The sequence below is a fragment of the Pseudomonas sp. Pme6b genome (genome assembly GCF_058129925.1).
The window spans coordinates 3,384,609-3,499,951 of record NZ_CM176704.1 but is presented as its reverse complement, the minus strand read 5'-3'; the positions used below and the strand labels follow the sequence as shown (position 1 = coordinate 3,499,951).

The window sequence follows — 115,343 nt, the reverse complement described above, 5'->3', positions numbered from 1 at the left end:
GACGCTGCCGGTGGCGCCCATGCCAACTGCGCGCCAGCCATCACTGGTCATATGCACGCCGGGCTGGTCGAGTTGCACCGCCACCAGTTGCTGGCGATGTTCTTCATCCCATGTGGTGATCAATGCATGGCTCAAGGCAGTAGCACCGGAACACCACGCTTTTCGGCCATTCAGACGAAGTGAATCGCCAGTGCCGCTGATATTCACCCGTGCCTGCGGCGGCTCTGCCGCCCACATGCCCCAGGTGCTGAATTGTTCGGGGGGCGGGGCACCCAGTTCCGCCATGATCGCCAAGGCGTCGGTATGCCCCTCGTACAACTTGCACAACCCCAGGTCATGGCCTGCAATGCAGGCCAGCGCCCGCCAGCGCTCAAGTGTCTGACCGCTGGCAGGCAGGGGGAGCTGATCAAGACCTTCGTTGACCAATGCCTGCAAGCACTCGCCCAGCGCACGCGTATCGGCATAACCGTGCTTGCGCCAGTCGAGAAACTCACTCAAGGCATCAATCATTGCTGGTCTTCGCGCTTCAGTTCGAACAGCAGCAGCGAGCGCGGCGTGACGGTATATTGCGAACCGAACGCAAAGTGCTCCTTGCTGCGTGCATCATCCTGATTGGTGTCGATCAGGCACTCATAATGGGTGCCTTCAGGCACTTCCGGCAGGGTGAAGTTGACCCCGTCGTGGTGCGCGTTGACGACCAGCAGCAGCGTAGCGTCGGCACCTGGACGACGGATACCGGTTTCCTGTGCACGGCCATCCATCAACATGCCCAGGCAACGGCCATTGGCATCGTGCCATTGCTCGACACTCATCTCGTTGCCATCCGGAGCGAGCCAGGTTACGTCCTTGACGCCGATTTCTTCGTTGTAATCGCCCACCAGGAAGCGACTGCGGCGCAGAATCGGGTAGGTCTGACGCAGCTTGATCACGCGGGTCACGAACTTGAGCAATGCTGCGCCGTCCTCGTCCAGATCCCAGTTGATCCAGCCAATTTCGCTGTCCTGACAGTAGGCATTGTTATTGCCGTGCTGGGTACGGGCGAACTCGTCACCGGCGACGATCATCGGCGTACCTTGCGCCAGCAGCAAAGTAGCGAAGAAGTTACGCATTTGACGCAGACGCAGGGTGTTGATTTCCGCGTCTTCGGTCGGGCCTTCGACGCCGTGGTTCCAGGACAGGTTGTTGTTGCTGCCGTCCTGGTTGTTTTCGTCGTTGGCTTCGTTGTGCTTGTCGTTGTACGACACCAGGTCGTGCAGCGTGAAACCATCGTGCGCGGTGATGAAGTTCACCGACGCCTGTGGACGCCGACCGCGCTGGTTGAACATGTTGCCGGAGGCGGTCATGCGTGCCGCGAAGTCTGCCAATTGGCCTTCGTCGCCTTTCCAGAAGGCACGTACGGTGTCACGAAACTTGTCGTTCCACTCCATCCAGCCTGGCGGGAAACCGCCGACCTGATAGCCACCTGGGCCACAGTCCCAAGGCTCGGCGACCAGTTTGACCTGACGCAGCACCGGGTCCTGACGGCAGGCGACCAGGAAGCTGTGACGTTCGTCGAAACCATCGTGGTAGCGACCCAGAATGGTTGCCAGGTCGAAGCGGAACCCGTCGACATGCATTTCCGAAGCCCAGTAACGCAGGGAGTCAGTGACCATCTGCAGTACGCACGGGTGGCTCAGGTCGAGGGTGTTGCCGGTGCCTGAGTCATTGATGTAATAACGCTTGTCGTCCGGCATCAGCCTGTAATAGGAGGCGTTGTCGATACCGCGCATGGACAGGGTAGGGCCAAGCTCGTTGCCTTCGGCCGTGTGGTTGTAGACCACATCAAGAATGACCTCCAGCTCGGCATGATGCAGGTGCGCAACCATTTCCTTGAACTCGGCAATCTTGCCACTCGCCAGATAACGCGGGTCTGGCGCAAAGAACGCAATACTGTTGTAGCCCCAGTAGTTGGTCATTCCTTTTTGCAGCAGATGCTGATCGTTGACGAAGGCGTGTATCGGCAGCAGCTCGACGGAGGTCACACCCAGCTTGCGGATGTGGTCGACAACGGGGGCTGATCCCAGACCGGCAAACGTGCCGCGCAGCTCTTCGGCAACTTCCGGGTGGCGCATGGTGATGCCGCGCACGTGGGTTTCATAGAAAATGGTCTTGTCCCAAGGCGTACCGATGCGCTGATCGCGGCCCCAGGTGTAAGCCTCGTCGATCACCTTGCTCTTCGGTACAAAGGGCGCGCTGTCACGTTCATCGAAGCTCAGGTCGCCGTCAGGATGACCAATGGTGTAACCGAACAATGCTTCAGACCACTTCAATTCGCCGACCAGTTGCTTGGCATACGGGTCGATCAACAGTTTGTTGTGGTTGAAGCGATGACCGTTTTTAGGGTCATAAGGGCCGTAGACGCGATAGCCATAGATCAGGCCCGGGTGCGCATCGGGCAGGTAGCCGTGATACGTCTCATCGGTGTATTCCGGAAGTTCGATGCGTTCCAGTTCGATTTCACCGGTCGAGTCAAACAGACACAACTCTACTTTGGTGGCGTTGGCCGAAAACAGGGCAAAGTTGACACCCAGGCCGTCCCAGCTGGCGCCGAGAGGAAAGGGAAGTCCTTCACGAATGCGAGACGGGGTGCTGCCTGGATTGTCTTGCGGGGCTGAATTATCTTCTGCCGTTGTAGTGGACTTCGTATTCATGATGACTTCCTGACGTCGAATGATTTTCTGAGCGGCCAAGGCCGCTATCGAAGCCACGAAGGCTTCAATATTGACGATAAAGTATGGGGGTGTAGCAGGCCTCATCTCCGATCAGAGTGCGACCTGCAACAATGGACTGGCGCCCGGCCAGAAGAGTTTCAAGAATTCGACGGTTTGCGTGGCTTCTTGGCAGCAGGCTTGGCTGGGGCATCAGTTGGCGCAGCGGTAGCCGGCTTGGCTTTGGGAGCAGGCTTGGGAGCCGCCTTGGCCGCTGGCTTTGGCTTGGCTTCAGCTGCGGGCTTGGCCGCTGGCTTTGCTGCTGGTGCTGACTTCGCCACAGGCTTGGCCGCGCCCTTGGCAGGCGCCTTGGCGCTGTCTACTTCAGGCAGCTTGGGCTTGCTCGACTTGCGCACGCTGGACTTGTCAGGTGCCAGGGCTTCTGCTTCTGCAAGCTTGCGCGCCATCTCCCAGTGACGCTCGTCGTGTCCGGAGGGCTTACCCTCGGACTCCCAGATTTGGTAAGCAAAATCGCGAATTCTTTTTTCGTCGGCACTCATCTTGAGACTCCCAGCTATTACATAGTTTGAATAAGCAAATTGACGGAAAATCTTTCAAGCGCTGCACTGAGCGGTATCTCCCGAACGTGTGTTGCGACACCGTCGGAAAAGAGTCCTTTCCAGTCAGATCCAGAGTCGGCAAACGGAAGCATAATCCGTGTGTCGCCCCAATTGGCAGCATTAATCAATGGAGTTTGCGCAGTACCCAATAGTTCACTGCTTGTGCGTGGGACTACGATGATAGCGCGCACTCCTTGTGTCTCCCGGGCAAAAGCCATCACGTGCCCGGCGTGGCTACCCTTTATTTCCAGAGGCTGATAACGCCCCTCGCTGAACAGCGTTGGGTGCTCGGCACGCAGGTTCAAAACCTTCGCAATCAGCGCCTGTTTGATGCGGCCATCCTGCCAGTTATCGAGCAGGTCGGAAGCGCTTGCATCTTCTGCCAGCGCTTTCTGTCGGGCTGCATAATCAACCGGTCGCCGGTTGTCCGGATCCACCAGGCTGAAATCCCAGAACTCGGTGCCCTGATACAAATCGGGAACACCGGGTACGGTCAAGCGTAGCAAGGTTTGCGCCAGACTGTTGAGTGCCCCGGCGGTCGCGATACGATTGGCCGTTGCACTCAGTGACTGGCGCAACGCCAGCGCTTCAGGAGCCAACAGCAAACGTTCAAGAAATTCGCGGCAAGCCGTTTCGTAAGGCTGATTCGGCACGCTCCAGCTGCTTTGCAGCTTGGCTTCGCGCAGGGCTTTCTCTTGCCACTGCACCATGCGCTTCGCGTATTCCTGGTGAGCTTCTTCGCCCTCCAGGCTCAGCGGCCAGCTGCCCAGCAAGGCCTGATAAAGCATCAGCTCGTCACCCGCACTGATGGCCGGTTCTTCGCCTTTCAGGGGCACTGCCAGCTGTCTCCAGCGTTCTACCTGTTCGGCGTACCACGGCGCACATTCACTCAGGACCGCAAGGCGTGTACGTGTGTCCTCGCCACGCTTGTGATCGTGCGTTGCAGTGGTCAGCAAGTTGTCGGGGAATTTTTCCAGACGCTCCAGGCAGACCTGATGGAAGTCTTCCACCGGCGCACTGAAATGCTGCGGATGAAAGCCTACATCGTTGCGCGACAACAGCACTGCAGAGCGATAGAACGAGGTGTCCTCAACCGACTTGGCGGCAACCGGGGAGGTCAGTTGCTGGAACCGTACACACGCATTCTTGTACAGCTTGCGCAACGGTCCGCGTGGCAGTTTGCGCCACGCTTCGCCACCCAGCCAGCGTGCCAGATAATCCAGCACTGGCCAGTCGCCTTCGTTCAAAGTGGTGCGAGCGCCTTCCATTGCCTGCTGGAAATACTTGTCGTCCTGCGCCGAGCGGCCGCAGACCGAGATATAGGTGCGATAAATCGGAAAATTGACGATCAGCGCGAGCAGGGCACGGCGAATTGCACCCAGCGTGAGGTCACGACTCATCAGGTCGCTGCGTGCAACTTGCAGCAACGACTGCGCGACGTTCTCGAAATCGCCCGCCAGTGTGCCGTGCAGGACCAGGTCCCGGGCCACCAGCACTTCTTGATCGAAGTCAGCGGTACGTTCTGTCAGTCGACTCCACAGCTCTCCAAGTGGCTCTTTGCCCTTGGGATCGTGTTGCAGCAGCGAGACCTGATTCATGAACTCGTAGCCAGTTGTACCGTCCACGCTCCAGTCTTCACGCAACGGCTCATCCGGCCCCAGTATTTTCTCGACGAAAATAGGCAGATGATCAATGCGCGCCTCGGCAGGACGCAGCTTGAGCAGGCTTTTTACCCGGCGATGCAGCTTGCGGCCGTAGCCGCGCGGGTTGGCCAGCCCATCGATATGATCGATCCGCAACCCGTCAACCAGGCCGTCGGCAATCAGCTGGAATATCTTGCCGTGGGTGGCTTCAAATACCTGCGGCCGTTCGACACGCAAACCACCTAGCTCGTTGATGTCGAAGAAGCGCCGCCAATTGATGTCATCACCGGCAGTACGCCAGCTGGCCAGACGATAGTGCTGACGTTTCAGCAACTGATGCAGACGCTGAAAGCCTTCCGGCTTGCTGGAGTCGAAGTGCGCAAGGATCTGCTCGATGCCTTTGAGCACCTGCGGATCTTTCGCCAGCTCGGCCAGCTCGGTTCTGGCCTGACGTGCACGTTCGTAGGCTTGCGGGTATTGAGCAAGCGCAGTGAAGCGCTGGCCCATTTCCTTCAATTGCGGGTGTTCGACTGCCTGAAGCAATGAATCATAGGTCAGCGGGCAGATCGGGAAATGATGCTGGTAGTGCTCGATATAAAACATGCCGCGCTCGGCGTTGAAGCGCAGCGGGATTTCTCCGGCCTGCAGGACGGTGCCGTAATCGCTGCTCAGAAACGGCAGCAGCAACTGGCCTTCCAGCAACGGATCCGGCGAATTCCACTGAATGTCGAAGAACTCGGCATACGGGCTGCGCCGACCCCATTCGAGCAGGTCCAGCCACCAGGGATTGTCTGCACCACCGACGGCCATGTGGTTGGATACGATGTCGAGGATCAGCCCCATGCCGTGTTCGCGCAAGGCCGATACCAGACGCAGCAGGGCAGGCTCGCCACCCAGTTCCGGGTTGATGACGGTCGGGTCGACGACGTCGTAACCATGCATTGAGCCAGCACGCGCCTTGAGCAGCGGCGAGGCATAGACATGGCTGATCCCCAGACTGGCGAAGTAGGGCACCAGCGGCACCGCATCGTCGAGCGTGAAATCTTTATGAAATTGTAAACGCTGGGTAGCGCGCAAAGGCTGTAATGGACGGGTCATTGGTCACGCTCCGCAGCTTGCAGCCGGGATTGGGAGAGCAATTCCAGTCGTCGAGCAGCATTCGGGTTATCAAGCAAGGAGGCCGCATCGCCGGGGAGGCGTCTGCGCCAGTTCGGGTGGCTGTCAATGGTGCCGGGCAGGTTGGCCTGCTCCTTGACACCCAGCGCATCTTCCATCGGTAGCAGCACCAGTGGAGCGCGCGTGTGACCCAGATAGCGAATGCTCGCGTCGATGATCTGCTCAGGGTCTTCGCTTTCGGACGGCAGGCTGTCGACGTTCTGACTCAAGGCTCGGCACAGGCTTGCATATTCGCGCCCGCGTTCTTCACGCCATTGCGATTCATGTTGCTCGTCGATGTGACCCAGCTGGGCATTCCACTCGATATCCAGCTCGCTGAGCCAGCCTGCCAGTGTCGGCAAATCGTGGGTACTGGTGGTGGCCAGTGCCTGGTCCGACCAGTCAAGGATGGGCTTGAACTGACCGTTGTTCTGTTCGAAGAGCAGCACACGCATGCCCAGAATCGCCCGAGCGCTGAGCTTGTCGCTGAGACCTTCAGGCACAGTTCCAAGGTCTTCACCGAGCACGATCGCCTTGTGCCGCCAGGATTCCAGACTCAGCAGGCGAAGCATGTCGTCCAACGGGAAATTCAGATACGCGCCTTCACTAGGAGGCGCCCCCTGAGGGATGACCCATAGCCGCTGCAAGCCCATGACATGGTCGATACGCAACCCGCCGGCATGGGCGAAGTTGGCCCGCAGCATCTCGATGAACGCGCGAAAACCATTACGCTTGAGGCCGTCCGGTGAAAACGCGGAAATCCCCCAGCTCTGGCCGGCACGGTTGAGAATGTCAGGTGGTGCGCCAACAGTCAGAGCCGACAGCAACTCGTCCTGACGACTCCAGGCCTGACTTCCGGCACCATCGGCACCCACTGCCAGGTCGGCGATCAGGCCGATGCGCATGCCACTGCTGCGTGCGGCAGACTGCGCACGCTCCAGGCCGCGGGCGATGAGCCATTGAGCGAATGCATGAAAACTGATGTGCTCGCTGTGCGCTTCGGCAAATGCTGCGACGGCGTCACTACGAGGGTCTTTGAACTCTTCCGGCCATTCATGCCAATTGCTGCCGATATTCAACGTTTCGGATTCGGCACACAGCGCTTCGAAGCGGCAGTGGTTCTCCAGGGCCTCGCCACCGCTGTGGCGGAAGCTGTTGAAGTCTTCGTGCAAAGGGTGATCACCCGCACTGAACCCTTCGTACAGCTTGTGCAGCGCTTTCCACTTGGCTTGGGCAGCAGCAGGCCAGTCAATCAACTGCTGCGCTTCCAGTTGCTTCATTTCGTCGCCAACGCGCGCGTCTTCTATCGCCTGACGCCATGCATGTTCACCCAGAATGGCACCGGGCGACGCATACAGGCTATTTAGAAACAGTCGGCTGGACGGCGAATAAGGGCTGTAACGGTGTGGATCATTGGCGAACATTGCATGGATCGGGCTGATGCCCAGCGCATCGGCACCGCGCTCTCCGGCAGCGCGAACAACCTTCTCCAGTGCTTCCGTATCGCCAAAACCGCCATCGCCCTCGCGGCGCAGGCTGTAAAGCTGAGCAGTCAGACCCCAGCCATGTGGCTTCGGCGCATCGGTGGCCATTGCCATGCTGAAACAGATTTTAGGGGCGACAGCGATGGTCAGATGTTGACCGGCAATCTCCAACTGTTGATAGCCGGGCGGTGCCAGCGCTGGAAGTTCGCCGGACGCGGTTAGCCTGGCGTCCAGCGATGAACCGTCTTCGAGGTGCAGCGTGAATGGCGTTTGCGGCGCAAACCACTCGGACAGATCCAGATTACTGTCCGTGTCGACCGTCAGCAGCGGCGGGGCGCTTTTGCCGTGGCTGGCGTTTTGCAGGCTTAACAGGCTGGCATCGATAGCCTCGCCGTTTTCGGCCGGATAGCCCAGCGCTTCCAGAACCTTGCGCAGTACATCAGGGCTGACAGTCTGCGGCCGAGCGTTGGCATCGACCCAATGCACCGATAGCCCTGCCTCGGTCGCAAGCCTCTCCAATTGCTCATTGTTCATCCTGTTCCTCCAGAACATCACTTGCTGTCAGGCTGACAATGGCCGTGTAAGGATTGAGGATGGCCTGCGGGGAAAGTTCGGACGATTTTGCGGCGCTGGAGAATATCTGCCGGGCATTTTTCTGCGGCGGAGCATCGACAGCCTGCTCGCTGAGGTTCAGGTCGATACGCAGCTCGCTGCCATCGCCCAGCACCCAGCGTGCACTGACGGCCTTGTCGCCGAGAATATCGGTTTTCAGGAAGCGTGCACCGGGCAGGCGTGGCACGATTTCCTTGTGCCGCAAAGCCAGCAACTGTGTATAAAAGTCGACCCAGCTGCGGTGATCCAGGCCTTTGTCGGTCTCCAGATCAACTGCCGAAAACGCCGGACGTGATGCCTCGAATGTCTTGATGTCGTTCGGGTCGGGAATGTGCTCGCGCTTTTCCGGATCGGCGAATGCGGCAAAGTCGGCGAACTCCTTGCGACGTCCTTCGCGCACCGCATCGGCCAGTTCGCCATGGTGGCTGGTGAAGAACAGAAACGGTTCGCTGGCCGCCCACTCATCGCCCATGAACATCAGCGGAATCATCGGCGAAAGCAGCAACAGGGCGGTTGCGGCCCTCAGCGCAGCAGGCGTGCACAGCTGCGGCAAACGCTCACCGAGTGCGCGGTTGCCGATCTGGTCATGGTTCTGCAGGAACAATACAAAGGCAGTCGGCGCAAGGTGGCCGCTGGGCTCTCCTCGCGTGTGTCCATGCCGCGTCTGTTCGCCCTGATAGACAAACCCTTCGCTGAGCAGGCGCGCAAGCTTTTGCGTAGGCTCCTGAGCGAAGTCGGAATAATAGGCGTCGGTTTCACCGGTCAGCAGCACGTGCAAAGTGTTGTGCCCGTCGTCGTCCCATTGTGCATCGAAGCCTTTCTCCAGAAGACCGGCCTGGTTGAACTCGTTCTCAAGGTTCAGCCACACGTGCCTGTCCGGCTCGATCTGGCCGCGTACGCGAGTTGCGAATTCTGGCAGGAACGTTTTATCGCGAATGGCATGCACAGCGTCCATGCGCAAGCCGTCGATGCGGTATTCCAGCAGCCACATCAGCGCATTGTCGACGAAGAAGTCGCGCACCTGCGGGCGGCGAAAATCAATGGCATCGCCCCACGGGGTATGCAGATCGCTGCGGAAAAACTCCTTGGCGTAACTTCCCAGGTAGTTGCCGTCCGGGCCGAAGTGGTTGTACACCACGTCCAGTATTACCATCAGGCCAAGACCGTGAGCTGTATCGATCAGGTGCTTGAGCTCTTCCGGTGTGCCATAGGAAGATTGCGGGGCGTAGTGCAGAACGCCGTCGTAGCCCCAGTTGCGATCACCGGGAAACTGCGCAAGCGGCATCAGCTCGATCGCGGTAATGCCCATTTGCGCAAGGCGCGGCAGGTGTTTTTCCACCGCAGCATAGCCGCCCATCGCACCTACGTGCAGCTCATAGATCACCGCCTCATGCCACGGCCGACCTTGCCATGAGGTGTTTTGCCATGAATAGGCCAGAGGGTCCACTACGAAGCTTTGAGAATGGACATCGTCGACCTGCGCGCGAGAGGCGGGGTCAGGCACTTCCAGTTCATGGTCGATTTTGAAGCGGTATCGAGTGCCCGCTTCGCAGCGGGCCTCAAGGACGAACCAGCCTTCCGGCTGGGGCAGCATGGCCAGTGACTGAACACCCTGGCCATCCTGGAGTTCGACATTTACGTAGTTGGCATCCGGTGCCCAGAGGGCAAACCGGGTGTGTTCGGGGTCTAGCAAGACGGCGCCGTGGCGCCAGTTATCGTCTGTACGCAGTGGCATCCATTGATCCTTAAACTAGTAGTTGCTGGAAATGCTCACGTTTTTCTTCAACAGGTCACGGTAGAGATCTGCGTAGGGCTCTACTGCCTGATGCCAGTTGAAGGGAGCAGCCATTGCACGGCAGCGCATGGCGTTGAGCAGCTCACGGTGGGCGAATACCTGAAACGTGCGGTTCAGGGCTTCGGTGTAACTTTCGATGGTTGATTCTTTGAACAGGAAGCCAGTCACGCCGTCCTCGATTGTGTCCGCCAGGCCGCCGGTGTTGCGTGCAACAGGCAGGGAGCCGAAGCGTTGCGCATACATCTGGCTCAGACCGCAGGGTTCATAGCGCGATGGCATCAACAGAAAATCGCTGCCGGCGAACATGCGTCGTGCGTCGGTTTCATTGAAGCCGATACGCACACCAATGCGCCCCGGGAAGCGTGCGGCCAGCTCGCGCATGGCATCTTCTTCCTCGGGCTCGCCGCGACCGATAATTGCGATTTGTCCGCCGTTGTTGACGATGTGCTCGGCAACCCCGATGGTCAGGTCCAGGCCTTTTTGATACACAAGGCGCGAAACCACTGCATACAAGGGCCCGGTCGAGGCATCCAGCTCAAACAGCTCACGCACATAGTCGGCGTTGATTTCCTTGCGCGTCCATTCGTTGGGCGCAAAGTGGCAGATCAGGTGTTCGTCGGTCGCTGCATCCCAGCTTTCGTCGATTCCGTTAGGGATGCCGCTGAGCTGACCCTTGTTAGCCTTGCTCTGCAGAAAACCTTCCAGGCCGCAACCAAACTCTGGCGTGGTGATTTCCCGAGCATAGGTGGCACTCACGGTCGTAATGTGGCTCGCGAAGGCCATGCCTGCCTTGATGAAGGACAGCTTGCCGTAGAACTCCATGCCTTCCGGGGTGATCGCTTCATCTGGAATGCCCAGTTCACGACTCGAAGCGGTACTCACGGTCCCCTGATAGGCCAGATTGTGGATAGTAAAGATGCTTGGCGTGGACTGCCCGCGCCAGCGCATGTAGGCAGGCGCCAGGCCGGCAGGCCAGTCATGGGCATGGACCAGCTCGGGGCACCATTGGCTTTTCACTTCGCCAGCCGCAAATTCGGCAGCCGCGAGCCCCAGACGGGCAAAACGAATATGGTTATCGGACCAGTCGCGGCCATCACTGTCGGCGTAAGGCGTGCCTTCACGCTCGTAAAGCTCAGGGCAGATCAACACATAAATCACAAGGCCATCTTTCATGTCCATGCGACCCACCTTGCAAGGTGGCAGTGCAGCATGCCCGCCCAGTTGGCTGATGATATGGATCGGGTTTCCGCTGTTGATGACCTGCGGATAACCTGGAATAAGAACCCGCACGTCATGCAGGTGGCGCATTGCTCGTGGCAATGCGGCGGATACGTCGCCCAGCCCACCGGTTTTCACCAGGTCGGCCAATTCCGAGGTCACGAACAACACTTTGCGTCTGCTGACCTGAGACATGGTCGGCGTAGGCTGATTTGTCGAGGTTGGTAATTGCAGCAAAGGAACGCTCTTGGTAGAGAAGACTGGCAGATGAGTCAGCTCGCCGACAGGCTGGTTAAAACTCTCTCCCTTCTGGGTTTTGACAGCGGCGCTAATCATCGATTTTTCCCCTTAAAACAGTCTTGGTGCATCACTTGATTTTTATTGGCCATTTCCTATGGCCGGGTACACATACGTGCACTACGCAAGATCAATACCCGTTTGGACCATGCGTAGTGACAAAGCCGCGTGATGTCGCCATTACCGGATGTCAGCCAATAGCATAGATGCTCCATTCACCTGACCGGGGCGTTTTGGAGAAGTTTCGACTTTTTTCTGCGCGAATGTCTGGCAAGGGCTTTGAAGCCGCGCTTGTTGGCACGCTGCAAGGGCCAGCCCGGCAGTCGTTGCGCTTTTTTATGGGTTAAATTCGAGTCCCGAGGGCGCATGACCGGTCGTCGGATCGTTCGACAATCGAGGTCATGCGTTTCTTTTTTATCGAAAAAAACGGGTGAGTGGAGCCGCTCATGAGCCCGATCGGTGCGTCGCGCCTTTTCTGGGTGCGTCTGGCGGTCAATCTGTGGGCGTGGCGAGAAAATTCCTACATCCGCGCTGGAACATTTTGCAGCGAGGCAGGATAGAATCGGGCTAGACGCTCTAGTCACAGAGCTGGCTTGAAATAACGTGCTGGCCTTAAAGAGTTACCCTTTGATGATTTTACAGAATCACTTTTATTGAATTGACGAGGATGGAAATGGAAGCCCCCGAGGTATTGGTACTGCAAGCGAGTTACACGAATCCCGTGCACGCTGATGCAATTGGATTTGTGCTGAACGAATATTCGATGGATGTCATGGGCACAGGTCGGCCGCTGTCGAGCGATGCGCGTCAGCAGTTGGCTATCGAGCTGGCCAAACGTCCCTACGCTTTCAGTGTGTTGGCGTTCATTTCCGGAGAGCCGGTAGGGCTGGTCAATTGCTTTGAGGGTTTTTCAACCTTTGCCTGTCGTCCGCTGGTCAATATTCACGACGTTGCGGTCGTCGCTCAATACCGCGGCATGGGCATCAGCCAGAAAATGTTGCTCAAGGTGGAAGAGATTGCACGCCAGCGAGGTTGCTGCAAGCTGACACTTGAGGTTCTGGAGGGCAATGAGGTAGCTCAAGGTGCCTACAGGAAGCTTGGTTTCGACAATTACCAGTTGAGCGCTGAAATGGGGCGTGCCATGTTCTGGCAGAAGGCGCTATAAAGTACGCAGCAGGTTTGTGTGCAGCCGTGTCGGGTATAAGGGAAAAATGTTCAGCAGAATCGGACAGGGAAGGGGCGCAGACTGTGAGAGCAGATCAGGTGGGCAAGCCAGAATATCGGGCTTGCCCTGAAGCGTTTTAAGGGGTTATGCAATGGCAGTCAGGCTTGAAGCATCTTGCCGGGTGCAGACAAGTGGGGTTGCTGCAGCATCGAGCTCAAATGAGCGACCTTTTTCTGCAACTGCTCGCGCTCTTCTTTCAATGCACGCAATTCGTCGCGGCGGATCGTGACATACAGGGTTTGTGGTGCAAGTGCTGGTAGTACAGTGCCCATTGCTCACCTCGCAAATGGCGGATTCAACCTCAGAAAGGTCCGTGGCAATGACTTTCAATCCATGAGCGCCGCTGCTTACCCTCTCTATCGGCACCGATTTTGATTTCTTTTGCATGATTTTGGAACTTTTTTATTTTTAATTGTCGCGAATGTTTATTAATCGCGACAAAATGCACCACAGGAGGGCGTAGACGCCTTCACCTTCTCGCAAGGGAACCGACGTTCCGCCTCGCTTGACTAACCTGCATGCTCGCAACCTGTCGATGCGCTGGACAGCAAGTGCGGCACCTTTTTTACGATTTAAGGAGCACCTTCATGCAACTTGGGATTATTGGACTGGGCCGCATGGGCGGCAACATCGCACGCCGCTTGATGTTGAACGGCCACACGACTGTTGTGTATGACCGCGATGAGGCATCACGCAACGCCCTGGCCAATGACGGTTCGGTTGCAGTCGCAGGCCTGAAGGAAATGGTCGATGCGCTCGACAAGCCACGCGCCATCTGGGTAATGCTCCCGGCAGGTGCGCCGACCGAAGAGACCATTCAGACCCTCAGCCAGTTGCTTGACGCCGATGATGTGATCATCGACGGCGGTAATACCTTCTACAAGGATGACATTCGGCGAGCTCAGGAGCTCACCGAAAAAGGCTTGCACTACGTCGATGTCGGCACGTCAGGCGGGGTCTGGGGGCTTGAGCGCGGCTATTGCATGATGATTGGAGGCGAGGCTGCTGTTGTCGAGCGCCTGGATCCGCTGTTTGCAACGCTGGCACCAGGTCTTGGCTCGATCGAGCGCACCAAAGGCCGTACCTCGACCGACGATCGCGCCGAGCGCGGTTATATCCACTCCGGCCCTGCCGGTTCCGGCCATTTCGTGAAGATGATCCACAACGGTATCGAGTACGGAATGATGCAGGCCTTCGCCGAAGGCTTCGATCTTCTCAAGCAGAAAAACTCCGAGCATCTGCCAGCGGAGCAGCGTTTTGACCTGAACACCGCCGATATCGCCGAGGTCTGGCGTCGTGGCAGTGTGGTGTCTTCCTGGCTGCTGGACCTTACCGCTGATGCCCTGGCCACCGACCCGCACCTGGATGCTTTCTCCGGTTCGGTTGCCGACAGTGGCGAAGGGCGCTGGACCATCGAAGCCGCCATCGAGCAGGCGGTTCCGGTTCCTGTACTGTCCAGCGCCCTGTTTGCGCGTTTCCGTTCTCGCCAGACAAGTTCGTACGCGGACAAGATGCTGTCGGCCATGCGCTTCGGATTTGGTGGCCACAAGGAACCCAAGTAATGGGCCTGTCGCGCGGCAGCGCCGAGCAAAAAGCCGAAGTGGCGCCCCCCACGACCCTGTTTCTGTTTGGTGCCCATGGAGATCTGGTCAAGCGCCTGCTGATGCCGGCACTCTATAACCTGTCGCGCGACGGTCTGGTGGATGAAGGGCTGCACATCGTTGGCGTCGATCACAATGCGATCAGCGATGCCGACTTTGCGAAAAAGCTCGAGAACTTCATTCGCGATGAAGCCGCCGGCAAGGTTGCCGGTGGCGGCAAGGACCCACTCGATCCTACGCTGTGGAGCAAGCTGGCCGAGCGCATCAGTTATGTGCAAGGTGATTTCCTTGACGACTCCACCTATCAGGACATCGCCAGCAAGATCGAGAGCACCGGCACCGCGAACGCGGTGTTCTATCTGGCTACTGCGCCGCGATTTTTCAGCGAGGTCGCCCAGCGGCTGGGTTCGTCAGGTTTGTTGCAGGAAACCGAAGATGGCTTCCGTCGTGTCGTGATCGAAAAGCCCTTCGGCTCCGATCTGGCCAGTGCGGTCGAGCTCAATGGCTGTTTGCTCAAGGTCATGAGCGAAAAGCAGATCTACCGGATCGACCACTACCTGGGCAAGGAAACGGTGCAGAACATTCTGGTCAGCCGTTTCTCCAATGGCCTGTTCGAATCGTTCTGGAACAACCACTACATCGACCACGTACAGATCACGGCGGCGGAGACCGTAGGCGTCGAAACCCGTGGCAGCTTTTACGAACACACCGGTGCATTGCGCGACATGGTGCCCAATCACCTGTTCCAGTTGCTGGCTATGGTTGCCATGGAGCCGCCGGCCGCTTTCGGTGCCGATGCCGTTCGCGGCGAGAAGGCCAAGGTGGTTGGAGCGATCCGGCCCTGGAGTCAGGAGGAAGCTCTGGCAAACTCGGTGCGTGGCCAGTATGCGAAGGCGCGATGGGTGACAAGGAGGTTGTCGGTTATCGTCAGGAGGATCGCGTGGAGCCCGACAGCACGACCGAAACCTATGTCGCGCTCAAGGTCATGGTCGACAATTGGCGTTGGGTCGGGGTGCCGTTCTATCTGCGCACCGGCAAGCGCATGAGTGCTCGCAGCACGGAAATCGCCATCTGCTTCAAGCCCGCGCCGTATGCGCAATTTCGCGACACCGAAGTCGACCGCCTCAAGCCCAACTACCTGAGGATTCAGATCCAGCCCAACGAAGGCATGTGGTTCGATCTGTTTGCCAAGCGTCCTGGCCCGGAACTGAAAATGGAAGATATCGCGCTGGGCTTCGCCTACAAGGATTTCTTCGAGATGCAGCCCTCCACAGGTTACGAAACCCTTATTTATGACTGCCTGACCGGTGATCAGACGCTCTTCCAGCGGGCCGACAACATCGAGAACGGCTGGCGTGCCGTGCAGCCGTTCCTCGACGCCTGGGCCGCGCAGCCGCAAGTGCAGCTTTACGAAGCTGGCAAGGATGGCCCGCAAGCAGGTGAGGAGCTGCTGAGCCGTGATGGCCGCGAATGGAGAGAATTGAATGTCTGAACTGCCCGTACAGTTCCTGTTGTCCGACATCGACGGCACGTTACTGCGCCGTGATCACAGCCTTAGCCAGGCCAATATCGACTCCATCAAGCGCCTGCGTGATGCTGGCGTTCACTTCTCGCTGGCCAGCAGTCGCCCGCCCAGGGCCATGCGTCAGGTGATCGAAGCGCTGGGTGTGGATTTGCCCACCGTGGCATTCAATGGCGGCACCATCACTCATCCCGATGGCAGCCTGCTGGTGGCTCATCGCATTGACCCCAAAGCGGTCAGGATGTGTCTTGAGCTGTTCACCGGCCAGAACGTTGCGATCTGGGTGTTTGCCGACGATCAATGGCTGTTGCTCGATCCTCACGCCGATTACGTCGATCATGAGCTCGACGCGCTGGGGTACCGCTATGTTCAGGTCGAGAGTTTCGAGCCATACCTTGATCGCGTCGACAAGATCGTTGCGGCCAGCGCTGATTTTGAGCTGCTGAAGACTCTGGAAGCTCGCATCAACCCGCAGATCGAAGGATTGGCCCTGGCTGCGCGTTCGCAAAAATACTACCTCGACGTGACTGCGCTGGAGGCCAACAAGGGCTCCGCGCTGGTTACATTGGCGAAGTATCTGGGAGTCGATCTTTCTCGCACGGCGGCCATTGGCGACGGTGGTAACGACGTGGCGATGTTCCACAAGGCTGGCTTGTCGATTGCGATGGGGCAGGGCGAGCAGACAGTCAAGGGACAGGCTGATCATGTTACAGATAGCAATGAGCAGGACGGCGTTGCTGTCGCCATCGAGCGTTACATTCTTCCAGCTTGATCGAGCGGTTTGCGCATGCGGACGAATCATCATCACGACGGGCATTTCTGAATGGCTGCACTGATCGAAGACTATGCATTGCTGGGCAACTGTCAGACAGCGGCGCTCGTCGCCCGTGATGGTTCGCTGGACTGGTTGTGTTTCCCACGCTTCGACTCTACGGCCTGTTTCGCCGCTCTATTGGGTAGCGATGAGCATGGCCGCTGGAAGATTGCGCCGACTGCCGAGGTTATTGCTGTCGAGCGCCGTTATCGCGACGGCACCCTGATTCTTGAAACTGTTTTCGAAACCCGTGACGGTCGCGCCATGCTGATCGATTTCATGCCCATGAAGACGACTGGTCATGTGGTGCGCATCGTGGTCGGGCTGTCCGGGCGTGTCGAGTTCGGCGTGGACCTCGCCATTCGCTTCGATTACGGCAGCAGTGTGCCTTGGGTCGAGCGCAAGGATGAGCATACGCTGACTGCCGTGGCCGGGCCGGAAATGCTGGTGCTGCGTAGCCCTGTGGCCTTGCACCCGCAGGATCATCACACCGCCAGCCGCTTTCATGTCGATGAGGGCGAGCGCAAGGTCTTCACGCTGGCCTATCAGGCATCCTTTGCACCCTTGCTCGAGCAGATCGATGCCGACCAGGCACTGGAGAGCACCGCTGCCTACTGGCGTGAGTTTTCTGATCGCTGCCCTGACGTCGGGCCGTGGACGGCTCAGGTAAAGCGCTCGCTGATCACTCTCAAAGCCATGACCTACGCTCCTACCGGTGGCATTGTTGCCGCCGTGACCACTTCATTGCCCGAGCAGTTGGGTGGCGAGCGCAATTGGGACTACCGCTATTGCTGGCTGCGCGATGCCACCATGACATTGCTGGCGTTCATGAATCTGGGCTATTTCGAGGAGGCGACCGCCTGGCGAGACTGGCTGCTGCGCTCGGTTGCCGGCAACCCGGAACAGATACAGATCATGTACGGCGTAGGCGGTGAGCGACGTTTGCAGGAGTACGAGCTGCCGTGGCTGAGTGGCTACGAGAACTCGCTGCCGGTGCGTGTCGGCAACGGCGCAGCGACTCAGGTGCAACTGGACGTTTATGGCGAGGTTGCCGATGCCATAATCCAGGCGCTGAGAGGCGGCATGCCGCAGCATCCGCGCAGCGTGGCGATCTCCAAGGTGGTCATGCCCTATCTGGAAAAGATCTGGCACCTGCCGGATGCGGGCATCTGGGAGATTCGTTCAGAACCACGTCACTTTACCCATTCAAAAGTCATGGCCTGGGTGGCCTTCGACCGAAACGCCACTCAGATCGCCAAGGCTGCCGAAAACGATGAGGATCGTGCATTGGCGAGCCACTACCGGCGTGTGGCAGACGAAATCCACGCTGATGTCTGTCGCAACGGTTTCGATGCTGATCTTGGCAGTTTCGTGCAGACGTATGGCTCCAAAGAGGTCGACGCCAGTCTGCTGCAAATTGTGTTGACCGGTTTTCTTGCGCCGGAAGATCCTCGTGTCACCGGCACTGTCGCGCAAATAGAGCGCACGCTGATGCAGGATGGCCTGTTGCTGCGTTACGACAACGAGCGCAGTGTTGATGGTGTCGCCGGCCGCGAAGGGACGTTTCTGGTGTGTTCGTTCTGGCTGGCTGACGCGTACGTGCTGCTGGGTCGGGCTGATGACGCTGCACGGCTGTTCGAGAGGCTGTGTGATCTGTGCAATGACGTTGGTCTGCTGGCGGAACAATATGATCCGAAGGAAGGGCGCATGCTGGGTAATTTCCCTCAGGCGTTCAGTCACATCGGCATTATCAACACCGCATTGAATCTGCATCGAGCGGTGTGCCCCGCACTGGCTCGCACATCGAGCGAGCTTGAAGGCGCATGATCAGTCGTCGCGGCCAGCCTTGCGAAACGTCAGATTGATCCGCTGTTCGCCGAGCAGAGGGTGCTCGGCCTGTTTGACGGGCAGGATGCCGTGAAAGCGCAACCGGTCCTCGCCGCCCCAGACCACCACGTCTCCATGAAACAGTGATATGCGTTGGGTCTTGTCGCTGCGCAGCAGGCCGCCGAACTGGAAGGTGGCCGGAATACCCAGTGACACTGATACCACTGGCCAGCGATGGTCGTACTCGTTTTTGTCCTGATGCAGAGACATCTTCGCCCCAGGGATGTATCGATTGATCAGGCAGGCGTCAGGCATAAAGTCGGCATAGCCCGCCGCGTGCGCAGCATCCTTTGCCAGTTGCATGAAGGCGTCCGGCATCGCAGGCCATACCAGGCCTGTTTGTGGGTCGGTTGCGGTGTATCGATAACCATGACGGTCGGTTATCCAGCCCAGTTGTCCGCAACTGCTCAGCGCTGCAGACATGCTCAAGCCACTGGGGGTCTGCATGTGCCTGAATGGAGAAAGGGCCAGTGTCGCCTCAAGAGAGTCCAGCAGTTGTGGCATGACAGGCAGCGCAAAGCCTCTGAGCAGCCATGACCCAGGCCCGATCAGCTCATTGCTTGCAGGCTGGGTCGTCTGGTCGGCAAACAGATCCAGATTGGCGGGAGTTTCACCTTTGCGTTGCATGGTCGGATCGAGCTCCTGCGGGTATCAGAGCGCCTTGCTGACCTTCACGTCAGTGATTTGATCGTCGCTCTGGCCGTGCATTTTTTTCAAGGCGGCTTCGGCCTCTTCGGTTGAGGCCGATTGCAGTTGGGCGAACTCGAAGCGGCGTTCGCCGTTGAGCTTGTAGCTGACAGCAAATTTAGTGGTGCGCGGGACTGGATTGTTCACGGTGACTCCTTGCATCATCCCAGGCGTGAGGTAGAGCGCCGGACGATCTTGATCTTGTGGGTGAAAGGCGGTTTGCGGCCTGCATTGGTATCTATCTTGCGGCCTGCAGTATCGATGGTGATGTTCCAGAAACCGGTGCTCGGCGCGGCGATCTTGGCCGGAAACGTGTCAAATGCACCGCCATGATAGGTGTGTCGACCGCCATTTTTGAAGCTGCGAAAATTCGCATCGTTCATCAGACGAATATTGCAGGTTTGCGAGCACTCGATAACGACCAGGTCGTCCTCGTTGAGATGCTCACGCTGGTGTACGAATTTCATGACGGGCTCCGAATGAGGGTTTTTCTGAAAAATCAAAACGATAGCATGTGATGCCCGCAATTTGACGTCGGTGGACACTAATTTGCCGTGTTTCTGGCAAATATTGCCTCAGTAGGGATTTAATTGCGCGCGAGCTTGTCGTAGCACCTTTATTTGGAGGCTTTGTATGAAACTGGCTGTAGTAGTCCTGGCTCTGGCAATGACTGGCTGTGCCACAGTAAATGACATCGAACATACACCCCCCACCATGAACGTGATGTCGGGCAAGAACCCCAAGGAGTATGCCGATTGCTTCGTCGGCAAGATCGCCAGCAGTCGCAAGCCGCCGCTTATCGAGCCTCGTCATGATGGCCTGCGGGTAATTGTGGCGCAAAAGCTCAGCAAATCGCCTGCGGCGGTCGTCGATGTCGAGAGCCGCTCGGGTGGCAGTACGATCAAGGTCTATGAACGACTTTCCAACGTTCCGATCCGCTTCAGGGATGTTCAGAACGCTGCCGAAGCGTGCATTTCAGGCTGATCGCTCTGGCGGGTTCAACCGGCCCTGTCCGCTTCGGACAGGGCGGCAGGCTTGATTATTTGCACACTACAAGCACGCTGCGGCTCTTGTAGTTGCCTACGTCCACACCCAGTGTTTTCTCGCTTTCCGCAGGCTGCGGAGTGCCGTCCGTACCGACAATTTCATAACCTGTACCCGCGCAGGAAGCGTCCGCTTTTTCGTAGCAGCTGGCCCAGGACATCGCCTCGCCGGAGCAGTCGATGCTCAAGCCCTGTCTGCCGTTTTTCAGGTAAGTGTTGGAGGCGGTTGCGCAGCCGGTCAGGCCCAGCGCAACAATAATGGACAGTAGGGAAAGGATTCTGATCATGTTTTTCGCTTCAAGATAAGGTCAGAGAATTGACAAATGCGGACGTTGGACTGGTAACAAGTGCCATCGTTCCGCCATGTTTTTCATCATAGATAGCTCGATAAATAGCTCGTCGTTTGCTGGCCACTGTTGCAGCTCTCTGGGAGCAGAGCATAAATGCTTCGGTCGTCGAAAGAGCGTGCACAAGGCTGTTACGCCGGGCTTTGGCGGTGACTTGAGCGTGGTCCAGTCTGCAATTGGCTGTAGGCAATATCCAGGAAGTGCGGAACTATCTGCCTGAGGATTCCTCTATCATGGCATCGTACGGCCAAAGGCGGGGCATTGTAAGGTGACCGCCTCCTGATTAGACTGCGCCGTTAACACCAACAGCCCTTACCAAGGACTTTTATGATCAAGAAATGCTTGTTCCCAGCAGCCGGTTACGGCACTCGCTTCCTGCCAGCGACCAAGGCCATGCCCAAGGAAATGCTGCCGGTGGTCAACAAGCCACTGATCCAATACGGTGTTGAGGAAGCCCTCGCGGCGGGCCTGACCGAAATTTCCATCGTGACCGGTCGTGGCAAGCGTGCTCTTGAAGATCACTTTGATATCAGCTACGAGCTTGAGCATCAGATCAAGGGCACGGACAAGGAAAAGTACCTGGTTGGTATTCGCAAACTGATCGACGAGTGCAGCTTTTCCTACACTCGCCAGACTGAAATGAAAGGTCTGGGTCATGCCATTCTCAGCGGTCGTCCGCTGATTGGTAATGAAGCATTCGCCGTGGTTCTGGCGGATGACCTGTGCGTAAATCCTGATGGTGATGGCGTGCTGGCGCAGATGGTCAAACTGCATAAGCATTATGGCTGCTCGATCATTGCCATTCAGGAAGTCGATCCGCAGGAAACCAACAAGTATGGCGTGATCGCCGGTGAAGAAATCAAGCCGGGCCTGTTTCGCGTGACCAACATGGTTGAAAAACCGAAGCCTGAAGATGCGCCTTCCAACCTGGCGATCATCGGCCGCTACATCCTGACTCCGGACATTTTCGAGAAGATCGAACAGACTGAGCCAGGCAAGGGTGGGGAGATCCAGATCACCGACGCCCTGATGAAGCAGGCTGCAGAAGGCAACGTACTGGCCTACAAGTTCAAGGGCGAGCGCTTTGACTGCGGTGGCGCTGAAGGCTACATCCAGGCTACCAACTTCTGCTTCGAACACTTTTACAAAACCGGCAAAGCGCATTGATTTTCGATTGATGACGCTCGGGACAAGGCCACCTTCGGGTGGCTTTGTCATTTCTGACTGGCCGCCAAGCGGTTATGCTGTGCCTCTGCCAAGGAGATATCGATGGCCTTTGATTTTGATCTGTTTGTAATTGGCGCCGGCTCCGGCGGCGTCAGGGCGGCACGTTTTGCTGCCGGTTTCGGTGCCAAGGTTGCCGTGGCCGAGAGCCGCTATCTGGGTGGAACCTGCGTCAACGTGGGTTGCGTGCCCAAAAAGCTGTTGGTCTACGGAGCGCATTTTTCCGAAGATTTCGATCATGCCAAAGGGTTCGGCTGGTCGCTGGGTGAGGTCAGTTTTGACTGGTCCACACTGATCGCCAACAAGGATCGCGAAATCAATCGCCTCAATGGCATCTACCGCAAACTGCTGGTCGACAGCGGCGTTACCCTGCTCGAAGGCCACGCCAGGCTGGTCGGCCCGCAGCGGGTCGAGATCAACGGCCAGTCCTACAGCGCCGAGCGCATTCTGATCGCAACCGGCGGCTGGCCACAGGTGCCTGATGTGCCAGGACGCGAGCATGCCATTACCTCCAATGAGGCGTTTTACCTCAAGACGTTGCCAAAGCGAGTTGTGGTCGTAGGGGGTGGTTACATTGCCGTGGAATTTGCCTCGATCTTCAATGGATTGGGTGCAGATACCACGCTGGTCTATCGTCGCGAGCTGTTTTTGCGCGGTTTCGATGGCGGGGTCCGTACTCATCTTCATGAGGAACTGCTCAAGCGTCACATGACGATTCGCTTCAATAGCGATATCGAGCGTATCGACAAGCAGGCCGACGGCAGCCTGCTACTGTCCATGAAAGGCGGCGGCACACTCGAGACCGATTGCGTGTTCTACGCAACTGGCCGTCGGCCGATGCTCGACAACCTCGGGCTGGACAGTGTCGACATCAAGCTCGATGAGCATGGCTATATCAAGGTCGATGAGCATTATCAGAGCAGCGAGCCTTCCATTCTGGCCATCGGCGATGTCATCGGTGGCGTGCAACTGACTCCGGTTGCGCTGGCTGAGGGCATGGCCGTCGCACGTCGGCTGTTCAAGCCGGAGCAGTATCGCCCGGTAGACTACAATCACATTCCGACGGCGGTTTTCAGTCTGCCGAACATCGGTACAGTCGGGCTGACTGAAGAGGACGCGATCAAGGCTGGTCACGATGTGCAGGTGTTCGAAAGCCGTTTTCGGCCTATGAAGCTGACCCTGACTGACGATCAGGAACGCACCTTGATGAAACTGGTTGTGGATGCGAAAACCGACCGCGTACTGGGCTGCCATATGGTAGGGCCGGATGCGGGCGAAATCGTCCAGAGTCTGGCAATTGCCATCAAGGCTGGCGCGACCAAGCAGGTGTTCGATGACACTATCGGCGTACACCCGACTGCTGCAGAAGAGTTTGTAACCATGCGCACGCCTGCCAAACGCTAACGTCAGGCAGCGCAATACCCGGAGGTCAGGAAGAGCTCCGGGACAAGGCTTGAAAAGGACGGATCCCGACGTGAACAGAGAAAAATCATCGGCCGGAATGCGCCTGCATCTGGCCGGGCAGGATTGTGAAATCGCGCAGCACATTGATGCATTGCGGGAAAGCGAGCATCAGTTCAGAACCCTGGCTGACAACATGAGTCAGCTGGCCTGGACTGCAAGTCCTCGCGGGCAGGCCCATTGGTATAACGAGCGCTGGTACGCATACACCGGGACGTCGCTCGAGGCGATGAAGGCTCTGGGCTGGCGTTCGTTACTGCATCCCGAGCATCGCGAGCGTGTGCTGGCGCGTTTGCAGTACTGCTTTTCGACGGGCTCGATCTGGGAAGATACCTTTCCACTGCGCGGCAAGGACGGTGCCTTCAACTGGTTTCTGTCGCGTGCACTGCCCATGCGCGACGCGAAGGGCCACATCACCCACTGGCTGGGCACTCATACCGATATTACGGCTCAGGTCAGCGCTGAAGAGGCGCTGCGCGAACTCAATGAAAGTCTGGAGTTGCGCGTTGCCGAGCGCACTCGCGAGCTGGCAACTGCCAATGAATTGTTGCAGGCCGAGATCGTCGAGCGAGCAATGGCTGAAGAGGTCTTGCGCCATGCGCAAAAAATGGACGCAATTGGCCAGTTGACGGGCGGCATCGTCCACGACTTCAACAATGTGCTTTCCGGCGTGATGGGTGCTCTGGACATGATCAGGCTCCGTGTGGCGGCAGGCCGGGTGGAGGAAGTTGATCGTTATCTGGATGCTGCGACCAGTTCCGCAAATCGTGCGGCTGCGTTGACCCGGAGGCTGCTGACATTTGCTCGTCGTCAGTCGCTGAATGTCACGACAGTGGATATCAATCATATGGTCCGGTCTATGGAAGAGCTGCTGCGAGGTACGGTCGGCGCTCGCGCACAATTGCACATCGAGCTGGAGGAGGGGTTGAATTGCGTGCATACGGATGAGCATCAACTGGAAAATGCCTTGTTGAATCTGGTGATCAACGCGCGTGACGCTGTTGCGGTCGGAGGGGCGCTCCGGGTGCGCAGCCAGCTGTTAACGCTTGCCGCTCAGAAAGACGGGCTGGCACCTGGCGATTACGTAAGGCTCAGCGTAGAAGATAACGGCTGTGGAATGGCTCAAGACGTCATCGATCGGGCGTTCGACCCGTTTTTCACCACCAAGCCCGTAGGACGGGGAACGGGGTTGGGTTTGTCCATGGTCTACGGTTTCATCAAGCAGGCGGGCGGGCATGTGCAGATAAAAAGCCATGAAGGTCAGGGCACTCATGTCCACCTGCTCTTGCCTTGCGCAGTAACGGCTGTCTGAGCGTTGCTTGTCATGCCTTGTCTTTTGGCTTTTTTCCATTGGTCGTGGGTTTGTCGGGCTGGCTGAGGCCGTTCTGCAGGTTTTCCAGTGCTGCTTCCTTCTTGGTCAGCAGCATTTCCAGCATCCGGTTCTGCTGCCGAACCTCTGTCATGGCTTGTTTGAGCGTGGAGCTCTCTTCCTGCAGGCTGCCTAACCGTTCTTCCAGCAGAGCGCATTGGGTGCGGGCGTGATGCTGTTGTTCTGCCAGGGCGGCAGCCTGAGTAGTGGCCTGGTTCAGCAGGTCTTTTCGTTCGTGCAGCTCACGCAGTGTGCTGCGGTTTTCAGCCAGTAATCTCTCGTTGTCACGGTTCAGCTGTGTGATGTCTTCCTGGCGCATGGCGATGCCTTGCTGTGCCTGTCGAAGCTCCATTTGCAGTTGCTGAACCTGACCTTCGTGGCGTTGCTGTTCCTGCTCGCGCTGCTCTCTGATCGAGTCGCGATAGTGTTCCAGCGCTTCACGGGCGTGCTGATGTTTTTCCTCAAGCGAGTGGATCTGGCCGTCCTTGTCGTGCAGGCGCGACTCCAGATCCCGGTTGGCCTGAGACAGTCTGGCGTGCTCGGTCTGTGCGGTTTGCAGGTCATTTTGCGTGCGAAGCAGGGCGGCAGCCTGCTGTTCCAGAGTCTCGTTACGTTGCTGCGCATGTTCCTGCAGTTCGCTGATCTGTTGTTGAGTCGTCGCCAATTGTTGCTGCAGGGTGGCGCGATCAGCCTGATACGTGTCGCAGGCCTGATCAATGCGTTCCTGAGCCTGTTCCTGAAGACGCTGGGCAAGATGAGCTACCAGACCGCTCAACTCCTCGTTGATGTCCGGCGCTGGCGTATGCGTGGCGTCCAGCTCTTTGAGGTAGCGGTGAATCGTGGTTTTCGAGCCTGTATTACCCATTTCGATACGTACTGCATCAATGCTGGGGTTTTCACCTCTGGACAGCAGGGAAACCCTTGCTTTCTGCACCAGCGCCTTGTTTACGCCGCCCCGAGCCATGTGTCCCCCTACGATTTCGTACTGTGGTATGTACTCTGTAATTACATACTATATTATTAGGAATAATTTGCTATTTTTTGAATTAATTAACCCGGGATATTGGCGTATTATCCCGTGTCAGGCGTTGTCAGTTCATTTTTCGGCGCTTTCTCCGGTACACCGTGCAGGCTTGAACCATGAATGACGTTGATCGCTATATCGATGCCGCAACCCGTGACAACACACGCCGCAGTTATCGGGCGGCCATCGAGCATTTCGAAGTGACATGGGGCGGGTTTCTGCCGGCGACCAGCGAAAGCGTGGCGCGTTACCTGGCCAGCCATGCCGGAAAGCTATCGGTCAACACTTTGAAACTGCGCCTGTCAGCACTGGCGCAATGGCATGCCAGTCAGGGTTTTGCCGATCCCACCAAGGCGCCCATGGTGCGTAAGGTCATCAAGGGCATTCGTGCATTGCATCCGGCACAAGAGAAGCAGGCCGAGCCTTTGCAGTTGCAGGACCTGGAGAAAGTCATTGCCTGGCTGGAGATCGAGATACGTGATGCAGAGGCGCAACACGATCAGCCGCGGCTATTGCGTTGTCGTCGTGACTCGGCGCTGATCCTCTTGGGGTTCTGGCGCGGCTTTCGCAGCGACGAGCTGTGTCGCCTGCAAGTGCAGGACGTCAAGGCCATCGCCCGCTCGGGCATCAGCCTTTATCTGCCGCGCAGCAAGGGTGATCGCGATAACCTGGGCAGAACGTATCAGACGCCTGCCTTGCAGCGGCTGTGCCCGGTGCAGGCTTATATAGAGTGGATCAATTGCGCGGCGCTGGTGCGCGGTCCGGTGTTTCGGGCGGTGGATCGATGGGGTAATCTTGGTGAGGAGGGGCTGCACGCCAACAGCGTTATCCCGTTGCTGCGTCAGGCTCTCCAGCGTGCAGGCATTGCCGCCGAGCACTACACCAGTCACTCGCTACGCCGCGGCTTCGCCAGTTGGGCGCACAGCAACGGCTGGGACCTCAAGTCACTGATGTCTTATGTAGGCTGGAGGGACATCAAGTCGGCGATGCGCTACATTGACGCCGCGCCGTTCCCGGGCAACCTGGAGACAGGGAGCGGGTCGAAGGTTTCTTCTATCGATAAGCTGCCTTCATAGTGAAAAGCAATCAGTGACATCAGGTTTGCCAATGAGCGATTGTCACTGATCATGCGTAAGCTTCACTCCATCGAATTAACAACCCATCCAACCCATCAGGAGATATACCGATGCCTATCATCAACAGCCAAGTAAAACCGTTCAAGGCTACCGCGTTCAAGAACGGCGCTTTCGTTGACGTTTCGGACGCCGACTTCAAAGGCAAGTGGTCTGTCGTATTCTTCTACCCGGCCGACTTCACCTTCGTTTGCCCGACCGAGCTGGAAGACCTGGCTGACAACTACGAAGAGTTCAAGAAGCTGGGCGTCGAGATCTACAGCGTTTCGACCGACACCCACTTTGCCCACGCTGCATGGCACAACACTTCGCCTGCAATCGGCAAGATCCAGTACACCATGATCGGTGACCCGACCCTGACTATCTCGCGCAACTTCGACGTGCTGATCGAAGAAGCCGGCTTGGCAGATCGCGGTACGTTCGTGATCAACCCTGAAGGTCAGATCAAAATCGTCGAGCTGAACGACGGTGGTGTTGGCCGTGACGCTTCCGAGCTGCTGCGCAAGATCAAGGCTGCTCAGTACGTTGCTGCTCACCCGGGCGAAGTCTGCCCAGCCAAGTGGAAAGAAGGCGAAGCTACTCTGGCTCCGTCCCTGGACCTGGTTGGCAAGATCTGAGTCGCATGAATCGGCTGGGGGCGTTGAGCTCTTGAGCAAGTAAACCGCATCGCCCCAAAAAACGCCCGGGCGGTAATCGCCTGGGCGTTGTTATTTCTACCCTTTGTAAACAGGAAGCCGCCACATGTTGGACGCCAATCTTAAAGCCCAGTTGAAATCCTATCTGGAGCGGGTTACTCGCCCCATCGAGATCGTCGCGTCCCTTGATGACGGCGCGAAGTCTCAGGAAATGCTTGCACTGCTCAATGATGTGATCAGTGTCTCCAAAGATGTCACCCTGAATGACAGCGGCACCGACGCACGTACGCCGTCGTTCTCGCTGAGCAGCCCTGGCCACGATATCAGCCTGCGTTTCGCCGGTATCCCCATGGGCCACGAATTCACCTCGCTGGTCCTGGCGCTGCTGCAAGTTGGCGGTTACCCACCCAAGGTCAGTGCGGAAACCATCGAACAGGTTCGCGCTCTTCAAGGCGAATTCCATTTCGAAACCTATTTCTCGCAGTCCTGCCAGAACTGCCCGGACGTTGTCCAGGCATTGAACCTGATGGCAGTACTGAACCCTGGCATCAAGCATGTCGCTATCGACGGTGCACTGTTCCAGGACGAAGTGACTGATCGCAAGATCATGTCGGTGCCCAGCATCTATCTGAATGGCGAGCTGTTCGGTCAGGGCCGCATGGGCCTGGAAGAAATTCTCGCCAAGATCGACACCGGTGCCGGTGCGCGTCAGGCAGAAAAACTCAACGCCAAACAGGCTTTTGATGTGCTGGTAGTCGGCGGCGGCCCTGCTGGTTCGGCGGCTGCGGTCTACGCAGCCCGCAAAGGCATTCGTACCGGCGTTGCAGCCGAACGTTTCGGCGGTCAGGTGCTCGACACCATGGCCATCGAAAACTTCATTTCGGTACAGCACACCGAGGGCCCAAAACTGGCCGTTGCGCTGGAAGAGCACGTCAAGCAGTACGAAGTCGACATCATGAACCTGCAACGCGCCGACAAGCTGATTCCGGGCGCGGCCGGTGAGCTGCACGAAGTTAAATTCGCCAGCGGTGCCAGCCTCAAGGCCAAGACCGTCATTCTTGCCACCGGTGCACGCTGGAGGGAGATGAACGTACCGGGCGAACAGCAGTACCGTAACAAGGGCGTGGCTTATTGCCCGCACTGCGACGGTCCATTGTTCAAGGGCAAGCGCGTTGCCGTGATTGGTGGCGGTAACTCGGGTGTCGAGGCGGCAATCGATCTGGCGGGTATCGTGTCACACGTGACGCTGCTGGAATTCGATGTGCAACTGCGTGCCGATGCCGTCTTGCAGCGCAAACTGCACAGCCTGCCCAACGTTACCGTGATCACCAGTGCGCAAACCACTGAGGTGACCGGCGATGAGCAGAAGGTCAACGGCCTGCGTTACAAGAACCGCACCACCGGCGAAGAAATCACCGTGCCGCTGGAAGGTATCTTCGTGCAGATCGGCCTGCTGCCTAACAGCGAATGGCTCAAAGGCTCCATCGAGCTGTCGCCGCGTGGTGAGATCGTGGTCGATGCACGTGGTGAAACCTCGGTGCCGGGCATCTTCGCTGCCGGTGACGTGACGGTAACTCCGTACAAGCAGATCATCATCGCCCTGGGTGAGGGTGCCAAAGCCTCCCTGAGTGCCTTTGACCACCTGATCCGTACCTCCGCACCGGCCTGATCGGGCAGCGCTAAACAAAAAGCCCCGTGAACGATCACGGGGCTTTTTGTTGTCTGGGTGATCGTTCCCGAGCGGGAGCAATCACTCAGGGCAACCAAGGCCTCAGAGCGGGGTTGGCTGGGTAATCTCTACCCAGTAGCCATCCGGGTCCTTGATGAATGCCAGGCTGTTCATGCGGCCATCGGACAGACGCTTTTGAAAGTCGACGCCCAAAGTCTCGAATCGCTCGCAGGCAACCTTCACGTCTGGTACCGAGACACAAATGTGACCAAAGCCACGCGGGTCGCTGTTGCCGTTGTGGTACGAAGCTGTCGCATCGCTCTCGGTACCGTGATTGTGGGTCAGCTCGAGAATGCCGGGGATCGATTTCATCCACTCGTTGCGGGCTTTGTCGTCTTCCGGGATCTGCGCCTTATCCACCAGTGCGAGGAAGTAGAGGCTGAATTCGGCTTCCGGGAAATCACGCTTTTCAACCAGGCTGAAGCCGAGCACGCGGGTGTAGAAATCCAGCGATTTGGTGATGTCCTTGACGCGCAGCATGGTGTGGTTGAACACAAACTGCCGAGTAGCCGCTTCAGGGTCGGCCGTAACGCCCGGTAGTGTGTTGAGTTCGTGCAAGCTCATCAATGTATCTCCAACAGAATGTACAAATAATGCCAAATGATACGGGGCAGGGCGGGCAGTGCCAAACCTTCGTTCGGATAACGTCGCTTCGGTCTTGCTCGATGCCGGCAACAGGCTCAGAATTTCCGGTCAACTGTTCTGGCGGCCTGACCATGATCCTTTCGCAATACCGATGCTCCTTGCCAGTTCTGTGCCTGTTCCTGCTGCTGGGCGCCGCACAGACTCACGCCGCCGACGCAATGATCATCTGGCCCGCAGGCTGGGAGGTAGAGTCGCTGCCGACCGAGTCGGGCAAGCCCGTGCAACCGTCCGTGCAAGTCAGACAGCGCGCGGTGAAAAACGATCAAAGTGGAAACCCGCTGATGGTCATGGAGCTGACTCAGACACGCCTGACGCCCGGGCATGAGGTTAATGTCCCGGGTGTACTGCTGGAGATGCGCAAGTCGGTTCAGGTCAATTTTGCCCGCAGCGGCCTGCAGAGCGTCTGCACGCATGTGCGTGAGAGCCGGCTCAGCGTCGTGCCTGCACTGGAAACCACCTGCACGATCACCCAGAACGGCGTACATGTATTGACCCAGACACTGGTAGCGGCTGCCAGTAAAGAGATGGCCTGGTCGCTTTCCTACGCGGGATCGGCAGATGGGTACACGGCCAACAAGGAAGAGGCGTTGCGTATCCGCGAGAGTTTGCGTCTGGACGATGCGCAGTGATACCTGCTTTTTCGCAGACAAAAAGAAGCCCGCCGAGGCGGGCATGGGGCGCTATTCCTTTAGCGGTCTTCATCATCCGAGAATCCATGTGAAAAAAGTGTGAAGCTGCGCGGTGTCGGCCATCCGCCGATTTTCGATCCGGCGAAGCACGCAGTAACAAATTCTCTTATCGCTCATTAGACCGAATAAACTGAACAATTACTCTACACATTTCAGCAACTGTTCAGGTTTGTAACTGTGCGCTGAATCGAATAATCGATGAATTTTTATTGGCGTCATTATTTCAACGGTATTAATACCTGACGCGCTGGAAGTACATGTACCGAGCAGTTCACTTAATCATGTATATGAATGTCAGCGGCGGGCAGACAGTCAACTGTGTATGGGCGTTTGATCAGGCAGATGCAGTGTGCAGGCGCTCAGTTGACGTACGGGTAGATAAAAAAAGCCCTGCAAGTGCAGGGCTTCAATTGACAAAGTTTTAATCAGGCGCGAAGCCACGAATCAACAGTGTCTACACCGTACTGCTCTTTCCACGCTTTGAGACCGCGGTGGTTACCACCCTTGGTTTCAATCAGCTCACCGGTGTGGGGGTTCTGGTAAACCTTGGCCACGCGTGCACGACGACGCTTTGGTCCGGCGGGTGCGACCAGCGACGTGGCGCTTGAAGGATCAAGGATTGCGATGATGTCACGCAGGCTTTTGCCGTAGGTGCCCATCAGGTCCTGGAGCTTTTGCTCGAACTCGATTTCCTTCTTCAACCCGGCGTCATTCTTCAAGGATTCCAGCTGTGCAAGCTGTTCTTGAAGGGCTTTCTCTGCTGCTCGAAACTCGGCAAGTCTGGACAAGTAATACACTCCAACAATGTAATGGCTGTTGTCAGCCCTATAAAGCGATGAGACAAAACTGATTGGCCGATTCGCTCACTCGATGCTGCCCTGTACCTGCGGTTTCTATGCTGAAACATGGCCTTTGCGGCTTGTCATTGCGCAGACAGAGGATAGTTATAACTCAGTAGCCCGCAAATGATGCACCTTTTTTTTCAGTTAGAAAATAGCCTTTTTCAAATTCGTTAAATAGTCGTGGTGGAGGGTGTTGGATATAGGCGATGAAACCGGCGTTATCAGGCGAGCTGTTGTGTAAGTTATTTCCGACATTAGTCGCAGATGGAAAACGAGCCATGCGACACTGGACGGCTTAAAAGGAGAAACATCTGACAGACATGAAGGCTGGCGGATGCGGAAAGAGCAGAAGTGTCTGAAGGCAGCGGATGAAAGGGCGTGTAGCGGCATAAAAGATGGCCCTTGGCCTGCCTTTTTTTGCCTTTCTGACCCTACAGTCCCTGTTGCAGCACCGGGTCGTCGGGGTTCTGCTGCTCGAGCTCTGCCAGCAGAATCTGCACGTTTTGCAACTGACCATTTTCTTTCCAGTATTGAATCAGCAGCACTCTGGCCTTTCGGTTCGCAGGCTGGCTCTGAACAATCTGCGTCAACTGCCTCTGCGCCGCCTCAAGCTCGTGCAACGAATGCAGGGCAACCGCCAGGTCATAGCGATAGTCGGTGTTATCAGGCGCCAGCTCTGTAGCCTTTGCCAGGCTGAGCACAGCAAACTCTGCCTGCCCGTGGTTAAGCAGCCACATGCCCAGCGCGTGCTGAAGCATGGATGAACCAGGATTATGTTCCAGCAACTGTGCAAAAAGGCTGCGTGCCTGCTCGGCCTGGCCCTTGCGGTCCAGCAGCTCGATGTGCGCCAGCGCCGCTTCGATATTGCCCGGGTCCAGTGCTGTGGCCCTCTGCAGCGCGGCGACTGCCGGCTCCAGGTCGCCGGTCTGCAGGTACAGTCTGGCCAGTTGCAACTGATTTTGTGCGTTTTGCGGCTGGCTCTTTAGCGACTCCTGAAACGCCTCGGCACTTTGCTGCAGCACGGCAAAGTACAGGCCCAGCTCATCAGGTGACAGGCCGAGCAGGGCACTGGTGGCGCGGAATCTGACGGATTGTTCGTCGTCGTTCAGTAATGGGCCCAGCAGCAGGCTGCGCTGGCTGTTGGAGACCAGTCTGACGCTGACATCGATAGCCTCTTCGCGCACCTTGGCGGATCTGTCACCCAGCGCGGCATCAAGCAATTTGAGGGCCTGAGGGCTGGGGTAGTCGCTCAATTCGGCGAGCAGGTTGATGCGCTGTTCGTCAGACAGGTCGGTTCGTGCCAGTTGTTGGTACAGCACGCGTGCAGCGCCGGGCTTGCCGTCGTGTGCCTGTTCCAGTGCCTGAGCGTAGGTGTGGCTCAACCTGGCGGGAGCTGTCTGAACAGGCAAGCGCCACCACCAGAAAGCCAGTGATAGCGCCAGCATTGCCGCAGCCGCTGCGCCGATCAGCCAGCGATGTCGAGTAGTGGGTTGAGGCGATAACCCCTTGGTAGAAAGTCTGGGCATATCGATTTCCAATGCTTGACGGGTTGCAGCTTCGGGGAGTGGGTGGCAGCTGTCAAACGACAATCATGATGCCGTCGGCGTTCGGACAAAAAAAGCCCCGCGTCCTGAAGGGGCGCGGGGCGGGTTTACGGCCTGTTGGCGTATCAGGCCTGAGGTTGCCAGCCGCCACCCAGTGCCTTGTAAATGGCCACGATGCCGCGGTACAGCTCGATTTCTGCCTGTGCCTGAGAGTCTTCGGCCGCCAGACGCTCGCGCTCGGCATCCAGCAGGACCAGGAAGTCCGCTGTGCCTTCGCGGTACTGCACTGACGCCAGCCTGGCTGCGGAACGACTCGCATCGCTTTGGCGCATCAGCGAAACCAGCCGTTGCTGGCGTTTGTCGTAATCGCTGAAGGCGTTCTCCGACTCCTCCAGAGCGAGCAATACCTGCTGCTCATAGTTGGCCAGCGCGCCCTCGGCATCTGCATCGGCGCTGCGAATCTGCGCCCGGACGCTGCCCAGATCGAAAGCCGCCCAGGTGATGCTGGGGCCGAGTGACCAGGCTTTGGCCGCTGACGAACCGATCTGCGACCCGCGGCCAGCGGTAAAGCCCAGGAAGCCGCTCAGACTGACCCGCGGAAACAGATCGGCGGTCGCCACGCCGATGCGTGCGGTCGAGGCGGCCAGTTGGCGTTCAGCGGCGCGGATGTCGGGCCGATTGCGCAGCACCTGTGTCGGATCGCCAATCGGCAGAGCCTTGGCGATAGCAGGCAGTTTGCTCGGGCTCAGGTCGACGCTGAGGTTTTCCGGGCGCTCGCCCAGCAACGTGGCGATACGATTGCGTTGGCGAACCTGTTCGGCCTGCAACTGCGGCACGGTCGCTTCAACGGCTGCCAGTCGTGCCTCGGCACGCACCACGTCCAGTTCATTGCCCACGCCGGCATCACGCAACTGGGTGGTCACGTCCTGAGAGCTCTGCTGGTTTTTCAGGTTGTCGCGGGCAATGGCTTCACGCAGCTGTGCGCCGCGTAGCTGCCCGTAGGCGTCGACCACCTCGGCAATCAGAGTCACCTGAAGCTGATACAGGTTGGCTTCGGCGGCTTCCTGATCGGCATTGCTGGCTTCCAGTTGGCGCTGAATACGTCCGAACAGGTCGACCTCCCAGGCCATGTCCAGGCCAAGGTCATACCGCTCGCTATTGACGCGCCGCTCAGTAACACCAGGTTGCTGACCCTTGCCCAGGTCACTGCTGGCCCGGCTGGTGATCACCGGCATGGCGTCGTTGGCAACGTCATCGCGAATCGCCCGTGCGGCTTTCAGGCGGGCAAAGGCAACACGCAGATCGCGGTTGCCGTCCAGCGACCTGGCTACCAGTTTATTGAGGGTAGGGTCCTCAAACTGCTGCCACCAGACGGTGTCCACTTTGCCGCGGTCATAGTTGCCCTGAGCTGCGGACGCCAGTTGTGCTGGCGCCGTAACCGGTGCCTTGTAGTCCGGGCCGACGGCGCAGGCCGCCAGCGCCATGACCAGCAGGCTCGGGAGGAAAAGTTTGAACGCGCTCATCAATGCATCTCCGCAGGCAGGTTTTGCAGTCTTTGTGCCCTGGCGGCCTTGCGGGCGTCCTGGCGTTCGACGTAATTACGGATAAGCACGTAGAACACCGGCGTCAGCAGCAGGCCGAAGAACGTGACCCCCAGCATCCCGGAGAACACGGCGACCCCCATGGCATGGCGCATTTCCGCACCTGCACCGCTGGAAAGCACCAGTGGTACGACGCCCATGATGAACGCGAAGGACGTCATCAGAATCGGACGCAGGCGCAGTCGGCATGCCTCCAGCACTGCATCCAGCGGGCTCATTCCCTCGGCCTGTTTGTCCTTGGCGAACTCGACGATCAGAATCGCGTTCTTGCACGCCAGGCCCACCAGTACGATCAGCCCGATCTGGGTGAAGATGTTGTTATCGCTACCGGCAATCATCACCCCGGCAATCGCCGAGAGCAGGGTCATTGGTACGATCAGGATTACCGCCAGCGGCAGGCTCCAGCTTTCGTACTGAGCCGCCAGTACCAAAAATGCCAGCAGAACACACAGCGGGAAGACGAACAGCGCCGTGTTGCCTGAAAGAATCTGTTGGTACGTAAGGTCAGTCCACTCGTAAACCATGCCGTTGGGCAGCTCTTCACGCAGCAGTTTCTCGACCGCCGCTTGAGCCTGACCAGAGCTGAAGCCAGGACCGGCAGCACCGTTGATTTCTGCCGTGATGAAGCCGTTGTAGTGCATTACGCGGTCGGGACCTGCGGTGTCACTGACTTTGACGAAGGTTGCCAGTGGGATCATTTCTCCCAGATTGTTGCGCACCTTGAGCTGACCGATCTGGTCGGCATCCTGACGGAACTGCTGCTCTGCCTGGACATTGACCTGATACGTGCGGCCAAAACGGTTGAAGTCGTTGGCATACAGCGAGCCCAGATAAACCTGCAGGGTGTCAAAGATGTCGCTGACCGCAACGCCATGCGTCTTGGCCTTCTCGCGGTCGATGGTGGCATCCACCTGCGGCACGTTCACGGTATAGCTGGTGAACAACCCGGCCAGTTCCGGCACGCTGCGGCTCTTGGCAATGATGTTCTGGGTTTCCTTGTACAACTCGTCGTAACCCAGGTTGCCACGGTCCTCTATCTGCAGGCGGAAACCGCCGATGGTGCCCAGCCCCTGTACCGGAGGTGGCGGGAAGATCGCCATGTATGCTTCCTGGATCGACGCGAACTGGCCGTTCAGGGCGCCGGCAATGGCGTTGGCTGACAGACTGGGGTCCTTGCGCTCCTCAAACGGTTTGAGGGCGACGAATACCACACCGTTGTTCGGGCTGTTGGTAAAGCCGTTGATCGACAGGCCGGGGAAGGCAATCGCGTTTTCCACGCCCGGCTGTTTAAGTGCCAGCTCGGACATGCGCTTGATGACGTCTTCGGTACGGTCGAGGCTGGCAGCGTCCGGCAGCTGGGCAAAGGCCACCAGGTACTGCTTGTCCTGGCTGGGTACAAAACCGGTCGGCGTGCTGGCGAAACCCAGCCAGGTCAGGACCATCAGGCCTGCATACACCAACAGTGCGATACCACTGCTGCGAATAACCCGGGCGACGGTGCCGACGTAGCCATGGCTGGCTTTTTCGAAGAAACGGTTGAACGGGCGGAACAGCCAGCCGCCAAGGATTCTGTCGAGGAAACGCGAGAAACGATCCTTGGGCGCATCGTGGCCTTTGAGCAGTACCGCGGCCAGCGCAGGCGACAGGGTCAGCGAGTTGAAGGCCGAAATCACTGTCGAGATGGCGATGGTCAGTGCGAACTGCTTGTAGAACTGCCCGGTCAGGCCGGAAATGAACGCTGCCGGTACGAACACCGCACATAGCACCAGTGCAGTGGCGATGATCGGCCCGGTCACTTCGGCCATGGCCTTGTGCGTGGCCTGGACCGGTTCAAGCCCCAGCTCGATGTTTCGTTCGACGTTCTCCACCACCACGATGGCGTCGTCCACCACGATGCCGATTGCCAGCACCAGCCCGAACAATGACAGTGCGTTCAGAGAGAAGCCGAACATGTGCATGACAGCAAAGGTGCCGATCAGCGAGACCGGTACGGCCACCAGCGGGATAATCGAAGCGCGCCAGGTCTGCAGGAACAGGATCACCACCAGCACGACCAGGATCAGTGCTTCAAACAGGGTGTGAATCACCGCCTCGATGGAGCCGCGCACGAAGATCGTCGGGTCATAGACGATGCTGTAGTCCATGCCTTCCGGGAAGCTCTTTTTCAGCTCGGCCATTCTGGCCCGTACATCGTTGGAGATGTCGATGGCGTTGGAGCCGGGCCGCTGGAAAATAGGGATGGCCACGGCGGGCTGGTTGTTCAGCAGCGAGCGCAGCGCATACTGGCTGGAGCCCAGCTCGATGCGTGCAACGTCCTTCAGACGAGTGATTTCGCCGTCAGCGCCTGCACGAACCACAACGTTTTCGAACTCCTCCTCGGTGACCAGACGGCCCTGGGTGTTGACCGACATCTGAAAGCTGGTGGCATTCGGCGAGGGCGGGGAGCCCAGCTGACCTGCGGCAACCTGACGGTTCTGCTCGCGAATTGCATTGACCACATCGGTGGCGGTCAGGTTGCGTGAGGCAGTCTTGTTCGGGTCCAGCCAGACCCGCAGCGAATAGTCGCCCATACCGAACAGTTGCACGTCACCGACACCGCCCAGTCGCGCGAGCTCATCCTTGATGTTGAGCACTGCGTAGTTGGACAGGTACAGCATGTCGTAGCGCTGGTCCGGCGAGGTCAAGTGCACAACCATGGTCAGGTCGGGGGAGGCCTTGTCCACGGTAATGCCGATGCGCGTCACTTCTTCCGGCAGCTTGGGCTCGGTACGCGTCACACGGTTCTGCACCTGCACCTGCGCGTTGTCCAGTTCAGTGCCCAGCGCAAAGGTGATGGTCAGGGTCAGCTTGCCGTCGGCAGTGGCCTGGGACGACATATAGAGCATGCCTTCCACACCGGTGATGGCCTGTTCCAGTGGCGAGGCTACGGTTTCGCCGATCACCTTGGGATTGGCGCCGGGAAAGTTGGCGCGCACGACTACTGTGGGCGGCACTACTTCCGGGTATTCACTGATCGGCAGCTGGAACAGTGAGATAGCACCGGCGATCAGGATCAGCAGCGACAGCACTGCGGCAAAGATCGGCCGGGAAATAAAGAATTTGGAGAAGTTCATCGGACAAGTCCCTTAACCGCGCGGCGCAGTGGCGCTGGCGATTTTGACGGCCGCTTTGGGCGCCACTTGTGGCAGGTTGCTGGCTTCGAGGGCCTGGCGTTGTTTGAGCAATGCTGCGAGGGTGTCGGCGCTGGCCATCGGTGTCACCTCAGGGTCCACAGGCTGGCCGGGACGCACGCGTTGCAAGCCTTTGACGACGATGGTGTCGTCCTTGCCCAGACCGTTACGCACAATGCGCAGACCTTCGATTTTCGGGCCCAGTTCGACAGCCCGATAGGCAGGTTTGTTGTCCTTGTCCATCACCAGCACAAACTTCTTGCCCAGGTCGGTGCCCACTGCTTCGTCATTGATCAGCACCGCCGAGTAAGTGCCACTGCCCACCAGTTTCAGACGGGCATACAGGCCGGGGGTGAAATCACCGTCGGCGTTATCGAACACCGCACGACCGCGAATGGTGCCGGTCCTGGGGTTGACCTGGTTGTCGACAAAGTTCATCTGGCCCAGGTGCGGGTTGCCGGTTTCGTTGGACAGGCCCAGGTACACCGGAGTGGTCTGGCCGCGTTGGCCTTTACGGGCCAGTTCGGTGTACTTGAGGAACACGCGTTCGTCTGCGTCGAAGTAGGCGTAGACCTTGTCGGTGGAGACCACGCTGGTCAGCGCGGTGACATCTGCGGTCACAATGTTGCCGGCGGTGATCTCTGCGCGACTGACACGACCTGTAATCGGTGCAGTAACACGGGTAAAACTGAGGTTCAGTCGAGCCAGATCCAGCTGCGCCTGAATGGCCGCGACACCGGCCTTGGCTTCCTGCGCCGAGGTGGTGCGCGAGTCGGCCAGCTCGGCGGAAATCGCGTTGTTGGTACGCAGACGCTCGCCGCGCTGGGCTTCATTGTCACTGCGCAGTGCGACGGCACGGGCCTGTTGCAGTTGCGCCTCAAGACGACGAACTTCGGACTGGAACGGACGCGGGTCAATCTGGAACAGCAGATCGCCTTTTTTGACCAGCGAACCGTCGGTGAACGCTACCTGATCGATCTGACCAGACACCCTTGGACGTACCTCGACGGTTTCCGGTGCTTCAAGACGACCCGTGAATTCATCCCATTCGTTGATCGGCTGCTCCAGCACCTTGGCCACGCTGACCTTGGCTGCGCCAGGCGCACTGGTGGCTTCCGGCGCGCGGCCGCAAGCACTGATAACGATAAGGGCGAGGGCGGTGAGGGGGTAGCGCAGATGGCTGAGTGTCTGGTGCATGGGAAGTTCCGCCGATAGTAAGGAATGGGCGGATTCTGTTGCGCACAGGGTGTTATTAACGAATCGAATAAACCGAAGGTTACTATCACTGGCAATGATGAGTACCCATAGGTCTTCGAAAACCTGCCTCCGGGTGACCCGCAAGGTGGATGGTGGCCAGGCATTCGGGGCTGAGAATGCTCCGCTTATGGCGAGCCAAAAAGCTCATGTCATATTGCTATCTCTTCGATCAATCTTTGCAATCGCCGCCGCTATCAAGTTGTCCAGCGAACAGTCGATCCTTGAGTATTACGATAAATCCCGAGGAAAAGTTTGATGAAGTCGACATGGCTGGACAATTTGAAGGTCAGCAAAAAGCTGAGTATAGGCTTCGGTCTGATACTACTGGGCGTGCTGACGGTCACCGCGATCGGCTACCTCAGCACCAACCTGCTGATCGAGCGGCTGGGCAAGGCAGCCAAAGTTTCTGAAGTAAAGGCCGATGCGCTAAGCCTCAGGATCGCTGCGCAGGCCTATACTGCCAAGCCTGACGCGAGCAATTCGCAGGGCTACACGGTCGCTCTGGACAACCTGGGCAAGACCATCGAGGACGGCCTGAAGCTTCTGACTGTTCCGGCCAATGCCGATATTCTCAGAGGTATTCGCGATCAGGTGGGTGGCTTGAGACAAACGTTCAGTCAGTTGGTCGATAATAATCGGCAAATTGATCAGGCCATGCAGCCGTTGATCACCATTTCCGAGCAGGTGAGCGGAAGCTTCGAGACACTCCTGCAAAAGACCTTCGACGACGTTTCCCGCTCGCTGGATCAAAGCGGTATCGACCAGGTAAAGATTGCCGGCGACCTGCGCAATGGCATGACCAGTTTTCGCCTGGTGTTTCGCCGTTATATCAGTATCCCGACCGCTGAAAACAGGCAGATCACCTTCGATGCTGCCGACTCACTGATCGCTCAGGTGAGCAGTGCGCGCAACCAATTGCCGAACAAGGCCGGCCCGGCAGTGGATGAGGCGCTCAGGGCACTGCAACAGTACAAATCGTTGATGGTCTCCATCTCGCAACTGATGCAACAGAGCGATCAGATTCGCGACAGCCTTCGCCAGCAGTCAATGGACATCGTCACCAGTACCGAAAAGCTGATGGCGGGCCAGGTGGTCAGTGCCAATAAAGAAAAAGACAGCGCGGTCACCCAGTTGCTCATGGTGGCGGTGATCGTATTGCTGCTGGGCATCTTCGCGGCGATCCTGATTACCCGTCAGATTACTCGTCCGCTCGATTCCACGGTGATCGCTGCGCGTCGAATTGCCGACGGCGATCTGACCAATGACCTCAGCACCACTCGCCAGGATGAGCTGGGCCTGCTGCAAAACACCATGCACCAGATGACCGTATCGTTGCGCACCCTGATTGGCGGTATCAGTAATGGTGTGACACAGATCGCCACGGCGGCCGAGGAGCTTTCAGCCGTCAGCGAGCAGACCAGCGCGGGCGTCACTCAGCAGAAACTGGAAGTCGATCAGGTAGCGACCGCCATGAATCAGATGGCGTCTACCGTTCAGGAAGTGGCGCAGAACACTGAAGATGCATCGCAGGCCGCCAGACAGGCCAGTGATCGTGCTGCTCATGGCAGCAGCGTGGTGCAACACGCCACGCGTGAAATCAGCCAGCTTGCCGGTGAAGTGGGGCAACTGGGCGAGGCCATGCAGCGCCTGATTCAGGACAGTGACAAGATTGGCGGTGTAATCGATGTGATCAAGGCGGTCGCAGAACAAACCAACCTGTTGGCCCTCAACGCGGCGATCGAAGCCGCACGTGCGGGTGAGCAGGGGCGTGGCTTTGCCGTGGTGGCCGATGAGGTGCGCTCGCTGGCTCAGCGTACACAGTCATCCACGACTGAAATCGAGGCGCTGATAAAGTCCTTGCAGGATGGCACCGGCGCGGCATCGGAGCTGATGAATGCCAGCCGTCAACGTACCGAAGGCACAGTGGCGCTGGCGCGGCAGGCCGAAGAATCGCTGCTTGAAATCACTCATTCGATTGGGACCATCGAACAGATGAGCCAACAGATTTCTGCTGCCGCTGAAGAGCAGAGCGCCGTCACCGACGAAATCAATCGCAGTGTCATCAGCGTGCGGGACATCGCCGATCAGTCGGCCACGGCCACTGAGCAGAGCGCGGCGTCTACCGTGGAACTGGCGCGCCTGGGCAGCAACCTGCAAGGCATGGTTGCGCGCTTCCGGATCTGATTGCAGCCACTTTCAAAAAGTCGCGAGGCCCAAAAGTCTCACCCTGCAAAAAGAGCAGCGCTGGCAATCAGCGCTGCTCCACCAACTGCAAAAACCTTCGGGTTCGCTCGTTTTGCGGATTCAGCAGAATTTCGCCCGGGGTGCCGTCTGCCACGATGCGGCCGCCCTCCATGAACAGCACTCGGTCAGCGATGTCCTGAGCGAATTTCATCTCGTGGGTAACCAGTAACATGGTCATCTGAAATTCGTGGGCAATCGAGCGAATCACCGACAGCACCTCGCCGACCAGCTCCGGGTCGAGCGCCGAGGTAACTTCATCGAACAACATGACCTGCGGGCGCATGGCCAGAGCTCTGGCAATCGCTACACGTTGTTGCTGACCACCGGAAAGCTGGCTCGGATAGGCATCGGCCTTGTGTGCAAGCCCGACCAGCCCCAGGTATTGATGCGCGCGTTCAAGGGCCTCTTCGCGAGGCAGTCTGAGTACCCGTAACGGCGCTTCGGTGACATTTTCCTGCACGGTGAGGTGAGGGAACAGGTTGAACTGCTGGAACACCATGCCAACCCGATGCTCTACCGGGGCTCTGCGTGAGCCAGGCCATTGCCATTGGACCTTGCGCGCCGGCACGGTTTTGCCAGCGACCTCAATACTGCCTTGCTGGTAGGTTTCCAGGCCCTTGATGAGGCGCAGTACGGTTGATTTTCCCGAGCCGCTGGGACCGATCAATGCGACTTTCTGGCCTTGAGGAATGCTCAGGTCGAGGTGATTGATGATCCGGTTACGGGCGAAGTCCTTGACCACTTGTTTCAACTGTATCTGCGCGGCAGTGACAGACGGGATTGCGGTGTGTGCAAGATCAGACATGGCTGCGCCTTTCCAGGTATTTGAACAGCAACGAGGTCGGCACACTGATCGCTAGAAACATCAGCGCCATTACCGTGTACGGTTCGTTGTAACGGTAGGTCATGCCAGCGATCTGCTTGGCAGCCTGAAACAGTTCGGGGATGGTGATCACCGCCAGCAGCGGCGTTTCCTTGAACATGCCGATCAGGTAATTGCCGAGCACCGGCAGCATGGGTTTCAACGCCTGCGGCAGGATAATGCGCCGCCAGGTGTCGCTACGACTGAAGTCCAGCGCGCGTGCGGCTTCCCATTGCCCGGCAGGGATGTCATCGATGGCACCGCGATACGCTTCGGCAATGTAAGCCGCGTAATAGCAGCCAAGGCCGATCACGCCAGTGGTGATCGCCGGGAAGGTGATGCCCGCCAGCGGCAGCGCAAAGAACAGCACATACAGCTGGACCATCAGCGGCGTATTACGAAAAAAGCTCAGGTAGCCTTTGCTCAGGCGATGCACGACGGTTATCTGCGAGCGCAATGTCAGGGCCAGGATCAGACCGAGCAACACTGCGAGCAAGAACCCAAGCACCACGACCTGCACGGTCACCAGCAAGCCCTGAAACAGCTCCGGCAGAATCGACCAGGCGAATGCGATATCAAACTCCATCGTTCATCCCCTTGCCGTGCGCCACGCGGTGGCGTGCTGCTCATAACGCTTGACCAGCCAGCTCAATGGCCAGGTCATCACGAAGTAGCAGACCAGCACGATGCTCCAGATCAGCGTTTGCTGGCCCAGCGTGGTTATCAATTGACTGCCGGTAAAGGTCAGGTCGGTGAGGGTAATGAGGGAAACCAGTGAGGTGGTTTTCAGCAGCTCGACCAATTGGTTGCCCGTCGGCGGGATCATGAACGGCAGGGCCTGCGGCAGAATGATTCGCCGAAACGCGCTTATCGGCCCGAAATCCAGCGCACGCACAGCGTCACGTTGACCCTGGCTGACGTTGATCAGTGCCGAGCGAATGATTTCCGCGCCATACGCCGAAAACGTCAGCCCCAGCCCCAGCACACCCGTGGTCATGGGTGACAGGCGAATGCCGAACAGCGGCAGGATGAAGAACAGATAAAACAGCAACACCAATGCCGAGATGCCACGCAGCACTTCGACATATACCGTGGCGAACCAGCGTAACGCCCTGAATGGCGACAGGCGCATCAGGGCGATTACAAACGAGAGCACCAGCACCAGCACCAGCAGTTCAGCAAGCACAGTGATCTGCAGGGTGATCCAGGCGCCGTGGGCCAGTTGTCTGGCAATGAAACCTGCGGTTCCCAGTGTTGCAGCATCAACAGGCATGGCCGTACTCGTGTGGGTCAGGGCCGTTTACTGCGCGCCCTTGCGGGACGGGGCAGATCATGGGTTGCAGCGTTGGGCTGCGGTGATGGCCGGGTCAGCCAGTTCGTTTTCGGTGTAGCCGTACTTCTGCAGGATTTTCAGCAGCTCGCCCGACGCCCGGAGTTTGGCCAGTTGTTCGTTGAAAGCCTGTTCGAAGGCCGGATCGTTTTTTGGCAGGCCGTAGGCGTGGTAATTCCAGCCCGGTTTGCCACTGGCGTCCGGAATCTGCTCGAAAGGCAAGGCGCGCTCGATGTCCGGACTGTTGGCTTTCTTGATCAGACTGATGACTTCGGCATCCGGGAAATACACCACGTCCACGCGACCCGCCTGCAAGGCGGCCAATGCCTCGGTGTCCTTGTCGAACAACACCACGTTGCCGTTGGCGATACCGCTGTCTTTGGCTTCCTGAACCTGATTGCTGCCAGGTTGCGTGGCCAGGCGCACCTTGGCGTTGCTGGCGACGTCCTTGAGGCTGTGCAGGTTCAGCGGGTTGCCGGTTTTGACAATGAACGCACCGCCGGATCGCGTCACCGGGTTGGAGAACGCGATGACCTTGCAGCGATTCGGATTGATGAACAGGCCTGCACCGATCAAGTCGAAACGACCTGCTGCCAGACCCGGCACCAGCGAACCGAAGTCAGTGATGGGCGTCTCGATCTGCTTGATGCCCAGCGGTTCGAGAATCGCACGCAGTATCTCTACGTTGGCCCCGGTCGCTTTGCCATCGGTGCCGATGTAGGCATAGGGCTGTTCGTTGGCGATGCCAGCGGTCAAGCCGTCAGTGCGGCCTTTTTCCAGCAGTCCGGCCAGGGCGGGAAACGAAATAACGGCATTCAGCAACAGCGCTGAACCCATCAGGGCTGGGAACGACAGGGGGTTGATGCCTTTCATTGCGGGTGCTCGAAGTAGGGGGATAGGGGCTTCTTGCTGATGCGGCCTGAACATGCGAGTCAGGTGCGCAACTTGGCCTGGTCTTGCCTGCATCCTGCTTCGGCAACGTTTGGTGCATAAGATGAAACTCTATAGCTATTAAAAAGATAATTTAAATATCGATAAGGAATATGCATATGCGCAGTCGCCGACGCCATGGACTCCAAACGTCGTGCGACCAATTGATGTAAGCCCAGGTATTTGTCAGTGCATCCCTGTTTGTAACTCCAGACGCCGGCCAGGTATCGCAGCAATCAACTCCTGGGTGTAAGCCGCTTCAGGTCTGGCAAAAACATCCTCGGCCAGACCCTGCTCGACGGTCTTGCCATGCTTGAGCACCAGTACCTGGTGGGCAACGCTGGCGACTACTGCAAGGTCGTGGGACACCAGCACGTAGGCGATGCCGGATTCGGATTGCAGTTCGACCAGCAAGTCGAGAATCTGCGCCTGCACCGATACGTCCAGCGCCGAAACCGGCTCGTCGAGTAGCAGCAGATCCGGTTGCAGGGCCAGCGCTCTGGCAATCGCTACGCGCTGACGCTGGCCACCGGAAAGCTCACGGGGCAGCCGGTCCAGATACGCTATGGGCAAGTGCACTCTCTCGATCAACTGTCGCGCGGCCTGCTCCAGTTCGCGGCCTTTGAGCAGGCCGAACGAGACCAGTGGCTCGACGATGCTTTCGAATAGCGTGAAGCGTGGATCGAGGGCTGCGAAAGGGTTTTGCTGGACCAGCTGGATGCGCCGCCGTAGCGGTCTGAACTCGCGCCAGCCCAGGTCGGTGACATCCTGGCCGTCCAGCAAAACTCGCCCGTGCGTGGGTTTTTCCAGGCCCAGAGCAATGCGCAGCGCAGTACTTTTGCCAGAACCGGACTCGCCGACGATGGCCAGGGTCTGGCCGGGATAAACCTTAAAGTTGACGTCCTGCAAAGCCTGGAAGTCTGTGTCTTCACCTTTCACGTAGGGCAGGCGATAGGTCTTGCCGATGTTGCTCAGGGTCAGCAGAGGTGTGTCGCTGTTCGCGACCGGGCGCACTGTTGCCGGGCTCTTGCGCTGGCCGAAAGCCGGTGCTGCCGCGATCAGTGCGCGGGTATAGGTATGGCGCGGTGTGATGAGTATCTGTTGCGGCGGGCCTTGTTCGACCAACTCGCCCTTGTTCATTACCAGCACACGGTCAGCACGATCGGCAGCCACGCCAAGATCGTGGGTAATGATCAGCAGGGAAATGCCACGCTCGGCCACCAGACGTTGCAGGTGATCGAGGATCTTGCGTTGCACTGTCACGTCCAGAGCGCTGGTGGGCTCATCGGCGATGATCAGGCGCGGATTGCCCGCCAGCGCGATGGCGATCAGCACGCGCTGGCGCATGCCACCGGACAGTTCGTGCGGATACTGGCGGGCGCGCAATACCGGCTTGTCCAGACCGACCTGCTGCAGTAATTCCAGCACATCGGCATCCACTGCCGGGTAACGCCGGCCGTGGGCTTGAATCAGTGCTTCGGCAATTTGCCGGCCGATGCGCAGGGTAGGGTTGAGGCCGACCATCGGGTCTTGCGGCACCAGACCGATCACGCTGCCGCGAACCCGACGTTTTTCTCGCTCGGAAGCTTGGCTCAGGTCGTGACCATCGACGTGCAGCTCGCCGCCTGTGATGGTCGCGTTGTCTGGTAACAGGCCGAGTATGGCGTTGGCCAGGGTCGACTTGCCGGACCCGGATTCACCGACAATTGCCACGGTTTCGCCCCTGGCCACCTGAAACGAGACGCCGCGCACGGCCTGGTTGGTCTGGCCGTCGAAACGGTAGGCGACACTCAGATGACGAATGTCGATCAGTTGGGCGGTATCGGTCATCGTTGAGTCTCTTCCAGAGTGCGGGCGATGTGGTTGAAGCTGAACACTACGCCAACCACGAACAGGCCCGGCAGCAGCGACACCCAGGGCGCGGTCATCAGGAAGTGACGACCATTGGCGATCAGCGTGCCCCATTCGGCAGCCGGTGGTTCGGCACCAAAGCCGAGGAAACTCAGCCCGGCAGTCGCCAGAATCGCTGCACCGAAATCCAGTGTGGCAAGCACCGCCACCGGGCCCCAGGCGTTGGGCAGGATGTGGCGCAGCAGGGTTCGCGTCCAGCTTGCACCGCCCAGCCGCGCGGCCTCGACGTAAGGCAGGGTCTTGACGCGCAATACTTCGGCGCGGGTGGTGCGCGCGAATCCGGGGATGATCCCCACACCGACCGCAATGGCCACCGGAAGGGTGCCGAAACCGATGGCGGTGACAATCGCCAGCGCCAGTAACAGGCCGGGCAGGGCCAGCAATACATCGATCAGGCGCATGATCACTGCATCGATGCGCCCGCCTGCAAAACCGGAAATCACCCCCAGGCTCAGGCCACCGGCCATGGCGATGCCCACCGCCAGCAATGCGGCTTGTACCGACAGGCTCGATCCGTGTACCACGCGGGTGTAGAGATCACGGCCCAGTTCATCGGTGCCGAACCAGTGCGCGGCATTTGGCGCGGTGAGCTTTTCGCTGGGCGAGGTGGCGTAAGGCGCGTAGCTGCTCAGCAGGTTGGGTGCCAGCGCGGCCAGTAATGCAAAGGCGACCATTGCCACCGCGAGCAGAAACCCCGGACGACGCAGCAGGGGCTTGGCGGCCTCTACGGCGCGACTCAGGTTGCTACGCCGCCGCCATTGCGCGGCGGGGGCGGTTTTGCCGGAAAGGCTTTGACTGGAATCAACAAGGCGGGTCAGGCGCGCAAGGCGGTTGTCGAAGATAGTCATGGCGTCAGGAGACCTTTGGCGTGTGGGCGATGCGCGGATCCAGCGCGGGGTACAGCAGGTCAACGATCAGGTTGATCACGACGAAAGCAGCTGCCGAGACCGCAACGATGGCCAGCACCACCGGAATGTCCTGGCGCAGCACGGCCTCCTGGGCAAGACGACCGACCCCGGAGCGGGCGAAAATGGTTTCCACCAGCACGGCACCGGACACGGTGTTGCCCACTTGCAGACCGATCAGCGTCAACAGCGGCAAGGCAGCGTTCTTGAACGCATGGCGGGCCTGAACCTGGGCGCGAGTGAGGCCCTTGGCGTAGGCGGTAATGATGTATGGCTCTTTCCAGACGCCCTGAAAGCCGCGTTGTAAAACCTGCGCGTACACTGCAGCACTGGGGATCGCCAGTGTGACAGCGGGCAATATCAAGCTGGAAAAGCCCTGATTGCCGGTCGCTGGAAACCAGCCAAGGCTGAATGCGAACAGCTGAATAAACAACAGGCCCATCCAGAATACCGGTACTGAGAAGCCCAGCGACGGCAGCCGGGACAAGGCGACCTTCAACGGCTGCCAGCGCACGTAGGCGGTGAGGTAAGCCAGCCCGACGCCACCGATCAGCGACAGAACAATGGCCAGCCCCGCCAGGCTCAGGGTTTGCGGCAAACGTTCGACCAGCAGTTCCGAAACCGGACGATTGAGTGTCAGCGAATTGCCGAAGTCCCCCTGAACAGCGCCCCACAGCAGGTCGACATATTGCTCGAAGACGCCTCGGTCCAGCCCGTAATAGAGCTTGGCTTGAGCCAGGTCCTGCGCGGACAGGGAGTCGATTTCGACACCTGAGGCGCTGAGCATGATCGACAAGGTATCGCCGGGCAGCAGATACAGAATGAAGTAGGTGATGCTGTAGGCACCCCAGAGTACCAGCAGCGCCTGGGCGATCCGGCTGAGGATATAACGGCTCATGGCGCTGCGATCTCGATATCGTTGAACAGCGCAAAGCCTTCCGCCGTCCAGTGGAAGTTACGCACGTTTTTCGCCGTGGCGGCTTGCCAGACCCGCTCGTAGACCGGGAATGCCGAACCTTCATCGATCAGCAGGTCCTGCAGGTCGCCATAGGCTTTTGCGCGTTGTTCGCTGCGCGTGGCGGTCAGCCCGGCGTCAAACAGTTCCAGGGCTTTGGGCAGCGTTTGCGGTGCGTAAAGGTTGGTCGCCAATGTCGAACTGTTGGCGCTACGCGGGTCGATGATGGTCTGCAGGATGATCGGGTCGGCGCGGGTCATGTAGGTGGACGTCAGGTCATAATTGCCTGCCGCATTGGCAGCTGCCCATTCGGCGGTGGTCACCACGTTGAGCTTGAGCTCGATACCCACTTTGCGCAGCTGATCCTGAATCAGCACATCACCAGCGGTTTCAGCGGGGGACAGGTTGTAGGCCAGCTTCAGTCGTTTGCCGTCCTTGTACCGATAGCCGTCGGCGTTCTTCTGCCAGCCGGCTTCGTCGAGCAAACGCTCTGCACCCTGAGGGTCATAGGCCAGTCTGTCGGCCTGATTCTTGTAAAACGGCGTGGTGACGTCGTAGATACCCGACACCGCCGGAAATTGCGGGTTGTAGACAGTGGCGGCGTAGGTCTTGCGGTCGATGGCTTTTTGTAGCGCCAGACGCACATTGCGGTCAGCGAGGATGCGATTGCCGCGCGTGTTGGGGTACATATTCAGGGCCGGCCCTGGCAGCGAGCGGCTCTGGATAGTCGCGCCCCTGGATTTGAACAGGTTCAGGTCCACTTCGGAAAACGGGTTGCGTGGCCAGAGGATGTCCACCTGGCCCTGAACGAACTGGCCGTTGCGCACGCTCTCTTCCGGAACGTAACTGACCTCGACCGCATCCAGATGCGCCTCGCCCCTGTTCTGCGCATTGGCCGATGGCCATGCATAGCCCTTGCGTTTGATCAGGCGCAAACCGCTTTCAGGGGTGTAGCGCTCCAGCACGAATGGCCCGGTGCCGATGATTGCACCCAGCGAGCGTTCCTTGACGCTGAGTGTGTAGGACTCCGGGGCAAGAATGGCGAGGTTGGTGGTTGAGGTGGCTTGCAGAAAGCCCGCATTTGGCGTGGCCAGCACCAGTTTGACAGTGAAATCGTCGACGACTTCGGCGTGGTCGTAACCCTTCAGGTAGGTCGCGCCAAAGGTTGCAGGCAATTGCACGGCAAACGCTTTATTGCTGTCGTAGGCGGTCTTCACGGCCTGTGCGTCGAAGCGCGTGCCATTGCTGAACGTCACATCCTTGCGCAAGTGGAAGGTGTACTCCAGCGCGTTTTCACTGACGTCCCAGCGTTCTGCCAGCCAGGGAATGATAGTGCCGGTCTGTGGGTTCTGATCGGTCAGCGACTCGGCGACATTACGCAGCACCACGCGGTGCTCCAGCCAATACACCTGGAACGGATCAAGGCTGACCAGCGTGGTGTTGTCTCTGAAGAAAGCTACTTTAAGCGTCTTGCTTGCCTGGCCTTCTTGCCCAGAGGGCGAGCAGCCGAGCAGGGTGAGGGCAGTAATGACGGCGAATAACAGGCGTGCAAGAAGAGGGCGCACGGTCATCGCGCTGTCCTCCGATATACGAATCTGTAGGCGAAAGTCGAAGGTTGAGTGCGGTGCATGGAAAAGTCCTCTTCAAGTCGAGCGCAGCGATCCGGCTGGTTTTAAGACCGTATTCTTATGTAAGGAGGCTGTAAAAGTATTTTTTCTTATAAGCTAATATAGGTTTTTATGATTTATTTGATAGTTTATTATGCTTTATAGGTATTTTATGGCGCTTGGTTAATGTCTGCGGTGTAGGTTCGCAGCGATTCCAGAGAGAAGCGTGGTGGAACCTGTTCTTTCCTGATCGCCACACATTGCTGATTTTGCGGGTGAGTCAGCCCGCAGCATCAGGGCGCGCAGGCGAATCCAGCAGCGGAATTGTCGCTGAGTATCCTGATCACGCAGCCCATGCAGGTCTGATTGCAGTGGATGGTTTGCGAACCGGCTTGATGCCGGTTCGTTCGTTTACAAGGTGGCTCCCGCCGCGCCTGCCTTGCTCTTGAGCGCTGCTTCAAGGCGGTCAATGAACAGGCGCACCCTGTGAGGAACGCGCTGGCGTGTTGGCAGCACTGCCGTGACAGACAGCTGTTCGGGCATGGCATCTTCGAAGTCCACCTGCTGAAGGCTGCCTTCGTTGATTTCCTGTCGGACATCCCAATAGGTCAGCATGGCCAGTCCCATACCTTGTTTACATGCCGTGCGCACGGCCTCGACGCTGTTGGCAGAGAAGGGGCCCTGAGCGCGAATGGTGATGGGCTCGCCGTTTTTTGTGAACGACCACCAGGGCATTGCGTGCAAGGCAATGCACGGGTGGTGTCTGAGTTCCTCCAGTAGCGCTGGTTTGCCGTGCCTCGCCAGGTAGTCTGGGCTTGCACACACCACCCGTGGGTTGGGTGCCAGCGATCTGGCCACCAGAGCGGAGTCACGTATCGTGGCGATCCGAATGGCGACATCAATGCCCATCCCGACAATGTCCACGATGCTGTCCGACAACGTCAGGTCGATACTCAGGGCGGGATTCTCCTGCATCAATACCGGCAGTAGCGGCATGATCACGGTCTGACCAAACACGCTGGGCGCGGTGACCCGCAACACGCCACTGGCTGTACCGGTATCGCCTTTCAGCGTGGCGCGGGCAGTTTCGCTGGCGTGCAGCATGGTTTTGGCGTGTGGCAGAAACACTTCGCCCTCTGGCGTCAGTGATACCGAGCGGGTTGTACGGTGAAACAGCCTGACCCCCAGGTCGTTTTCCAGCGCAGCCAGACGTCTGGAGATTGCCATCGGTGACAACCCGAGTCGACGCGCCGCTTCCGACAGGCTTCTGCTGGAAGCAATGGCTGCGAACACCTCTATATCAGATATTTGCACGGATTCTATCCATTTTCGTTAAAGCGCCTTATCTGAACGGCCGGGTTCCAATGGTCTTCGCCAGCCCTTACCGTTGCCGCAGGTTCTGTCCATGACTGCGGGCAATTCGCAGGCGATCTGCACAGTGAGGGTTTGAAGTATGAGCGAGATAAACAAACACGTTACAGCCCCGTTCGACATGGGTCATCTCAAACTTAAGAACAGGTTTGCGGTGGCACCCATGACACGCGTGAGCGCGGACGAGCAGGGCAGTGCAACGCAGAACATGACGCGCTATTACGAGCGGTTCGCCAAGGGTGGTTTTGGCCTGATCATCACCGAGGGCAACTATACAGATCGCAGTTCTTCCCAAGGCTACCGCTTCCAGCCCGGGCTCACCGATGACGAGCAGGCTCAGGCATGGCGTGCCACGACCAATGCTGTGCACCGGCATGGCAGTGTCATGATTGCGCAGCTCATGCACGCAGGCGCACTCAGCCAGGCCAATCGCTTCGTCAGCGAGTCGGCGGGCCCTTCGGCCATTCGTCCCAAGGGCGAACAGATGGCGTTCTATTACGGCGCGGGCAGCTATCGGATTCCGCGAGCCATGAGCGACAAGGATATCGCCGAGGCCATCGACGGGTTCGCCCGTGCCACGCAGCTGGCCTTAGGCACTGCGGGCTTTGACGGTGTCGAGATTCACGGCGCAAACGGTTATTTACTGGACCAGTTTCTGACCGATTACAGCAATCAGCGTACCGATCAATGGGGAGGTGATGTTGAGCAGCGCCTGCGCCTGACGCTCGATGTGATTGCCGAGGTGAAAAAAGTGGCCGGGCAAGCCCCGGTCGGTGTGCGCCTTTCACAAGGCAAGGTCAACGATTTTCAACATAAATGGGCGGGAGGCGAGCGCGATGCCGAGATCATTTTCGGTGCGCTGGCAGATGCCGGAGTCGATTACATTCATGTGACGGAACACGAGGCATGGCAACCTGCTTTTGCCCAGGGTGACGCCAGCCTGATCAAACTGGCCCGTCGCTACGCGCCCGATGTTGCGCTGATCGCCAATGGCGGCTTGCACGACCCGGAAAAAGCCGAGCAGGTGCTGCGCGAGGGCGCTGACATCATCGCCGTGGGCAAGGGCGCCCTGGCAAACCCGGACCTGCCGCGGCTGCTGCTCGAAGGCCGAGCAGCCCGCGACTTTGATCCTGCCCTCCTCGGACCGATCGCCAACATCAAGGACAGCGAACTGGTCTGATTGCTTCTGATGAGTATCAGCGCTTGCTCAGCGTGCTTAATGCCAAGTCGATAGGCGTTGCGCCCTGGGTCAGTTCGATGATCTGCCGGGATATACCGGGTCGTTCGACCAGAGCAGCCAGGACGGCGGCTACGTCGTCGCGTGGTATTTCGCCATAAGCAATGGCCAGGCCTGCGCTGACCTTACCGCTGCCCTGGCTGTCGACCAGGGTGCCCGGTCTGAGAATCACCCAGTCCAGTTCTGAAGATGCCAGATACACATCGGCCTGTTTTTTAACCCGCATGTAATTCTCGAAACCGGCTGAAGTGTCTGTGCCGCGCGCAGCTTCAGGAAATGCCGACACCAGCAGGAAGCGATTTGCCTTGGCAAGCACCGCGGCTGCCACGGCGGTCTCAAGGCCCTTGCCATCAATGGCATTGGTCAGCTCGATGCCCGCGCCGCCGGCCCCGGCGGTGAAAACTACCACGTCGCTGCCTGCCATCAAACTCGCCAGTCGAGACGCATCCAGCTCGCTGAGGTTGCCGAGCAAGGGCAGGGCGCCGGTCTCTTTTATGGCCGCTGACTGCTCTTCCTTGCGGTGCAGTGCGAGCACTTCGTGACCGTTGTCGGCAAGGTTTTTTACAAGGCGTCGGCCGATCTTTCCGGCGGCACCGATGACGAAAACTTTTGACATGAGATCTTCCTCGCGCACGCTTGGCGGGCTTGAAATTTCGTGCTCTGAGACATCCTGAATAAGTATACCCATTGCAGAGCGTCAGTTGGTATACGGTTTTAGCCGAGCAGATAAAGCACTGGCGACTTTTTTACCGACCTTGATTGATGGCTTTTCAATCCACTTAAACATGACTGATGCCATAACGATACTGGCAGTGATCGACAGGATGAACACACCTGATTTCTCAGTGGGTGATGCATTTTTGGACATGAGTTGAGTCAAAAAAACCATCAGAGAGAAATGTACAAGATAGAGTGAGTAGGAAATATCACCGAGGAAAATCAACGTACGATTGCTACCTGCTTCAGAGCGATAACTGAGCATGATCACCGCCGTCATAATAGTCGCGGCTAGCCAGAATCCGCCGCTGATGCCATAGGCCTGCGGGCCGATAAAGCCGGCACTTATTGTTGCAAGCAAGAGCACCAGTCGCATGAATTTTCGTCCGAAAGGTGTTAGCAGGGGCAGTGTGTTCGCGAGAGTTAATTCGGCCAGCATCATGCCGAAGATGAATTCAAAAGCAATGGTGTTGCTAATCAGTTTAATCCAGGCCTGCCACCAGTGTATGACCACAATCGCTGGCGTTGACTGTGATGAGAAGTCAAACTGATCATTATAATAAAGTTGAAAGCCTACCGAAGACATGACAAAAACAAGGGCGCAGATATAGCTGCGGTAACGATAGCTGATGCTCATGGAAATAGTGAATATGAGGTAGAACATGATCTCGTATGACAGCGTCCAGGGTGGCCCCAATACGCTGAAACCAAAAGAGGGAGCCGGAAGACTGTAGTCCAACAGGCAAAAATAGAGGGTGCATGCCATCTGGTGAAGTGCTTTTTCTGGATAAACAAATAGATAGGAAAGCAGCCAGACGATAAAGAAAACCGGCCATATACGAAAGAGGCGTTTGACGATAAATGATATCGGTCTTTCAGTGGTCTGGTAAGTAATAAAAGTCATAATAAACCCACTGATGATAAAGAAAATATCCACGCCCAGTAGTCCAGGTATATGTTTTATCCAACCCTCCCCCAACAAAAAAACGTTATGGGACAGAACGACAAGTAGCGCGGCGAATCCACGCAAATACTGTAACGAAACTATTCTCATTGACTGTATTCCCATCATTGATCGGGAGGAACATCGAAGGCGGATTTGAAAACAGGAAATAGCTGCGAGTGGATCAAGGTATTGGAAATACCGATCACCCCATGGCTGGAAAACCCTGTCCATATTCCAGTAATAGATCTCTCTTTGACCATTGCAGGCGAGTTGCATCAAGCCACCTCGCTCATCGATCCGTCTACTGTCAGAAATGACAGTTACCGCGTTTTTTTGATCAGTGGTCGCGAGACACTCAGTAATCCATATCCTGCGCAATCGGGGGCACCGGCCGTGCTGAATGCCTCTACGAGGCCGACGGCTTCGTCACGAGCGATCTGGTGGTTACCGCGCAGGTTATTGACAAAAATAATTTGTGCTTATGAAAAATTTATATTGATTTATTTTAGGTTGGCGTGGCTTTAGCATGAAGCTACCTTGAAAAAGCCGTCGGGCAGGGATCGTATCGTCCGACCTCATAAGCCAATAAGAGCTGTAATCGGAGTCCTGATGAGTCTTTCTCCTTTCCATCTTGCAATCCCTGTTTACGACCTGGCCGCGACACGTGCCTTTTACGGCGAAGTGTTCGGTCTTTCCGAAGGACGCTCCAGCGCACAGTGGGTCGATTTCGACTTCTACGGCCACCAGTTGGTGATCCACGAGCACCCGAAAACCGCTTCTCAAGAAAGTGTTCACAGCAACCCGGTGGATGGTCACGACGTACCTGTTCCGCACTTCGGCATCATTCTGGAATGGGGCCAGTGGGAGGCCCTGGCGGAACGCTTGAAATCCTTCGGCACCGAGTTCGTCATCGAACCCTACATTCGATTCAAAGGGCAGGTGGGTGAACAGGCGACCATGTTCCTGTTCGATCCCTGTGGTAATGCCCTTGAGTTCAAGGCCTTCAAGGACATGAGCCAGCTCTTCGCAAAATGATAAAAGGCCTGGCGCGCAACATTGCGCCAGGCCTCTTGAGTGATCAGCAAGTCCTGAGTCAGTGCTTGTTCAGGGCCTGCTGGTTAATCAGTTCGACCAGCGCTTGCACAGGCTCGCTCAGGCTGCGACGAGCGCGATGTACCAGCCCGATATCACGATGAAACGTGTGTTGTTGCAAATCGATGGAACGCACACCAGCAGGCCAGTCCTGACTGCTCGCGGTTTCTGGGACCAGTGCGACACCCACGCCATTGGCCACCAGTTTGATGATCGCATCCAGTTCATCGAGCTCGCATACTTCACGCAGGGAGACATGGGTTTGTCGCAGGAACCGGTCAACCTGACGGCCGCCAAACGACGATCGGTCATAGCGGATGAATGGGTGAGCTGAAACCAGCTCCGACCAGTCATCCCCAAGCGTATCGGCAGGGACGATAAGGCGATAGGGTTCGCTCACCAATGTGGTCCATCGCAAGTCACTGTGCAGCGAGAAGGGTGGGCGAATGATTGCGGCCATGTCGATCTCGCCAGCGTCCACCTGATTGACCAGATCCATGGACAGCCCCGGGATGACACGCGTCCTGCACGCGGCGAATCGTTGGTGAAACTCGGCAAGCGCCTGCGGCAGAAATGAGCGCTGTACAGAGGCAATCGCGCCGATAGTCACCAATACGTTAGCGGGCAACCCCACCGTTGCAGTGCCCAGGGCGTTGAATTGGCGCACCAGGTCCTGCCCCTGTAACAGCACCTGTTGGCCCATTCGGTTGAGTTGGGCTGAGCGTCCTTTTCGGTCAAACAGCTCGACACCGAGTTCCGCCTCCAGACGTTGCATCTGCGCACTGACGGCGGCCTGGGTGAGTCCTATCTTGCTACCGGCAGCCGCAAAAGTCCCTTCTCTGGCCACGGCAATAAAGTTTTCAGTTCTTTGATCATGATCAAATAATAATTGTATTTTTACTGAAAATGCATTTATTAAATTTGTTATTGGCGGGTTGTCCCGCCCGTATGTGAGCGATCACGAATGGCGACAGCCATTGCGGACCGCTCACACTTATACCTACTCCATGGCCTCGGTCAAACCATGATCTTCGCCGAGAAATCCGCCGCTCTGGTGATGCCACAGCCGCGCATAGGTGCCGTTCTTGCCGAGCAGTTCGGCATGGGTGCCTTGCTCGATGATGCGACCGTCGTCCATGACAATGAGCCGGTCCATGGCTGCGATGGTAGACAGGCGATGGGCGATGGCGATCACGGTCTTGCCTTTCATCATTTCATCGAGGCTTTCCTGAATAGCCACTTCGACTTCCGAGTCCAGCGCGCTGGTGGCCTCGTCCAGCAGCAGGATCGGCGCGTTCTTGAGCATCACCCGGGCAATCGCGACACGTTGACGCTGACCGCCCGACAGCTTGATGCCACGCTCACCCACCAGGGTGTCGTAGCCGCTATTGCCCTGCTTGTCGCTCAGTTGGCTGATGAACCCATCGGCCTGGGCACTGGCCGCCGCGCTGTGGATTTGCGCATCAGTCGCGTCGGGACGGCCATAGGCGATGTTGTCGCGAATGGAACGGTGCAGCAGGGACGTGTCCTGAGTGACCATGCCGATGGCGCTACGCAGGCTGTCCTGGGTGACATGCGCAATATTTTGCCCGTCGATGCTGATCGCTCCTTCGTCCAAGTCATAGAAGCGCAACAGCAGGTTGATGAGTGTGGACTTACCGGCGCCGGAGCGACCCACCAGGCCGATTTTTTCACCTGGACGAATGCTCAGGTTCAGCGCATCGAGCACCTGGCGTTCGCCGTTGTAATTGAAACTCACATTATCAAAGGTTACCGCACCACCCGTAGTGACCAGGGCGGCTGCATCCGGCGCATCCTGAACCTTGGGGCCGCGGGTCAAGGTTTCCATACCGTCCTGTACAGTGCCAATGTTCTCGAACAGCGAGGTCATTTGCCACATGATCCAGTGCGACATGCCATTGACGCGCAACGCCATGGCGGTAATCGCCGCTACGGCACCGGTGCCAACCTGACCCTGGTGCCACAGCCACAGTGCATAACCACCTGCACCCATGATCAACGCGACCACCAATACCTGATTGACGATCTCGAACTGGCTGACCAGGCGCATCTGGCGAAAGCCGGTGAGCTTGAAGTCCTCCATCGCAGCGCGTGCGAAGTGCGCCTCACGTTTGGAGTGGGAGAACAGCTTCACCGTGGTGATGTTGGTGTAGGCATCCGAGATACGCCCGGTCATCGATGAGCGCGCGTTAGCCTGCTCCTGTCCGACTTTGCCCAGGCGAGGCACGAAATACAGCATGGCCAGACCGAACAGGGCGATCCAGGCAATGAAAGGCAGCATCAGCTTCAGGTCGAAGCCGCCGGCCAATGCAATGATCGCGATGAAGTACACCCCGATTCCGGGTGCGATTTCGATGAGGGTGAACAGCACCTCACGCACCGACAGGGCCGTCTGCATCACCTTGGTAGTGACACGGCCAGAGAATTCATCGGAGAAAAAAGAAAGGCTTTGGCGCAACATCAACCGATGGAAATCCCAGCGCAGCCGCAATGGCAGGTTGATCGCCAATACCTGGTGCTGCACCATCGTACGCAACGCCACCAGCCCGATGCTGGTCAGCAATACCAGACCGATGCCCCACAGCACGCTACTTTCCTGCATGGCCGTCGCGTCGCCGGCCTTCCACGCCGACAGCAGGTCCACGACCTGTCCGAGGAAAGAAAACAGCCACGCTTCGTAAATCGATACGCCGGCACTCAATAGCGCAAGCGCCAGGAATAGCCACGAGCCCCCCGTGTGCAGGCCCAGAGAAACCGCACCAGACCGTCAGGAGGCGGCGGCACTTCGTCGGGCGGGAAGGGGTCGAGCCATTTTTCAAACGCGCGAAGCATGGTGGTCTCCGAAAGGATTTAGTGAAGATTCTGGCATTGGACGCCTATGCACAATGCGTCGAGGCATTACCAGGGAATGCAGAGGTTTCTGAGCTCACGGGTCATTGGTCGTCGGCAACACTACGCATGCTATCCCACAGTCCCATCATTTGAGTGACTGCAGCATCCAGTGTGGCATATGGAACACCGTCGCGAGCCAGTGTAGACAAGCCCAGAAGAAAACTGTCGAACGCAGCAGCGAGGGTCTCCGGTATCACCGTCGCGGGCAGCTCCCCTGCGGCAACGGCGCGGTGGATGCAGGCAACGATACCCGCACGATTCAGGTTCCGGGCTTTTGCGAGCGGTTCGGAAATAGCCTTGCTCTCTTCCGTGCAAGCGCTCATCAGGCCTAACGCCACCAGGCATCCCTTGGGATGATCGGGCTCGCACTGCATTTTTGCGGACCGGCGAAGGGTAAGTTCAATCGCCTCCCTGGGCGGCAGAGTGTTGTCAAACAGGCTGTCGGTAACCCGACCGTGGGTGGCGAGGTAGCGCTCCATCACCTCATTGAACAGCGCCTGTTTCGAGCCAAAAGCGGCGTAAAAGCTTGGCGCGGTAATGCCTCCGCCTATGTTCGCCTTCAATTGGCTCAAGGATGTCGCATCGTATCCATGCTCCCAGAACAAATGCAGCGCCTGATTGATTGCCACGTCACGGTCAAACGTGCGCGGACGTCCCATCTTTGCCATGCCAGGTCTCCTTCAGAATCATTTAAATACTAGTCGATACATAAGTCATTGACTACCTTGGATGTCCTGCCTATATTTGTATCGATCAGTATATTAGTGGAGAGATTCGAATGACGGCAGACGAGAAACAGAGCGAAAAACTTCCGCTCGGGGCATTGCTGGCTTTGGCGATGACAGGGTTCATTTGCATCGTGACCGAGACGTTGCCTGCGGGTTTGCTGCCCGAAATCGGCAGTGGCCTGGGAGTCTCGGCATCGTTTGCAGGGCAAATGGTGACTGTTTATGCGTTGGGCTCACTGCTGGCAGCCATTCCGCTGACCATCGCTACGCAGAGCTGGCGCCGCCGAACAGTCTTGTTGCTGACGATTGTCGGCTTCCTGATATTCAATTCCGTCACTGCGCTGTCTTCCAGCTACTGGCTGACCCTGATCGCGAGGTTTTTCGCTGGTGTCTCTGCGGGGCTGGCCTGGAGCCTTATCGCGGGTTACGCACGACGTATGGTCGTCCCGCAATTGCAGGGCCGCGCGCTGGCGGTCGCGATGGTAGGAACGCCCATCGCGTTGTCATTGGGCGTGCCTCTCGGAACCTGGCTGGGCGGGTTGATGGGCTGGCGCATGGCATTCGGGTTGATGTCCGGAATGACCCTGCTGTTGATCATCTGGGTGCTGATCAAAGTGCCGGATTACCCTGGTCAGTCCGCTTCACAGCGCATGGCATTGCGTCAGGTCTTTTTCACCCCTGGCGTACGCTCGGTACTGGGAGTGGTCTTCACCTGGATGCTGGCTCACAACATTCTTTATACCTACGTCGCGCCGTTTGTTTCCGAGGCCGGGTTGGCGAGTGACGTTGATTTGGTATTGCTGACATTTGGTGTCGCCGCGCTGGCAGGCATCTGGGTAACGGGACGGCTGGTTGATCGTCATTTACGCAAGACCGTGCTGGCCAGCCTCGCGAGCTTTGCGGCGGTTTCGGTGTTCCTGGGCCTGTTTTCTGGCTCGGCCCTGGCCATCTATGGAGGCGTATTTATCTGGGGCCTGACCTTTGGGGGTGCCGCCACGCTTCTGCAAACCGCGCTCGCCGACTCGGCAGGTGAGGGCGCTGATGTGGCGCTTTCGATGAATGTCGTTGTCTGGAACAGCGCTATTGCAGGCGGTGGGCTACTGGGCGGCGTGTTGCTTGGGCAGTGGGGCGTGAGCTCGTTTACGTGGGTCTTGTTTGCATTATTAGTGCTGAGCCTGGTTATTGCGCTGCGTGCGCGGGCTCATGGTTTTGCGAGAGGCGATCGGCTGATGGAGTAAATCGGTGCCAGTGGCTGGAGACAACCACTGGACTTGCTCTTCGCTCAACACATGGTCGTCGGCGAGGCGAGCGCCATGGCGTTATCGCATCGCCGGCCGATCGTCATTACGCAATGCTGTAAGCGTTGAATGCCTTGCCCTGTTGCAGGGCGGTGACGATGTTTTTACGGGTCACCGGCAGTTCGCTGCCTTCATTGTCGACGAAGGTTGTTTCCTGCAGTTCGGCGGTGTCGCCTTCGCCGACAAAGGTGAAACCAAGGAACTCGAGGGCTTCGCGGTCGACATTAAGGTTGGAACGCGGGGTGCGTAACGGCAGGCTGACACTCTGGCCATCCTTGCTGATGGTGTAGACCTCGGCTTCCTTGCGGGCACGCGTCGTTTTGCTCTTGGCGGTATTGGGGTTGCTGATCGCCTGATGCGTCTGGTTCAGCACCTTGAGCGCCAGGCCGTAGACCAGTTCCTGAAATGCCGGGTCATTCTTGTAGCTGGACAGAATACGGCTGATCGGGAACTGCGTGCCAAGATCGGCCAGTGCTGCGCTGTCTGCCGCTTCGGCATCCTTGAGGCGTTTCAGTTGGCCCATCAGTTCGTAGGCTTTGTCGTCATCGTGCTCATCCTGCGCCAGACGAATGGCGGCACGCAGCTCACGGATTTCTTCGCTTTCCTTGGCGGTCTGGAACGCATCAAGCACCATCTCGCTGATGGTCTTGGCCTGCGGCACGTGCTGGGAAAGACCAATTGCGCTTTCGTATTCCAGCTTGGAGGAGGTCAGGGCTTCGTTGGTCTGGGAATCAGGCATTGAATTTCACTATTTCAGGTTTGAGGCATTTCAGGTTTGAGGCGCGAAAGGCTCAGGGCGTTTCGGGGGGCGTAATTTAGTGGAGCAACGCGAGGATGTCACGGACCATTAGCCAGGAGGTCCAGTCAGCACCTCGGCTTTGACCGAAGACAAGCAAGAAGTGAAGGCACTGGCCAGACCCGCTATCAGGGTACGAAAGATGCATGGAGCGTTCAAAAGTCAATTTGATGACGCACCCATGAAGCATGTTTATCGTCCCTCGGTCAGGCTCGCGCCTTCCATGCTCACCAAAGCACTGATTGGCTTTATTGCCCTGGTGTGTGTATCGCTGGTTTTGGCTACAGCCTGGCAGATGAACCAGTCCAGGCGTGAGCGTGTCGCTACCGCCACAATTACGGTTTCAAACATTGTTCTTGCTGCCGAGCAGCAAGCTCAGGATACGGTACGACAGGCTGATAATACGCTGCGTGATCTCGTGGAACGCGTGGAACACGATGGTGTAGAAGGGCCTCAGCAAGCTCGATTGGCGAAGCGAATGGCTCAGGACGTGTTGAACGTCAACGGCATTCAAGGGCTTTTTATCTACGATGCCCAAGGCAACTGGGTCGCCAACTCTTTTTCTCGAGGTATACAGTTAAAAAACAACAGCGACCGCGCGTACTTCGTCTATCACCGCGACAACGCCGACGAGTCCATCCACATCGGCTCCATCATTGAGAGCCGCAGCACGGGAGACAGGGTCATCCCGATCAGCCGACGTATCAATACTGCGGATGGCACATTTGCAGGTGTGGCTCTGGCGACTGTGCCTGTGCCTGTGGCCTATTTTCAATCATTCTTCAAACGCATGGATGTGGACGACAAGGGCGTTATTTTCCTCGCGCTGAACAATGGCGACCTGCTGGCTCGACGACCGACGCTGGCAGCATTGATGACCACCAATATCGCCAAAGGTGATCTTTTCACTCGCTATCTGCCATACAGCGACAGCGGCACCGCTGTGTTCAAGTCTGTAGTGGATGGCGTGGAAAGAATTTATGCCTATCGGCGGGTGTCCGGATTGCCCATCGTCGCCGCCGCTGGTGTGTCCTGCGAGTATGTATTCGCCCCTTGGTGGGCTTATGCATATCGATCCATGGCGCTGGTCGGCATGATCAGTTTGACCCTGGTTTTACTCGGCATCTTGTTATACAGGCAAATCCGACACCTGATCACTGCGGAAAATGAGTTGAGTGTCGCCAGAGCCGACCTCGAGATCATCGCCAGGACCGACAGTTTGACGCATCTGGCCAATCGGCGTTGTTTCGACGCTACCTTTCAACTGGAGTGGGAACGAGCTTCCAGAGATAACTCATCCATCGCCCTTATTTTGTTGGATATTGACTGGTTCAAACAATACAACGACTGCTACGGCCATCTGCGGGGCGACGACTGCCTAAGCCAGGTAGCGGGGCTTATCGGAAGCGGTATCAAGCGGCCTGGCGACCTGGCCGCACGATATGGCGGAGAAGAGTTTGTGATTCTGTTGCCTGGCACAGATTTAACAGGTGCTTTAAGCGTTGCCGAAGAGGTCAGGTTATCCATTGAAAACGCATTAATAGAGCACTCCGCCAGCCCGCTGGGCAACGTAACAATCAGCTCGGGCGTGGTGGCGATCAACGCACTCGAGACGGAGGGTTACACAGCGGCCCTGAGGGAAGCAGATCGACTTCTTTACTGCGCCAAAACCAGAGGTCGCAACTGCGTCGAGGGGCGGTCGATGGCCCATTCCACACGAAAGCAGTTCATAGGCCAGCCCGTTCTGGATTCAGGCCGCTGCTGAGTTGAGGTCTTGTAAAGTCATGACCGCTTTTTACCATCCAAAAGGTCTTTCGACGACGAGCTTAAAGTTTCCGGATTTGGGTCGATAGCCTCTTTAATATGTCAATAATAATTTAAAGGCAGGAATCTCGAATGCGCCTCCGAAACCTCAATTTAGCTCCCCGAGCTGCCTTGTTTTTCACGTCAATCATCGTATTGGTATTCGTGCTGGGGGTATTTGCAGTCCTGCAAATGGGCAAGCTCAGAGACGCCGAGAAAGACGTCGAACTCAATTGGATGGCCAGCATCCGCCAAACGGCGTTGATGAACACCACGATCCTTCGCCTGAGGCTCGAAACGCAGCGAGGCCTTGCTGATCCTCAATCCATTCAAAAGACTATTGAAAGCTTCGCTGGCTACCGTAAGGCATTCACCGAAGCGGTGGCGAACTATGAGCCCCTCATCGCCGATGAAAAGGAGCGATCGTTTTATATTCCGGTAAAAAATAGTGCTGATGCCTATGCCAAACAACTGGATATTCTTGAGCCTTTGATGAGACAGGGTGATATCGCGGCTGCGGTCAGCCTGGTGAGTACCAGCATCCGCCCTCTGACGAACACGATGGAGGTGCAGATCAAAGACCTCACCAACTTTAACAACGAAGGCGCTGCACGGGCCGGGCAAACTGCGACGGATCTCTATGAAAACGGCCTGTGGCTTGTTGTCGGCCTGATAGCGGGTGTCGTTATCTTGACGGTCGGTTTAGCATTACTGCTGACGAAAAGTATTACCTCCCCGATTAACGACGCGCTGTCTGTCGCTGAGCGCATCGCAGCCAGTGACCTCTCCAAAGAGGTCTTGGTAAGCGGGACCGATGAAGCGGGGAGACTGTTGAAAGCGCTCGCGCAGATGCAGGCAAACCTGCGCGCCACCATCATGCAGATATCCGATTCCTCTACTCAGTTGGCTTCTGCGTCTGAAGAGATGACGGCGGTTACCGAGGAGTCGAGTCGCGGCCTTGTTTCCCAGAACGATGAAGTCAATCAGGCAGCGACAGCGGTCACAGAAATGAGCGCTGCCGTTGATGAGGTCGCTCGTAATGCCGAGTCAGCCTCCGAAGAGTCCAAACGTACCCAAGGCTATACCGAGGTAGGTTTGGCGCGGGTGGCTCAGACGTTAAAGTCAATTCAAAAGCTGAACGGTAACGTTGAAAACACGAGCGAGCAGATTCAAGGGTTGTCAGACCGTGCTCAGAGCATCACCAAGGTTGTCGAGGTAATCAGGGCCATTGCAGAGCAAACCAACCTGTTGGCGTTGAACGCCGCCATCGAAGCCGCACGGGCGGGCGAGCAAGGCCGTGGATTTGCGGTGGTGGCTGACGAAGTAAGGGCTTTAGCCCATCGCACCCAGGTGTCTACTCAAGAAATCGAGCAGATGATTGCTGCCATTCAGAGCGATTCTGACCTGGCCGTGAAGGCAATGAATACGAGCAGAGACCTTGCGACCGAATCACTTGGCGTTGCCCAAGAGGCCAGTACCTCGCTGGATCAAATATCAACGGCCATTATTCAAATCAATGAACGCAACCTCATGATCGCGACCGCTTCTGAAGAACAGTCTCATGTCGCTCGAGAGGTGGACCGAAATCTGGTCAGCATTCGTGAGCTTACGACACAGAGTGCTGCTGGAGCCGCGCAAACCGCGAGTGCGTGCGGCGAAATGTCAAAGCTGGCGGTTAATCTGAATCAGTTGGTTAATCGGTTTGTTGTGTGAGAACGGTTTTGGGGGCTGTATCCAGTTCCAGCATGAACGCCTTGAGGAGTGGGTCTTCCACCGCAGGGCTTGATTGCTTGATCAAGTTACAGCCGCCCGTGTGTGCAGTGAGGTAAAGCATGTCCTCAGATGTGCCCCCCAGTGTAGAAATCCACTGGAAGTGAATTTAGCTTCATGGTTTGTGGAAAGGCAGACATGATCAGCTGAACGGCCTGCCTGCCGACGCCTAAAGACTATCCGGATCGCCAAAAAACATCTGAATCCGCGACCTCAACCAACGCTCCCCCGGATCATTATCCTGCGCCCCCCTCCAGGCCATGTGCAGCTCAAACGTACGCGTCTCGATCGGCAGGTCTTCAGACCGAACGCCCCCAGCGGCTGTTAGCACCTGCGCAGCATAGTCAGGCACGGTGGCGATGATGTCGGTGCCGGTCAGCAGTGTCGCCAGGCCATTGAACTGGGGCACGGCGAGGACGACGTGGCGTTTGCGGTCGATTTTTTCCAGGTGCTCGTCAATGAACCCGCTCAGGTCGCCGGCGAAGGAGACCAGTGCGTGGGGGCGGGCGCAGAAATCGTCGAGGCTCAAGGGGCCGGGTATCGAGTCGGCCCGCAGTAATTGCGGCTTGCTCCTGCGCAGAACCTTGCGCTTGGCGTTGGCAGGCAGGTCCTGAGTGTAGCTGACGCCGACCGAGATTTCACCCGAGGCCAGCAATGGCGGCATGAGGATGTAATTGACGCGTCTGACCACCAGCACAATCCCCGGAGCTTCGGAGCGCAGGCGTTTGAGCAGGGTGGGCAGCAAGGCAAACTCGACGTCGTCCGACAAACCGATGCGGAACACTGAAGTGCTGGTGGCCGGGTCGAACTCTGAAGCACGGCTGACCGCTGTCGAGATGGAGTCGAGTGCCGGGGAAAGCAGGCCGAATATTTCTGTGGCGCGGGCGGTGGGCTCCATGCTCCGTCCGGTACGCACGAACAGTGGGTCGTCGAACAGGCCACGCAGGCGAGAAAGTGCTGCGCTGATGGCTGGCTGGCCCAGAAACAGCTTTTCCGCCGCACGTGTAACGCTGCGCTCATGCATCAGGGTTTCGAAAACGATGAGCAGATTGAGGTCGACGCGACGCAGGTCGTTACGATTCATGCGGAATATCTCGGGCCATTTGTCGGTTGGGACGTGAGCAGGGTGCGATAGTACGAGCAAATGCGGGTTTGGCGCAGGGAAAATTAATGGCAAGGCCACGGAATGTCCACATGGCTTGCAATGTCTCGTCGACATGCGAACAATGGCGGCCATTACGCATCGTGGCTTCCAGACGCTTTCTGGCTGCGACATGCAGCTCACAGGACACAATCGATGACAGGCATGTCGACTATCAATAGCCACCGATAGTGTTCCCGGCAATGCCCGGATAAAGTTTGTGGCATCAAGGTTTACCAGGCGAGGTTCTAAATGTCCCGCACGATCCGTTTTCACCAGTTTGGCCCGGCCGAGGTGCTCAAGCTCGAAGAGCATCCTGTCGCGTCGCCTGTTACCGGCGAGGTGCAGGTGCGCGTCCAGGCCATCGGTGTCAGCTGGTACGACGTTCTCTGGCGACAAAATCTCGCGTCTACCCAGGCCCGGCTGCCTGCTGGCCTGGGTTATGAGATGGCTGGCGTGGTGACTGCGCTGGGCGACGGGGTCGACGATTTGCAAGTCGGCGACAAGGTCGCCAGCTTTCCGGCAGCCGATGCCAACCAGCACCCGGTCTATGGCGAAACCATCGTATTGCCGCGTCGGGCATTGACTCGCTACCCGGATGTGCTTTCGCCGGTCGAGGCCAGCGTGCATTACACACCTTATCTGGTGGCGTACTTTGCCTATGTTGACCTGGCGCGTATCAAGTCCGGGCAAACCGTGCTGGTCACCGACGCCAGCCACTGTTCCGGTCCTGCTTTCGTGCAGTTGGGCAAGGCGTTGGGTGCCCGGGTGATCGCCGCGACCAAGACTGAAGATGCCCGTGAGTATTTACAGTCTCTGGGTGCCGACAAGGTGGTGGTCACCGAAGAGCAGGACTTGTTGATGGCAATCAACAAGTACACCGAAAACCGTGGTGTCGATGCTGTTTTCGATGGCCTCGGTGGCCCGCAGATGTCGATCATGGGTGATGTGCTCGCGCCACGCGGCAGCCTTGTGTTGTATGGCCTGCAAGGCGGTAATCAGACGCCGTTCCCGGCCTGCGCTGCGTTCCAGAAGAACATTCAGTTCTACGTGCACTGCCTGGGCAATTTCACCGGCAAGCCTGAACTGGGTATTACTCAGGATGAGGCTGCACTGCAACGCGCCTTGCAGCAGATCAATCAAATGACCGCCGACAAGGTACTTGCGCCGTTGCAGACACGCAGCTTCCCGTTCGAGCAGGTGGTGCAGGCGCACCGTTACATGGATGTCTGCCCGATTGGCGGGCGTGCGGTGCTGGAAGTCGAGTCGGTCTGACTCGGCAGCTTTCAAGTTTAAGCGTGTTATCGAAAAAGCCTTCCGAATGGAAGGCTTTTTGCATTCTATTGTGAAATCCCTGCCATTAATTAAACGTCATTTGAATAACGCATCGTCGAGCCTGTGTGGGTGCGCTAACGGTGAGTGAGAATTAAAAAAAGATAACCACAACAGATAAGTTTACGTCAGGCTCAATTTGTTTATTCAGGTTTATTGGCTCTGTCAGTTAGCGTGATCCATAAATGTTATTTCCTACGAGCTTTGATGAAAACATGATTGAGCGCAAAGCCTGCCGGTCACTGGAGCGCCTTGAGCGGCCAGCCTTATGGCTGGCGGCATTGCGCCGTGGTGAGTCAGTCGCGCAGTATGCAAGTAATCGAGGTATTAAACAGTAAGTTTAGTGGCGGGGAGAACGTTCGGAAGGCTGTACTGTTTTTAAGCACAAACTGTGTCTTGTAATTGTGTTCGCGATATTGATAATGCGTCGGTAATTACCACTCAGGGAATGAGTCATGCTCGACTATAAACTTGGTTGTCAGCTTGATGTTCAATGTTCTGCCTGCACCGTGTCGCGTTTTGAGCGACAGGCAGGTGACACACAATGAGCTCTATCCACGAACAGGCAATGAATTACGTCTATCAGCAAGTATTGCAACGTTTGCTGGGGTATTTCACCCGTGCGGAACGCACGGCGTTGCAGTTGTTGATTCAGCGATTGATTGTCGCGGCTGGCGGGATCGAGCGAATTTCCGGTTTCAAGGTGCTGGTGGCGTTCGGCGGTGGCAAGGACAGTGCCTACACGCTGGCCTTTTTGCGCGCCGCCCAGTTGAGCATTGCCTGTCGATCGCCCGGTACGTTCAATTTGCGGGTCGCCAATCGACGCCACGCGGGAATGACACCCGCGGTGATGGATAACATCAACCGCACCTATTCAGCATTGTTTCTGTATGACGACCCGCGCGTCGAAACGCTGGTGATCGACAACCAGTACACCCAGGCCTTCGAGCCGGATCTGCCTTTTTCCAGCGCAGGGCGCGAGCAGAATCGCCTGGACATGCTGCTCGGTGGACATCTGTCCGCAGGTGACGCGCGCACCACGTTTTGCAATACCTGCTATCTGGGGCTGGCGGAATTTCTGGGGCGCGCGTTGAGCTGGGGTAACGGTGTCGATGCTGTGGTCAGCGGCGATTCACGCATGGAGCAGCGGCAGTACGCGACGTGGATCATGCGTCTGGCCCAGCGCACCGGGCAATACACGGGCAGTTGGGGCAACCAGACGCTGACTGGCGTACTCAAGGTCATCGACACGATCGGCCAAGCGTATTACCACGAACTGTACGGGGACGGCGAAGACAGCCCGCGGGCAAACCGATCCATAGCGGTCCCTGAAAAAGCCAACGCGCCAGCCTTTATCACCATCGCCGATCTGGTCAGTTGCAAGGCAGACGAGCACTGGAACCTGCTGACTGAATTCCTTGATTTCCGCTTCGATGATCTGTCGTTCAGCTTCAGTGAGTCCGATTGCGCCAACCCTTTGCTGATGGCTCATATGCGGGGCCTGACTGCGCAGTACCTGCAAGAGCGAAATTATGCCGACGGGATAGCCGAATACCTTGAGCTGGCAACATCGCTGATGCGCAGAAAGCAGATGCCGCCACGATTGATCGATCAGGCGCTCAGCGCTTATGCCGGGCGGGCGCGAATCGAGACGCGTCGCGAGCTGGCCTCAGGCTTCGCTCAGGAGGGGTTTGGCCTGAAAGAGACTCAACTGGTCTGCATGCTGTTCTCGCCATTCGTCAATCAGGGCGATGGCCTTGAATCATTTCTGCGCCGCTGCCATCCCGGCATGCTGGTGGCACTGCCGGATCTGCACAAGGTGCTCTCGGGCTCGACGGCCCCGGATCAAGTGATGCAGTGGCTGGTGGATATCAGCGGTCTGAGCCTCCAATCGCTGCAAAACCTTTACGGCAAACAACGGGTGAACTTCGATGACCCGCATTCGATCATCGCCAGAATTCGCGCTGCCGATCCTGACAAACGCCGAATCATGACCGTTGACCCGGCGACCGGTCAGGCAGTGGTCGAGATGCTTTCCGGGCGCTGAACCAGTTTCGGATCATGGCTGCTGTCGGCAACCGGCATCAGTCATGTCGCGACTTTCTAAAGCCTGGTCTGGCTGAGCGGCGGATACCTGGATGAAAAACAACATGGATTTCGCTTACCAGGCGGTTTACCGCTATCTGGTGCGGCTGGTTGACCAGCAACAAGGCGAGCTGGCGCTGAAGATGCCATCACTGCGACAGCTGGCGCAGCGACTGAGCGTATCTATATCCACGGTGCAAAGCGCCTATTCGCTACTGGAAAAGGAAGGGCGCGTCTATTCGCTTCCCAAGTCGGGCTATTACTCGGCACCGTGCAGCGGGAACAGGGCGGGGCGGGCATGTTCTGACAGCGATGGCGATCTGTTACACGTACTGTGCGATAACGCCAGTCGTCCGGGCATGTCGCTGCTGGGTTGCGATGAACCGACCCTTCTGCATGCACAGGAAAGTCCGCTACCGGCAATGGAGCGAGAACTGACTCGGCATTATCCGCGCCTGCGGGAGCCAGGTTTTCAGCCGCTCGGCGAGCCAGAGCTGCGCACCGCGTTGGCAGCCCGCTACACCCGTGATGCAGAACACTGCTGGCACGCTGACAATGTCTATATCGCTCCAGACCTGCATGGGGCGTTCAAGGCCGTTATCGAAACGTTGGGGCTGCGTGGCACTGTGGTGTTGGTGGAGTCGCCCTGCGCCTGGGCGTTGCTGCGCTTGCTGCAATCGTTCGACATTCGCGTTATCGAGCTGCCACTGCACGAGACCGGCAGCCTTGATCCTGCGCGACTCGATAACCTGTTGCGCGACAATGATATCGGGCTTGCCGTGTTGCCTTCTTTACTGAACCCGGTGCGAGGCAGCATGCGCCCTCCGGGTAACAGCGAGGCCGTTGCGCAAGCGTTAAATCGCCATCAAGTCTGGGTGCTGGAAAATGACAGCCATGCGGGTGTGCAATTTGCTTACGAGCAGATCCCTCTGCGCCACTGGGTTGACCCGCAGCGTCTGGTGATTATCGGCGCATTTGACAAGAGTCTTGGGCCTGAAGCCCCTTACGGCTATCTGCTGTGCAAAACCCTTGAGGTGCGCTGGCAGCAGTATTTTTGGCTGCGAGCATTCGAACTGCCGCCGATTCGTCAGCGAGCCATTGCCAGGCTGTGCAGCAGTGGTCGTCTGGACAGGCAACTGATGGCGTTGCGAGAAACCCTGGCCAGACGCATGCAGTCGATGACGAGGCAACTGGATGAACAGACGGTTGGAACGTTGCGTTATCAGGTACTCGAGGGCGGCTGCGGCGTCTGGGCCGAGAGCATGCATCCCGTAGACATGCGCCAGGTCTTCGACAGGCTGCTGGCCCAGCGCATCGTCATTACTCCCGGCGAACTGTTCAGTTTGCAAAACCGCTATGGGCAGCATTTATGGGTCAGCTACGCCATCGACTGGAGTCAGGATCCGGCCGCGCGCCTGGCCGCGTTGGGAGAAGCGTTAACGCAGGCGCGTCTGCACTAGGCACTGACATCGCAAGCCGTCGATCCATTTATGTTTGCCAGACGTGATTCAAGGCTGTTAACTGGACGCCTGTCCAGTATTCACAACCTACGGCTTCCCAGCGCAGTGACCCCGACCGCCCCTGTAAAACCCGACTCCGAGCCAGCCCTCATCAGTGACTCGCCTGCACGTTATGTCGTGGCCGTGCGCGCACTGTGCGAGTTCACCGCCAAGGTCGGCGATCTTGACCTGCGCTTCACACCATCACCCACGGCTCAGGAAGGGATTGCCGGACACCGCACGGTCGCGTCGCGTCGCGGTGCTGACTACCAGGCCGAGCTCTCATTGAGTGGTGACTATCGCGAGCTGACGGTAAGGGGCAGGGTGGACGGGTACGACGCCGGTCGCAATCAATTGGAAGAAGTGAAGACCTATCGCGGCGAGCTGGATGCGATGCCCGCCAACCATCGTCGATTGCACTGGGCACAGGTGAAGGTCTACGGCTGGCTGCTTTGCCAGCGTCTGCAACTTGAACAAGTGACGCTGGCACTGGTGTATTTCAACATTGTCAGCGAGCAGGAAACCCTGATTCGCGAGCCATTCAGTGCAACGACGCTGCAACAGTTCTTCGAGCAACAGTGCACGATATTCCTTGGCTGGGCGCAGCAACAGATGGCGCATACGCAGGCGCTGCACAAGACGCTGGGCAGCCTGAAGTTCCCTCACGCGTCCTTTCGAACCGGGCAACGGGTGCTGGCCGAGTCGGTGTACAAGGCGGTGAGCACCGGCTGTTGTCTGATGGCTCAGGCACCCACGGGCATCGGCAAGACGGTGGGCACGCTGTTTCCATTGCTCAAGGCGGCGCCCGGTCAGCAGCTTGACAAGATTTTCTTCCTCACCGCCAAGACTCCCGGGCGTCGGCTGGCACTGGATGCGCTTGAGGTCATCAATCACAGTGCGCCGGAGCTAAAGCTGCGGGTGTTGGAACTGGTGGCGCGGGACAAGGCCTGCGAGCATCTGGACAAGGCTTGTAACGGAGATTCCTGTCCACTGGCCAATGGCTTTTACGATCGTCTGCCAGCGGCCCGCGCCGCTGCACTTGAGTCGCCCTGGCTGAATCAGGCCAGCGTGCGCGAGGCCGCATTGCGGCATCAGGTCTGTCCGTATTACCTCAGCCAGGAACTGGCACACTGGGCTGATGTAGTAATCGCTGATTACAATTATTACTTCGACCTCAGTGCGCTGCTGTTCGGCCTCGGCCAGCTCAATCAGTGGCGCGTGGCGGTGCTGGTCGACGAAGCGCACAACATGGTCGAGCGGGCCCGGCAGATGTACAGCGCCAGTCTTGATCAGAGCCAGTTGAAAGCCCTGATCCAGACGTCGCCCGAACCCGTTAAAAAAGCCTTGCAGCGTCTCGACCGGCAATGGAATGCGCTGCACAAAGTGCAGCCCGCTGCCTATCAGGCGTATTCGGCGGCACCGGAAAAATTCATCGGCAGCCTGAACCAGTGCATCTCGACCATCGGTGATCATTTCAACGAGCACCCGCAGGCAGTGGATGGCACGTTGCAGGGTTTCTATCTGGAAGCCATCGGCTTTGCACGCATCGCCGAGCTGTTCGACGAGCATTTCATATTCGACATCACCCGGCGCGAGGCGGGCGGCAAGCGCATCCTGTCGCGCCTCAGCCTGCGTAACGTGGTTCCAGCACGCTTCATCCGTCCGCGCCTGACCGCTGCGCGCAGCACCGTGCTGTTTTCCGCAACGCTCAACCCGCGGCATTACTATGCGGACCTGCTCGGGCTGCCGGTCAACACAGCGTGGATCAATGTGGAATCACCGTTTAATCACGACCAACTCGACGTGCGGATTGTCAGCCGCATTTCCACCCGTTTCACTCATCGTCAGGCCTCGCTGGCACCGATTGTCGAGCTGATGGCGGAGCAGTTCGAAGCGCGGCCAGGTAACTACCTGGCGTTTTTCAGCAGTTTTGATTACCTGCAACAAGTGGCTGAACTGATGGCGCAGACTCATCCGCACATCACCCTCTGGCAGCAGGCGCGGGGCATGGGCGAGAGTGAGCGTCACGCGTTTCTCGACCGCTTTACCCTGAGCAGTCAGGGCATCGGTTTTGCCGTACTGGGCGGTGCCTTTGGTGAGGGCATCGACTTGCCGGGCGCACGGTTGATCGGCGCGTTCATCGCCACGCTGGGGCTGCCGCAGCTCAACCCGGTCAACGAGCAGTTCAAGCAGCGCATGGCCGCATTGTTCGGTGCTGGCTACGACTACACCTATCTTTACCCCGGCGTGCAAAAGGTGGTGCAGGCCGCTGGACGGGTGATCCGCAGCCAGAGTGATCGTGGCGTGGTGATGCTGATCGACGATCGTTTTGCCGAGCACAAGGTCAGGCAGCTGTTTCCGGCGTGGTGGCGGCCTGAAACGTCAACGGCTTAGGGATCGATACTCAAGCAGCGCTGTCGAACTGCCAGTAAACTGCCGCATCGATTATGTTTTTACCTGCAGCAAGTCTTTATTTTTTCTCTGTATTTCATTTCTTAGTGGAGGTTGTATGAGTCTCAGTCCTTTCGCCGGCAAGCTGGCACCTGCGCAGTTACTGGTCGATATTCCGAGACTGGTCACGGCTTACTACACCGGTCAACCTGATGCATCGGTACCTACTCAACGCGTTGCGTTCGGCACTTCCGGACACCGTGGCACGTCGTTCGATCTGGGCTTCAACGAATGGCACGTGTTGGCTATCAGCCAGGCGATCTGCCTGTACCGAAAGGCAAATGGTATCGACGGCCCTTTGTTCCTTGGGGCTGATACTCATGCGTTGTCCACGCCAGCCGCTGCCACCGCTCTTGAAGTGCTGGCCGCCAACGGCGTTGAGGTGATGATCTCGCAAGGCGATGAATACACGCCAACCCCTGCGGTGTCTCACGCCATTATCTGTTACAACCGTGGCCGTACTTCGGGGCTGGCTGATGGCATCGTCATCACGCCGTCGCACAACCCGCCGCAAAGCGGTGGCTTCAAGTACAACCCGCCCAATGGCGGCCCGGCTGACAGTGATATCACCAAGTGGATCGAGAACAAGGCCAACGAACTGCTGGCCGAGAAAGTCACTGGCGTTTCACGCATCAGCCATGAAAAAGCACTGCGTGCCGACACCACTCACCGCCATGACTACGTCAACACTTACGTAGCCGACCTGAAGAACGTCATTGATCTGGACGCTATTCGCGATTCGGGTCTGCGTCTCGGTGTCGACCCGCTGGGTGGGGCCGGGGTGAACTACTGGTCGGCGATTGGCGAGCATTACGGCCTGAACCTGGATGTGGTCAATAAGTTTGTCGATCCTACGTTCCGTTTCATGACCGTTGACTGGGACGGCCAGATTCGTATGGACCCGTCTTCCAGCCATGCCATGCAGAGCCTGATCGGTCTCAAGGACCGTTATCAAGTGGCATTTGCCTGTGACCCGGATCACGACCGCCACGGCATCGTGACCCCGAGCGGTGGCCTGATGACGCCCAACAGCTACTTGGCGGTATCCATCGACTACCTGTTCCAGAACCGTCCTGAGTGGCGCGCCGATGCGGCAGTCGGCAAGACTGTGGTCAGCAGCGGCATGATTGATCGTGTGGCTGCGCGCCTGGGTCGACGCCTGTACGAAGTGCCGGTCGGCTTCAAGTATTTCGCGCAGGGCCTGTTCGAGGGTTCGTTGGGCTTTGGCGGTGAAGAAAGCGCCGGCGCCTCGTTCCTGCGCCGCGACGGTACTGTCTGGACCACCGACAAGGACGGTCTGATTCCTGCCTTGCTGGCTGCGGAAATCACTGCCCGTACCGGTCGTGACCCAAGCGAAACGTACAAGACCATGACCGACGAGCTGGGCGAGCCGTTCTCGACCCGCGTCGACGCCAAGGCCAACCCGCAACAGAAGGCGCTGCTGAGCAAGCTGTCGCCAGAGCAGGTGACTTCCACCGAGCTGGCGGGGGAGCCGATTCAGAAGGTGCTTAGCAACGCGCCAGGTAATGATCAGGCGTTCGGTGGCGTGAAAGTCATGACTGAAAACGGCTGGTTTGCGGCACGCCCTTCAGGCACCGAGGACATCTACAAGATCTACGCCGAGAGTTTTGTCAGCGAAGATCACCTCAAGCGCCTGGTGGCAGAAGCTCAAGTGCTGGTGGACGGGGCGATTTCGCCGAAATAATCACTGCTTTCGTCAAGGCCCGAAAAACCTCGAACCTCAACCGGTTCGGGGTTTTTCAGCTTTTGACCTGTGGCTCAGTCGCGATAGAAGACCTGCACCAGGTGATAACCGAATTTGCTTTTGATCGGGCCGTGCACCACGCGTAGCGGCTTCTTGAAGATCACCTGATCGATGGCACCGACCATTTGCCCAGGCCTGACTTCGCCCAGATCACCGCCACGTTTGCCGGATGGGCAGCTAGAATGCTTTTTAGCCAGCACGTCAAACGCCTCACCCTTGGCAATGCGCAGCTTGAGCTGTTCGGCCTCTTCGGCGGTTTTCACCAGAATATGGCGGGCTTGGGCTTTCATGTCGCAATATCACCTGCTGCAAAAGGCTGCCATTATGCCTGCTCTTGCTGAGCGACGCCCGCGCGTCACGCGTGCCGTCATGACGGTCGTCGTCTTTTTACTTCATTTTGTACGGTATTGATTATGGATTTTCCGGCGCTGTTGAAGATTCTGGCCAGTCAGGACGGATCGGACCTGTATCTTTCCACCGGAGCGCCTCCGTGCGCCAAGTTCAACGGCGTGCTCAAGCCGCTGGGCAGTGAAACCCTCAAACCGGGCGAGGTGGCGGTGATTGCCCAGGGGCTGATGGACGAGGAGCAGAAGCTCGAATTCCTGCGCGAACTGGAGATGAACCTTGCTGTTTCGCTGGCGGGCATCGGCCGGTTCCGGATCAATATCTTCATGCAGCGTAACGAGGTGTCCATCGTCGCGCGGAATATCAAGCTGGATATTCCGCGTTTCGAGGACCTGTTCCTGCCGCCTGTACTGCTCGATGTGATCATGGAAAAGCACGGCCTGGTGTTGTTCGTCGGTGCCACCGGCTCGGGCAAATCGACCTCGTTGGCAGCGCTGATCGATTACCGCAACCGCAACGCCAGCGGCCATATCATCACCATTGAAGACCCGGTCGAATTCATCCATCGGCACAAGAAGTCCATCGTCAACCAGCGCGAGGTGGGGGTCGATACCCGCAGTTTCCGCGCGGCGCTGAAGAACACGTTGCGTCAGGCTCCGGATGTGATTCTGATCGGCGAAATTCGTGACCGCGAGACCATGGAGCATGCGCTGGCGTTTGCCGACACCGGCCACCTGGCGATCTCGACCCTGCATGCCAACAACGCCAATCAGGCGCTGGACCGGATCATCAACTTCTTCCCGGAAGAGCGTCGTGCGCAGTTGCTGCATGACCTGGGCAATAACCTCAAGGCGTTCGTGTCCCAGCGGCTGGTTAGAACCCCGGACGGCAAACGTCGCGCAGCGGTGGAGGTGATGATGGGCACGCCGACCATTCGCGACCTGATTCAGCGCAATGAACTGACCGAACTCAAGGGCATCATGGAGAAATCCGGCAGCCTCGGTATGCAGACCTTCGACACGGCGTTGTTCAATCTGGCCGTCGAGGGGGCGATCAGCGAGGAGGAAGCGCTGAAGAATGCCGACTCGCAGAACAACGTTCGTCTGCGCCTCAAACTGCACAGTGAAGGCGGAGTCGCCAGCCTGACGGCGCCGCCCCCGGCCCCGATCGGCAGCAGCACGGCAAGTACCGCCGAGTGGGGGCTGGTCGATGACGACGCGCCGGGGCCGCAGGCGTAAATCGGTGAAGCTCCTGCGCCCTCCGGGCAGAAGCTTCGTTGTGGACCAGATTATTCAGGGCGCGCAGCAGCCAGCAATTCCTGTGTATAGGGGTGCTGCGGTGATTCGAACACATCGTGGCTGGCACCGCGCTCGACAACCTTGCCGTCCTTTACCACGATGACATCATGGGCGAGCGCCTTGACCACCGCCAGGTCATGACTGATGAACAGGTACGTCAGGCCGTGCTTTTCCTGAAGCTCGCGCAGCAGTGCGACGATTTGTTTCTGCACGGTGCGGTCCAGCGCCGAGGTAGGCTCGTCGAGCAGAATCAGCGCTGGTTTCAGCACCAGCGCCCGCGCAATGGCGATACGCTGACGTTGACCGCCGGAAAACTCATGGGGGTAGCGATGCCGGCTCTGCGGATCGATGCCGACTTCTTCCAGTGCCCGAATGACCTCTGCATCGCATTTCGTCGGGTTGTACTGGCTGTGTACCTCCAGGCCCTCACTGATGATCTGCGCCACTGACATGCGCGGGCTGAGGCTGCCATAAGGGTCTTGAAAGACCACTTGCATCTCTTTGCGCCACGGGCGCATCTGTTTCTGGCTCAAGCCGTCCAGCGCCTGCCCGCGGAAGCGGATACCGCCGCGTGATTCCAGCAGGCGCAGGATCGCCTGGCCCAGTGTCGACTTGCCGGAACCCGATTCGCCGACGATGCCGAGGGTCTTGCCGCGCTCGATACTCAGGCTGATGTCATCCACCGCCTTGAGGTACTCCTTGTGCCGCCGCAGAATGCCGCCGGTCAGGGAGAACCAGACTTTCAGGTTATCGACCTGCAGAACCGTTTCCCGCGTGTCGCGTGGCAGCGGCTCGCCCGCAGGTTCGGCATCCAGCAGCAGGCGGCTGTAAGGATGCTGCGGCGATTTGAACAACGACTTGCAATCGGACTGCTCGACAATCTCGCCGGCACGCATGACGCAGACGCGCTGCGCCACGCTATGAACCAGATTGAGATCATGACTGATCAACAGCAGCGACATGTCCAGGCGCTGCTGCAGCTCCTTGAGCAGCAAGAGGATCTTGCGTTGCACGGTGACGTCCAGTGCAGTGGTCGGTTCGTCGGCAACCAGCAGTTCCGGCTCGCATGCCAGCGCCATGGCAATCATCACCCGCTGGCGTTGGCCTCCGGACAGTTCGTGCGGGTAGGCTTTCAGGCGTTTTTCCGGTTGCTGAATGCCGACCATTTCCAACAGTTCGACAATGCGCTTCTGCGCTTCACGGCCACTGATGCCGCGATGCAGCAGAAGCGTCTCGCCTATCTGTCGGGCCACGCTGTGCAGCGGGTTCAGCGAGGTCATCGGTTCCTGGAAAATCATGGCAATGCGGTTGCCACGCAGCTCGCGCAGGGTGCGCTGGTCGGCACCCACCAGTTGTTGACCCCGGTAGGTGATGCTGCCAGTGGTCAGCGTACCGTTGTGCGGCAGCAGTTGCAGGATCGAGTGCGCAGTGACGGACTTGCCGGAGCCGGATTCACCCACCAGCGCCAGGCATTCACCGCGGCGTACGTCCAGGCTCAGGTTGCTGACGACCTTTTGCCCGCTGAACGCAACGCTCAGGTCGCGAATTTCGATCAGGTTTTCCGGCATATCAGGACCTCGGGTCAAAGGCATCACGCAGCGCCTCGCCTATGAATACCAGCAGCGTCAAGATCAACGCGAGGGCAAAGAACGCTGTCAGGCCCAGCCAGGGCGCTTGCAGGTTCTGCTTGCCCTGGGCGATCAGTTCGCCCAGTGAAGCGCTGCCCGCTGGCATGCCGAAGCCCAGGAAATCCAGAGCGGTCAGGGTCGAAATGGCACCGGTGAGGATGAACGGCAGATAGCTCAGCGTCGCAGTCATCGCGTTGGGCAGGATATGACGCATGATTATCTTCCGGTCCCCCAGGCCCAGTGCACGCGCTGCCTTGACGTACTCCAGGTTGCGCCCACGGAGGAACTCGGCGCGCACGACATCAACCAGCGTCAGCCAGGAAAACAGCGCCATGATGCCCAGCAGCCACCAGAAATCGGGTTCGACGAAGCCTGACAGGATGATCAGCAGGTACAGCACCGGCAAGCCGGACCAGACCTCCAGCAGACGTTGACCGAGCAAGTCTACCCAGCCGCCGTAATAGCCTTGCAGCGCGCCAGCGGTGATGCCAATCAGCGCGCTGATGAAGGTCAGGACCAGCGCAAACAGGATCGACACCCGAGCGCCGAAAATGACCCGCGCCAGTACATCGCGCGCCTGATCATCGGTGCCGAGCCAGTTGTTCGCTGAGGGCGGGCTGGGGGCCGGGGTAGTCAATTCATAGTTGGGCGTGTCGTCACTGAACGGGACTGGCGGAAACAGCATCCAGCCGTCGCCCTTGGTGATCAACTGGCGCACGTAGTCACTGCGGTAATCCGGCTGGAAGGGCAGTTCGCCGCCAAATTGTTGCTCGGTGTAGCGCTTGAACACCGGAAAGTAGAGCGAGTGCTGGTAACTGACCATCAGTGGTTTGTCATTGGCGATCAGCTCACCGCCCAGAGTCAGTGCAAACAGTGCGCAGAACAGCCACAGCGACCACCAGCCCCGGCGATTGCTGCGAAAGCGCTCCAGACGGCGACGGGCCAGCGGCGAGAGGCTACGCATCATGCATTCCTCGCGCTGAAGTCGATTCGGGGGTCAACCAGCGTGTAGCAGACATCGCCAATCAGTTTTATCAGCAGGCCGAAGACGGTAAAGATGAACAGCGAGCCGAACACCACCGGATAATCCCGCGAAACGGCCGCTTCATAGCTCATGCGGCCCAGGCCATCCAGCGAGAAGATCACCTCGATCAGCAGCGAACCGGCAAAGAACACGCTGATGAACGCCTGCGGAATACCCGACACAACCAGCAGCATTGCATTGCGAAACACATGGCCATAGAGCACGCGCCGCTCGCTCATACCCTTGGCGCGGGCGGTAGTCACATACTGACGGGTTATTTCGTTGAGAAAGGAATGTTTGGTCAGCAGGGTCAGTGTGGCAAAACCGCCGATCACCAGCGCTGAAACAGGCAGCACCAAATGCCAGAAATAGTCAGCGATCTTGCCGACGGTGGTCAGTTGCTCGAAGTTGTCCGAGACCAGCCCGCGCACCGGAAACCAGTTCAGTGACGTGCCACCGCAGAACACCACCACCAGCAGCATGGCGAAAAGGAAGGCTGGCGTGGCGTAACCGATGATGATCGCGGTGCTGCTCCAGATATCGAACTGACTGCCATGTTTGACCGCTTTGCGAATACCCAGCGGGATGGATACCAGGTATGTCAGCAACGTCGCCCAGAGGCCCAATGATATGGAGACCGGCATTTTTTGCAGAATAAGGTCGGTGACCGTGGCACCGCGAAAGAAGCTGTTGCCGAAATCCAGTCGGGCGTAACTCTTCAGCATCAGCCAGAGCCGCTCATGCAAGGGCTTGTCGAAACCGTATTGATGTTCGATCTGTTTGATCAGTACCGGGTCCAGTCCTCGGGACGCTCGGGAGTGTCCGGCACCGGCCGATTCGCTCGCACCGGCGCCCACGGTCGCACCGCCAATTCCCTGCAAGCGCGCAATAGCCTGTTCGACAGGGCCGCCCGGCGCGGCCTGCACGATGAAAAAGTTGACCAGCAAAATGCACAGCAGAGTAGGGATGATCAGCAGCAGGCGACGCAAAATATAGCCGAGCATTCAGTGCATCTCCGAAACGATGGCTGAGGCACCGCGTTTTTCAGCGAACTGCTCATTGGTCAATGGCGTCGGGCTGATTTCCCACCATGTTTCGATGGCTTCATTGTTGCTGGCCTGGATTTTCGGAATGCCGAAACGGTTCCACCAGACGGTGGAGGAGCCTGGCGGGTAATAGTTGGGAATCCAGTAGTAGTTCCACTGTAGTACCCGGTCCAGGCAATGTGCATAGTCGGTCATGGCCTGCTTGTTGTCGGCCTTGAGCAGGCCTGCAATCAAGGTGTCGACGGCGGGGTCCTGAAGCGCCATGTAATTGCTGGAGCCTGGGTCCATCGCTACTTTCGAACCAAAGCTGTTGTACAGCTCGGCCCCGGGCGAGGTAGATACCGGGTAGCCGGTGACAATCATGTCGTAATCGCGGGCCATTACCCGGTTGAGGTATTGCGCGGAATCGATGCGACGAATATCAAAATGAATGCCGATCTGCGCCAGCGTGCGTTTATACGGCAGCAGCATCCGCTCGAAACCATTCTGTGCGTTGAGAAACGTAAAGCTGAAGGGTTCGCCCTGTGCGTTAACCAGTTGGTCGCCCTGCGGCGTCCAGCCAGCCTCTTTCATCAGCGCCAGTGCTTGCAGTTGCTTGTCGCGAATGAAGCCTGTGCCATCGGTTTTTGGTGCCTTGAACACGCTGTCGAACACCTGGTCAGGGACCCTGCCACGCAGCGGCTCAAGGATTTTCAGTTCGGCGGTAGTAGGCAATTCGCTGGCAGCCAGCTCCGAGTTGGAGAAGAAGCTGTCCTGGCGAATGTACATGTTGCGCATCATCTGCCGGTTGGTCCATTCGAAGTCCCAGAGCAACGACAGCGCCTGGCGCACGCGGCGGTCCTGAAACATCGGTCGGCTCAGGTTGAATACGAAGCCCTGTGAGCTTTGCACCGCGCCCTTGGCCAGTTGGGCCTTCTGCAAGCGACCGTCACTGAGTGCCGGGCCGTCATAGCGAATTGAATAGCCGGTCGCTGAAAACTCGCGGTTGTAGTCGTAGGCCCCGCCCTTGAGAACCGTGCGTGCCACGTCAATGTCGCCGAAATACTCGATGCTGAAGGTGTCGAAGTTGTACAGGCCTTTGCTGACCGGCAGGTCTTTGCCCCACCAGCCTGGGTCGCGTTGAAACGTGATGGTGCGCCCCGGGTCGACATGGCTGATGGTGTAAGGCCCGCTGCCCGGAGGAACTTCAAACCCCGCGCCACTGGCGAAGTCGCGGGATTTCCACCAGTGTTCGGGGAATACCGGCAGTGAAGCGAGGTCCAGGGGCAGGGTGCGGCTGTCGCTGTGCTTGAAGTCGAAACGGATCTGCAAGGGGGATTCGACTTCCAGGCCTTTGACCGCCTCAAACTGGGTCCGGTATTGCATGTTGCCTTGGGTCATCAGCAGTTCGTAGGTGTACTTGACGTCGTCGGCGGTAATCGGGGTGCCATCCGCGAAACGCGCCTTCGGGTTGAGGTAAAAGCGCAAGGAAAGGCCGTCTGCACCACGCTCCATTTTCTCGGCGACAAGTCCGTAGACCGTATAAGGCTCATCCATAGAGCGTATGGCCAGCGGGGCATAGAGCAGGCCATTGATCTGCGAAACCCCCATACCTTTGTCGGTAAACGGCATCAAGTGATCGAACTGACCTATTTCAATGGCCGAGCGGCGCATGCTGCCGCCTTTCGGGGCGTCCGGGTTCACATAATCGAAATGTTTGAAGTCGGCAAGGTAGCGCGGGGCCTCGCCGTAAACGGTCAGTGCGTGTTGTGGTGCTGCAGACAGCGATTGAACAACGCAAACGAAGGTCAGCGTGAAGGCGAGCAACGATGAAAAAACAAAACGCATGACTCGAATCCTGACTGACGTTCGCAAGCGAATGTCAGGGTTAAAGGCAACTGACTGTCAAGGTATGACGAAAATCCCGGCAGCGCTCAGGCATCTGCGTCGCGGTATCTTCTACAGACAAATGGTCGCTTCGCCAAGCCGCTGCGAGCAGGCAACGGTATTAACGGCCACCTGCAAAAACGGCCCATCCGAAGATGAGCCGTCTGGTACTCAGCGCAGCAGGATCAGTCCTGGCGGCTGGTCACTTCCAGCAGGTGGTAACCGAACTGGGTCTTTACCGGACCCTGAACGGTGTTCACTGGTGCACTGAACACGACGGTGTCGAATTCCTTGACCATCTGGCCTGGACCGAACGAACCCAGATCACCGCCCTGACGGCTGGATGGGCAGCTGGAATTGGCCTTGGCGATTTCAGCGAAATCAGCGCCGCCTTCGATCTGAGCCTTGAGTTCGTTGCATTTTTCTTCGCTCGAAACAAGGATGTGGCGGGCAGTGGCTTTAGCCATGGGGAATAATCTCCTGTGAAAAAAAAGAAACAGCCTACCGGATTCAGTACGGTATTTCCCGACAAAGTTCCTTCGCTCTGTTTATCTGTAACGCAGACGGTCAACCGCGCGACGCAATAGCTGTTCGGTGCCTTCCCAACCAAGGCAGCCATCGGTGACCGAAACGCCGTACTGCAGCGTCCCGCCCAATGCCTGGCAGCCGTCGAACAAGTGGCTCTCGATCATCATGCCGATCAGTGAGGTATTGCCGGCCAGGCGCTGTTCAAGAACATCGTTAAAGACGTGGGGCTGGCGTGACGGGTCCTTGCCACTGTTGGCGTGGCTGCAATCGACCATGATTCGCGATGGGATATTGTTTTTGGTCAGGCTGGCCTGCACCCGAGCGACACTCTGGCCATCGTAGTTGGGGCCGCTGTGGCCGCCGCGCAGCACAATGTGAGTGTCCGGATTGCCCTGCGTCTGGATGATTGCCGGATGACCGTGACCGTCCATGCCGAAGTGGCGATGCGGATGCGCCGCTGAACGCATTGCATCGCTGGCCACCGCGACGCCACCGTCAGTGCCATTCTTGAAGCCGACTGCCATGGGCAGCCCGCTGGCCATTTCCCGATGGATTTGCGACTCGGTGGTACGTGCGCCGATCGCGACCCAACTGAGCAGGTCATCGAAATAGCCCGCGGCCATGGGTTGCAGTATCTCGGTGGCAATCGGCAGGCCCATTTCCAGCATGTCACGCATCAATTGTCGCGACAGCGCCAGGCCTTCAGCCATATCGTCACTGCCGTCCAGATGGGGATCGTACGCCAGGCCTTTCCAGCCCACTGTCGTGCGCGGTTTTTCGACGTAGGCGCGCATCACCAGCAGCATCTGATCACTGACTTGCGCCGCAAGGCCGGCCAGTCGCTCGGCATATTCACGAGCAGATTGCGGGTCATGGATCGAGCAGGGGCCCACGATAACGAGCAGTCGCGAGTCTTCACCTTCAAGGATGGCGCGTACGGCGCGGCGATGGGCAGCAACCTGTTCGGTCAGCGCTGCATTCAGTGGCAGGCGCATTTTCAGTTCAAGCGTGCCGGGCAGGCGTTTCGAGGCGGGGCTGTTGTCTGCCAGAGCAACGGCATGGCTGGACAGGTCGGACGGCTTTACGGCAACGGACGAATTCATATTCTGGCTTCCTGGGCTGGCGGTGCAGTACCGCGCAGACCTACTGGGGTGTTCGACAAAGGGCCGTATTGGCCGGGCGTTTGTGGTTGCCACCTGGCAGTGACCGAACGGAGGCGGCAGGCTGTCCCGAACGGAGATGGCTAAATCGCCAGGCGAAGTCGATGTCGTTGCGGTAATAAGTGGCGTAGTTCATGTCTTAGTCCTCAATGTGCAGCGTGATATTTATGAAGGGTTGAAAATACCTGGCCCTGAAAAAACAAAACCCCCGGTCGGGAAGCCGACCGGGGGTAGAGAATTCTCTGGTTGGCGTCCCCTTGAAGTGGGCGCCGGATAGGTATCAGGCGCGCCAGTGGCTAAACCAATACCCATAATAAGAGTTGAGCTGAACAGGAGCATTCACCGAGGCAACCCGCACAGCCACAGCGCATGCACGGCAGAAAATGCCGGTAGCCGCTTGAAGCAGTGATGAAGTGGATTGCAGCATGCTGGGTCTCCGTTGATTGCTCCGAAGCTTACTTCAGGAGCGGCGGCGCATTCAATTGGAAAATTCAATCACCAGGATTATCGATGGCTACGAGCATTGACGTGGTGGTCCAGAGGGCGAGGGGTAAACCGCTCAACGGCTGATGACAGTTACCTGGCGGCAGGCTATGGTGCGGCCAGGCTTCTACATATTGCGCCTGCAGTCTCCGGCAGGATCAGCTACTCTTCACCCATTACTTCTTCCTGCGGGGTTTGCATGTTCGGGATGGTCCCGATCTTCATGCCCAGCAATACGGCTACCTTATGCGCTTCACCGCGCCTGCCTTTCTTGCGGCCCGCCAGCACCTGGTAAGTTGTCGCCGGATCAATGCTGTTTTCCCGAGCGAATTCCTGAACAGATTTTCCCTGTTGTTCGAGCCAGGCCTTGGCTTGTGCGGCGGTGCGTATTCCGGGCATAGTTCAAAACCGTTCAAATCTATTCAATTTTGCGGGATTCTAACATTCGTTAGAATGGCTTTAACAGGATAATAGATTCAAATGAGTGGAATCGGTTGTCGGCTGAGAAAAGAACGAGAGCGTCTGAGCATGTCTCAGCGTACCTTCGGTGAATAGGGGGAGTTGAGGCTAACGCCCAGGGAAAGTATGAAAATGGTGATCGCGCGCCCAAGGCCGATTACCTGGCTGCGGTGGCGGCCAAAGGTGTGGATGTGCTCTATGTGCTGACGGGAGCGCGCACGCCGGTGCCGATTGACAACCTCAGTGTGATCGAAGAAAAGATTCTGGGTAATTACCGGGTGTTGGGCAAAGATGATCAGGATGCGATCAGGCGTTTGACGACGACCATTGCCGAGCTTTCCGCTCCTGAAGGGTAAGCATTGCGAGGCGGACATGCAGCCTGCTTTCCTGCGGCCTGCGGGTTTTTTTCGTCGTTCTCGAAGCACCCACCGTCAAGCTGTCGAGAGTCTGAGTTCGCAGTGCTAGGTCTGACTCATTGTTTTTGTTATGGTGATTGGCATTCGTTATGACCGTTGCGCGAGGTGTCTGCTTGATTAAGGTGCTAGTTGTCGATGACCATGATCTTGTCCGGACAGGCATCACACGCATGCTGGCCGACATAGACGGTCTGCAGGTTGTCGGGCAGGCTGATTCCGGCGAGGAATCACTAAAGAAGGCGCGCGAGCTCAAGCCTGACGTTGTACTCATGGACGTCAAGATGCCGGGCATCGGTGGGCTGGAGGCGACGCGCAAGATGCTGCGCAGCCACCCTGATATCAAGGTCGTCGCAGTCACTGTCTGTGAAGAAGACCCGTTTCCGACCCGTTTGCTGCAGGCAGGTGCTGCCGGCTACATGACCAAGGGTGCGGGGCTTGCCGAAATGGTCCAGGCCATTCGCTTGGTGTTTGCCGGTCAGCGTTACATCAGCCCGCAGATTGCCCAGCAGCTGGCCTTGAAGTCGTTTCAGCCGCAGGTCAACAATTCGCCGTTCGATCTGCTTTCCGAGCGTGAAATTCAGATTGCCCTGATGATTGTCGGCTGCCAGAAAGTCCAGACCATCTCGGACAAGCTGTGCCTGTCACCGAAAACCGTTAATACCTACCGATACCGTATCTTTGAAAAGCTCTCGATCAGCAGTGATGTTGAACTGGCTTTGCTCGCTGTACGTCACGGCATGGTTGATGCCAGCGCCTGAACATGACCCAGACTTTCGATCCAAGTGCATTTCTCGCGACCTGTAGCGGTCGTCCCGGCGTCTACCGTATGTTCGACGCCGAAGCCACACTGCTTTACGTCGGCAAGGCCAAGAACCTCAAGAAGCGTCTTGCCAGCTATTTTCGCAAAACCGGACACGCGCCCAAGACCGGAGCGCTGGTGTCGCGCATCGCCCAGATTGAAACGACCATCACGGGCAACGAAACCGAAGCGTTGTTGCTGGAGCAGACCCTCATCAAGGAGTGGCGGCCGCCCTACAACATTTTGCTGCGTGACGATAAGTCCTATCCCTATGTGTTTCTGTCCGATGGTAACTACCCGCGACTGAGTATTCATCGGGGAGCCAAAAAGGCCAAGGGCCGTTATTTCGGGCCTTACCCGAGTGCCGGCGCGATTCGCGAGAGCCTTAGCCTGCTGCAGAAGACCTTTCAGGTGCGGCAGTGCGAGGACAGCTACTTCAAGAACCGCACGCGTCCTTGCCTGCAATATCAGATCAAACGTTGCAAAGGGCCGTGTGTCGGGCTGGTCGAGCCTGAGGTGTATGCCGAGGACGTACGTCACTCGGTGATGTTTCTCGAGGGACGCAGCAATGCCCTGAGTGACGAACTGAACGCCTCCATGGAAAAAGCCGCGATGGCGCTCGACTTCGAACGCGCAGCCGAGTTGCGCGATCAGGTCGCCTTGTTGCGCCGAGTCCAGGATCAGCAAAGCATGGACGGCGGTACCGGCGATGTCGATGTGGTCGCCGCGTTCGTCAACCCTGGCGGTGCCTGCGTGCACCTGATCAGCGTGCGGGGCGGGCGGGTGCTGGGCAGCAAGAACTTCTTCCCGCAGGTCGGCATAGAAGAGGAGGTCGGCGAAGTGATGTCGGCTTTCCTGGCTCAGTATTTTCTCGGCGGCGTTGATCGCGAGTTGCCCAGCGAAGTCATCGTTAACGTCGTCAACGATGACTTCCCGGCGTTGATTGATGCCATCGAGGAGCTTCGCGGTCGTGAAATGGTCATTAGCCATCGGGTGCGTGGCACTCGGGCTCGCTGGCAGCAAATGGCAGTCACCAATGCCGAACAGGCGCTGGCGGCGCGTCTGGCCAACCGTCAGCATGTCGCATCACGTTTCGACGCGCTGGCCAAGGTGCTCGGTCTCGAAGATCCGCCAATGCGCCTCGAATGCTACGACATCAGCCACTCCAGTGGTGAGGCGACCGTAGCGTCCTGTGTGGTGTTTGGGCCTGAAGGCCCGATCAAGTCCGATTACCGGCGTTTCAATATCGAAGGCGTAACGGCGGGCGACGACTATGCCGCCATGCACCAGGCGTTGACCCGACGTTACAGCCGCATCAAGGCCGGGGAGGGCAAGTTGCCGGATGTGCTGCTGGTGGACGGCGGCAAGGGCCAGATGTCCATGGCCCGTGATGTGCTCAATGAATTGCAGGTGCCTGATCTGATTCTGCTCGGTGTCGCCAAGGGCACCACGCGTAAGGCGGGCTTTGAAACCCTTTACTTGAACGACGCAGCACATGAATTCACGCTGCCCGGCGATTCTCCGGCGTTGCACCTTATTCAGCAGATTCGCGACGAGGCTCACCGCTTCGCAATCACCGGTCACCGCGCGCGGCGCGGCAAGACCCGGCGCACCTCGACCCTTGAAGGCGTTGCAGGTGTCGGGCCGACCCGGCGTCGTGACCTGCTCAAACATTTCGGCGGATTACAGGAATTGTCCCGTGCCAGCATCGATGAAATCGCAAAAGCACCTGGAATCAGTAAAAAGCTGGCAGAGTCGATTTATGCAAACCTGCACAGCGAGTAGAATGCCCGCTCACCTCGTAGCCAGTTGTGCCGATGAATATCCCTAATCTGATCACCGTACTACGCGTTTTATTGATTCCGATCTTCATTTTGCTGTTCTACATGCCTTATCACTGGAGCTACATGGCCGCCAGTGCAGTCTTTGCGTTCGCTGCGGCGACCGACTGGCTCGACGGGTATCTGGCCCGCCGTCTTGAACAAAGTACGCCTTTTGGCGCCTTTCTCGACCCGGTAGCAGACAAACTGATGGTGGCCGTGGCATTGGTGCTGCTGGTTCAGGCGCATGCCAATCTGTGGCTGACGCTGCCCGCAGCGGTGATCATCGGTCGCGAAATCGTGATTTCTGCACTCCGCGAGTGGATGGCGGAAATCGGCGCGCGTGCGCAGGTTGCCGTTTCCAATATGGGCAAATGGAAAACGGCGGCGCAAATGCTCGCGCTGGTTATTCTGCTGGGCAACCCGCCTGCGATCACGATCTGGGTGATTCTCGGCTACGCATTGCTGCTCGTTGCAGCGGGGTTGACCCTGTGGTCGATGGTGCAATACCTCAGAGCCGCTTGGCCGCACCTCAAGACTACGGCAGAAAAAAAATAAGTTTTTGAATCAAGAGCTTGACGCAGCTTTCTGAAACGCTAGAATAGCGCCCGTCATCAAGACAATGCGGGAATAGCTCAGTTGGTAGAGCACGACCTTGCCAAGGTCGGGGTCGCGAGTTCGAGTCTCGTTTCCCGCTCCAAATCTAAATCCATGTATGCCCAAGAGGCATATGGGATTAACAAAAAAGACGCTTAGGCGTCTTTTTTCGTTTTTGCGGTAAATATCCCGGGTTTACTTTCTTGTGATGTACTTCTGCTTGTCTGAAGCAGTTTTGGCGTCCGAAGCCATATTGCCGTCGCCACTTCAAGCAGTCGAAGGAACAGTAGACCGGCTGGAGGCCATTATCGGGCACCCGCTGCGCACCTACGAAGACTTCGGCAAGGAAGCCACTGTCGGTTGAATCGCCGGCAGGGCAGCCATCCTGCCGGGTAAGAAACCCGGCAGTCAGTGCTTTAGTAGTTCACCCAGGCGGCATCGTTATTGGCAGACTGTACCCAGCGCACACCTTCTACGCCAGTGTCGATACCCGGCTTGGCAGCCCATGCCATGCGTTGCCCCTGAACTTCGAAACTCATCTGGGCAGGGCGTTCATCCCTCCATTCGATACTCGCCTTCCCGACTACTATTTATAATGTTGCTCGAACACCGCTACCTGCTCCGGTGTAATGAGTTGAAAGGGCACCCAGACCTCGGCGTCGACCGGCTCGCCTTTGATCATTTTTATGGCCGATTGCAGAGCTGTGGTAGCTTGGGCCTTCGGGTCTTGAAACACCGAGGCTGCCAGCATTCCACGTTTGATTGCCGCCAGGCCATCAGGCAAGCCGTCAATGCCTACAATTGCAACTTCCCCCTTCGCTTTGCCAGCCTGTTGTAACGCCATGGCGGCGCCGATGGCCATCTCGTCGTTATTGGCCACGATGGCATCAAAGGTTCTGCCCGCCAGTAGCCAGTTACTGGTCAGGTCCATACCTTTGTTACGTTGCCATTCCGCTGTTTGCTGCTCGACGATCGTTATGCCCGGATAGTCCTTGAGCACCTGTTTGACGCCTTCGCTGCGGTCGTGTGTCGAGTTCTGCGCAAGGTCACCCATGATGAGCGCGATAGTACCTTTGCGTCCCATCTTTTCTGCCAGATAGCGCATCTGCAATTGTCCTGCCTCAATGTCGTTGGACGCCACGGTGGTAACGCCCTTGGGCAAGACGCGCTCATCCGGGTGACGGTTGACGTAGACAAGCGGCATCTTTGCCTCGACCGCTGCGCGGGTCATATTTGCCGTGGCGGCGGTGTCCACCGGCAAGACGATAACCGCATCCACTTTCTGGCTGAGAAAGCCCTGAACCTGATTGATCTGGCGAACGACATCGCCTTGAGCGTCCTCGAACTGGAGCTGCACATTCTCTTTTCGGGCAGCTTCTTCCAGGCCGCTGCGCACATAGGTCATGAAGTTATCGTCGACTCTGGCGATCGTGACGCCAATTCGGTAGCTCGCAGCAGCCCATTGGCTGGAAACCAGTAACAGCACGGCGATAAACAGTTTGCAGAAGGGCATGAGACGTTTCCTTTTGTTGTTATGTGTGACGTTCACCAAGACCTGTCATGAACGTTTCCAGCGCTTTTCACGAGAGCTTGCCAAGGTGTTCCTCAAGTCAGGGTGAAGGCTTTTTTGAAGCGTTCCAGTGCTGCTTCGCTGTTGCCACTGGCCCAGCCTTCAAGCCCGACGACACCCGTGTAGCCCATATCGAACAACGCTCTGGCGATGGCGGGATAATGAATTTCACCCGTACCAGGCTCTTGGCGACCTGGGACGTCGGCGACCTGGATTTCTCCTATGGCGCTGCCTGAGCGCTGGATGAGTTCGATCAGGTTTCCTTCGCCGATTTGCGCGTGATAAAGGTCCAGGTTCATTTTCAGGTGCGGGCTGCCCACGGCCTCGATCAGGGCCAATGTGTCTTCAGCGCGAGCGAACGGGGTGCCGGGGTGGTCGACCTCGGTATTCAGGTTTTCCAGCAAGAATACCCGGCCTGCCTCTTCGCCAAGGCGAGCGAGTTTTTCCAGCGTTTTGCAGGCACTCAGCCACATGCGTCCATTGACATGAGCCACCGGATTGACGGGCAGACCTTTGTCGTCAAGGCCCGTGCCATGCAGGTTCAGGCTCGGGCAATTGAGCCGGGCGGCAACCGCGAGGGATTCGCGTGCGCTGTCCAGCAGGTGCTGGATTGCGTCGGCATCGGTCAGATTGCCGTGGGTGTAGCCGGTCATAGAGGTGAAATTCGCCCCTATGGCAGCCAGCGCTGCGATGTCCTTATTGGCCCAGCTCCATATTTCGGCGCTGAAGCCCAGCTCGTGAATACGCCTGACACGCTCGGTGAAGGGTAAATCCAGGAACACCATCTCGGCGCTGACCGCTAATGTGAACGGTATGGAGCTCATGCGTCGACTCCTCGTGATACTGCTACCGGCCGGCCTTGCTGGAACGACTCGATGCAGGCGCGGGCAATGGCCAGCGCCGCTCGGGCATCTTCGCCACTGGCCAGGGGTTTGGCCCCGGTACGCAGGCAGTCGGCAAAATGATTGAGTTCGGCGATGTAGGCGTCACGCAGCAGGTCGGTGTCCAGTCGTTGGGAGTCGGCCTGTATGCTATTGGGCAGGTAACGGGTCAGATCAGATTCACTGACGTTGCCCATAGTCAACATGCCGGCACTGCCGAAGACCTCGCCCCGGACGTCGTAACCGTAGACCGCCTGAAAGCTGGCTTCAGCGGTGGCAATGGCACCGTTGTCGAAACGGATCATCACCACCGCTGTGTCCAGAAACCCATTGTTCTTGTAATCCGGTGCAATCAGCGCATCAGCCATGACGAACACGCTGACTGCCTCGGTACCGGGATTCAGGTAGCGCAAGGTATCGAAGTCATGAATCAGCGTTTCAAGAAAGATCACCCATTGCGGCGAGGCTGCCGGATTGTTCAGCGCAGGATCGCGGGTTAACGAGCGCAACAGTTGCGGTGTACCTATACGCCCCTCAACCACGTTCAGATGAGCCGTACGAAAGCTTTTGGCGAAGCGACGGTTGAAACCGACTTGCAAGGGCACGCCGGCATCGGCGGCCGCAGCGATAGCGCGGTCGGCTTCCTCGAGAGTGATCGCCATGGGTTTCTCGCAAAAAACGCCCTTGCCGGCCCGCGCCGCGCTGATGACCAATTCTGCGTGGCTGCGCGCGGGGGCAGCGATCAGCACGCCATCCAGGTCTGGGTCGTCCAGCAATTGCTGAGGGTCGGTGTAAACCCGATCTACCCCTAACTCTGCGGCCAGACGCGACGCCTGGCCCGGAGTGGGGTCGGCGATGGCGGCAAGGCAGGCACCGGGAATATGGTGGGCGGCGGTCTGGCCGTCGAAGCTGCCCATGCGACCGGCGCCAATCAGACCAAGGCGGAGAATTTTTTTGCTCATGAAATAACCCTTTTTAATTGTTGTTCGATTATTTCCCGGCCGTAAGCGCGCCGGGCAAAGGGGGAGAGCAAAGGCTATGCCATAACTTAACCTATTGATTTTAAAGGTTTATTAAAAATTTCCAGTCGAAAAGTGTTCATTTTAATGACATGTCTATACTGACATGTTGAATATATGAACATGGATACATCAATGTCCTCACAGTCTGCGACCTTCAGCGTGCAAGACCTCGGATACCTCACAGCATTGGGGACTGTGGCACTCAACAGCGGTCCCATACCCGAACTGGAGCAGGCCTGGCGGGCGCGCCTGAGTGGCGTTGACGAGCGCCCGGCGACGGTCAGGAAGGTTATTTGGGATTCCTGGGGACGCAGCATCGCAGGCGGCGTGAACCCGGAAGACAGCGACTACCGGTTTGTCGACCCTCAACACCTTGCGGCTACTCTGGCGGCCAATCGGGTTTTGATTGCCGCAGCAGCTCAAGTGATGCGCGGCTTGCTTGCCTATAACCCGAGAGGCCATATCAACCTCACCGATGCTGATGGCACCACACTGTATTTTTGCGGGCTGGATCTGACGCCGGTAGGTACGCGCTTGCTGGAGTCGGTGCAGGGCACCAACTGCACCGGGCTGGCCCTGGCTGAAGATTCCCTGGTGTATGTACTGGCAGAGGAAAACTTCGGTACAGGCCTTCGTCAGCGGCGGATGCATTGCGCTGCGGCGCCAATCCGCAATGCCCAAGGCAAGACCCTGGCGATGCTGACTCTGACCGCAGAACCTGGCTGGTTCCATTTTCATACGCTCGGCACTGTCCAGGCGGCAGCCGAGGCCGTCTCGCGGCAAATGGCCTTGCAGGCGCTGCTGGAAGAACAGCAAACCGTGCTCGAAGTGCTCAACGAAGGTTTGGTGGTACTGGACGAACGAGGCTGTATAAAAGCACTCAATCGCTATGCCCGGCAGCTTTTTCGGGTCGGCCTGGATTTGCTGGGCAGCCCGTTCCAGCGTCTGGGGCGCAGTGATTTGAACGAACAGATTCTGGCGCGTATCGGTGAAGGGCTGCGGGACCTGGACTGCACCTTTGAACTGCATGATTTCAGCCAGTTGTCCTGTCTGGTTTCGGTATGCCCACTGGAGCAGGGCGGGCGCGTGGTGTCGCTGCGAGAAAATCGGCGCATTCGGGAGATCACCCGGCGAATTATCGGCACTCAGGCCCGTTACACGTTCGAGACCATTCAGGGCCGTTCACGGGCGATTGCAGATGCCGTGCATTTTGGGCGGATCGCCAGTCGCAGCGATTCCACCACCTTGATTCTTGGCGAAAGCGGCACCGGCAAGGAGTTGTTCGCCCAGGCGATCCATAATGCGAGTGACCGCAATAGCGGGCCTTTTGTAGCGGTCAACTGTGGCGCGATTCCCCGGGACCTGGTGCAAAGCGAGCTGTTCGGCCATGTCGAGGGCGCATTCACGGGTTCGGCTAAAGGCGGGTCGGCGGGCAAGTTCGAACTGGCCGATGGCGGCACGATCTTTCTTGATGAGATCGGCGACATGTCCTTCGACGCGCAGGTCAGCCTTTTACGGGTGTTGCAAGAGGGCGAAGTGACCCGGGTCGGGGCGAAAAGCTCGCGATCAGTGGATGTACGCATCATTGCCGCCACTCACCGTAACTTGAGTCAGGCAGTGGCCGAAGGCGCCTTTCGTGAAGATCTGTATTACCGACTCAACGTGCTCAACCTGACCGTACCGCCGCTGCGTATGCGTCGGGAAGACATTGCCTTGCTGGCGCAACATTTTCTTGATCGTTGTGCCCGTTCATTGCGCAAGTCAGTGCTGGGGCTTTCTGCGCAAGCCCTGGAATTGCTGGTGGCTTATAGCTGGCCGGGCAACGTGCGAGAGCTGGAAAACAGCATTGAGCGCGCGACCAATCTGGCCACGGGTGAGCTCGTCCAGCCCGCCGATCTGCCCCTTGAAATCAGGCAGCGGAGCGGCCCCGCAGTGCCGGGCCGGCTGCCAGTGCCTTTGGCGGCCCATGACCTTGGCACCCACGAAATGCACGCGATTATTGCGGCGCTCGAAAGCACCCGAGGCAATATTCGCCTCGCTGCTCGACAGCTGAACGTTTCCCGCGGCGGGCTGTACAACAAAATGAGTCGATTCGGCTTGAACGCCGCCGATTTTCGAGGGCTCTGACGCCGGTCAGGCGTCGGTATTCTCCGAGGTCACGATCTGTAGCGGTACATACACCCGGTGCCTGAGCGGATCGAAGCTGTTGACGGTCTGCAACTCGATCAGCAGATTTACCAGTGCCTCGGCAATTTGAAGAGGCTGGGAGTCGATCACCACGTCAACCAGCCCGTTCGCGAGTGCGAGGCGCGACAGTTCGGTGGACTCCTGCAAAATGCAGCACAGCGCTGGACGTCTGGGCAGTTGCGCGAGGGCACTGATGATGCCGTCGCCACCACCGCCCACCACGCACAGCCCGCGCAGATCGTCATGATTGCCCAGCAATTCCAGGCTCGCCTCTTCGGTGATATCGCAGTTGTCGAGGTTGATCAGCGGCACCAGAGGACATAACCCCGGCGCATGCTCTGCCAGGTAACTGTGTAGCCCTTCAACCCGCGCCTGATGACCGAGAAAGCGATGGCCGCCGAGCAGAATGCCGATGCTGCCTTTGCGAGCACCGCAGGTACGTGCCAGCAGCCAGCCCATGGTGCGTCCGACCTGATAATTGTCCTGACCGACGTAAGGCTCATCGGCCTTCTCATGTATGTCTGAAAGCAGCGCTATCACCGGGACGCCAGCCTGGCGAATCTGTTCAAGAGCAGCGTTGATCAGCGGGTGGGCGAAGCTGACCACCGCCAGGCCGTCACATTGCACTGCCAGTTGTTCGAGTTGGGCAACGATGGCGGCCGGGCTGCGATCAGTCACGTATTCGAACTGGCAGGTCAGATTGGCCCCGATACGACGTTGCGCGGCCTGGCCAATGGCCTGAGCGAGGTTGGCATAGAACGCCTGGGCGGTGTTCAGCAACAGAATGCCGAAACGGTAAGTGGGACGTTGCTCGACAATGCGCTGCGCAATCAGCCGTGCGGCGAAATAACCCACTGCTTCCGCGGCCTTCAGCACCTGCTCGGCGGTAGCGGGGTTTACCGGAGCGCGGGCGTTGAGCACGCGATCGACAGTCGCGACACTCAAGCCTGCCTGCGCGGCAACAGTCGCGATGGTGGGGCGCTTATTGTTATTCATGACATGCCCTTGAAGCGGCTTGATAGAAAACTATCAAGCACCGCAGATGCTCGATGATAGCTTGATAGTGAATGTATTCAAGGCCTTGAGAGGGGGGTGGGTGCTCTCTATATTTTCTTACGCAAAGTTCCTGAAACTTCACACTTGCGGAGAATAATAACAATGCCTCAAGACACTGCAGCCTGTCAGCGCGACTATAGCCTGACCGGCCCCGAACCTGCCCGTGCAGCGGAAAAAGGCCTGGTATCTGCCGAGTGGTACCAGTCGCCCATATCCCGTCAACGCATGAAACAATTGATGCAGCGCCGCGACGGCCCGGCCTTGCTCGACACCGCGATTTGGTTGCTGGCGCTGCTGGTCAGCGGTTTTGGCGGCTACTGGTTCTGGGGTTCCTGGGCATGTGTGCCGTTCTTCCTGGCTTATGGCGTTCTTTACGCCACAGCCTCCAACCCGCGCTGGCACGAGACTGGCCACGGCACCGCGTTCAAGACCCGGTGGATGAATGACGGGTTGTACCAGGTGGCCAGTTTCATGTGCATGTTCGAGCCACATGTATGGCGCTGGAGCCATGCGCGGCATCATACCGACACTATCGTGGTAGGTCGCGCCCCGGAAATTGTCGAGCCACGGCCGCCGAGCCTTGTGATGATGTTCCTGAGCCTGTTTCAGATTCCCTTGCTGATCAAAACAATGGGCGGCGTGTGCCGACATGCTTTTGCGCACATGAGCGAGCAAGAGAAGGATTTCATCCCGGTGTCCGAATGGCCCAGAGTGTTTCTGGCCGCGCGTATCTGGTTCGCCATTTATGCCGGAGTGGTTGCTGCGGCACTGTATCTGCAAAGCTGGTTACCCCTCATGTACGTCGGTTTGCCCATGCTTTATGGCGGCTGGCTGTCTTACCTGTTCGGCCTTACTCAACATGTGGGGCTGGCTGAAGACGTGCTCGATCATCGCAGCAACTGCCGCACTATCTACATGAACCGCGTGCTGCGCTTTCTGTACATGAACATGAACTATCACCTTGAGCACCATATGTACCCGATGGTGCCGTATCACGCGTTGGCGCAACTTCATGAAGAGATCCGCCACGACTGTCCGCCGCCTTATGCCAGCCTCGGCGAAGCCTTCAAGGAAATTATTCCAACCCTCCTGAGGCAGCGCCGCGACCCGACCTACTTCATCAAGCGCCAGGTGTCACATGCTTCAGCGCCTGCCACCGCCGCACGTCCCCAGCCTGAAGCGACCTCCGGCTGACACTTTCCGGTTGTTCCCGAACGAGAGAGAAAAACCATGAACAATCAATGGATTGATGTATGCGCCGTGGGCGAAATTGATGAAGAAGACGTCATGCGCTTCGATCACGGCCCGCATACCTATGCCGTATACCGTTCCGCCGACAACGAATTTTTCGCCACGGCGGGCCTGTGCACCCACGAAAAGATTCACCTCGCCGACGGGCTGGTAATAGATCACGTCATCGAATGCCCTAAACATAACGGCCGCTTCGACTATCGCAATGGCAAAGCCCTGGGAGCACCCGTGTGCGTCAATCTCAAGACCTTTGCCGTACGGGTCGAAGCCGGGCGGGTTTTGCTTGCGGTCAGTGACTGAAAATCAGGAGTGCATGCCATGAATGCTCCATTGATTATCGTTGGCGCGGGTCATGCAGGTGGCCGTGCAGCGCTGACCTTGCGCGATCAGGGTTACGCTGGCCGACTGATACTGATCGGCGCCGAGCCGCACGTGCCGTATGAGCGCCCACCTTTGTCCAAGGGCGTGCTGCGAGGCTCCGTGGACCTGGCCGGTTGCAGCCTGTGTGCGGACACGCGCCTCACTGAGCTGGGTATCGAGCATCTGACCGACAACCCGGTAAAGAGCCTCGACCCGCAGGGTCATCGCCTGCAGTTGGCTGACGGCGATGAGTTGCCTTACAGCCGATGCTGTTGGCGACCGGGGGCAGGGCGCGTTGCCTGGCACAGATCCCCAGGCACCTGAGCAATGTTTTCTACCTGCGCACCCACGATGAAGCATTGGCGTTGCGGGGTGCCTTGATCCACGGTTCACGCCTGGTGATCATCGGTGCCGGGTTCATTGGCCTTGAAGTTGCGGCGACGGCGCGGGCTCTAGGCTGCCAGGTGACGTTGCTCGAAGCAGGCCCTCGTCTGGCCGGGCGCGTCTTGCCTGAAGAAGTGTCCCGGGCATTGCTGGATTTGCATCGGCAGCACGGCGTCGATGTACAACTCAATGTCGTGCTTGAAGGCGTGCAAGGCAATGAGCGCGCCGAGTCAGTGCTGCTGGTCGACGGCCGGAGTGTGCTTTGTGACGCAGTGGTTGTCGGCGTTGGCATGCAGCCGAACATCGAGCTTGCAGTAGCGGCTGGCCTTGCCGTGGGGCAAGGGATTCGTGTCGACGATCGACTGCGCACCAGCGCCCCGGACATCTTCGCCGCCGGTGATGTGTGTGAGTATCGCCTGCACCCGGAGGGGGTATATCAGCGGCAGGAGACCTGGCGCAACGCCGAAGCGCAGGGGCGCCACAGCGCATTGAATATGCTGGGGTACGATCTTCCGTTCCAGGAGGTGCCCGGCTTCTGGTCCGATCAGTACGACTGGAGCGTGCAGACAGTCGGTGTAACCACGCAGCCCCTGCCTTCAGCCAGCCGCGCATTGGCCTGCGGTGGGCGGTTGCTGTTCTACCTGGATGCGCAACAACGACTGCAGGGGGCCTGTGGCCTGGCGCTGGGCAACAGCGTTGCCAAAGATATCAAGCTGTGTGAGCGCCTGATCGTTGCCCGAACTCCGCTGAGCGTCACCATGCTCAACGACCCCGAGTGTTCGCTCAAACAACTGCTGAGGCTCTGACATGGACACATTTCTGGTATTTCAGTCGCTATGGGCCATGCAGGACCATCGTGGCCAGTGTGACGTTCCCATCGAGGCGCAACTGGACAGAATTGCCGCCGCCGGCTTTGACGGGATCACCGACCATTACTGGCATGCCCCCGATGTCATGCGGCTGCATGCCGCCGCAGAGGCCCGTGGCTTACAGATTGAAGGTCAGCTATTCCCACAGACAGTAGCCGATCTGGACAGGGCGCTTGAAGTTGCTTGCCGCTACGGTTGTCACCACCTGACTCTGCAGGCCGATGCACGTCCGCGGACGCTGGCCCAGGCGATCACGTTGATCGAGGGCTGGCAGCGTCTGGCCGAGCAGGTGGACTTTCCGGTTCTGCTGGAAACTCACCGTTACCGCCTTACCAGTGATCTGTTGTTTACCCTCGACGTGCTGGCGCAGATGCCGGACCTCAAACTGTTGGCTGATTTGTCCCACTACGTGGTAGGTCGGGAGTTGCCCGAGTCGGCGACGGCCGAGGACGACGAGCACATTCACAGCATCTTGCGCCATAGTTGGGGCTTTCACGGCCGTATAGCCAATAGTGAACAAGTGCAGGTGCCTTTGAGCTTTGCACAACACCGCCCCTGGCTTGAGCGGTTTTCAGCCTGGTGGCGTTACGGTATTGAAGATTGGCTGGCTCGACCGAATAAACCAGCCAGCCTGTCGCTGGGCCCACCCCCGTATGCAATCACAGGGAGTGACGGGCGCGAAATTTCAGATCGCTGGAGCGAGGCACTGTTACTCAAGGATCTGATTCGCGGAATCTGGAATGATTGCCGGGCAAGGGTCTGACGGGTTCAGCCCGCTTGATGCGAATAGTGAACTCTTCAAAAGCATACCGATGTGTACATTTTAGGTTGACGACCCATCGCCAACGGTTTAAAACTATACACGTCGGTACAGTTTTGGTGGTCTCGCAGTTCATTGCAGACTGACACACATCCAGAACAGTCCGGCAGCGCCTCGCAGAGCAGTCTGATGATGATCGATTAAATGCCGTGCAACGCGGTAAGTCGCGATCATGGATGGCCCTGCATCAGGCAAGAGAGTGCTCCGAGATACAGTGCCTCTGGAAAACGTGCTTCTGGATAAACAGTCCCGGGATATTACCAGTGCCCTTCAAAGGTACTGCCCGTTACGGTGCGTGCCTGATAGTGGTCGGGCTCTGGGATTGACGGTGAGTGCTTGAATTTCAATAACCTGATCACGCTGGAGAGTTCTGCATGCACTACGTTAAAAACATGAAGTTGGCCGGGCTGTTGTTATTGGTTTTTCTGGTCACGGGGTGTGCCAGTCACGAGCCGTCGCCTTATTCAGGAATCGAGTCATCACTTGAAATGCGGCCCAACAAACAGGACAGCTCGGGTCGTATTCCCTTCAAGTACTCGACGTCAGTCAACTGGAACCAATACGATAAAGTAATGCTTGAACCTGTGGTGATCTACTCGGGAGCGGATGCGCAATTTTCAGACCTGGAGCGCAACGAAAAGACCGTCCTGGCCAACGACATGACAGTCAGGTTCTCTGAAGCCCTGGGCAAGCATTTCCGGTTCACCGACACACCTTCACGCGGGACAATGCGCATTCGCCTCACCCTGACCGGGGCCGAGACCACTGTTACCGGGCTGTCTACATTCTCGCGATTCGATATCGGCATGGGGTCATATAACCTCGTTCAGGCCTCCAGAGACCGTGAAGGTACGTTTACCGGGTCCGTCAGCTACGCGGTCGAGATTTACGATGCGTCCACTTCGCAGCTTCTGGAGTCCTATGTCACTCGGCAATACCCTAAGGTTTATGACATAAGCTCGACCTTCGGGCGCTTGTCGGCGGCGCAGGCCGGCATTTCCAGAGGCGCAGATGAGCTGGTCGAGCTGTTGCTCTCAAAGTAGAGCAGCCTTGGGAAGCCCGGCCTCATAGCCGGGTCTTCCTGTCAGTCGAACACCTGAGAACTGAAAATGCTATTTATGAATAATAAAATAAATATAAATCAAAAATAATAATATTAGCTTATGACCAAATAGAATTATATTTTCAAAATTGATTCCGTTATGTTTGGTTTCAACAGCCTACCCCTTACCTCGGATGGTACCAATCGTTATCGGGATTCTGCGCTTCAGGCCGCCGTCGAGTGCGCCATGACCGAGGGATAAACCATTCCCCTCAAGCAGAATCGTTGGAAGGGAGTTCGACGTATGTTGCCTGTTCAAGCCTGCCACTGGCTTTATTCCTCTCGCCCTGTCGTTACCAGGCGCTGCGCGACACTTCTGCCGCCAACCGGCTTCTCACCCCACCGCTAGCTCATCGCGCAGGTTTTACCTGCACAGCCTGAAACGTGCGTACCGCGCTGTCCCGACGACAGCAGGAGCGCCCGACTTTGCGATTTGCATGCATGGCTTCAATGACGGCCATGTCTGGAGTGGATATGAAGCAAGCCTTACACCGTGCCCGAGCGTTGTCTGTTGCGCCGGGTTTCTGCCCGCTGGCGTTGGCGATAGGGAGCGTGTTGCTGTCAGGGGCGATTCAGGCCGAGGAAAAAACCTCCGAGGATGAGCGTCGCACCTTGTCCACCGTAGTAGTCACCGGTAATCGCGGTGCCGAGCAGCGCACCGTGACCAGCAGCCCGGTGCCGATCGATGTGGTCAGTGCCAAACAATTACAGAGTACTGGCAAGCCCGGCCTGATGGAGGCATTGAGCGCGGTCATCCCATCTCTGACACTGCCGGAAAAAACCGGTTGGGACGCCAGCGGCATTGCCCGTGCGCCCAACTTGCGTGGTTTAAGTGCCGCCGAGGTGCTGGTGTTGGTCAATGGCAAACGCCGCCATACCAGCGCGACTCTTAATATCAACGGCATCAACACCGGCGCTGCGCCGGCAGACCTCGATCTGATCCCGATCAGCGCCATTGATCATGTCGAAGTGTTACGCGATGGCGCGGCGGCTCAATATGGCTCCGATGCCATTGCCGGGGTGATTAACGTCATCCTCAAGGCCGACACCAGCGGCGCCTCGGTGACCAACGCCGGGCTCGGTTATGACGGCAAGAAGCAGACCGTGCAGCAAAGCCTCAACAAAGGCTTTGAGATTGGCGACGGCGGTATCGTGCAACTGGCGCTGGATGCCCGCAGCCAGAATGACGACAACAAGGCCAGCGCCAATGGCTACAGCTACGAACAAGCCTACGACCTGGCGGGCAAGTCCACGTATGGCGGTTACGGCACGCCGAAAACCAATCTGCTGACCCTGGGTTACAACGCCGAGCTGCCGATCGATGGCAGTTTCAGTCTGTATTCCTTCACCACCTATTCGCGTCGCAAGGCCGAGCAGGGGCAGAATTTTCGCCTGCCGACCATCACCAACACGATCACCACCGGGCCCAATGGTTATCCGGCGGGATACACGCCGACCTGGTACATCGATGAAGACGATTTTCAGGCTGCGTTTGGCGGTAAAGGTACGCTCGGTGAATGGGACTGGGATCTGTCCAGCACTTACGGGCGCAACGAGGCGGAGCAGGGCACCACGCATAACCAGAACCCGTCGCTGGGTGAGGCCACGCCCAACAGCTTCACCTCAGGAACGTGGATCTCCACCGAGCTGACCACCAATCTGGACTTCAAACGCGGCTTCGACGTCGGCCTGCAAAAGCCCCTCGACGTGTCTTACGGCTTTGAGCATCGGCGCGACACCTATGAGGTGCAGGCGGGCGACTATGAATCCTATGCCAACGGCGGCTACTGCGTTGCGCCAGGCAACTGTGCATCTTCAGGCGCGCAGGTCACTAACGGCATTTCGCCGGATGAAGAAAGCAGCGCCTCGCGCAACAGTGTCGCCAGTTATGTCGACGTAGGCTTCAACCCTGTGCCTGACTGGTATGTCGGCAGCGCATTGCGCTATGAACATTACAACCAAGGTGTGGGCGCGACCCGCAGCGGCAAGCTGACCACACGCTACGACTTCACCCCGCAGTTCGCCGTTCGCGCTACCGTCAGCAATGGCTTTCGTGCGCCATCCCTGGCCAACAGCCTGTTCAGTGCACGTTCGACCACTTACGGCGTGGTGGACGGCGTGTATCAGTCGATCAATTACGGCGTATTGCCGACCGGCTCGGGTGCCGCCAGAGCGTTGGGTGCCGAGGACCTCAAGCCGGAGCGCTCCACCAACTTCAGCCTCGGTTTCACCCTGACGCCTACCGATCAGCTGACCCTGACCGCCGACGCCTACGTGATCAATCTGCGTGACCGCATCACCCTGACCGGCACTCTGCTGGGTGATGAAGTCACTCAGGTGCTGCTCAACAACGGCATCGATTCAACGTCGGGCGGCCAGTATTTCATCAACGGTGCCGACACCCGCACCAAGGGTCTGGATCTGGTCAGCAACTACAGCCAGGACCTTGGGCAGTTCGGGGCGGTGAAGTGGACGGCGGCGTTCAACTGGAATCAGACAAAGATCCTCAGCTACAAGGAATCCACCTCGATCCTCGGTACTTCCTATGAGCTGATGGACCGCGAAGCGCGCAATCTGATTACCGGCGTGCAGCCGCGTACCAAACTGATTCTGGGCGGCGACTGGAGCATCGAGCGCTTCAACCTGAACCTGGCGCTGACCCGTTACGGTTCCTACAAAGAGGTCAACTCCTCAACCAATCGCGATCTGGATCGGGTGTACAGCGCCAAGTGGATCACCGATCTGGACCTCGGCTACAACCTCAGCAAAAACCTCAACGTTGCCATCGGCGCAAAGAACCTGTTCGACATCTATCCAAAGAAACAGGGGGTTCCCAGCAGCACCATGGTCAGCAGTTACGGCACCTATTCGCCCTACGGTTTTACCGGCGGTTACTACTACACCCGGCTGACTTACGCCTTTTAAGGCCAGCACCTGAAAACCCCTATTGAGTGCGAGGAACAAGCATGCCCACTGTCGCCAAACCCTATGACTTCATCGACGAGACCAGCCGTTACCCGCTGCGCCAGAGCCGGGTAGCACAACCACCGATCAAGGCGTTGCAAGTAGTACCCGCCCGGCATCCCGGTCGCTGGGTGGGGTCGATATTCGCTGCACTGGTGCTGGTCGCCATCGTGCATTCGCTGGCGACCAATCCGCGCTGGGAGTGGGGCGTGTTCGGGCAATGGTTCTTCTCGCCGTCAGTGCTGCGCGGCCTGGCCCAGACGTTGTTGCTGACACTGCTCAGCACCGTGTTCAGCATCATTCTCGGCACGGCGCTGGCGCTGGCACGCCTGTCGGGCTCACCGCTGCTGGCGGCGCTGGCCTGGGGCTACATCTGGTTTTTCCGCTCGATGCCGGCGCTGCTGGTGTTGATCATTCTCTACAACTTCGCCTACCTGTACGACCACATCGTACTGGGTGTGCCGTTTACCGATCTGGTCTTCGCCGAATGGTCAACGGTCGACGTGCTCAGTCAATTCACCGTGGCGGTCCTGGGCTTGAGCCTGATGCAGGCGGCGTATACCGCAGAAATCATTCGTGGCGGGCTGATCGGTGTCGATGCTGGCCAGCATGAAGCCGCCGCAGCCCTGGGCTTGCCGGCTTCGCGTCGGGTTTTCCGCATCATTTTGCCCCAGGCACTGCGCTCGATCCTGCCTTCGGGCTTCAACGAAATCATCGGCCTGGTCAAAGGCACTTCCATTGTTTACGTGCTGGCCTTGCCTGAGCTGTTTTACACCGTGCAGGTCATCTACAACCGTACCCAAGCGGTGATTCCGCTGCTGATTGTTGCCACTGTCTGGTATCTGATCATTACCACGCTGTTGACCAGCGCGCAGTACTACGTCGAGCGACACTTTGCTCGTGGCACGGCGCGTGTTTTGCCGCCCACGCCCTTGCAGCGAGTGCGCGGCTGGTTGAAGGAGAAGCATCATGAGTGAAGCCTCTGCACCCGTGCGCGCAGGGCGCATTCAGATCCAGGGCGTGGGCAAACGCTTTGGCAGCCAGCAGGTGCTCAGGGATATTGACCTGAGCATTGAGCCGGGCAAGGTCACGGTGATTCTCGGGCCGTCCGGCTCGGGCAAGTCCACGCTGTTGCGCACCATTAACCACCTGGAAAAGATCGACAGCGGTTACATCACCATCGACGGCGACTACGTTGGTTATCGGCGCAAGGGTGATCTGCTCTATGAGCTCAAGGAGCGCGAAATCCTCAAGCGGCGCATCGAGGTCGGCTTCGTATTCCAGAATTTCAACCTGTTCCCGCACCTCACTGCCTGGGAAAACATTGCTGAAGCACCGTTGGCCCATAAACGCTGGAGCAAGGCCGAGGCGCAGGCAAGAGCAGGTGAACTGCTGGCCAGGGTTGGCCTGGCAGACAAAGTGGACGCTTACCCACGCCAGCTTTCCGGAGGCCAGCAACAGCGCGTCGCCATTGCCCGTGCGTTGGCGCTGGACCCCAAGGTGCTGCTGTTTGATGAACCTACCTCAGCCCTCGACCCCGAGCTGGTCGGCGAGGTACTGGATGTCATCAAAGGGCTCACGCAACTGGGTGTCACGCTGGTGGTCGTCACCCACGAGATCGGCTTCGCCCGGGAAGTGGCGGATCACGTGGTGTTTCTCTGCGATGGCCAGTTGATTGAGCAAGGCCCCCCGGAACAAGTGTTCCACCAACCCCGACACCCTCGCACCGCTGCCTTTCTCGGCAAGGTGCTGTGAATTTCCCGCTTTCAAGGAGTGATTGCTGATGCTAGTGAATACCGCCCGCGTAGCCCTGCTGACGATAGCCGTCAGCGTGGCGCAAAGTGCTTTTGCTTCCACCGCGCAACCGGTCGACCTCAGTCCTGACCGGCAACGCATTCATGTACCGCGCAACGAAGCGGCCATTGCGCAGATCCCGGCGGGCTTCAAGTTTGCCCAGCCAGGCAAGTTCACCGTGGCCGTCTCCGGTGTGGCGGGGCCGCCCCTGGCGCTGCTGGCCAATGATGACAAGACCACCATCGGCAGCGAGGCCGACACCGCGCAACTGGTGGCGGACAGCCTGGGCCTGCAATTGAACGTGGTGCAGACCAGTTGGGAGGACTGGCCACTGGGCGTCAGTTCGGGCAAATACGACGCAGTCATCAGTAACGTCACCGTGACCGAAGCGCGCAAGAAACGCTTCGATTTCGCCACCTACCGCCAGGATGTCCTGGGCTTCTATGTCAAGACCAACAGCAAAATCAGCGAGATAAAACAGGCGTCGGACATCGCGGGGCTGAAGATCATCGTCGGCTCCGGCACCAATCAGGAAAAGGTCCTGTTGGTGTGGAACGAGGCTAACGAAAAGGCTGGTATCAAGCCTGCGCTGTTGCAGTATTTCGATGATCAGGCGGCTGCGCAGCTTGCCATTCAGTCGGGGCGCAGTGATGCGCTGTTCGGGCCCAATTCGGTGTATGCCTACTCGGCCGCCATCACCGGAGGCATCAAGCGGGTCGGCACGGTTAACGGCGGCTGGCCACTGCAGGCTGATATCGCCGTGACCACGCGCAAGGACAACGGTCTGGTCAAACCGATTCATACCGCCCTTGAAGGCGCGATTGCCGGCGGGCAGTACGAGCAAGTGTTGCAGCGCTGGGGCCTGGATGTGGAGCGCGTCGACAAGTCGCTGATCAACCCGCCCGGCTTACCGGATTGAGGCCTTCAAGGGAGCAAATGACATGGGACTGACACGACGTGAAGCACTTTCCAGCATTGCTGCGGTAGGTGGCGAAAAAGCCGTCAAGGACGCGCTTGCGGTACTGGGGCTGGGGCCTTCATCACACCGGCGGCCAAAACCTCTTAAACTCGGAAGCGGGCTGGGGCAGGGCACTCGCGTACTGGTGCTGGGTGCCGGAATCGCCGGGCTGGTGACTGCGCTGGAATTGACGCGGGCAGGGTTTACCGTGCAAGTGCTGGAGGCCCGTGATCGAGTGGGCGGCCGCAACTGGACGTTGCGCAGCGGCGATCAGGTGGACTACAAGGACGGTCGCACGCAGACCGTGGGCTTTGATCCCGGGCTGTATTTCAATGCCGGGCCAGCGCGGATTCCCAGCCAGCACCGCACGCTGCTCGACTATTGCAGCGAGCTGGGGGTGCCGCTTGAAGTGCTGGTCAACAGCAGCCATGGCGCTCAGGTCCGCCCGGACCTGCAACAGCCCACGTTCACTGTCGGCCAGGCTATCAACGACGCCCGCGGCCACCTCTCGGGTCTACTGGCCACGGCGGTGCAGCGCGATGCTCTGGACGATGTGTTGAGCGGCGAAGAGCGTCAGCGCCTGTTAGCGTTTTTGCAGGTGTATGGCGACCTCTCGCAGGAACTGGCTTATGAGGGCAGCCTGCGTTCCGGACATCAGGAGTCGCTCTCGCATCCGGGGGCATTGCCGACCAGTGCGCAGCCGGTAGGGCTGGAGCGCCTGCTGCATCCCGAGCTGTGGGGCGCGCTGCTGCACACTGAGTTTCCCGAGTTCTCGGCGACCATGTTTCAGCCGGTCGGCGGTATGGACCGCATCACCGACGCCTTTTACCAGCGCCTCACTGAACAGGTGCAACTGGGCGCGCAGGTGCGCCAGATTCGTCAACTGGAAGACGGTGTGGCGGTCACCTATCACGACAGACACAGCGGCCGCGAACAGGTAGTACGCGCCGATTACCTGGTCTCGACCCTGCCGTTGCCGTTGCTGGCCAGGCTGGATACCGACTTCAGCAAGCCGGTCAAGGCTGCTTTGCTGAGCACCCGCAACGATCAGGCGACCAAGGTGGCGTGGCAATCCCCGCGCTTCTGGGAAACCGATTACCGCACCTATGGCGGGTTGTCCTGGATCGACCATCCGGCGCGCCTGCTGTGGTACCCGAGCAATGACTTGAACACCCGCGATGGCCTGCTCGTCGCCGGTTACGTGACCGGGGAGGGTGCCGACGTGTTCGGCGCGAAACCGTTCGAGGCGCAATACGCAGCCTCCAGAGAGGCGGTCGAACTGCTGCATCCCGGTTACTCGCATCACCTGCGTAACCCGTTGGCCGTGTCCTGGGAGCAGATTCCTTACAGCGAAGGCCCGTGGCTGCAACGCGAACATTTCCCGGCCGACGCCAGCGCCTTGCTGGATGAACCTCATGGCCGGGTTTACTTCGCTGGCGACGGGCTGGTGCAGAGCGGCGTGGGTATCTGGCAGGAATCAGCCGCCAATTCGGCGCGCCATGTGGTCGGGCAACTGGCCGAGCGGGTTATCCAGCAACGACAGACGGCGGCCCTCACGGCGTCCTGAGCCTTTATTGCAGCATCAACATCCATTGAGGAGTGACACCATGAGCGACAGCATTCAACGTACCAGCGTCGGCGATTTTCCAATCTCGCAAACCGTGACTGTGCCTGCCTCGGCCATTCTGGTGTTCATCAGCGGCACTTTGCCCGACCTTGCCGACCCACACGCTCCGGCGGGTACGCCTGCCGCCTATGGCAACACTGAAGTGCAGAGCGTTTCGGTGTTCAACAAACTGCGCAATATCCTCCGGCAACAGGACCTTGATCTGGGCGATATCGTGCAGTTGCGGGTGTTTCTGGTGGGGGCCGAGGAAACCGGCGGCAAGCTTGACTTTGCAGGCCTGCAGGCCGGTTACACGCAGTTTTTCGGCACCCCCGAGCAACCCTTGAAACCTGCGCGCACCGCTTTGCAGGTGGTGGCGCTGCCGTTGCCCGGTGCGCTGATCGAAGTGGAAGCGGTAGCGGCCAGGCAGGCTTGAGCACCTTTCCTTCCCGGTAGCCTTTAAAGCGAGGGCTTCGATGGGTCAGCCTTTATCGGGCACAACGTTTTCCCAGTGCATCAGTAGATCTTCGCGCAGCATGCCCAATGCCTGTCGTTGGGTCTTCAGGTCTGGTGAGAAAAATGCCGCATCAAATATGATGCCCATTCGCTCCTGGCTCTGCTCTGCTTGCAATTGCGCCTTTTTCGCCTGCTCGGGTTGCATGTCCGAGAAACTGAACACCGGGAGCATATTGCGTGACCAGCTCTCGGGCAAAGGCTGACCGCTGGCGAGCAAGGCACCGGCATAACACTCAGCCAATTGCTGCGAGCCGCGCATCATTCCGGCTCTGTACAACTCCTGCTCGGTGCGGCTTGACGCAAGCCGGGGATAGATCTGGGCAGCGGCTTTGGCGACTTCACTGATGGCGTCATCGTCGCCGCCGAAGAACGCTTTCAGCAGCGTATCTTCGCCGACAGCACCTTCAATACGTTTCGCCGCAGCGGGCCATGAGTCTCCTGTGGCCAGTTTGAAACCGTGATAAGGGTCTTTGGCCAGAGGGATAGGCAAGAGGCGTTTCGGCGTGGGTAGTTTTTCCGTCAGATGAGTGGTCAGGCCTTCGTTCAAGGCTTTCCAGTGCCGATGATCAATGTGACGACCCCTGAACTCCGGGTGGGTGTAACAGTGTATGAACTCGTGCCCTGCGACCTCGGCCGGGTGACTTTCAAGCGCAATGTTGGGGTTCAGCTTCACCTGACGGGTTTTAACGTTCCACTGACCTGCGACGCCAGGGGGAATGTCGTGAGTGACGTCTGCCTTTGCTTTGAAACAGTTACTGTCTTTGGGAATGTAGGCGCCGTAACGCTCCAGAACCGTTCTGTTTCCCTGATCCAGATCGTTCTGAGAAGAGCGATGCTTTAAACTCATGGCCGCCCATATACTGCCTCCAGGATCTTTTGCAAAATCATCCGGATGCCTTGTCAATCGACATCCTGTCGAGAGCGCAAGGGTTCCTACCATCAGTTTCACAAAAAGCCTGACTGGATCAATCCCCGGCTCTCGCCGAGCGCGTGCAGCTCCATTGTTGTCTGCAGCCGCGCTGCCTGAGTTTTCCTGAGCCGCCTGCGGTTCTCCACCTGACGATGTGCCGGACGCTCGTAGGCGTAACGACGATGGCGCGTCCATCGGTGGCAGTGGTCGCTGACCTTGCGCTGCATCCAGTCGCATTGGCGTGGGGCTTGTGGGGCCCTCGACGGCATGGGAAGCAGCGGCTTGTGCGGTAGGGGCAATCCCGTTCAACGTCGGCTTGTTCAACATGGGCTCTGTCCTCAGCGCTAACGCAGGCGCTGCGCGGTGTTACGCAACTCCTGCGTTGTTTCGGCAAAGTTAGCCAGCAGATTTTCGAATCGGGTCTTGTCCAGTGCGAGAAAGTCATGCTCGTAGGAATACACCAACGTGTTCTCGTCCGGGTTGATGGTCAACGCGCCGCGTCGTAGCCGCAGGCCCGGAAAAGCATGGGCAAGCAGCTTGCGCAAGAGGATGTCGTCCTGAGGGTCGGCACGCAGATCGATGATCTCTGCCAACATCGTGAGGCTATCGCCGTTCACATGCAGTGTGAGGTTCATTCCTTCCTGCCACTGTACGGCCTGTGTCGCAGAATTTCCGTTGGCCGCCTGACCACGCCTATCAAGCAGCTTTTGTAGAGTGGAGGATGAGTTCATTGCCAGTATCCGTAGAAAACCATATCGACGGTGAGTGGCTGGAACGCACGCTGTGGTTCCCGGTATCTCGATTAACCTGTGGGAACTGTCGAGACCGGCAACTCCAGAATAAAGTGGTCAGCACAACCTCTGACTTCTGCGAATCACCGCCGTCCGGCCCGTGTGCTCACGTCCACCCACACCGCCAGCACGAGGATGCCGCCCTTGACGATCATCTGCCAGTAACTGTCGACGTCGAGCATGGACATGCCGTTATCGAGACTGGTGATGACCAGCGCGCCAAGCAGGGCACCGTAGACAGTGCCCGAGCCGCCGCGCATGGACGTGCCGCCGATAAAACAGGCGGCAATGGCGTCCAGTTCGCCCATGTTGCCGGCCGAGGGAGAGCCTGCAGCCAGGCGTGCGGTATTGACCAGCCCGGCGAAGGCACACATGACGCCCATGATGCCGAAGATCCACAGTTTTACGGCCTGTACGTTGATGCCGGATAACCGCGTGGCTTCCATGTTGCTGCCCACCGCATAGACGCGCCGTCCGAAAACCGTCTGGCTGGTGACATAACTGAACATACCGAGCAGGACCAGCAACAGCAATACCGGAACGGGGATTCCGTCGTAGCTGTTGAGCACATAGACAAACCCGCCCAACACAGCGCCGATCAATACCACGCGTAACACATCACGGATCATCGAATGTGCCGCCAGCCCGTGCAGGGCTCTATTGCGCCGTTGTTTCCAGGTCAGGAACAGCGTCAGGGCCAGCAACAGTACGCCAAGCGCTGTACCGACAGAGTGCGGCAAATATCCCTGGCCGACGTAGACCAGCGAAGGCGATACCGGGGCGATGGTCGTGCCGCCGGTAATCCCCAGAAGAATGCCGCGAAAGGCCAGCATACCGCCCAGCCCGACAATGAAGGAGGGAATACGCAGGTAGGCCGTCATGTAGCCGTTTGCCAGACCGATCATCAAGCCGCACAGGGCCACCAGACTCAGATTGGCCAGCAGCGGCACGTGGTAAACCACATCCAGAATCGCCGCCAGCCCCCCGAGCAGGCCCAGCAATGAACCCACCGACAGGTCGATCTCGCCACTGATGATCACCAATACCATGCCGCAAGCCAGAATGCCGGTGATGGACATCTGCCGCAGCAGGTTGGAAAGGTTGCGCGGGGTCAGAAACCCTCCATCGGTCTGCCAACTGAAGAACAGCCAGATCACTGCGATGGCAATCACCAGCGCAAGCATTTTGTAGCGGGTGAAGAACTGTTTGACCTGGTTCATCTATGCGGTCTTCCGGGCATTATTGTCAGGGGCATCGGGGTGGCTGAGCGCAGCGGCGAGCACCTGTTCCTGAGTGAGTTCATGGTTGATGAAGTCGCCGCGCAACTGGCCTTCGCCAATCACCAGCACACGGTCGGAGACTCCCAGTACTTCGGCCAGCTCCGAAGAGACCATGATGATTGACACACCTTCGGCCGCCAGCGCGCCCATCAGCTTGTAGATCTCGTACTTGGCACCCACATCGACGCCACGGGTCGGTTCGTCGAGAATCAGAACGCGCGGGCGGGTCAGCAGCATCTTCGCCAGCACGGCTTTCTGCTGGTTGCCACCGGACAGGCTGGTGATCGGCAGGAACGGGCTGGCCGTCTTGAGGTGCATGCGCGAGATTTCCCGGTCGATGCTGCCCAGCTCGGCTTCGGCATCGATGCGGGTCATTTTCGAGTAGGTATCGAGAACCGCGAGGGTGATGTTCTGACCAACGCCCAGGTCCGGAATAATGCCCTGACGCTTACGGTCTTCCGGGACCATGCACAGGCCGGCGCGGATTGATTTGAGCGGCGTGCGCGTGTCGACAGGTTGGCCGTCCAGCCACACTTCGCCGGTATATCGGCCCGGGTAGGCACCGAACAGAGCGGACACCAGTTCGGTGCGACCCGCGCCTACCAGCCCGGCAATGCCGAGAATTTCCCCGCGCTTGAGAGCAAACGAAATGTCGTCGACCCGTTTGCGTCCGGGGTTATCGACGTCGTAACAGGTAATGTTTCGCGCCTCGAAAATCACCTCGCCGATCTCATGGGGTTCGGTGGGGTAAAGGTTGCTCATTTCGCGACCGACCATCTGGGTGATGATCTTCGGGATGTCCATGTCCGACATTGCGGTGGTGGCGATGTGCTTACCATCGCGGATCACCGAAATGGTGTCGCACACGGCCGCCACTTCATCGAGTTTGTGCGAAATGTACACGCACGCCACGCCCTTGGCTTTCAGATCACGAATGATGTCCAGCAGCACCTCGATTTCCGAGCGGGTCAGGGCCGAGGACGGCTCGTCGAGGATCAACAGACGAGCTTTCTTGTTCAGTGCCTTGGCGATTTCCACCAGTTGCTGATAACCGCCGCCGTACTGGGAAACCGGCAGAGCCACGTTCATGTCTGGCACTTTGAGCTCACGCATCAACACTTCGGCGCGATGGATCATGGCCGGGTAGTTCATGCGCCCACCCGGGAGCGTCAGTTCATGACCCATGAAGATGTTTTCGGCCACCGACAGGTCAGGCACCAGCGTGAGTTCCTGATGAATGATGACGATACCGGCTGCTTCCGTTTCGCTGATTGACTGCGCCTTGAGGGGGTTACCATCCCAGAGGATCTCGCCGTCCCAGGTGCCGTAGGGGTAAACCGCTGACAGCACCTTCATCAGCGTGGACTTGCCCGCGCCGTTTTCGCCGCACAGGCCGACGCATTCACCGGGCCGGACCTTTATGTCAATGCCGTTCAGGGCTTTGACGCCGTCAAAGGTTTTGACGATGCCGTTCATTTGCAACAGATAGTCGGACATGGCACAGGCTCACACGGGGATCCAAGGGCGTGCCTGAGCCTGCGCAGCCGTGCTGCACAGGCCCAGGCTTTCTATCGACTGATTATCGATAGCTCACTGGCCGCCCATCTGCGCCTTGGTGTAGAACCCGTCTTTCTCCAGCAGGTCGATGCTGTCCTTGGTCAACGGTGTCGGGGTCAGCAGGATGGTGTCGACTTTCTTGCTGCCATTGTCGTACTGCGCGGTAAAGGCAGGCTTCTCGTTGCGCACCAGTTGCACCGACAGTTTGGCGGCTTCGCTGGCAATCAGCTTCAGCGGCTTGTAGACGGTCATGGTCTGGGTGCCATCAATGACCCGCTTGACCGCCGCCAGGTCCGCATCCTGCCCCGAGATAGGCACTTTGCCGGCCAGTTTCTGTGCGGCCAGCGCCTGAATCGCGCCCCCGGCGGTGGCGTCGTTGGAAGCAACGATGCCATCGATCTTGTTGTTATTTCGGGTCAGGGCATTTTCAACAATGCTCAGGGCTTCAGTGGGGTTCCATTCCTTCACCCACTGTTGGCCGACGATTTTGATATCGCCCTTGTCGATGGCTGGCTGCAGCACCTTCATCTGACCTTCGCGCAGAATCTTGGCGTTATTGTCTGTGGGTGCGCCGCCCAGCAAAAAGTAGTTGCCCTTGGGGGCTGCTTTCAGCACGCCGCCGGCCTGCATTTCGCCGACCTTTTCGTTATCGAAGGAGATGTAAGCATCGATCTCGGCGTTGAGGATCAGCCGGTCATAAGACACCACTTTGATCCCGGCCTTCTTGGCTTCGGCAACGGCATTGGTCAGCACGGTTGCGTTGAACGGCACGATGACAAGCACATCGACGCCGCGAGAGATGAGGTTTTCGATCTGCGATATCTGTTTCTGCTCGTTGGCATCCGCCGACTGTACGTAGACCTTGGCGTCCAGTTTCTCCGCTGCCGCAACGAAGTAATCACGGTCGCGTGACCAGCGTTCCAGACGCAGGTCATCAATGGAAAAACCGATTTTCGGGTGGGCGGAGTCGGCCATGACCGGCAGGGACAGCAAGGCCAGAGCGCTGGCAAGCAGCGTGCGTTTCAGGGTGTTCATAGGGTGCGTCCTTTTATTGTTGTTCGAAAGACACTTAATGATGTGCAGCGTAATGCCGGTGCAACTGTAGAACGTTGTCGGACGCCGCGGGCACAGATTTGTCGTGAGAATGTCACTGCGGCGTCCGTTCAGCCTTGCTTCAGGAGTAGATAAAGCGGTTGACCACTCCTTCAAGCAATTCCTGCCGACCGCTGACGGCTTGTGGGTTGAGGTCGTTGGCGAACGCATGCTCGGCCAGCGAAGCGAGACTGAAACCTCCGCTCAGTACGGATTGGCCAAACGGCTGCTGCCAGCCTGCGTAGCGCTGGTCCTTGAACTGCTGAAGCTTATCGTTCTGCACCATCGCCGCAGCGCGCTCCAGCGCCAGGGCGAGCACGTCCATGGCGGCAACGTGGCCGTGGAACAGGTCGACTTCGTCGAGGCTCTGACGACGGACCTTGGAATCGAAATTGTAGCCGCCATTGGTGAAACCACCGGCCTTGAGAATCTCGTAGGTGGCGAGGGTCATCTCCTCGACGCTGTTGGGGAACTGGTCAGTGTCCCAGCCGTTCTGCGGGTCGCCGCGGTTGGCATCGATGCTGCCAAAGATCCCCAGCGAGACTGCTGTGGCAATTTCGTGGTGGAAGCTGTGTCCGGCCAGGGTCGCGTGGTTGGCTTCGATGTTGACCTTGATCTCTTTTTCCAGACCGTACTGCTGCAGAAAACCGAACACCGTAGCACTGTCGTAATCGTACTGATGCTTGGTGGGCTCCTGCGGCTTGGGCTCGATCAGCAAGTCGCCTTTGAAGCCAATCTTGTGTTTGTGCTCGACCACCATACGCATGAAGCGGCCCAACTGTTCGCGCTCCTGCCTGAGGTCCGTATTGAGCAGGGTTTCGTAGCCTTCACGACCGCCCCACAGGACGTAGTTGGCCCCTTTGAGTCGCTGGGTGGCGTTCATGGCACTGAACACCTGAGTCGCGGCGTAGGCAAATACTTCAGGGTCCGGATTGCTGGCGGCCCCTGCGGCAAAACGCGGGTTGCTGAAACAGTTAGCGGTGCCCCACAGCAGCTTGATCCCGGTTTGCTCCTGATGACGCTCCAGCTGATCAATCATCTGCGCGAAGTTGTTGCGATACTCCTTGAGCGAGCTGCCTTCCGGTGCCACGTCGGTGTCATGGAAGCTGTAGTAGTCGATGCCGAGTTTGGAGAAAAACTCGAAAGCTGCTTCAGCCTTGCCGATAGCCAGCTCCAGCGGGTCCCCGGAACCTTGCCATGGACGCTTGAAAGTGCCGACACCAAACATGTCGGCGCCCGGCCAGACGAACGTGTGCCAGTAGCAGGCCGCCATGCGCAAATGCTCGCGCATGGGTTTGCCGAGAATCAGTTTGTCGGCATCGTAGTGACGAAAGGCAAGGGGCGAGTCGCTGTCAGGGCCTTCGTAGCGAACCTTGTCGACGGCGGGGAAGTACGGCATCTGCGTTTTCCTTATTGTTCTTGGCGATGCCTCGATACTAGCAACGGCCCCAGGCCTGCTGATTATGAAAATCGTCAACGCGCAGTGCGATTTTGAGTATTGAGATTGGTCCTTTGCGGGCCTAGTCTGTGTTGAGCGATGTAGTGCTTATCGAATCAATATAAAAAACCGGCATAAAAATAATGAAAACCGTACCCCCCGTTCACCGTATTGCACTGTTGTTCAACGGCAGCAAAATCTATGACCGCGGCATCATCAGCGGCATCGGCAACTACCTAAGCAGTACCCGGGTGTCCTGGGATCTGTTTCTGGAGGAAGATTTTCTCTGTCGCCTGAAAGGCATCGAGCGTTGGCAGGGTGACGGGATCATTGCCGACTTCGACGACCCGCTGATTGGCGAGGCATTGGCTGGCATCAGGCTGCCGGTGGTGGCGGTAGGCGGTTCCTATCAGGATCAGCGCGCCTACCCGAAGGGCATTCCCTATGTCGCGACCGACAACCACGCCTTGATCAAGGCCGCCTACGAGCATTTGATAGTGGCCGGGCTGACCCGCTTTGCCTGCTTCAGTCTGCCTGAGGCTCAGGCCAATCGCTGGGCGCAGGAGCGCGAGCAGGCCTTTCGTCGACTGCTGCAGCGCGACGGCCTGCACGCCGAGGTTTATCGCGGCCTGGGCACCAGTGCACCGCTCTGGGACAGCGCTGTGGAACAGCAGATCGCCTGGCTGCAAAGCCTGCCCAAGCCTATCGGGATCATTGCCGTGACAGATGCCCGCGCCCGTCAGTTGTTGCAGGCCTGCCTGACTGCCGGAATTGCCGTGCCTGAACAAGTGGCGCTGATCGGCATCGACAACGATCCG

The 115,343-nt window shown here is 58.1% G+C and carries 90 protein-coding genes, 1 tRNA gene and 7 pseudogenes (2 of these 98 cut by a window edge); 45 read left to right on the top strand and 53 right to left on the bottom strand.

What is annotated here, in order from left to right; all coding sequences use genetic code 11:
* The 7 genes from AC4ANE_RS15770 to glgA all read right to left on the bottom strand — a co-directional run.
* On the bottom strand, positions 1–510 hold the 5' portion of the coding sequence (locus AC4ANE_RS15770) for an acyl-CoA dehydrogenase family protein (RefSeq protein WP_002553276.1). 504 nt of this gene lie to the left of the window's left edge; the window shows 510 of its 1,014 coding nt (coding positions 1–510); its start codon is at positions 508–510; the stop codon falls past the left edge of the window.
* Positions 507–2,690 carry a glycogen debranching protein GlgX gene (gene glgX, locus AC4ANE_RS15765; protein WP_057425333.1) on the bottom strand — a complete coding sequence of 728 codons (2,184 nt, stop codon included), beginning with the start codon at positions 2,688–2,690 and terminating at the stop codon, positions 507–509. Before glgX ends, AC4ANE_RS15770 begins: the two co-directional genes overlap by 4 nt.
* 158 nt (positions 2,691–2,848) lie before the next feature.
* A complete protein-coding gene (locus AC4ANE_RS15760; protein WP_002553277.1) occupies positions 2,849–3,247 on the bottom strand; it encodes a DUF2934 domain-containing protein in 399 nt (132 codons plus the stop codon).
* Between the two features lie 17 nt (positions 3,248–3,264).
* The gene (locus AC4ANE_RS15755; protein ID WP_460408398.1) at positions 3,265–6,048 is read right to left on the bottom strand and encodes a malto-oligosyltrehalose synthase; all 2,784 of its coding nucleotides are present in this window, start codon (positions 6,046–6,048) and stop codon (positions 3,265–3,267) included.
* The gene (gene malQ / locus AC4ANE_RS15750; RefSeq protein WP_002553279.1) at positions 6,045–8,123 is read right to left on the bottom strand and encodes a 4-alpha-glucanotransferase; all 2,079 of its coding nucleotides are present in this window, start codon (positions 8,121–8,123) and stop codon (positions 6,045–6,047) included. Before malQ ends, AC4ANE_RS15755 begins: the two co-directional genes overlap by 4 nt.
* Positions 8,113–9,936 (bottom strand): malto-oligosyltrehalose trehalohydrolase, encoded by a 1,824-nt coding sequence (gene treZ, locus AC4ANE_RS15745; RefSeq protein WP_002553280.1) that lies wholly within the window; start codon positions 9,934–9,936, stop codon positions 8,113–8,115. The genes malQ and treZ overlap by 11 nt, the downstream gene beginning before the upstream one ends.
* 15 nt (positions 9,937–9,951) lie before the next feature.
* Positions 9,952–11,550, bottom strand: a complete 1,599-nt coding sequence (gene glgA / locus AC4ANE_RS15740; RefSeq protein ID WP_031594734.1) for a glycogen synthase GlgA — start codon at positions 11,548–11,550, stop codon at positions 9,952–9,954.
* 634 nt (positions 11,551–12,184) lie between these two features.
* Between glgA and AC4ANE_RS15735 the strand changes: the two genes are divergently transcribed.
* Complete coding sequence (locus AC4ANE_RS15735; protein ID WP_002553282.1) at positions 12,185–12,676, top strand: GNAT family N-acetyltransferase; 492 nt, start codon at positions 12,185–12,187, stop codon at positions 12,674–12,676.
* A 158-nt stretch (positions 12,677–12,834) separates the two neighbouring features.
* Here AC4ANE_RS15735 and AC4ANE_RS15730 read toward each other — a convergent pair whose 3' ends face one another.
* On the bottom strand, positions 12,835–13,008 hold the full coding sequence (locus AC4ANE_RS15730; RefSeq protein WP_002553283.1) for a DUF6026 family protein: 174 nt from the start codon (positions 13,006–13,008) through the stop codon (positions 12,835–12,837).
* Positions 13,009–13,323: 315 nt separating this feature from the next.
* Between AC4ANE_RS15730 and gnd the strand changes: the two genes are divergently transcribed.
* The 4 genes and pseudogenes from gnd (at position 13,324) to AC4ANE_RS15710 (ending at position 18,500) form a co-directional block, all read left to right on the top strand.
* The gene (gene gnd, locus AC4ANE_RS15725) at positions 13,324–14,298 is read left to right on the top strand and encodes a phosphogluconate dehydrogenase (NAD(+)-dependent, decarboxylating) (RefSeq protein WP_002553284.1); all 975 of its coding nucleotides are present in this window, start codon (positions 13,324–13,326) and stop codon (positions 14,296–14,298) included.
* Positions 14,298–15,829: pseudogene (gene zwf, locus AC4ANE_RS15720) on the top strand (glucose-6-phosphate dehydrogenase). Before gnd ends, zwf begins: the two are co-directional and overlap by 1 nt.
* Positions 15,822–16,631, top strand: coding sequence for a Cof-type HAD-IIB family hydrolase (locus AC4ANE_RS15715; RefSeq protein WP_002553286.1), 810 nt, complete (start codon positions 15,822–15,824; stop codon positions 16,629–16,631). Before zwf ends, AC4ANE_RS15715 begins: the two are co-directional and overlap by 8 nt.
* Before the next feature lie 51 nt (positions 16,632–16,682).
* Positions 16,683–18,500, top strand: coding sequence for a glycoside hydrolase family 15 protein (locus AC4ANE_RS15710; RefSeq protein WP_002553287.1), 1,818 nt, complete (start codon positions 16,683–16,685; stop codon positions 18,498–18,500).
* Here AC4ANE_RS15710 and alkB read toward each other — a convergent pair whose 3' ends face one another.
* From alkB to AC4ANE_RS15695, 3 genes are read right to left on the bottom strand one after another with little or no spacing between them, the layout of a single operon-like run.
* On the bottom strand, positions 18,501–19,187 hold the full coding sequence (alkB, locus tag AC4ANE_RS15705; RefSeq protein ID WP_002553288.1) for a DNA oxidative demethylase AlkB: 687 nt from the start codon (positions 19,185–19,187) through the stop codon (positions 18,501–18,503).
* 24 nt (positions 19,188–19,211) lie between these two features.
* Positions 19,212–19,394 (bottom strand): hypothetical protein, encoded by a 183-nt coding sequence (locus AC4ANE_RS15700; protein WP_002553289.1) that lies wholly within the window; start codon positions 19,392–19,394, stop codon positions 19,212–19,214.
* 14 nt (positions 19,395–19,408) lie between these two features.
* The gene (locus tag AC4ANE_RS15695; RefSeq protein WP_002553290.1) at positions 19,409–19,714 is read right to left on the bottom strand and encodes a DUF1883 domain-containing protein; all 306 of its coding nucleotides are present in this window, start codon (positions 19,712–19,714) and stop codon (positions 19,409–19,411) included.
* A gap of 166 nt (positions 19,715–19,880) precedes the next feature.
* On the opposite strand from AC4ANE_RS15695, the gene AC4ANE_RS15690 reads away from it, so the two are divergent.
* The gene (locus AC4ANE_RS15690; protein WP_002553291.1) at positions 19,881–20,231 is read left to right on the top strand and encodes a hypothetical protein; all 351 of its coding nucleotides are present in this window, start codon (positions 19,881–19,883) and stop codon (positions 20,229–20,231) included.
* A gap of 55 nt (positions 20,232–20,286) precedes the next feature.
* Here AC4ANE_RS15690 and AC4ANE_RS15685 read toward each other — a convergent pair whose 3' ends face one another.
* Positions 20,287–20,568, bottom strand: a complete 282-nt coding sequence (locus tag AC4ANE_RS15685) for a hypothetical protein (RefSeq protein ID WP_029240846.1) — start codon at positions 20,566–20,568, stop codon at positions 20,287–20,289.
* A gap of 396 nt (positions 20,569–20,964) precedes the next feature.
* Between AC4ANE_RS15685 and galU the strand changes: the two genes are divergently transcribed.
* From galU to AC4ANE_RS15670, 3 genes are all read left to right on the top strand, one after another.
* Positions 20,965–21,804: a UTP--glucose-1-phosphate uridylyltransferase GalU gene (gene galU, locus AC4ANE_RS15680; RefSeq protein WP_002553293.1), complete on the top strand. Its 840-nt coding sequence runs from the start codon at positions 20,965–20,967 to the stop codon at positions 21,802–21,804.
* Positions 21,805–21,906: 102 nt separating this feature from the next.
* Positions 21,907–23,265: a glutathione-disulfide reductase gene (gorA, locus tag AC4ANE_RS15675; protein WP_031594733.1), complete on the top strand. Its 1,359-nt coding sequence runs from the start codon at positions 21,907–21,909 to the stop codon at positions 23,263–23,265.
* A gap of 97 nt (positions 23,266–23,362) precedes the next feature.
* On the top strand, positions 23,363–24,634 hold the full coding sequence (locus AC4ANE_RS15670) for a hybrid sensor histidine kinase/response regulator (protein ID WP_460408999.1): 1,272 nt from the start codon (positions 23,363–23,365) through the stop codon (positions 24,632–24,634).
* Between the two features lie 10 nt (positions 24,635–24,644).
* On the opposite strand, the gene AC4ANE_RS15665 is transcribed toward AC4ANE_RS15670, so the two are convergent.
* The gene (locus AC4ANE_RS15665; protein WP_031594732.1) at positions 24,645–25,655 is read right to left on the bottom strand and encodes a DNA-binding protein; all 1,011 of its coding nucleotides are present in this window, start codon (positions 25,653–25,655) and stop codon (positions 24,645–24,647) included.
* A gap of 176 nt (positions 25,656–25,831) precedes the next feature.
* Between AC4ANE_RS15665 and AC4ANE_RS15660 the strand changes: the two genes are divergently transcribed.
* From AC4ANE_RS15660 to ahpF, 3 genes are all read left to right on the top strand, one after another.
* Positions 25,832–26,791, top strand: coding sequence for a site-specific integrase (locus AC4ANE_RS15660; RefSeq protein ID WP_002553297.1), 960 nt, complete (start codon positions 25,832–25,834; stop codon positions 26,789–26,791).
* Positions 26,792–26,901: 110 nt separating this feature from the next.
* Positions 26,902–27,465 carry an alkyl hydroperoxide reductase subunit C gene (ahpC, locus tag AC4ANE_RS15655; RefSeq protein WP_002553298.1) on the top strand — a complete coding sequence of 188 codons (564 nt, stop codon included), beginning with the start codon at positions 26,902–26,904 and terminating at the stop codon, positions 27,463–27,465.
* A gap of 124 nt (positions 27,466–27,589) precedes the next feature.
* The gene (ahpF, locus tag AC4ANE_RS15650; protein ID WP_002553299.1) at positions 27,590–29,152 is read left to right on the top strand and encodes an alkyl hydroperoxide reductase subunit F; all 1,563 of its coding nucleotides are present in this window, start codon (positions 27,590–27,592) and stop codon (positions 29,150–29,152) included.
* Between the two features lie 102 nt (positions 29,153–29,254).
* On the opposite strand, the gene gloA is transcribed toward ahpF, so the two are convergent.
* On the bottom strand, positions 29,255–29,776 hold the full coding sequence (gene gloA / locus AC4ANE_RS15645) for a lactoylglutathione lyase (RefSeq protein WP_460408396.1): 522 nt from the start codon (positions 29,774–29,776) through the stop codon (positions 29,255–29,257).
* A 101-nt stretch (positions 29,777–29,877) separates the two neighbouring features.
* Here gloA and AC4ANE_RS15640 point away from each other — a divergent pair, with 101 nt between their 5' ends.
* Positions 29,878–30,486, top strand: a complete 609-nt coding sequence (locus AC4ANE_RS15640; RefSeq protein ID WP_031594731.1) for a DUF4946 domain-containing protein — start codon at positions 29,878–29,880, stop codon at positions 30,484–30,486.
* A gap of 485 nt (positions 30,487–30,971) precedes the next feature.
* Here the strand turns inward: AC4ANE_RS15640 and AC4ANE_RS15635 are convergent, their stop codons facing one another.
* The 5 genes from AC4ANE_RS15635 to mexE all read right to left on the bottom strand — a co-directional run bounded on the left by AC4ANE_RS15635 (position 30,972) and on the right by mexE (position 38,900).
* Complete coding sequence (locus tag AC4ANE_RS15635) at positions 30,972–31,334, bottom strand: histone-like nucleoid-structuring protein, MvaT/MvaU family (RefSeq protein ID WP_460408395.1); 363 nt, start codon at positions 31,332–31,334, stop codon at positions 30,972–30,974.
* 485 nt (positions 31,335–31,819) lie between these two features.
* Positions 31,820–32,914, bottom strand: a complete 1,095-nt coding sequence (locus tag AC4ANE_RS15630) for a HEAT repeat domain-containing protein (protein WP_002553303.1) — start codon at positions 32,912–32,914, stop codon at positions 31,820–31,822.
* A 143-nt stretch (positions 32,915–33,057) separates the two neighbouring features.
* On the bottom strand, positions 33,058–34,455 hold the full coding sequence (locus AC4ANE_RS15625) for an efflux transporter outer membrane subunit (protein WP_002553304.1): 1,398 nt from the start codon (positions 34,453–34,455) through the stop codon (positions 33,058–33,060).
* A complete protein-coding gene (locus AC4ANE_RS15620; RefSeq protein WP_460408394.1) occupies positions 34,455–37,646 on the bottom strand; it encodes an efflux RND transporter permease subunit in 3,192 nt (1,063 codons plus the stop codon). The genes AC4ANE_RS15625 and AC4ANE_RS15620 overlap by 1 nt, the downstream gene beginning before the upstream one ends.
* Before the next feature lie 12 nt (positions 37,647–37,658).
* A complete protein-coding gene (gene mexE / locus AC4ANE_RS15615) occupies positions 37,659–38,900 on the bottom strand; it encodes a multidrug efflux RND transporter periplasmic adaptor subunit MexE (RefSeq protein WP_002553305.1) in 1,242 nt (413 codons plus the stop codon).
* Positions 38,901–39,215: 315 nt separating this feature from the next.
* Here mexE and AC4ANE_RS15610 point away from each other — a divergent pair.
* A pseudogene (locus AC4ANE_RS15610) lies at positions 39,216–40,238 on the top strand (methyl-accepting chemotaxis protein); the annotation flags it as partial.
* Positions 40,239–40,271: 33 nt separating this feature from the next.
* Complete coding sequence (locus AC4ANE_RS15605) at positions 40,272–41,144, top strand: methyl-accepting chemotaxis protein (protein WP_371929215.1); 873 nt, start codon at positions 40,272–40,274, stop codon at positions 41,142–41,144.
* A 67-nt stretch (positions 41,145–41,211) separates the two neighbouring features.
* On the opposite strand, the gene AC4ANE_RS15600 is transcribed toward AC4ANE_RS15605, so the two are convergent.
* The 9 genes from AC4ANE_RS15600 to AC4ANE_RS15560 form a co-directional block, all read right to left on the bottom strand.
* Complete coding sequence (locus AC4ANE_RS15600; protein WP_002553308.1) at positions 41,212–42,009, bottom strand: amino acid ABC transporter ATP-binding protein; 798 nt, start codon at positions 42,007–42,009, stop codon at positions 41,212–41,214.
* A complete protein-coding gene (ehuD, locus tag AC4ANE_RS15595) occupies positions 42,002–42,652 on the bottom strand; it encodes an ectoine/hydroxyectoine ABC transporter permease subunit EhuD (RefSeq protein ID WP_002553309.1) in 651 nt (216 codons plus the stop codon). Before ehuD ends, AC4ANE_RS15600 begins: the two co-directional genes overlap by 8 nt.
* 3 nt (positions 42,653–42,655) lie before the next feature.
* Positions 42,656–43,339, bottom strand: coding sequence for an ectoine/hydroxyectoine ABC transporter permease subunit EhuC (gene ehuC / locus AC4ANE_RS15590; RefSeq protein WP_460408392.1), 684 nt, complete (start codon positions 43,337–43,339; stop codon positions 42,656–42,658).
* Positions 43,340–43,396: 57 nt separating this feature from the next.
* Positions 43,397–44,269 carry an ectoine/hydroxyectoine ABC transporter substrate-binding protein EhuB gene (gene ehuB, locus AC4ANE_RS15585; protein ID WP_002553311.1) on the bottom strand — a complete coding sequence of 291 codons (873 nt, stop codon included), beginning with the start codon at positions 44,267–44,269 and terminating at the stop codon, positions 43,397–43,399.
* Between the two features lie 243 nt (positions 44,270–44,512).
* The gene (locus AC4ANE_RS15580) at positions 44,513–46,156 is read right to left on the bottom strand and encodes a dipeptide ABC transporter ATP-binding protein (protein ID WP_002553312.1); all 1,644 of its coding nucleotides are present in this window, start codon (positions 46,154–46,156) and stop codon (positions 44,513–44,515) included.
* On the bottom strand, positions 46,153–47,085 hold the full coding sequence (locus tag AC4ANE_RS15575; RefSeq protein ID WP_002553313.1) for an ABC transporter permease: 933 nt from the start codon (positions 47,083–47,085) through the stop codon (positions 46,153–46,155). The genes AC4ANE_RS15580 and AC4ANE_RS15575 overlap by 4 nt, the downstream gene beginning before the upstream one ends.
* Before the next feature lie 4 nt (positions 47,086–47,089).
* A complete protein-coding gene (locus AC4ANE_RS15570) occupies positions 47,090–48,040 on the bottom strand; it encodes an ABC transporter permease (RefSeq protein ID WP_002553314.1) in 951 nt (316 codons plus the stop codon).
* Positions 48,037–49,668: an ABC transporter substrate-binding protein gene (locus AC4ANE_RS15565; RefSeq protein ID WP_002553315.1), complete on the bottom strand. Its 1,632-nt coding sequence runs from the start codon at positions 49,666–49,668 to the stop codon at positions 48,037–48,039. Before AC4ANE_RS15565 ends, AC4ANE_RS15570 begins: the two co-directional genes overlap by 4 nt.
* A gap of 447 nt (positions 49,669–50,115) precedes the next feature.
* Positions 50,116–51,018, bottom strand: a complete 903-nt coding sequence (locus tag AC4ANE_RS15560) for a LysR family transcriptional regulator (RefSeq protein ID WP_002553316.1) — start codon at positions 51,016–51,018, stop codon at positions 50,116–50,118.
* 139 nt (positions 51,019–51,157) lie between these two features.
* Between AC4ANE_RS15560 and AC4ANE_RS15555 the strand changes: the two genes are divergently transcribed.
* On the top strand, positions 51,158–52,255 hold the full coding sequence (locus tag AC4ANE_RS15555; RefSeq protein WP_002553317.1) for an NADH:flavin oxidoreductase: 1,098 nt from the start codon (positions 51,158–51,160) through the stop codon (positions 52,253–52,255).
* 16 nt (positions 52,256–52,271) lie between these two features.
* On the opposite strand, the gene AC4ANE_RS15550 is transcribed toward AC4ANE_RS15555, so the two are convergent.
* The gene (locus AC4ANE_RS15550; RefSeq protein ID WP_002553318.1) at positions 52,272–52,928 is read right to left on the bottom strand and encodes an NAD(P)H-binding protein; all 657 of its coding nucleotides are present in this window, start codon (positions 52,926–52,928) and stop codon (positions 52,272–52,274) included.
* A gap of 81 nt (positions 52,929–53,009) precedes the next feature.
* Positions 53,010–54,083 (bottom strand): acyltransferase family protein, encoded by a 1,074-nt coding sequence (locus tag AC4ANE_RS15545; RefSeq protein WP_005734249.1) that lies wholly within the window; start codon positions 54,081–54,083, stop codon positions 53,010–53,012.
* A gap of 501 nt (positions 54,084–54,584) precedes the next feature.
* On the opposite strand from AC4ANE_RS15545, the gene AC4ANE_RS15540 reads away from it, so the two are divergent.
* On the top strand, positions 54,585–55,010 hold the full coding sequence (locus AC4ANE_RS15540; protein ID WP_002553320.1) for a VOC family protein: 426 nt from the start codon (positions 54,585–54,587) through the stop codon (positions 55,008–55,010).
* Positions 55,011–55,068: 58 nt separating this feature from the next.
* Here the strand turns inward: AC4ANE_RS15540 and AC4ANE_RS15535 are convergent.
* From AC4ANE_RS15535 to AC4ANE_RS15525, 3 genes and pseudogenes are all read right to left on the bottom strand, one after another.
* Positions 55,069–55,943 (bottom strand): annotated as a pseudogene (locus AC4ANE_RS15535) (LysR family transcriptional regulator).
* 124 nt (positions 55,944–56,067) lie between these two features.
* A pseudogene (locus AC4ANE_RS15530) lies at positions 56,068–57,920 on the bottom strand (ABC transporter ATP-binding protein).
* A gap of 101 nt (positions 57,921–58,021) precedes the next feature.
* Positions 58,022–58,648, bottom strand: a complete 627-nt coding sequence (locus AC4ANE_RS15525; protein ID WP_002553323.1) for a TetR/AcrR family transcriptional regulator — start codon at positions 58,646–58,648, stop codon at positions 58,022–58,024.
* A 110-nt stretch (positions 58,649–58,758) separates the two neighbouring features.
* Here AC4ANE_RS15525 and AC4ANE_RS15520 point away from each other — a divergent pair, with 110 nt between their 5' ends.
* On the top strand, positions 58,759–59,946 hold the full coding sequence (locus AC4ANE_RS15520; RefSeq protein WP_002553324.1) for an MFS transporter: 1,188 nt from the start codon (positions 58,759–58,761) through the stop codon (positions 59,944–59,946).
* A gap of 106 nt (positions 59,947–60,052) precedes the next feature.
* Here AC4ANE_RS15520 and AC4ANE_RS15515 read toward each other — a convergent pair whose 3' ends face one another.
* Positions 60,053–60,745, bottom strand: a complete 693-nt coding sequence (locus AC4ANE_RS15515; RefSeq protein WP_002553325.1) for a hypothetical protein — start codon at positions 60,743–60,745, stop codon at positions 60,053–60,055.
* A 238-nt stretch (positions 60,746–60,983) separates the two neighbouring features.
* Here AC4ANE_RS15515 and AC4ANE_RS15510 point away from each other — a divergent pair, with 238 nt between their 5' ends.
* Both AC4ANE_RS15510 and AC4ANE_RS15505 read left to right on the top strand, forming a co-directional pair.
* Entirely contained in the window at positions 60,984–62,567 is a 1,584-nt protein-coding gene (locus tag AC4ANE_RS15510; RefSeq protein WP_460408998.1) for a GGDEF domain-containing protein, read from the top strand.
* A gap of 131 nt (positions 62,568–62,698) precedes the next feature.
* On the top strand, positions 62,699–64,318 hold the full coding sequence (locus AC4ANE_RS15505; protein WP_002553327.1) for a methyl-accepting chemotaxis protein: 1,620 nt from the start codon (positions 62,699–62,701) through the stop codon (positions 64,316–64,318).
* Between the two features lie 226 nt (positions 64,319–64,544).
* Here the strand turns inward: AC4ANE_RS15505 and AC4ANE_RS15500 are convergent, their stop codons facing one another.
* Positions 64,545–65,459 (bottom strand): LysR family transcriptional regulator, encoded by a 915-nt coding sequence (locus AC4ANE_RS15500; protein ID WP_002553328.1) that lies wholly within the window; start codon positions 65,457–65,459, stop codon positions 64,545–64,547.
* A gap of 309 nt (positions 65,460–65,768) precedes the next feature.
* Between AC4ANE_RS15500 and AC4ANE_RS15495 the strand changes: the two genes are divergently transcribed.
* The 5 genes from AC4ANE_RS15495 (at position 65,769) to pgm (ending at position 74,588) form a co-directional block, all read left to right on the top strand.
* Positions 65,769–66,791 (top strand): zinc-dependent alcohol dehydrogenase family protein, encoded by a 1,023-nt coding sequence (locus AC4ANE_RS15495; RefSeq protein WP_002553329.1) that lies wholly within the window; start codon positions 65,769–65,771, stop codon positions 66,789–66,791.
* Between the two features lie 601 nt (positions 66,792–67,392).
* Positions 67,393–68,895: a hypothetical protein gene (locus AC4ANE_RS15490; protein WP_002553330.1), complete on the top strand. Its 1,503-nt coding sequence runs from the start codon at positions 67,393–67,395 to the stop codon at positions 68,893–68,895.
* 91 nt (positions 68,896–68,986) lie between these two features.
* Entirely contained in the window at positions 68,987–70,393 is a 1,407-nt protein-coding gene (locus AC4ANE_RS15485; protein WP_002553331.1) for an aminotransferase-like domain-containing protein, read from the top strand.
* Positions 70,394–70,498: 105 nt separating this feature from the next.
* Positions 70,499–72,826, top strand: a complete 2,328-nt coding sequence (locus AC4ANE_RS15480; RefSeq protein ID WP_002553332.1) for an ATP-dependent DNA helicase — start codon at positions 70,499–70,501, stop codon at positions 72,824–72,826.
* Between the two features lie 115 nt (positions 72,827–72,941).
* Complete coding sequence (gene pgm / locus AC4ANE_RS15475; RefSeq protein ID WP_031594726.1) at positions 72,942–74,588, top strand: phosphoglucomutase (alpha-D-glucose-1,6-bisphosphate-dependent); 1,647 nt, start codon at positions 72,942–72,944, stop codon at positions 74,586–74,588.
* A gap of 74 nt (positions 74,589–74,662) precedes the next feature.
* Here the strand turns inward: pgm and AC4ANE_RS15470 are convergent, their stop codons facing one another.
* Positions 74,663–74,938, bottom strand: a complete 276-nt coding sequence (locus AC4ANE_RS15470) for a peptidylprolyl isomerase (RefSeq protein WP_002553334.1) — start codon at positions 74,936–74,938, stop codon at positions 74,663–74,665.
* Between the two features lie 123 nt (positions 74,939–75,061).
* Here AC4ANE_RS15470 and AC4ANE_RS15465 point away from each other — a divergent pair, with 123 nt between their 5' ends.
* A complete protein-coding gene (locus tag AC4ANE_RS15465; RefSeq protein ID WP_002553335.1) occupies positions 75,062–76,231 on the top strand; it encodes a PilT/PilU family type 4a pilus ATPase in 1,170 nt (389 codons plus the stop codon).
* A 50-nt stretch (positions 76,232–76,281) separates the two neighbouring features.
* Here AC4ANE_RS15465 and AC4ANE_RS15460 read toward each other — a convergent pair whose 3' ends face one another.
* The 7 genes from AC4ANE_RS15460 to AC4ANE_RS15430 all read right to left on the bottom strand — a co-directional run bounded on the left by AC4ANE_RS15460 (position 76,282) and on the right by AC4ANE_RS15430 (position 84,425).
* Positions 76,282–77,859, bottom strand: a complete 1,578-nt coding sequence (locus tag AC4ANE_RS15460; protein ID WP_031594725.1) for an ABC transporter ATP-binding protein — start codon at positions 77,857–77,859, stop codon at positions 76,282–76,284.
* 1 nt (position 77,860) lies between these two features.
* Positions 77,861–78,883 (bottom strand): ABC transporter permease, encoded by a 1,023-nt coding sequence (locus AC4ANE_RS15455; RefSeq protein WP_005732025.1) that lies wholly within the window; start codon positions 78,881–78,883, stop codon positions 77,861–77,863.
* Entirely contained in the window at positions 78,883–79,947 is a 1,065-nt protein-coding gene (locus AC4ANE_RS15450; protein ID WP_002553338.1) for a microcin C ABC transporter permease YejB, read from the bottom strand. Before AC4ANE_RS15450 ends, AC4ANE_RS15455 begins: the two co-directional genes overlap by 1 nt.
* On the bottom strand, positions 79,948–81,816 hold the full coding sequence (locus tag AC4ANE_RS15445; protein ID WP_002553339.1) for an extracellular solute-binding protein: 1,869 nt from the start codon (positions 81,814–81,816) through the stop codon (positions 79,948–79,950).
* A gap of 224 nt (positions 81,817–82,040) precedes the next feature.
* Positions 82,041–82,322, bottom strand: coding sequence for a peptidylprolyl isomerase (locus AC4ANE_RS15440; protein WP_002553340.1), 282 nt, complete (start codon positions 82,320–82,322; stop codon positions 82,041–82,043).
* A gap of 81 nt (positions 82,323–82,403) precedes the next feature.
* On the bottom strand, positions 82,404–83,486 hold the full coding sequence (locus AC4ANE_RS15435; RefSeq protein ID WP_002553341.1) for a 3-deoxy-7-phosphoheptulonate synthase: 1,083 nt from the start codon (positions 83,484–83,486) through the stop codon (positions 82,404–82,406).
* A gap of 702 nt (positions 83,487–84,188) precedes the next feature.
* Positions 84,189–84,425: a DNA-binding protein gene (locus tag AC4ANE_RS15430; RefSeq protein WP_002553342.1), complete on the bottom strand. Its 237-nt coding sequence runs from the start codon at positions 84,423–84,425 to the stop codon at positions 84,189–84,191.
* Positions 84,426–84,506: 81 nt separating this feature from the next.
* Here AC4ANE_RS15430 and AC4ANE_RS15425 point away from each other — a divergent pair.
* The 6 genes and pseudogenes from AC4ANE_RS15425 (at position 84,507) to AC4ANE_RS15400 (ending at position 88,481) form a co-directional block, all read left to right on the top strand.
* Positions 84,507–84,841, top strand: a pseudogene (locus AC4ANE_RS15425) (helix-turn-helix domain-containing protein).
* Positions 84,842–85,014: 173 nt separating this feature from the next.
* Positions 85,015–85,659 carry a response regulator transcription factor GacA gene (gene gacA / locus AC4ANE_RS15420; protein WP_002553344.1) on the top strand — a complete coding sequence of 215 codons (645 nt, stop codon included), beginning with the start codon at positions 85,015–85,017 and terminating at the stop codon, positions 85,657–85,659.
* A gap of 2 nt (positions 85,660–85,661) precedes the next feature.
* Complete coding sequence (uvrC, locus tag AC4ANE_RS15415) at positions 85,662–87,485, top strand: excinuclease ABC subunit UvrC (protein WP_002553345.1); 1,824 nt, start codon at positions 85,662–85,664, stop codon at positions 87,483–87,485.
* Positions 87,486–87,517: 32 nt separating this feature from the next.
* Positions 87,518–88,078, top strand: a complete 561-nt coding sequence (gene pgsA / locus AC4ANE_RS15410) for a CDP-diacylglycerol--glycerol-3-phosphate 3-phosphatidyltransferase (RefSeq protein WP_002553346.1) — start codon at positions 87,518–87,520, stop codon at positions 88,076–88,078.
* A gap of 66 nt (positions 88,079–88,144) precedes the next feature.
* Positions 88,145–88,220: transfer RNA gene (locus AC4ANE_RS15405), tRNA-Gly, on the top strand.
* Between the two features lie 117 nt (positions 88,221–88,337).
* Positions 88,338–88,481, top strand: a complete 144-nt coding sequence (locus tag AC4ANE_RS15400; RefSeq protein WP_162234010.1) for a hypothetical protein — start codon at positions 88,338–88,340, stop codon at positions 88,479–88,481.
* Positions 88,482–88,703: 222 nt separating this feature from the next.
* Here the strand turns inward: AC4ANE_RS15400 and AC4ANE_RS15395 are convergent, their stop codons facing one another.
* The 3 genes from AC4ANE_RS15395 to AC4ANE_RS15385 form a co-directional block, all read right to left on the bottom strand.
* Entirely contained in the window at positions 88,704–89,630 is a 927-nt protein-coding gene (locus tag AC4ANE_RS15395; RefSeq protein WP_002553349.1) for a sugar ABC transporter substrate-binding protein, read from the bottom strand.
* Positions 89,631–89,722: 92 nt separating this feature from the next.
* On the bottom strand, positions 89,723–90,511 hold the full coding sequence (locus AC4ANE_RS15390) for a TIM barrel protein (RefSeq protein WP_031594724.1): 789 nt from the start codon (positions 90,509–90,511) through the stop codon (positions 89,723–89,725).
* Positions 90,508–91,530 carry a Gfo/Idh/MocA family oxidoreductase gene (locus AC4ANE_RS15385; RefSeq protein WP_460408391.1) on the bottom strand — a complete coding sequence of 341 codons (1,023 nt, stop codon included), beginning with the start codon at positions 91,528–91,530 and terminating at the stop codon, positions 90,508–90,510. The genes AC4ANE_RS15390 and AC4ANE_RS15385 overlap by 4 nt, the downstream gene beginning before the upstream one ends.
* A gap of 192 nt (positions 91,531–91,722) precedes the next feature.
* Between AC4ANE_RS15385 and AC4ANE_RS15380 the strand changes: the two genes are divergently transcribed.
* Positions 91,723–93,717 (top strand): sigma-54 interaction domain-containing protein, encoded by a 1,995-nt coding sequence (locus AC4ANE_RS15380; protein ID WP_002553351.1) that lies wholly within the window; start codon positions 91,723–91,725, stop codon positions 93,715–93,717.
* Positions 93,718–93,723: 6 nt separating this feature from the next.
* Here AC4ANE_RS15380 and AC4ANE_RS15375 read toward each other — a convergent pair.
* Positions 93,724–94,814, bottom strand: a pseudogene (locus AC4ANE_RS15375) (LacI family DNA-binding transcriptional regulator).
* A gap of 121 nt (positions 94,815–94,935) precedes the next feature.
* Here AC4ANE_RS15375 and AC4ANE_RS15370 point away from each other — a divergent pair.
* From AC4ANE_RS15370 to AC4ANE_RS15320, 11 genes and pseudogenes are all read left to right on the top strand, one after another.
* Positions 94,936–96,027, top strand: coding sequence for a fatty acid desaturase family protein (locus AC4ANE_RS15370; protein WP_460408390.1), 1,092 nt, complete (start codon positions 94,936–94,938; stop codon positions 96,025–96,027).
* A 36-nt stretch (positions 96,028–96,063) separates the two neighbouring features.
* The gene (locus AC4ANE_RS15365) at positions 96,064–96,384 is read left to right on the top strand and encodes a MocE family 2Fe-2S type ferredoxin (RefSeq protein ID WP_002553354.1); all 321 of its coding nucleotides are present in this window, start codon (positions 96,064–96,066) and stop codon (positions 96,382–96,384) included.
* Between the two features lie 18 nt (positions 96,385–96,402).
* Positions 96,403–97,634 (top strand): annotated as a pseudogene (locus AC4ANE_RS15360) (NAD(P)/FAD-dependent oxidoreductase).
* 1 nt (position 97,635) lies between these two features.
* On the top strand, positions 97,636–98,460 hold the full coding sequence (locus tag AC4ANE_RS15355; protein WP_002553357.1) for a sugar phosphate isomerase/epimerase family protein: 825 nt from the start codon (positions 97,636–97,638) through the stop codon (positions 98,458–98,460).
* A gap of 431 nt (positions 98,461–98,891) precedes the next feature.
* A complete protein-coding gene (locus tag AC4ANE_RS15350) occupies positions 98,892–99,560 on the top strand; it encodes a DUF3313 domain-containing protein (protein WP_002553358.1) in 669 nt (222 codons plus the stop codon).
* Between the two features lie 533 nt (positions 99,561–100,093).
* Entirely contained in the window at positions 100,094–102,544 is a 2,451-nt protein-coding gene (locus AC4ANE_RS15345) for a TonB-dependent receptor plug domain-containing protein (protein ID WP_002553359.1), read from the top strand.
* A 41-nt stretch (positions 102,545–102,585) separates the two neighbouring features.
* Positions 102,586–103,560: an amino acid ABC transporter permease gene (locus AC4ANE_RS15340; protein ID WP_002553360.1), complete on the top strand. Its 975-nt coding sequence runs from the start codon at positions 102,586–102,588 to the stop codon at positions 103,558–103,560.
* The gene (locus AC4ANE_RS15335) at positions 103,553–104,338 is read left to right on the top strand and encodes an amino acid ABC transporter ATP-binding protein (RefSeq protein ID WP_031597061.1); all 786 of its coding nucleotides are present in this window, start codon (positions 103,553–103,555) and stop codon (positions 104,336–104,338) included. Before AC4ANE_RS15340 ends, AC4ANE_RS15335 begins: the two co-directional genes overlap by 8 nt.
* 28 nt (positions 104,339–104,366) lie before the next feature.
* Positions 104,367–105,296 (top strand): ABC transporter substrate-binding protein, encoded by a 930-nt coding sequence (locus AC4ANE_RS15330; RefSeq protein WP_044324819.1) that lies wholly within the window; start codon positions 104,367–104,369, stop codon positions 105,294–105,296.
* 22 nt (positions 105,297–105,318) lie between these two features.
* The gene (locus tag AC4ANE_RS15325; protein ID WP_460408388.1) at positions 105,319–106,902 is read left to right on the top strand and encodes a flavin monoamine oxidase family protein; all 1,584 of its coding nucleotides are present in this window, start codon (positions 105,319–105,321) and stop codon (positions 106,900–106,902) included.
* 40 nt (positions 106,903–106,942) lie between these two features.
* Entirely contained in the window at positions 106,943–107,377 is a 435-nt protein-coding gene (locus AC4ANE_RS15320) for a RidA family protein (RefSeq protein WP_002553364.1), read from the top strand.
* A 45-nt stretch (positions 107,378–107,422) separates the two neighbouring features.
* Here AC4ANE_RS15320 and AC4ANE_RS15315 read toward each other — a convergent pair whose 3' ends face one another.
* From AC4ANE_RS15315 to xylA, 6 genes are all read right to left on the bottom strand, one after another.
* Positions 107,423–108,304, bottom strand: coding sequence for a hypothetical protein (locus AC4ANE_RS15315; RefSeq protein WP_005777017.1), 882 nt, complete (start codon positions 108,302–108,304; stop codon positions 107,423–107,425).
* 407 nt (positions 108,305–108,711) lie between these two features.
* On the bottom strand, positions 108,712–109,002 hold the full coding sequence (locus AC4ANE_RS15310) for a CesT family type III secretion system chaperone (RefSeq protein WP_004665222.1): 291 nt from the start codon (positions 109,000–109,002) through the stop codon (positions 108,712–108,714).
* A 239-nt stretch (positions 109,003–109,241) separates the two neighbouring features.
* Positions 109,242–110,378 carry a sugar ABC transporter permease gene (locus AC4ANE_RS15305; RefSeq protein WP_460408386.1) on the bottom strand — a complete coding sequence of 379 codons (1,137 nt, stop codon included), beginning with the start codon at positions 110,376–110,378 and terminating at the stop codon, positions 109,242–109,244.
* Positions 110,379–111,935 (bottom strand): D-xylose ABC transporter ATP-binding protein, encoded by a 1,557-nt coding sequence (gene xylG, locus AC4ANE_RS15300; RefSeq protein ID WP_002553368.1) that lies wholly within the window; start codon positions 111,933–111,935, stop codon positions 110,379–110,381.
* A 93-nt stretch (positions 111,936–112,028) separates the two neighbouring features.
* Positions 112,029–113,030, bottom strand: a complete 1,002-nt coding sequence (gene xylF / locus AC4ANE_RS15295) for a D-xylose ABC transporter substrate-binding protein (protein WP_002553369.1) — start codon at positions 113,028–113,030, stop codon at positions 112,029–112,031.
* A gap of 139 nt (positions 113,031–113,169) precedes the next feature.
* Positions 113,170–114,486, bottom strand: a complete 1,317-nt coding sequence (gene xylA / locus AC4ANE_RS15290; protein WP_002553370.1) for a xylose isomerase — start codon at positions 114,484–114,486, stop codon at positions 113,170–113,172.
* 182 nt (positions 114,487–114,668) lie between these two features.
* On the opposite strand from xylA, the gene AC4ANE_RS15285 reads away from it, so the two are divergent.
* Positions 114,669–115,343 carry the 5' portion of a XylR family transcriptional regulator gene (locus tag AC4ANE_RS15285; RefSeq protein WP_460408385.1) on the top strand. It continues 525 nt past the right edge of the window, so only the first 675 of its 1,200 coding nucleotides appear in the window; it begins with the start codon at positions 114,669–114,671; the stop codon falls past the right edge of the window.

Bases quoted from the DNA above. Each gene is read 5' to 3' on its own strand.
- glgX (WP_057425333.1), bottom strand. From the start codon at position 2,690: ATGAATACGAAGTCCACTACAACGGCAGAAGATAATTCAGCCCCGCAA.
- AC4ANE_RS15760 (WP_002553277.1), bottom strand. From the start codon at position 3,247: ATGAGTGCCGACGAAAAAAGAATTCGCGATTTTGCTTACCAAATCTGG.
- AC4ANE_RS15755 (WP_460408398.1), bottom strand. From the start codon at position 6,048: ATGACCCGTCCATTACAGCCTTTGCGCGCTACCCAGCGTTTACAATTT.
- malQ (WP_002553279.1), bottom strand. From the start codon at position 8,123: ATGAACAATGAGCAATTGGAGAGGCTTGCGACCGAGGCAGGGCTATCG.
- treZ (WP_002553280.1), bottom strand. From the start codon at position 9,936: ATGCCACTGCGTACAGACGATAACTGGCGCCACGGCGCCGTCTTGCTA.
- glgA (WP_031594734.1), bottom strand. From the start codon at position 11,550: ATGATTAGCGCCGCTGTCAAAACCCAGAAGGGAGAGAGTTTTAACCAG.
- AC4ANE_RS15735 (WP_002553282.1), top strand. From the start codon at position 12,185: ATGGAAGCCCCCGAGGTATTGGTACTGCAAGCGAGTTACACGAATCCC.
- AC4ANE_RS15730 (WP_002553283.1), bottom strand. From the start codon at position 13,008: ATGGGCACTGTACTACCAGCACTTGCACCACAAACCCTGTATGTCACG.
- gnd (WP_002553284.1), top strand. From the start codon at position 13,324: ATGCAACTTGGGATTATTGGACTGGGCCGCATGGGCGGCAACATCGCA.
- AC4ANE_RS15715 (WP_002553286.1), top strand. From the start codon at position 15,822: ATGTCTGAACTGCCCGTACAGTTCCTGTTGTCCGACATCGACGGCACG.
- AC4ANE_RS15710 (WP_002553287.1), top strand. From the start codon at position 16,683: ATGGCTGCACTGATCGAAGACTATGCATTGCTGGGCAACTGTCAGACA.
- alkB (WP_002553288.1), bottom strand. From the start codon at position 19,187: ATGCAACGCAAAGGTGAAACTCCCGCCAATCTGGATCTGTTTGCCGAC.
- AC4ANE_RS15695 (WP_002553290.1), bottom strand. From the start codon at position 19,714: ATGAAATTCGTACACCAGCGTGAGCATCTCAACGAGGACGACCTGGTC.
- AC4ANE_RS15690 (WP_002553291.1), top strand. From the start codon at position 19,881: ATGAAACTGGCTGTAGTAGTCCTGGCTCTGGCAATGACTGGCTGTGCC.
- galU (WP_002553293.1), top strand. From the start codon at position 20,965: ATGATCAAGAAATGCTTGTTCCCAGCAGCCGGTTACGGCACTCGCTTC.
- gorA (WP_031594733.1), top strand. From the start codon at position 21,907: ATGGCCTTTGATTTTGATCTGTTTGTAATTGGCGCCGGCTCCGGCGGC.
- AC4ANE_RS15670 (WP_460408999.1), top strand. From the start codon at position 23,363: ATGCGCCTGCATCTGGCCGGGCAGGATTGTGAAATCGCGCAGCACATT.
- AC4ANE_RS15665 (WP_031594732.1), bottom strand. From the start codon at position 25,655: ATGGCTCGGGGCGGCGTAAACAAGGCGCTGGTGCAGAAAGCAAGGGTT.
- AC4ANE_RS15660 (WP_002553297.1), top strand. From the start codon at position 25,832: ATGAATGACGTTGATCGCTATATCGATGCCGCAACCCGTGACAACACA.
- ahpC (WP_002553298.1), top strand. From the start codon at position 26,902: ATGCCTATCATCAACAGCCAAGTAAAACCGTTCAAGGCTACCGCGTTC.
- ahpF (WP_002553299.1), top strand. From the start codon at position 27,590: ATGTTGGACGCCAATCTTAAAGCCCAGTTGAAATCCTATCTGGAGCGG.
- gloA (WP_460408396.1), bottom strand. From the start codon at position 29,776: ATGAGCTTGCACGAACTCAACACACTACCGGGCGTTACGGCCGACCCT.
- AC4ANE_RS15640 (WP_031594731.1), top strand. From the start codon at position 29,878: ATGCCGGCAACAGGCTCAGAATTTCCGGTCAACTGTTCTGGCGGCCTG.
- AC4ANE_RS15630 (WP_002553303.1), bottom strand. From the start codon at position 32,914: ATGCCCAGACTTTCTACCAAGGGGTTATCGCCTCAACCCACTACTCGA.
- AC4ANE_RS15625 (WP_002553304.1), bottom strand. From the start codon at position 34,455: ATGAGCGCGTTCAAACTTTTCCTCCCGAGCCTGCTGGTCATGGCGCTG.
- AC4ANE_RS15620 (WP_460408394.1), bottom strand. From the start codon at position 37,646: ATGAACTTCTCCAAATTCTTTATTTCCCGGCCGATCTTTGCCGCAGTG.
- mexE (WP_002553305.1), bottom strand. From the start codon at position 38,900: ATGCACCAGACACTCAGCCATCTGCGCTACCCCCTCACCGCCCTCGCC.
- AC4ANE_RS15605 (WP_371929215.1), top strand. From the start codon at position 40,272: ATGCACCAGATGACCGTATCGTTGCGCACCCTGATTGGCGGTATCAGT.
- AC4ANE_RS15600 (WP_002553308.1), bottom strand. From the start codon at position 42,009: ATGTCTGATCTTGCACACACCGCAATCCCGTCTGTCACTGCCGCGCAG.
- ehuD (WP_002553309.1), bottom strand. From the start codon at position 42,652: ATGGAGTTTGATATCGCATTCGCCTGGTCGATTCTGCCGGAGCTGTTT.
- ehuC (WP_460408392.1), bottom strand. From the start codon at position 43,339: ATGCCTGTTGATGCTGCAACACTGGGAACCGCAGGTTTCATTGCCAGA.
- ehuB (WP_002553311.1), bottom strand. From the start codon at position 44,269: ATGAAAGGCATCAACCCCCTGTCGTTCCCAGCCCTGATGGGTTCAGCG.
- AC4ANE_RS15580 (WP_002553312.1), bottom strand. From the start codon at position 46,156: ATGACCGATACCGCCCAACTGATCGACATTCGTCATCTGAGTGTCGCC.
- AC4ANE_RS15575 (WP_002553313.1), bottom strand. From the start codon at position 47,085: ATGACTATCTTCGACAACCGCCTTGCGCGCCTGACCCGCCTTGTTGAT.
- AC4ANE_RS15570 (WP_002553314.1), bottom strand. From the start codon at position 48,040: ATGAGCCGTTATATCCTCAGCCGGATCGCCCAGGCGCTGCTGGTACTC.
- AC4ANE_RS15565 (WP_002553315.1), bottom strand. From the start codon at position 49,668: ATGACCGTGCGCCCTCTTCTTGCACGCCTGTTATTCGCCGTCATTACT.
- AC4ANE_RS15555 (WP_002553317.1), top strand. From the start codon at position 51,158: ATGAGCGAGATAAACAAACACGTTACAGCCCCGTTCGACATGGGTCAT.
- AC4ANE_RS15550 (WP_002553318.1), bottom strand. From the start codon at position 52,928: ATGTCAAAAGTTTTCGTCATCGGTGCCGCCGGAAAGATCGGCCGACGC.
- AC4ANE_RS15545 (WP_005734249.1), bottom strand. From the start codon at position 54,083: ATGAGAATAGTTTCGTTACAGTATTTGCGTGGATTCGCCGCGCTACTT.
- AC4ANE_RS15540 (WP_002553320.1), top strand. From the start codon at position 54,585: ATGAGTCTTTCTCCTTTCCATCTTGCAATCCCTGTTTACGACCTGGCC.
- AC4ANE_RS15525 (WP_002553323.1), bottom strand. From the start codon at position 58,648: ATGGCAAAGATGGGACGTCCGCGCACGTTTGACCGTGACGTGGCAATC.
- AC4ANE_RS15520 (WP_002553324.1), top strand. From the start codon at position 58,759: ATGACGGCAGACGAGAAACAGAGCGAAAAACTTCCGCTCGGGGCATTG.
- AC4ANE_RS15515 (WP_002553325.1), bottom strand. From the start codon at position 60,745: ATGCCTGATTCCCAGACCAACGAAGCCCTGACCTCCTCCAAGCTGGAA.
- AC4ANE_RS15510 (WP_460408998.1), top strand. From the start codon at position 60,984: ATGAAGCATGTTTATCGTCCCTCGGTCAGGCTCGCGCCTTCCATGCTC.
- AC4ANE_RS15505 (WP_002553327.1), top strand. From the start codon at position 62,699: ATGCGCCTCCGAAACCTCAATTTAGCTCCCCGAGCTGCCTTGTTTTTC.
- AC4ANE_RS15500 (WP_002553328.1), bottom strand. From the start codon at position 65,459: ATGAATCGTAACGACCTGCGTCGCGTCGACCTCAATCTGCTCATCGTT.
- AC4ANE_RS15495 (WP_002553329.1), top strand. From the start codon at position 65,769: ATGTCCCGCACGATCCGTTTTCACCAGTTTGGCCCGGCCGAGGTGCTC.
- AC4ANE_RS15490 (WP_002553330.1), top strand. From the start codon at position 67,393: ATGAGCTCTATCCACGAACAGGCAATGAATTACGTCTATCAGCAAGTA.
- AC4ANE_RS15485 (WP_002553331.1), top strand. From the start codon at position 68,987: ATGAAAAACAACATGGATTTCGCTTACCAGGCGGTTTACCGCTATCTG.
- pgm (WP_031594726.1), top strand. From the start codon at position 72,942: ATGAGTCTCAGTCCTTTCGCCGGCAAGCTGGCACCTGCGCAGTTACTG.
- AC4ANE_RS15470 (WP_002553334.1), bottom strand. From the start codon at position 74,938: ATGAAAGCCCAAGCCCGCCATATTCTGGTGAAAACCGCCGAAGAGGCC.
- AC4ANE_RS15465 (WP_002553335.1), top strand. From the start codon at position 75,062: ATGGATTTTCCGGCGCTGTTGAAGATTCTGGCCAGTCAGGACGGATCG.
- AC4ANE_RS15460 (WP_031594725.1), bottom strand. From the start codon at position 77,859: ATGCCGGAAAACCTGATCGAAATTCGCGACCTGAGCGTTGCGTTCAGC.
- AC4ANE_RS15455 (WP_005732025.1), bottom strand. From the start codon at position 78,883: ATGCGTAGCCTCTCGCCGCTGGCCCGTCGCCGTCTGGAGCGCTTTCGC.
- AC4ANE_RS15450 (WP_002553338.1), bottom strand. From the start codon at position 79,947: ATGCTCGGCTATATTTTGCGTCGCCTGCTGCTGATCATCCCTACTCTG.
- AC4ANE_RS15445 (WP_002553339.1), bottom strand. From the start codon at position 81,816: ATGCGTTTTGTTTTTTCATCGTTGCTCGCCTTCACGCTGACCTTCGTT.
- AC4ANE_RS15440 (WP_002553340.1), bottom strand. From the start codon at position 82,322: ATGGCTAAAGCCACTGCCCGCCACATCCTTGTTTCGAGCGAAGAAAAA.
- AC4ANE_RS15435 (WP_002553341.1), bottom strand. From the start codon at position 83,486: ATGAATTCGTCCGTTGCCGTAAAGCCGTCCGACCTGTCCAGCCATGCC.
- AC4ANE_RS15430 (WP_002553342.1), bottom strand. From the start codon at position 84,425: ATGCCCGGAATACGCACCGCCGCACAAGCCAAGGCCTGGCTCGAACAA.
- uvrC (WP_002553345.1), top strand. From the start codon at position 85,662: ATGACCCAGACTTTCGATCCAAGTGCATTTCTCGCGACCTGTAGCGGT.
- pgsA (WP_002553346.1), top strand. From the start codon at position 87,518: ATGAATATCCCTAATCTGATCACCGTACTACGCGTTTTATTGATTCCG.
- AC4ANE_RS15395 (WP_002553349.1), bottom strand. From the start codon at position 89,630: ATGCCCTTCTGCAAACTGTTTATCGCCGTGCTGTTACTGGTTTCCAGC.
- AC4ANE_RS15390 (WP_031594724.1), bottom strand. From the start codon at position 90,511: ATGAGCTCCATACCGTTCACATTAGCGGTCAGCGCCGAGATGGTGTTC.
- AC4ANE_RS15385 (WP_460408391.1), bottom strand. From the start codon at position 91,530: ATGAGCAAAAAAATTCTCCGCCTTGGTCTGATTGGCGCCGGTCGCATG.
- AC4ANE_RS15380 (WP_002553351.1), top strand. From the start codon at position 91,723: ATGTCCTCACAGTCTGCGACCTTCAGCGTGCAAGACCTCGGATACCTC.
- AC4ANE_RS15370 (WP_460408390.1), top strand. From the start codon at position 94,936: ATGCCTCAAGACACTGCAGCCTGTCAGCGCGACTATAGCCTGACCGGC.
- AC4ANE_RS15365 (WP_002553354.1), top strand. From the start codon at position 96,064: ATGAACAATCAATGGATTGATGTATGCGCCGTGGGCGAAATTGATGAA.
- AC4ANE_RS15355 (WP_002553357.1), top strand. From the start codon at position 97,636: ATGGACACATTTCTGGTATTTCAGTCGCTATGGGCCATGCAGGACCAT.
- AC4ANE_RS15350 (WP_002553358.1), top strand. From the start codon at position 98,892: ATGCACTACGTTAAAAACATGAAGTTGGCCGGGCTGTTGTTATTGGTT.
- AC4ANE_RS15345 (WP_002553359.1), top strand. From the start codon at position 100,094: ATGAAGCAAGCCTTACACCGTGCCCGAGCGTTGTCTGTTGCGCCGGGT.
- AC4ANE_RS15340 (WP_002553360.1), top strand. From the start codon at position 102,586: ATGCCCACTGTCGCCAAACCCTATGACTTCATCGACGAGACCAGCCGT.
- AC4ANE_RS15335 (WP_031597061.1), top strand. From the start codon at position 103,553: ATGAGTGAAGCCTCTGCACCCGTGCGCGCAGGGCGCATTCAGATCCAG.
- AC4ANE_RS15330 (WP_044324819.1), top strand. From the start codon at position 104,367: ATGCTAGTGAATACCGCCCGCGTAGCCCTGCTGACGATAGCCGTCAGC.
- AC4ANE_RS15325 (WP_460408388.1), top strand. From the start codon at position 105,319: ATGGGACTGACACGACGTGAAGCACTTTCCAGCATTGCTGCGGTAGGT.
- AC4ANE_RS15320 (WP_002553364.1), top strand. From the start codon at position 106,943: ATGAGCGACAGCATTCAACGTACCAGCGTCGGCGATTTTCCAATCTCG.
- AC4ANE_RS15315 (WP_005777017.1), bottom strand. From the start codon at position 108,304: ATGAGTTTAAAGCATCGCTCTTCTCAGAACGATCTGGATCAGGGAAAC.
- AC4ANE_RS15310 (WP_004665222.1), bottom strand. From the start codon at position 109,002: ATGAACCTCACACTGCATGTGAACGGCGATAGCCTCACGATGTTGGCA.
- AC4ANE_RS15305 (WP_460408386.1), bottom strand. From the start codon at position 110,378: ATGAACCAGGTCAAACAGTTCTTCACCCGCTACAAAATGCTTGCGCTG.
- xylG (WP_002553368.1), bottom strand. From the start codon at position 111,935: ATGTCCGACTATCTGTTGCAAATGAACGGCATCGTCAAAACCTTTGAC.
- xylF (WP_002553369.1), bottom strand. From the start codon at position 113,030: ATGAACACCCTGAAACGCACGCTGCTTGCCAGCGCTCTGGCCTTGCTG.
- xylA (WP_002553370.1), bottom strand. From the start codon at position 114,486: ATGCCGTACTTCCCCGCCGTCGACAAGGTTCGCTACGAAGGCCCTGAC.